This window comes from Mesorhizobium sp. WSM3860, assembly GCF_002294995.1.
GTDB lineage: Bacteria > Pseudomonadota > Alphaproteobacteria > Rhizobiales > Rhizobiaceae > Mesorhizobium.
The window spans coordinates 391,104-483,242 of record NZ_NSGF01000003.1 but is presented as its reverse complement, the minus strand read 5'-3'; the positions used below and the strand labels follow the sequence as shown (position 1 = coordinate 483,242).

Here is a 92,139-nt window from a genome sequence, read left to right as displayed (position 1 = left end):
CTCCATGATCTCCAGCGGCTTTCCCGCACCAACGGCAACAGCGGCACGCGTTTTCATGAGGCATTCCTCCCAAGGCAATCTTAAAAGTCTCAGCTTATGGCAGGCCGGCGAGCCTGCCCGGCGAGGCGAATACCGCCTGCCATTATCTTGCGCTCGCCACCACCTTACCGGGTTCGAAGGTGGCGGCCAACGTCTGTTGCGACGTTTTTCGACGCCGTTTCTGCAAACGGCATCGAGTGCCGAAGGGCAGGGGCCAGCCACTTGAGGCTCGCCGGAATTGTCCATAGAACTGGACCACTTCGCCGGAGGAACGACATCCGAATGTTCAAGAAGATCCTGATCGCCAATCGTGGCGAGATCGCCTGTCGCGTGATCAAGACGGCGCGCAAGATGGGGATTGCCACGGTCGCGGTTTATTCGGACGCCGATCGCGATGCCGTGCATGTCGAAATGGCCGACGAGGCCGTGCATATCGGCCCGCCGCCGGCCGCGCAAAGCTATCTCGTGCCTGAGAAGATCATCGCCGCCTGCAAGGAAACCGGCGCCGGGGCGGTTCATCCAGGCTACGGCTTCCTGTCTGAGCGCGCCTCCTTCTGCGAGACGCTGGAGAAGGAGGGTATCGTCTTCATCGGGCCGAAGCCCAAGGCGATCCGCGCGATGGGCGACAAGATCGAATCGAAGAAGTTCGCCAGCGAGGCCAAGGTTTCGACCGTGCCGGGCTGGCTCGGCGTCATCGAAAATGCCGACCACGCCGAAAGGATTGCCGGCGAGATCGGCTATCCGGTGATGATCAAGGCCTCGGCCGGCGGCGGCGGCAAGGGCATGCGCATCGCCTGGAGCAGCGCGGAAGTGCGCGACGGCTTCGAGCGCGCGCGTTCGGAAGCGAAAAGCTCCTTCGGCGATGACCGCGTCTTCATCGAGAAATTCGTCATTGACCCGCGCCATATCGAGATCCAGGTGCTGGCCGACGCGCACGGCAATGCGCTCTATCTGGGTGAGCGCGAATGCTCGATCCAGCGCCGCAACCAGAAGGTGGTCGAGGAGGCGCCGTCGCCGTTCCTCGACGCCAAGACGCGCAAGGCCATGGGCGAGCAGGCTGTGGCGCTGGCGAAAGCCGTCGATTACCAGAGCGCCGGCACGGTCGAGTTCATCGTCGATAAGGACAAGAACTTCTATTTCCTTGAAATGAACACGAGATTGCAGGTCGAGCATCCGGTGACGGAGCTCGTCACCGGCATCGATCTGGTCGAGCAGATGATCCGCATCGCCGCCGGCGAAAAGCTCGGCATCAGGCAAAGCGATGTGAAGCTGAACGGCTGGGCGGTGGAAAGCCGTCTCTATGCCGAGGATCCGTTCCGCAATTTCCTGCCCTCGATCGGCCGGCTGACGCGCTACCGGCCGCCGCAAGAGGGCACGTTCGGCGATGTGGTGATCCGCAACGACACCGGCGTCGCCGAAGGCTCCGAGATCTCGATGTTCTACGACCCGATGGTGGCAAAGCTCTGCGCCTGGGCGCCGACGCGACTTGAGGCCATCGATGCCATGTCCGAAGCTCTGGACAGCTTTATCGTCGACGGCATAGAGCACAACATTCCGTTCCTGTCCGCGCTGATGCAGCATCCGCGCTGGCGCGAGGGGCGGCTTTCCACCGGCTTCATCGCCGAGGAGTATCCGGACGGTTTCGCGCCGGTCGAACCGGACGGCGCGGAGAGGGCGGTGTTCGCCGCGATCGCTACCGCGATCGAGTTGCTGCGACGGGACCGGCTCGACCGGCTCAGCGGCCGGTTGGCGCCGCATTCGGGCCATCTCAAGCGCGACTGGGTGGTGAAGATCGGCACGGACTATCTTTCCGCCAGTATCCTCGACGGCATGGTCTCGATCCCGATGGAGATCGATCTGTCGATCGATGGCAGCGAGTCGCTGACGGTCGCTTCCGACTGGCGGCCGGGCGACGCGATCTGGCGCGGCACGGTCGGCGGCAGCCGGATCGCGGCGCAGGTTCGGCCGGCGCTGAACGGCCTTCGTATCGCTTGGAAAGGCATGTCGGTGACGGCTCAAGCCATGCTGCCGCGGACGGCGGAGCTGGAAAGGCTGATGCCGGAAAAGCTGCCGCCGGATACCTCGAAAATGCTGCTTTGCCCGATGCCAGGCCTAGTGGTGTCGATCGCCGTCGCCGAAGGGCAAGAAGTCAAGGCCGGCGAGACGCTGGCCGTGGTCGAGGCGATGAAGATGGAGAACGTGCTGCGCGCGGAGCGCGACCTCACCGTGACGAAGCTAAACGCCAAACCGGGCGACAGCCTGGCGGTCGACGCGGTGATCATGGAGTTCGCCGGAGCCAGGGCGAAATAGGCCGCAAGCTTGTGGTTCGCAGTCGATTGTACTGGACTGGCATCGCGGCGTCCGGGACAATACATCTGCACGGTTGAGTCCTTGAGATAGCTCGAAAAAAAACATGGCGGATGAACGACTTCCACGCGACCCTTTGCAGCGCGAAGCTGTCGTGAAGGCCACGCAGCCGGAGGCGCCTGCGCGAAGGTTCATCCATCTGCGCGTGCATTCAGCCTATTCGCTGCTCGAGGGCGCCCTGCAGCTCGGCGCTATCGTCGGCCACGCGGTCAAGGATGAAGCGCCGGCGATCGCGGTGACCGACACCAACAATCTGTTCGGCGCGCTCGAATTCGCCCAGAAGGCGGTCAAGGACGGTATCCAGTCGATCATCGGCTGCCAGGTCGATCTCGCCTTTTCCGGCGAAACGTCTGACGCCCAACGCGACCGCCGCCGGCACGGTCCCGAGATGTCACCGATCGTGCTGATCGCCGCCAGCGAGGCCGGCTATGCCAATCTGGTCCGGCTGATCAGCAAGGTTTATCTGGAAACGCCGCCCGGCGAGCCGGTGCACATGACCAGCGCCATGCTGGAGAGCCATTGCGATGGCCTGCTATGCCTGACCGGCGGCCCGCGCGGCCCGATCGGCAGCGCGCTGAAGGCGGACCGCCGCGACCTTGCGGAACAGCGGCTGCTGTTCCTCAAAGAGCTTTTCGGCGACCGTCTCTATGTCGAGCTGGAACGGGTTGCCGGCTATGACCGCATGGTCGAAAAGTCGACGGTCGACCTTGCCTATACCCACGAACTGCCGCTGGTCGCGACCAACGAGGCCTTCTTCTCCAAGCGTGAAGACTATGAGGCGCATGACGCGCTGATTGCGATCGCCGAAGGCTCGGTGGTGGCCGCCGACAATCGCCGGCGGCTTTCGCCTGACAATTTCCTGCGCGGCCAGGCCGAGATGGAGCGGCTGTTCTCCGACCTGCCGGAAGCGATCGACAACACGGTCGAGATCGCGATGCGCTGCTCCTATTACCCGAAGAACCGCAGCCCGATCCTGCCGCGTTTCACCGGCGCCGACGCCGCCGACAAGGACGCCGCCGAGAAGGCGGAAGCCGCCGAGCTCGCGCGCCAAGCGCGCGAAGGCCTGGAGGCGCGACTTGCCGCGCACGGACCGACACCCGGCTACACGGTCGAGCAATATCGCGAGCGGCTCGAATTCGAGCTCGGCATCATCGAGAAGATGAAATTTCCCGGCTACTTCCTGATCGTTGCCGACTTCATCAAATGGGCGAAGGCGCAAGGCATCCCGGTCGGACCGGGGCGCGGTTCGGGCGCCGGCTCGCTTGTCGCCTATTCAACCACCATCACCGACATCGACCCGCTGCGCTTCTCGCTGCTGTTCGAGCGCTTCCTCAACCCGGACCGCGTCTCGATGCCGGACTTCGACATCGACTTCTGCCAGGACCGGCGCGAGGAGGTCATCCGCTATGTCCAGCAGAAATACGGCCGCGACCAGGTCGGGCAGATCATCACCTTCGGTACGCTGCAGGCGCGCGCCGTGCTGCGCGACGTCGGCCGCGTGCTGCAGATGCCCTATGGCCAGGTCGACAAGCTCTCCAAGATGGTGCCGCAGAACCCGGCCAACCCGGTCAAGCTGGCGGACGCCGTCGCCAACGAGCCGCGCTTCGCCGAGGAGGCGGAGAAGGAGCCGATCGTGCAGACGCTGCTCGACACCGCGCAGAAGCTCGAGGGGCTCTACCGCCATGCCTCGACGCATGCCGCCGGCATCGTCATCGGCGACCGGCCGCTGTCGGAGCTCGTGCCGATGTACCGCGATCCGCGCTCGGACATGCCGGTCACCCAGTTCAACATGAAATATGTCGAGCAGGCTGGGCTGGTGAAATTCGACTTCCTCGGCCTGAAGACGCTGACGGTGCTGGAAACGGCGGTGAAATTGATCCGGCGGCGCGGTGTCGATATCGACCTGGCGACGATACCGCTCGACGACCCCGAGACCTACGCCATGCTGTCGCGCGGCGAGGTGGTCGGCGTGTTCCAGGTTGAAAGTGCTGGCATGCGCAAGGCGCTGATCGGCATGCGGCCGGACTGCATCGAGGACATCATCGCGCTGGTCGCGCTCTATCGCCCCGGCCCGATGGAGAACATCCCGACCTACAACGCCAGAAAGCATGGCGAGGAGGAGATGGCCTCGATCCACCCCAAGATCGACCACCTTGTGAAGGAAACACAAGGCGTCATCGTCTACCAGGAGCAGGTGATGCAGATCGCGCAGGAGCTTGCCGGCTATTCGCTCGGCGAAGCCGATCTTCTGCGCCGCGCCATGGGCAAGAAGATCCGCGCCGAGATGGACAAGCAGCGCGAGCGCTTCGTCACCGGCGCCGTCGAGCGCGGCGTCGGCAAGGCGCAGGCCGATTTCATCTTCGATCTGCTGGCGAAATTCGCCGACTACGGCTTCAACAAGTCGCACGCCGCGGCTTATGCGGTTGTTTCCTACCAGACCGCCTACCTCAAGGCGCACTTCCCCGTCGAGTTCCTGGCGGCGTCGATGACGCTCGACATGAGCAACACCGACAAACTGGCCGATTTCCGCCAGGACGCGCTGCGCCTCGGCATCGAGGTGGTGGCGCCGTCGGTGATGACCAGCTTCCGACCCTTCGAGGTCGGCGAGAACAAGATCTTCTACTCGCTGGCGGCTCTCAAAGGCGTCGGCGACGCGGCGGTCGAGCACATTGTCGAGAAGCGTGGTGAGAGGCCGTTCAAGAGCCTTGCCGATTTCTGCGAGCGCGTGGATCCGAAGATCGTCGGCAAGCGCGTCTTCGAAAGCCTGATCATGGCGGGGGCCTTGGACTGCTTCGGGCACGACCGCGCGGTGATGATGGCCGGCGTGGAGCGGATGATGGGGCTCGCGTCCCTGGCGCAGCAAAACGCCATCTCCGGCCAGGCCGACATTTTTGGCGCTTCGCTCGGCTCGCAATCGCAGGCGCTCAACCTGCCAGCGGCCGAGCCATGGCTCGCCGCCGACAAGCTGCACCGGGAATTCCAGGTGGTCGGTTTCTATCTCTCGGCGCATCCGCTCGACGAATACAAGGCCGCGCTGCAGAAGATGCGGGTGCAGAACTGGGCGGAATTCTCCGCCGCGGTCAAACGCGGCGCCGCGGCCGGCCGGCTCGCCGGCACCGTCACCACCAAGCAGGAGCGCAAGACCCGAACCGGCAACAAGATGGGCGTCGTGCAGTTTTCCGACACCACCGGTCAATACGAGGCGGTGCTGTTTTCCGAAGGCCTGGCGCAGTATCGCGACATGCTGGAGCCCGGCCGTTCGGTGGTGATCACCGTCTCGGCCGAAGACCGGCCGGAGGGGATCAATCTGCGCATCCAGACGGTGCAGTCGCTGGAGGACGAGGCAAGCCGCATCCAAAAGGCGCTGCGCATCTTCGTGCGCGACGCTCAGCCGATCAACATCGTTGCCAACCAGCTTGCCGTGAAGGGCGAGGGTCAGGTGAGCTTCGTGCTGATCAAGGAAGCCGGCCAGGGCGAGGTGGAGATCGAACTCCCCAACCGCTATCGCATCTCGCCGCAGGTCGCGTCGGCCATGCGCGCGGTGCCTGGTGTCGTCGAAGTGGAACTGGTGTAGGCGCTCCAACTACTTGTTTTCGCGCAACTCGAACAGAACCGGGTTCACGCTTTTCCTGGAATGCTTTAGGGCGTGGCCTGGCCACCAATTCAAGCCCCGCCGCCATGCTCCCATCCGTACGGGCCAAACCGTCATTCGCTCAACCACGTATGGTTCTGTATATCTTTGCCTAACTTGTTCTTGCTAATCTTGCAGTTGGGCTGCGGAAACGTTGGGGGCCCAAGCTGTAAGCAACGGTGACGATTAGCCAGGAGCGGGCACGATGGTCGACAAGTCGAATTTCGCGATCGTCGCAACTGATCTCGATGGGCAGCACGCCGATGGCGCAAGGGCCCCTCTCGTGTCGGCCATTATCCCTTGCCTGAACGAAGAGCGCACGCTCGGCATCTGCATCCGCAAGGCGCTTGACGTTTTTTCGAAACGGGGCATCAGGGGTGAGGTCGTCGTCGGGGACAATGGGTCGACCGATCGGTCGGTGGAGATTGCCGAGTCCCTCGGCGCGCGTGTCGTGCACCAGCGGGTCAAGGGATACGGCGCGGCGATCAGCGCGGCGGCTGAAGCTGCACGAGGCAAGTACATCGTCATGGCGGATGCGGACGATTCCTACGACTGGAGCAGCCTCGGCGAGTTCATCGACGCACTGGAGGATGGTGCCGAACTGGTCATGGGCGATCGCTTCGCCGGCGGTATCGAGCCCGGCGCCATGCCCCCCCTGCATCGGTATCTCGGCAATCCGGTGCTTTCAACGATTGCCCGCTGGCTTCACCATTCTCCGATACACGATTTTCATTGCGGCATGCGAGGATTCACCCGCGATGCGTTTCGCCGAATGGGCGCGCGCTCGCCCGGCATGGAATTCGCCTCGGAGATGGTTATCAACGCGCATCGCGCAGGCCTCGTGATCCGCGAGGTGCCGATCAAGCTCTATCCGGACAAGCGCGGCCGCCCACCTCACCTGCGGTCGTTCCGCGACGGTTGGCGACATCTGCGGCTGATCGTGGCCCATGCACCCAACATCATGTATCTCATACCGGGAGCGACCTTGCTGGTGGCCGGTATTGCTGGCCTCGCGGTCCTGGCGGCGGGACCTGTGCGGATCGGAGGGTGGTATTTCGGAATTCACTTCGTCGCGCTCTCCGCGATGGCGACGCTAATTGGCCTTTCGGCGATCCTTTTCGGTATGCTGGCCAAGGTGGCGATCGCTATCTATCACCCGGGCCACGGCGGCCGGATCGTGCCCTGGCTGATGCGCGGCCGCCCCCTGGAATGGCTGGTCTTTTCCGGCGGCATGCTGTCGGCGGGCGGCTTTATCGCGGACGTGCTGCTGGCGCTGCATTGGATCTTCATTGGCGGCCCGATGGAGCAGTCGGTGCACCTGACCTTTGTGATCACCACCGCCTGCGTGGCCGGCATGTCGATGGTGCTGTCCGGCTTCGTGCTCAAGTTGCTGCTTGATAATCTGGGTGACAGGCGTGCGTTCTGATCGCCTGAATATCCTCCAAGCGGAAACTCGAGCAGGTAGCGGCGTTGAAAAGGAGCCGTTTCTGTCCGTCATCATGCCGGTCCATCAAGGAGAAGCATGGATTGCGGCGACGCTCGACTCGCTGGCCGCCGAGCCGAACGAAGATCTGGAAATAGTCGTTATCGACAGCAGCCCGACGAGCGCCACTGCCGCCACCGTCGAGCGGTTCAGTCACCGATTGCCCGTTAAGCTGCTTCAGCGAAGGGACCTTGGGCCGTGGCAGACCAAGACCAATCTCGGGATCGAACTGGCGGCCGCCGATCACGCCTGCATTCTGCATCAGGATGATTTGTGGCTGGTCGGGCGCGTCGAAGCCGCTCGTCGCTGGCTTGCTGACGCGCCCGAGGCCGACCTTCATCTGGCGCCGACCGCGATCATCGACCGCCAGGGCCGCAGGATGGGGCGCTGGAATTGTCCGCTGCCGGCCGGCGAGGTGCTCGGAGCAGAATTCCTTTTGGGACGACTATTGATACAAAATTTCGTCTCGGTCCCCGCACCGATATTTCGGCGAAGCGCCTGGCTGGCGTGCGGGGGCATGGATGAGCGGCTCTGGTACACGGCGGACTGGGACATGTGGATTAAACTCGCCGCTACCGGCCAGGTCGTGTATCACGACGAGATCACGACAGCCTTTCGGGTTCACGGCAGTTCGCTGACTGTTACCGGATCGCGTGACGCCGGCGAGTTCCGGGCGCAAATGCAGACGGTCCTGGACCGCTATCTTTCCCTGCTACCGGCGAGCAGCCGGCGCTGGATTGAACCAGCCGCTAGGGCGTCGATCAGCGTCAATGTAGCGCTGGCCGCCGCGTCAGGCGGCGACTTGAAGGCTCTGCTTCACGCAGCACGTGTTGTACTGTCGCTTGGCCCGAACGGCACGAGGCGCTATTTGCGCGACTCGCGGTTGCGGGAGCGTGTCACGTGCCGGCTCCGCGCGAAACTGACAGGAGCTTTCTAACGCCGATGCCTGGTCCTGCCCTGAACACCGATGAGCAGGTGCGGCTGGAGCGTCGCGCGAGCGGAAGACCGCTTTTGGAGCGAGGCTGGCGATATACGCTGGTGGGGCTGGTGTGCGCCATCGCGCACAACGTCGTCATGATCGTCGTCGACCATTTGGGTGGACATTACCTGGTAGGCATCCTGGTTTCATTTTTGTCCGTGACGCCAATCGGATATTCGCTGCACAGTTGGTTTACGTTTGCCGAGCCACTTCGTTTGAAGGCATTCATGCGTTTCGTTGCAGGCGTGGTCGCGGCTTATCCTGTCTCGGTGGCCATGATGGTCGTCCTCTGTTCCGGCCTCAATCTCAGCGTTCCGATTGCCACTCCAATCGCCACCGTCGCCTTGTTCGTCTGGAACTTTGTCGCCGCGCACTGGGCCATCCTGCCGCGTCTTTATCTGCAACCCGCAACCTTGCCGACGTCGCCTCGCAGGCCGGCAAAACACCAATCTACCGGAAAAGAGGAATAGGAATGCTGGCACCAGGTCAGGTCGCGCGCAGGATTCTCGGCCGCCATTTCGAGCCGGTCGGCAACGTCTATCGCCGTGTCTTCGTCGATCTCAACGCAATCGCCGGTTTTCTCGATGCGGAATTGCCGCGTGGCGCGAAGGTCCTGGACATCGGCGGCGGCGACGGCGCGGTTATCGAGCGGCTGCTTAACCGGCGCCCCGACTTGCCGGTTACGATGTGCGATCTAGCCCCTTCAATCGGGGCATTCCTGAGCGACGGAAATCGCGCGAAGGTCAAACTTCTGCCTGCCACGGATATCGCCGACGTAACCGGATCATACGATGCCGTCACGATTTCCGACGTCATCCATCATGTGCCGGTCGATCAACGTGACATATTCTTCAAATCTCTGGCCGACTGTTGCAAACGCTGGGGCTGCCGGAAAATCATCTTGAAGGACATAGAGCCGGGCGGCGTGCGCGCCATGCTATCGCTTCTTGCCGACCGTTACATCACTGGAGACAAGCATGTCGTCCTGTTCTCGCGCTCGGATTTCGCGGACTTGGCGCGACGACATTTCCCGAAAGCGCAGAGAGGATCGGCGATACCGGACTGGCCTAACTACTGCGAGGTGCTGAGTTGGTAGGCTCTCAGGCCTCGGGGTAGGAAGCAGGCGAAACCGATGCCGTCGCCTTTGAGCACGCCGCGAGTGTCCGGTCGCGAAGGGCGCTGCAACTGGACTATTTGACCGCCACGGTGCTGAGCATACTGGCGATACGATGACTCTCCGGGCGATCGACAAGCAATTTGTCGATGAACTTGAGCGGGAATGTCAGCGCAAGAAGCGCGCCTTTGGCTATCATGTAACGGGTGCGGTTCTCTCGCCCCACAACGACCCCGGCATATTCCGAAATGATGTTGACGATTGCGCTCGTTGGCCCTTGATGGGTCTGAACCTCGACTGTGCCGAACCGCCGCAAAAGCTGCTCGATCCCATCCTTCGTGAAGTTGCAGTAGTGGGCGGGATAGCCGTGGTAGGGAAACAGGAACGGGTTGATGCAGAGCAGCTTGCCGCCCGGTTTGAGGACGCGGAGCACTTCATCGACGACCCCGGCCGGATTGGGAACATGTTCGATCACGCTATCCAGAATGACGCAGTCGACTGAATCGCTTGCAAGCGGAGTGTGCTCAATATCTGCGACGAGATCGACATTCGGGGTGGGGAACAGGTCGATGTTGAGAACATCGGGGCGTATGCGCCGCGCGCCGGAGCCGAACTCAACGATGACGACGTTTTGAGGCACAGACGCCAGAAACGAATTGAGCGTGTCGTGCGGTGAATATTCGCTCGTTATGACTTGCTTCACAGCATTGTAGAAGCGGGCGCGAGCGCTGGTGCCACCATACGCCTCCTCATGGAAACTTGCGTCGAAGCCCTGCCTCACCGGCGGCTCGGCGAAGAACGGAATGCCCTTGCGTAGGGGATAAGCCGCAGGGCAAGCCTTGCATGTTAGCGCAGTGGGTGCCGTGTCAAGCTCAGTATAGCAGGCTGGGCAGACAAGACCCTGCGTCAACTTGGAATGCAGCACGCTTTATCCTTTCGAACCCTAACACTATTTGGAGGGCAGGTTACCATGCCTGACTATAGGTCTTTCTTAACGCGCGAAGGCTAACAGTTGCTGAAATCCGCTCGGTGGCCGGACGGAATTTGCGAGAATCACACCAATATGCGCGACTAGAAACTCACACGAGGCGGGCTCATTTTCGGGTGGAGCGGAAGCCCGGAGCAGTGAGACGTCGCGCGGGTCGCTGGGGCGCAGCGGGGACGAAAGTGGCTCTGCTCGAGACACGGTTTGAGGGAATCTTCGACGCGGGCGAACCGGGACACGGATCAATCGGATTATTCGGTCTCGGGCAGCGCACGACCATAGTTTCCCTCTGTGTCCTGATCGCGCTCAAGATTGTTTTGCTGTTCGCCCTGGCTTGGAACGCTCGCTTCGTCATGGACGAATTCGTCCAGCTCGGATGGGCCAAATATTTCTCCAACGGCCTGTTCGATACGGTCTGGCATGTAAAGGCGGTCGGCTATGCTGTCTTCTACAGGATCGCCCACCTGATCGGCTGGGACGCCACATCGATCCTGCTTGCCGGGCGTATGCAGACTGCCCTGCTGGCGTGCGGGACTGTGGCCATGATCTACGCCTGCGCTCGCGCGCTTGGGGAGGATCGGGTCCGTGCCTTGGCCATTGTCCTCGTCCTTTTGTGCTTCTCGAATTTCATGGAGCGCATCTTTCGCACCATCGCCGAACCGCTGGCGGTGTTCTTCGCCGTGGCGGCGCTGCTGGTCGTGCTACGGGCCCGTGAATTGAGGGGATGGCAGCTTGTCGCTGCCGGCGCCTTGAGCGGCCTGTCGTTTCTCGCGACTCAGAAATCAATCTACTTCAACCTTGCGCTAGGCCTTGGCCTGGTCGCCGACGCGGCTTTGATGAGACGCTACCTGGCAGGCATGGCCCGCGGGGCATGGCTCGTGCTGGGATGGACTCTCCCTATAATCGCATATTGCTTCATCTTTGGCGGCGCCGACCCTGTTCCCATCGCCAAGAGCCTGGTGTTCGGCCCGCTTGAGATCGCGACGCGCGGCGGCGGTGACTACGGGGGGCTGAGGCGCTTCGTGGTTCAGACGCTCGCGCGCAACTATGTTCTTTACGTCTTCTGTTTCGCCGGCATGGCTCTGTCTCTGATGCAGATCATGAAGCTCGAGGAACGGAGGCGAATTGCGCTGATCTTCTCGGTCGTGATCACGGTGCTGGTCTTCGCGCATGACCAGCCGTGGCCCTACGTGTTCATCATGGCGTTGCCGTTCATGTCGCTATGGTCGTTGACGATGCTCGACGGCCTCGCAGCCCGCGCGCGTTATCTGCGCCTGGCGTGGATAGCATTGGTCACGGCGATGGCCATAAGCTTCGTTGTCAATTTACTTTACCTTCGCTTCGACAATGCGGCCCAACTTGAGCTGGTGGCGCGTGCGGAGTCATTGCTTGCACCCGATGAGCGATACTTCGACGGCATAGGAATGTTGCCCAATCGAATGGAGCCAACAACTTTGTGGCTCGACAAACACTACGTGCTCGCGACCTTGCGGGAAAGCGGGCATTCCGAGGCTTACAATGTGCTTAGCAAGTCTCGTCCGAAGCTGATCCTGTGGTCCTACCGGATGGACTATATCTATCCGGTAGTCGCGCCCCTGATTTTGAACAGCTATGTCCGTGTGGCGCCAAACCTCAGGATCGCTGGTCTCCGCCTGCAGTCCGGTGAGCGGAAGATCTTTGATGTCCCTATTGCTGGAAGTTATGCGCTCTACAGTGCCGATGGAACGCCTTTGCGGGGCCGGGTCGAAGTCGACGGCACCGTGCTCGATCCGCCATTTTACCTTGCGGCCGGGCCAAAGACTGTAGCATGGCGCAACGGTTCGGGCGAAGCCTTGCTGCTGCCTGAAGGTTCGTACGCCGGGCATTTCAAGGCCGGCGGCGACAACGAACTTCTATTTGACGGCGTCTACGATTGAGCGACGCGGCGAGTGACGGTCCTGTCGACGCCAGCCAGCTTGTCGGGTCGCGGGCAACCCAACCGGGCGTCTGACCTCACAGCTAGGAGGTCGCGACTTCGGCAGGCTGAGGCGCCTTGCGCTGCAGGTTGAGCAGATTGCCGGTCAGGATCAGCAAGGCGCCGCCGGCGGTGAACACATCGATCTGCTCGTTGTAAAGCAGCCATCCGATCAGCGCCGACAGCGGCACGCGCAGGAAATCCATCGGGGAAATGACGGTCGCGTCGGCGTGGCTGAGCGCGCGGGCCATGCAGAAATGGGAGGACATGCCGGTAAAGGCGACCACGAATATCGACGGCCACAGTTCGACCGCTGGGTTGCGCCAGACATAGAGCGCCGGAACGAGGCCGACCACGGACTGGATGATCAGCATCCAGAAGATGATGCGCACGACGCTGTCGGTTCGTGTCAGCGACTTGACCATGACCACGGAGACGCCGAAGCACATTGCGGCTCCCAGCACGACGAGATTACCGGGATCGACCGAGCCGACGCCGGGACGCACGATAATCACCACGCCAATCAGCCCCAGCACGATTGCCGCCAGCCTGGGCCGCGCCAGCCTTTCGCCGAGAAAGCTCACCGCCAGGATCGCCGTCCAGATCGGGGTCGTGAACTCGATCGAGATCAGCACGGCCAGCGGAATCAAGGTCAGCGCATAGAGCCATGCGGCCTGGCCGGCATAGTGGACGACGTTGCGAGCGATGTGGGCGAGCGGGCGCTGGGTGCGCATCGCCCTAAAGCCGCCGGCCGTCACCACCAGAGGCAGCAGGATGAAAAAGCCGATCACCGAGCGCAGCTCAAGCACCTGGAAGACGTTGAGCGCGGCCGTCGCGGTGCGGCCGGCGACCGACATCGCCAGGAACGAGGCGATCGACAGCGCCATCCAGAGCGCGGCCCTGGTGATCGAGGGAGCGGGTGCCATTGGCGCTATGTCGCAAGACCGGCATTGTCCCGCAACCGGTAGTCGCGGGCATTCGACTGGGCCAGACGGCCGCATTCCGGCTCAGCTTCCGGCGAGCGACAGTGCGCGGGCGCGCTCGCGCAGCAGCTCAAGCAACTGGTTGCGACGCGGCTCCGGTGTGTCGACGGGCAGCACAAAGCAAAGCGTCGTGTTGATGGCGCCGTGGCTGTTGCGGATGGGAGCCGCCATGCACCAGGTGAAGCGATCGGCGAGCGCCGAGGTCTCGCTGAAGCCCTGCCGGCGAGCCAGGTCGACATCGGCGAAGAATTCGTCGGGAGCAATGACCCGACCATCGGGGAGTTCGTAGTCCGCGGCAGGAATGAAATCCTTGAGTTCCGTCTCATGCATATGGCCGACCAGCAGGCGTCCCGACGCCGTCCACGGGATCGGTACCTCGACGCCGACATCGCTCGAGATGCGGAAAGGGCCGGGAGAATCCCGGCAATCGAGAACGACATATTTGTTGCCGCGCAGACCACAGAGCTGGACGGTCTCGCCGGTCTCGGCCGCCATCCTGTCCAGCGTTTCCAGGATGCGGCGATAGTGTGCGTTGTGGTGTGAGTACGCCCAGCCGAACAGGTGCATCGCCCGCCCGAAATAGACGTAGCCCTCGGAACCGACATTTTCGAGCATTTCGGCTTCGAGCAGGCTGTTGACGATCTCATAGGTCGTCGAACGCGGTGCGTTGATCATCTTTGCGATGTCGCCGATGCGCATCGGCGCGCGATGCTTCAGCAGAGCCTCGAACAGCATGATGACGCGGTCAATGCCGCGGCGGCGCTCGCCGGCCTGCGGTTGCACCCCGGCGCCTGCCTCGATCAAACCAGTTGCGCCTTCGCTCATGCCAGCCGCCCAAAAATCATTTTCGGCTCTCGTCTCAAGACGCTTGAAAGATGTCAAGGCTCAGTCTAGCATCCAATCTGTCCGATATACAGACATGATGTCTGGAATACCGGACAAACTAACGAGCCGGACAGAAGAAGTCCAGACGACAAACGAGCGGTTTCCGCGTCGCGGTGACCGCAGTGTTTCGTCGTCCCGACTCCGCGCGTCCGGACAAAAGCTACAGAAGGGGAACCGTCATGAAGAAGTCATCGTTTTTCGCATCCGCCAGCGCCCTTTGCCTCGGTCTCGTTCTGGCCGTCGGTGTCGGTTCGCAGGCCAATGCGGCCGCGAAGTGCGTCAAGGGCGACCGTAAGGCGCCGTATACGATAGGCTGGGCCAACATCTATTCCGTGCCGACCTGGATGAAGCAGACCCAGGGCACGATCGAAGCCGAGGTCGAGGCGCTCAAGAAGCAGGGGCTGGTCGACAAGCTGGTCGTGACCGACGCCCAGGGCGACGCCAATGTGCAGATCCAGCAGATACAGTCGATGATCGATTCCAATGTCGACGCCATCATCCTGATTGCCGGTTCCTCGACCGCTCCGGCGCGTGTGATCGCAGATGCATGCGCCAAGGGCATCGCGATCATCAACTTCGACAGCCTTGTCGACACCGACCAGGTGACGGCCAAGGTCAACACGGATTCCTCGCAGTGGGGCGACCAGGCTGCGAAGTTTCTGATCGACGCCATCGGCGGCAAGGGCAAGATCCTCATCCTCAACGGTCCGGCCGGCGTTTCGGTCAGCGACGACCGCCGCAAGGGCGCCGATGCCGAGCTCAAAGCCCACCCCGACGTGAAAATCCTCGCCGAGACCAACACGCCGTACAACGTCGCGCCGGCCCAGGAAGCCGTCACCAGCCTGCTGTTCGCCAATCCAGAGATCGACGGCATCCTGTCGCTCGGCGGCGCGCTCTCGGCCGGTGCGGTGCTCGCGCTCGACAAGCAGGGCCGCGACCAGGTGCCGATCACCGGCGAGAATGCGCGCCAGTTCCTCGAGCTGTGGAAGGAAAAGGGCCTGAAGAGCTGGGCGACCATGCAGCCGAACTGGCTCGGCGCCTTTGCCACCTACACCGCGGTCCAGGCGCTGGAGGGCAAGGACGTGCCGGCCTTCGTCAAGATTCCGCTGCCGGTCATCGACAATTCCAACATCGATCAATACCTCGCCCGGGCGAAAGATTTCCCGGCTGACGGCTACATCTATTCGCCCTACGATGAGGAGCTGTTCAAGAAGCTGCTGGCGCAGAAGTAGGCCGGAAGGGTTGCAGCATTGACCACGGCTCCGCTCCTTGCCGCGCGGGGGGTGTCGAAGGCGTTCTTCGGCAACCCCGTCCTGCGTGACGTCTCCATCGCTCTCCAGCCGGGGCGCGTGCACGCGCTGCTCGGCGAGAACGGCGCGGGAAAGTCGACCTTGATCAACCTCCTGTCCGGCGCCTTGCGCCCGGACAGCGGGACCATCGAGGTCGATGGGCGTGCCGTGGCACGCATGACGCCGGCGCTAGCGCGGCAGGCCGGTATCGCGGTCGTGCAGCAAGAGCTCAGCCTGACGGCCAGCCTGTCGATAGCCGAGAACATCGGCATCGGCGCCTATCCGAAGCGATTCGGGCTGGTCGACTACAAGGAGCTTGCCGCGCGCGCGAAGGCGGCATGCAAACTTGTCGGCCTCGACGAGCCGTTGTCGACACCAGTTGGGAATCTATCCCTCGGACGACGGCAGATGGTGGAGATCGCCAAGGCTCTCTATCGCCGGCCGCGCGTGCTCATCCTCGACGAGCCGACCTCATCGCTCTCGGCGACGGAAACAAAAATCCTCACCGACCTGTTGGGACGGCTCCGTGGAGAAGGCGTCGCCATTCTCTACATCTCGCACCGGCTCAACGAGGTCATGGCGCTGTGCCAGCATGTGACCGTGCTGAAGGACGGCACCCGCACGGCCGACCGGTCGCTGGAGGGAACCGACGCGACTGGATTGGTGCGCCTGATGGTCGGCCGCGACCCCGGTGATCTCTTTCCGAAATGGCAGCCGTCGGCTTCGCCCGGTGCCGCCATCTCGGTCCGCGGCTTCTCGGCCGGCCTGATGCACGACGTCGAACTCGACATCAGGACGGGTGAGGTGCTGGGCATTGGGGGGCTGGTCGGTCAGGGGCAGGAGGATCTGCTGCTCGGCCTGTACGGCGCAATCCCTGCCAGGACGGCATCGGCAACCGTCAATGGCGTGTCGGGCCTGCCGGGCAATGTGCCGAAAGCCAACGCGCTGGGGCTCGCCTATGTGCCAGCCGATCGTAAGCGCGAGGGCCTCCACCTTATTCATCCGATCATCACCAACATGATGTTGCCTGCCTTCGCAAGGCTGCCGTCGTTGAAGCTGCGCAGCCGCAAGGCAGAAGGCGAGAAGGGAAGGGGTCTTGCCGCCCAGCTTTCCATCAAGGGCGACCTGCAGCGGCCGGCGCAGGCCCTATCGGGCGGCAATCAGCAGAAAGTCGCGTTGGCGAAATGGATGCCGCACGATCCACTGGTGCTGCTGCTCAACGATCCGACGCGCGGCGTCGACGTCGAAACCAAGCGCGAAATCTATCTGATGCTTCGCGCCTTCGCGGCCGCCGGCAAGGCTGTCGTGCTGCTCAGTTCCGACACGCCGGAACTGGTGCATCTATGCGACCGCGTCGCGGTGGTTCGTGAAGGCCGCGTCGTCAGGATGCTCGAGCGTGCCGCGCTGAGCGAGGAAGCCATCGTGTCGGCGGCGATGGGTGCAGAGAGGCGGAAGGTGGCGGCATGAGCATCATTCCCTCCGCGAGAGCCGACGGCGCGCTCTACTGGCAGGTGCAGGCGCGCCGCAACATCGGCGTTCGCAGCCTCTTCCTGGTGGTGCTGGCGTTTCTCATCGCCTATGCCGTGCTGTTTCCGGGCCTGTTCACGGTCTCCGGCTTTGCCAAGTTCACTCAGAGCTGGTTCCCGCTGGCGCTGGTGGCGATGGCGCAGGCCATCCTCATGCTCACCGGCGGCATCAGCCTGGCTATCGGCGCGACCGTCAGCCTCGGCGCGGTCATTGCCGCGACCACCATGGCCGGACCGCTTGGCGTCCCGGGCGGCGCCGCCGCCGTGGCGCTTGCCGGGCTCGGCATCGGCGCCGCGACCGGCTTCATCGTGGTCAGGCTGCGCCTGCCGGCGATCGTGGTGACACTGGCCGGCTCCTTCATCATCGGCGGCGCCGCACTGCTGGTTCTGCCGAGGCCCGGCGGCGCGGTTCCGGCATGGCTGTCCGACCTGCTTGCCGGCGACACGCCGGCGGCTTTCGTGCTGCTCATGGCGATCGTCCTGCTATGGAAGCTCTATCTCGCCACGCCGCTTGGATTAAGCCTCTATGCCGCCGGCGAGAATCCGGTCGGGGCCTACCGTTCCGGTGTGCCGGTCGATGCGGCGCGTGTGGCCGCCTATGCGATCAGCGGCCTCTTGTCGACCGGCGCCGGGCTGTTCGTCGCCGCGCAAACGGGATCTGGCGATCCGGTCATCGGCAACGCCTTCACGCTCAATTCCATTGCCGCTGCCGTGCTTGGCGGCATTGGCTTCCTCGGCGGCCAGGGCACCATGCGCGGAGCGCTCGCCGGCAGCCTGCTGCTCAGCCTGATGATCAGCGTCATGTTCTTCCTCGGTTTCACGCCGGTAGCGCAGTATGTCGCGCAAGGGTTGATCATCATCGGCGCCGTCGCCATCCCGCAATTCCGCAAGGTGCAGCAATGACAGCCTGGACCGACAGCGCCGGCGGCAGACGCGCCAGGGCGATCCTCACCAGCCGACCGTTCCTCACCCTTGCCATCGTCGTCGCAGTCTGGATCGCGGCGAGCTTCGCATCGCGCGGCTTCGGCGCCTACGGGCACCTGCGCTACCTGGTCGAGCTTGGCGCGGTCATCGGCCTCGTGGCGGCGGGGCAGACCTTCGTGGTGATCGCCGGCGGCATCGATCTCTCCGTGGCGGCGATCGTCACCGTCAGCGCCATCAGCCTGCCGCTGCTGTCATGGCAGGCCGATCCGACCGGCCTTGCCTCCGTGCTTGCGGTGCTTGCGCTGACCACGGCTATCGGCGTGATCAACGGGTTAGGCGTGGCGCTGCTGCGCGTCCATCCGATGATCATGACGCTGGCGATGGCGACATTCCTGCAGGGTCTGCTGATCATCATTGCCGGCGGCAGTGCCGTCACCGCCGAGAACCTGCTGGTTCATTGGCTCGGCAATGCGAGGCCGGCCGGCATTCCGGCTGGCATCCTGCTATGGATCGCGGTTTCCGTACTCGTGCTGACACTGATGCATGCAACGCCTTTCGGCGCCCGCATCTTCGCCATGGGCGCCAATCCGCTTGCGGCTTCGTTGTCGGGCGTGCCGATCACTTCCACGACATTGGCTGTCTACGGCATCAGCGGATTCACGGCGGGGCTCGCGGGCGTGCTCGTGCTCGGCATGAACGGCCAGGGCTATGTCGGGATCGGCGATCCCTATCTGCTCGCCTCGATCGCAGCAGTGGTGCTTGGCGGCACCTCGATCCTCGGCGGGCTCGGCACCTATGCCGGCACCATCCCGGGAGCCATCCTGCTGGTGACGATCACTGCGCTGATCACCGTCGTCAATGCGTCGCCCGGCTGGCGCAGCATCCTGTTCGGTTCGCTGATCCTCGGGCTGCTGCTGCTCTCAGGCAGGGAGCGAGCCCGGCGATGACCCGGTGTCCAGGCGATAGATGCGAGCGGCGTTGCCAAAGAACAGCGCCGCCTGCTCCTCCCGGGAAAGATCGGCGGTGATGACCTTGAAGCTGTCATACACCTCGTCGAACGAGGCGTGCAGGCCGGCGACCGGGAAGTCGGAGCCGAACATGGCGCGCTTCATGCCGAAGCAGTCGATGCAATGCAGAACGATCGGCCGCAGACTTTCGAGCGTCCAGTCATGATCGTAGGCGACCAGGTCGGAGATCTTGACGGCGACGTTGTCGCGCTCGGCCAGTCGCCGCAGCCCGTCTCGCCATCTCTGCAAGCCTTCGGGGTCACGGTCGATCGGGCTGCCGCAATGGTTGAGGACGAATTGCTGGTCGGGAAAGGCCGCGGCGAGACGCGCTGCCTCGGCCAGTTGGCGCGGAAACACCATCAGATCGAAGGAGAGCCCGTACCGGGCAAGCGAGCCAAGGCCGGCGCGCCAGGCGGGATCGTCCATGATGCCGTTGCGAGCGCTGAAGCGCCGGGCGGGATCAGGGTCCCAGCTCAGAATGTCGCGTATGCCGACGACGCGGGCGAAGGCGGCCTGCGTCTCGATCAGCTCCGCCGCGTGTGGGCTCGCCAACGGCACATGGACGACGTAGCGCGCCGCTACGCCGCACGACTTGTCGAGCGTCTCGAGCCAGCGGGTCTCGCCGACGCTGTCGTCGCTCGCCCAGCCGGCTTCGACATGGACGCTGGCGACGACATTGTGCCGAGCCGCGTCGCGCAGATAATCCTCAGGGAGATAGTTGCGGCGCATGGCACCAAGCTCGCCGAGGCCGCCGCGTTCACCGGCCGTGGCGGCCAGCCAGGGATGGCGGCCGAGGCCGAGATCCCAGAGATGGTGATGGGCGTCGATGATGGGTCCGGAGTAGGGATTTGGCACGCGCTTCTCTCAGGCCTTGGCCGGCAATCGGTTGAGCCATTGTTCGGCGACGGAAGGGTTAGCATCGCATGAGTGAGAACACACCGGCCCAATCGCTTGTCGTGCATGAAAATTTCGTGCTCGACGATCGCATCCGTGGCGTGCCGCCCGGCACGTCCGGATTGGATGCCAGCCTTGTCGGATCGCAAGGCTGGCATCCGGCTGATGGCCGCATGTCGCTGCCGCTGCTCACCCTTGACGAAGCGGCCTTCGCCTCAAATCGCGACTTGTTCCTGCGTTATGTGCGCGAGCAGGGCGCTGCGGTCGCGCCGCATGCCAAGACGCCGATGGCGCCGGACCTCGCCCATTCGCTGGTCGAGGCCGGCGCCTGGGGCACGACGGTCGCCGATATAAGGCAGGCAACGGTGATGCTGAAGGCGGGCCTCTCGAGGCTGATCATTGCCAACGAGGTCGGCGGCGCCGGTGGTGCGAGCCGGCTCGCGAAACTGGCTGGCGCGTGGTCGGATGCCGAGCTCTATGTCTTCGCCGACTCGGTCGCAGCCGTGCGGGCACTGGCCGATGCGTGGCGGGCAGCTGCCGATCTCCCGCCGTTGCGTGTCCTGGTCGAGCTCGGGGCGGCGAGGGCGGGAGCACGAACCACGGCAGAGGCCGAGGCAATCGCCGATGCCATCGCTGCGACCGGCGGGCGGCTGCGGATTGCCGGCGTCGGCACCTATGAGGGCGCTGCCGCTCAGCCTGATCCGGTGCGCACCGATGAAGCGGTCTCTGCGCTGCTGGCATCGGTGGGCGACATGTTCCTCAGGCTTCGCGCTCGCGTCGGCGGCGAGGTTCCCCTGGTCGTGACGGCCGGCGGGTCGGTTTTCTTCGACAGGGTGGTGGCCGCGCTTTCGCCGCTGGTCGAACAGGACGGCAAGGCGACGCTTGTGCTGCGCAGCGGCGCCATCTTCTTCCATGACCACGGCGTCTATGACCGAGCGCTTGGCGCGGTCGACAGCCGCAGCGGGTTCGAGATCGGCGGCGCCAGCGCCTCGGCGCGTAATTCTTTCCGTCCGGTCCTGCGTGTCTGGGCCGAAGTGCTTTCGCGGCCGGAACCTGATCTCGCCATTTGCGGCATGGGCATGCGCGACGTCTCCTTCGACCAGGGTTTTCCCAAGCCGCTCATGATATATCGTTCGGGCGAGCCGCTGCCGGCTTCATCTGAGAAATCACAGGTAATCAAGCTCAACGATCAGCATGCCTTCCTGGCTCTCCGGCCTGGCGACGACATCGCGGTCGGCGACGTCATCGAATTCGGCATTTCGCATCCCTGCACCTGCCTCGACCGCTATCGCGTTATCTTCGGCGTGGATGAGACCGGTCGTGTGGCCCATGCCTTTCCGACCTATTTCGGCTGACCAGGCCTCCAAGCAGATCTCGAAAGGATCCAAGATGATTAAATACTTCCAGTCCGGCCCTCGCATGTCGCAGGCGGTGGTGTATGGCGGCATGGTGCACATAGCCGGCCAGGTCGCCAACGACCGCAAGGCGGGCATCGAAGCGCAGACCAGCGATGTTCTGGCCAAGGTCGAGGCGCTGCTGCATGAGGCCGGCAGCAGCAAGTCGAAGCTCGTGGCGGTCAATATCTTCCTGCCGCAGATCGGCGATTTCGACGCGATGAACAAGATCTACGATGCCTGGGTGGATCGCGAGCGCCTGCCGGCACGCGCCTGCGTCGAAGCGCGTCTGGCCGACCCGGACCTGCGCATCGAGGTCACCGCCGTCGCGGCCGTTTGAGAGGACAGCATGCATACCGGCCTTGTCCACACGCTCGATTTCGACCGCGATGGCAAAACGCTCGGCTATCTCAGCATTCCGTTCTCGGTCGACCGCTCGCCCTATTTCCAGATCAAGGTGCCGATCTGCACCATTCGCAACGGGGAGGGTCCGTCACTGCTGCTGATGGCTGGCAACCATGGCGACGAGTATGAGGGCGAGCTGTCGCTGGCCAAGCTGATCCGCCAGCTCGATCCGGCCGCAATAAGCGGTCGCATCACGATCCTGCCGATGGCGAATGCGCCGGCGGTCATGGCCGCCAAGCGCTGCTCACCGCTGGACGGCGGCAACCTCAACCGGGCGTTCCCGGGCGAGGCGTCGGGCACGCCGACGAGTCGGCTCGCCCATTTCCTGGAAACGGAACTGTTTCCCCGTCACGATGTCGTCTTCGACATCCATTCGGGCGGCACCTCGATGGAGCATCTGCCGACGGCGCTGGTCGAGCGCAATGCCGATGCCGAGCGCCATCGGCGGGGTGTCGAGCTAATGCGCGCGCTCGGGATGCCATTCGGCTTCGTCGCAGACAACGGCCAGGCCTCGCCGACCTCGATGGGTGCCGCGCGTCGGGCTGGCGCCATCGGCCTCAGCGGCGAATTCGGCGGCGGCGGAACCGCTACCGTTGATTCGATGACGCTTACCGCTCGCGCGCTCGATCGCCTGATGGTCGTGCTGGGCGTGGTCGCGGCGCCGGTGCTCACATCGGACGTAGAGCCGGCGAAGCCGACGCGGTTGCTTTCGCTGTCGAGGCACAGCCAGGGCATCTACGCGACGCGGCGCGGCTGGTTCGAGCCTGCGGTCCGCCTCGGCGACAGCGTCAGCGCTGGCCAACTGGCGGGATGGTATCACGATCTCGAACGGCTGGAGCTTGCCGAGGAGGCGCTGCATTTTTCCGAAAGCGGCATTGTGCTGTCGCGCCGGCTGCACACCATGTGCGAGGCCGGCGACTGCCTGATGCAAGTGGCCGAGCCGGTCGAAGGCTGACGCCGGCACCGGAAGGGGCGAAGAACCGAGGATGAGCATGCAGCTTTCGATGTGGACATATCCCTGGGACATTCAGGATCTCGGCCTGGAGACCGTCGAGCGCGATATTGTCCAGCGCGCCGGCCTCAACATGATCAGCCTGGCCACCTCCTATCATGCCGGTCGCTTCCTGCAGCCGCGCAGCCCGCGGCGGAAAGCCTATTTTCCAGAGGATGGCACCATCTATTTCAAGCCGTCAGCGGCGCGATGGGCCGACCTCGCCATCCAGCCCAAGGTCGCCGATGTGATCGGCGAAGGCGGCGACGTGCTTGGCCAACTCGTCCGCCGGCGGGAAGAGGGCGGCCCCGGGGTCTCTTGCTGGACGGTGTGCCTGCACAACACCCGCCTCGGCATGCTTCATCGCGAGGCGGTTACGCGCAATGCCTTCGGCGATCCCAACTACTACAATCTCTGTCCCTCGCATCCCGACGCGCGCGCCTATGTGCGGGCGCTGGTTGCGGACATCTCGCACGGGTACCAGCCGGACACGATCGAACTCGAAAGCCCTTCCTTCATGGGATTTGCTCATGAGTACCATCACGAGAAGGACGGCGTTGGGCTGACGCCCGAGGAGGATTTCCTGCTGTCGCTGTGCTTCTGTCCGTCCTGTATCGAACGCGCAGCCAAAGCCGGCATCAACGCCGAACCGGCGCGAGAGCTCGTCCGGCAATGGATCGTCGAGACCTGCGAGCGCGCAGTGCCGGAGCGGCGCTTCCCCGGTTTTCCAGCGAGCGGACTCGAAGTTTTCGGGCCGTGGCCGGAGCTACACGCCTATCTGCTCTGGCGCTTCGAGCCGGTGACCAGTCTGGTCGCCGAGTTGCGCGAGGTGGCGCATCCAGCCACCAAGGTCCTCATCATCGATCTCAAGGACGGCTGGCTGGGAGGCTGCGATCTGGCGGCTCTCGGCAAGGTCTGCGACGGGGCGATGCTGTGCGCCTATGACATGCAGGCCGAGGATGTCGCAAGCTTGGTGACGGCCGGCCGCGCCGCGCTCGGCGCCGGGAAGTTTCTCGGCACCGGCTACCGGCTTTTCTACCCGGAAATGGCCGGTCCGCAGTTGCTCGCGGCGAAGGTCAGCCCGGCGCGGATGGCTGATGTCGACGGCATCAATTTCTACAATTACGGGTTGGTGCCGGCAGCGCGGCTGGATTGGGTGAAGGCCGCGCTCTCGGCCTGAGCCGTGCCAGGCTTAAAATACCCTCACGCCAACTGGCCTTGTTGCAAAACGGTCATATCGGCAGGGGAACCTGCCAAGATCGCTTGCGTTCCTGAGTCTGTTTGCGCCTTCCGAGGCCAGGAGGCGCGTTTCGGCTCCAAACGGGGGAGACTTTCCATGAGACCAGTGGTTCCGCTCGTTCTCGCCGGCTGCCTGATGACTGCGGCCAGTGCCTATGCCGACGATGCCGATTTCCTGCGCTCGTTCCAGGGCAGCTTCGCCGGCAACGGCACCTTCAAGGTGAGCGCGAATGCGCCGACGGTGAATATCTCCTGCGACTTCCAATCCGGCGCCACCTCGACCTCGCTGTCGCTCGACGGCAAATGCCGCGGGCTGATCTTGATGACGCGGGAGATCAGCGCGGATCTGAAGGCCACCGGCAGGGGCTATAGCGGCGTCTATATCGGCTCACGTACCGGGCCGGCGCAATTGAACGGCAGCCGTTCGGGCAACGCGCTCAATCTCGGCATCCGTTGGGCAAAGGAGGTCAATGGCGACCGCAAAGCGCAGTTGACCGTCGAAAAGACCGGCAGCGACAGCATGCGGCTGACAGTGACCGACACGGATCCGAAAACCGGCACGACCATGGTGACGAGCCGGATCGACCTGCATCGCACCTGATCAAGCCCGCCATGAATGCCAACCAGTCTCAGTCCTCGAGCGGCTCGGGCGGATTGGCAGCACGGCCCTTGCCGAACGTATAACCGGTCTCGACGGCCTTCCTGCCGAACTTGTCGCGCAGCTCATCGATTGCGGTTTCGGCCAGCGCGCGCTTGCGGGACTGGACGTCGACCAGATCCGGCGGATCGGCCTTCCCGTCGTCGGAAAGATCGCTGACGCCGATGCCGAGCAGGCGGAATTTCGTGCCGTCGGCCTCGCGACGCAACAAATCGAGCCCGGTCTGGAAGATGCGATCGGCCAGCCGTGTCGGATCGCCAAGCTGGCGGTTGCGGGTACGCAGCTTGAAGTCCTGCGTTTTCAGCTTCAGCACCACGGTGCGCCCGGCAATGCCGGATTTCTTCAGCCGCGCCGAGACTTTTTCCGACAGGCCGCGCAGCACCGGCACCAATTCTGCCAGCGAGCCGATATCGTTGTCGAAGGTCGTTTCGGCCGACACGCTCTTGGCATCGCCGTCGGGATCGACGCGGCGGTCGTCCTCGCCGCGCGAAAGCCGGTAGAGCCGGTCGCCCATGACACCGTAACGGCGCATCAGCTCGCCGCGCTCCATGCGCTGCAACTGGGCAATGGTGCGGATGCCGTCGCGCTCGAGCGTCGCGGCCAAGGCCTTGCCGACGCCCCAGATCAGCGTGACCGGCTGCTCGGCGAGGAAGCTCCGCGCCTCCGCCTCGCCGATGACCGAAAAGCCGCGCGGCTTGCGGAAATCCGACGCGATCTTGGCCAGGAACTTGCAGTAAGAGAGACCGGCGGAAACGGTTATGCCGAGTTCCTTTTCGACGGTCTGCGCGAAGCGGGCCAGCACAAGCGCCGGGGGCATGCCATGCAGCCGCTCGGTACCGGCGAGGTCGAGAAAAGCTTCGTCGATCGACAGCGGCTCGACCAGCGGCGTCAGCGCCTGCATCAGCGCGCGCACCTCGCGGCCGACGCCGACATATTTTTCCATGTTCGGCGGAATCACCACGGCCTCGGGACAGGCCTCGAGCGCCTTGTACATCGGCATCGCCGAGCGCACGCCCTGGATACGGGCGATGTAGCAGGCAGTGGAGACGACACCGCGCCTGCCGCCGCCGACGATCACCGGCTTGTCCTTCAGCGCCGGATTGTCGCGCTTTTCGATGGCGGCGTAGAACGCATCGCAATCGATATGGGCGATGTGTAGCCGATAGAGCTCGGGGTGGCCGACAAGGCGCGGGCTGCCGCAGCGCTCGCAACGGCGCGTCTCGCTGCGCTGAAAAGCCAGGCAGTCGCGACAAAAGCCGTGTTCGGGATTGTTGACAGGAGCCGCCATCGCTGCGAACATAAAGAGAACAAACGCAATGGTACGACAGTGCAGGGCCGGCAACAAGCTTGGCCTGGGGAGAACGTATGAGCACGACCATAGTGCCGCTGAGTCCTGAGCGTTGGACCGATTTCGAGGATCTCTTCGGCAAGCAGGGCGCCTGTTACGGCTGCTGGTGCACGCATTTCCGGCTGACCCCGGCGGAGCGGCGGGCGAGCGACCGCGAGCGCAACAAGGATCACATCAAGGCGCGCATCGAAGCCGGCCCGCCGCCGGGGCTTCTGGCTTTCGAGGACGGCAAGGCTGTCGGCTGGATGCAGATGGGTCCGCGCGCCGACGTGCCCGAATGGAACAATCAGGGCAGGGGCTCGGCGCCTGTCGATCCCGCGGACGCCCACGACCCGAACGTCTGGGCGATTTCCTGCTTCTTCATTCGCGCCAAGGCGCGGGGCAGGGGCATCACTCATCGTCTCGTCGACGGCGGCATCGCCTTTGCCCGCGAAAATGGCGCCAGGCTGCTGGAAGCCTGCCCGATCGATCTGTCGCGCGATTCGCGTTCGATCGGGCTGTTCGTCGGCTCGTCGCGCGTGTTCGAGAAGGCCGGGTTCGAGAGGCTTCTGGAGCGCAAGCCAGGCAGGCCGCTGATGCGCCTGGTGCTTTAGCGGCGCGGGCTTTTGGCGTACAGTCGTCCCTTGCGGCTGTACCGCTTTTTTCTTACCAGAAGTACGAAACGATTTCGCCTTCCGAGCCTGACGGAGAATTGACGTGAAGCGTGTTTTGCCAATTGTTGCAGTTCTCGCGTTCAGCGCGCCAGCCTTCGCCCAGACGGTCGACAGCCAGGGCGCGAAGCAGCTTTCCGACAACCTGGCGCGCTACTTCGGCAAGCAGGCGTTCGACATAGGCGTGCTCAAGGTTTCGGCCGAAGGCGATGCCTACAAAATTGCGGTAGACATCAAGGCTCTGGTCGATGCCCTGCCCGACCCGAAGCCGCTGAAATTCGATCTCGAGCCCTATGCCTTGATGGTGAAGCCGCGCAGCGATGGGTCCTGGGACGTCGCCTCGGATTTCTCCCAAAGCATGTCCTTCGAATTCAACGGACCAAAAGGCCCGCAAAGCATGCAGATCACGGTCAAGGACGGCAAAGGCACCGCCGTTTACGATCCGAACTTGGCAGCGTTCACCAGTGGCGCCAGTTCGATGGCCGGAATGACGATGACATCGCGAGAGGCCAAGCAGCAGGCAGAGGTCACCGCCGGGGCGGGCACCGCAACCATTGCCGCCAGCAAATCGGCCAGTGGCGGCGTCGACTTCACGGCGACGCAGAAAGTCTCGAGCTTCGTGGAGACGATCAAGATCGACGATCCCGACAACGGAATGAATTTTCCGCTGACGCTGAGAACGCCGGAACTGTCGGTGGATGCGAACGGCAAGGGCGTGCGCACGAAGTCGATGCTCGATCTGCTTGCCTTTGCCGTGGCCAATGAGGACGAAGCCAAACTCAAGGCGAACCAGGCTGAGCTCAAATCGCTCTTGCTGGCCGCGCTGCCGATCTGGGAAAGGGTCGACGGCAATTACGGCTTCAAGAATTTCGAGGTGGAGACCCCTGTCGGCAAATTCGGGGCGGCGCAATTCAGCACTGCATTCGGCATGGACGGCGTCTCCCAGAACGGCAAGGTCGATTACACGATCAAGGCTTCCGGGCTGACGATCCCGCACCAGACCCTGCCTGAATGGACGGTGCCGCTGTTGCCAACGGACATCGACCTGAACTTCGGCGGCGCCAATATCGATCTCGATACGATGGCGAGGAAGACGATCGAAGCCTTTGATCTCAGTAAGAATCCGCCGCTGCCAGATGAATTCGGCAAGGCCTTGGTCGACGATTTCAAGGCCAAGAAGCCCAAGGTCGTGTTCAGGCACTCGACGGTGAAGAATGGCGATATCGAAGTCGCCATGGAAGGCGAGGTGTTTTTCCCGGATAGCAAGAAAACAGATGGAAGCGTTACCATCGACATCGCCGGCTACGACAAGATCGTCGATGCCCTGAAGGAAGCGGCCAAGAGCGATGAGCAGATGGCGCAGGCCTTTCCGTTCGCGTTGGCTGTCAAAGGTTTTGGCAGGACGCTGCCGGACGGCCGGCTGGAATGGATGATCAACACCAAGGCCGATGGGTCCGTCACGGTCAACGGCGCCATGCTGAAGCCGGCCGATGCCATTCAGGACGACGGCGCCGGCCAGGATGACGGATCAGGTCAGGACGACAACGGCGGGGCAGGGGCGAAATTGAAGCCCTGAACGCTTGAAGTAATGCATGTCGCGCAAAAGCGTGCAGCGGCTTTGCGAAAACGACATGCACAAAAACAGAGACTCAAAGCCCGTCGCCTGGATCCGCGCCAGCGCGACGCGCTTCAGAGACCGAGCGCGCCGGCGATCTTCGGGGTCGCCTCCCGCCAGTTGTCGACGGTAATGATGTCGTCCGGCGTCGGCGGCAGGAAGGCGCGCAGCGTGTTGTCGGCCATCAGGTGGAAGAGATGCGCGTCGGCGACCGAATTGCGCGCCGAAATCAGGTTGGTGGGCTGGTCATCGACGAAGGCGACCGGCCTACCCGTGGCGCCGCGCAGCTTGGCGATCGCCGGTCCCTTCGCCATTTCCGTGGTCAGCAGCGGGTAGTTCAGGCCGAGCACGTCGAGATGCGCCCGGCGCACGGCGCGGTGCTTGTGCGGCATCGCGGTCAGGAGCACGATCTCGGCGCGCTGTCCGAGCGACGCCAGTGCCTCCGCGGCGCCATCGGTGATGCTTTGCCAATCGGCCTGGGCATCGAAGAAATCGCCGAGAAGGGCCGCGACCTCGGCCTGCTCGATCAGCCGGCCGGATGCCCTCTCGGCAATGTTGCCAGTGAGGCGGAAGGAGGCGAGCGACAGCCGGAAGCCGCGCGTCTTCAGGAAATGCGGAAAGGGCCGGACGAATTCAAGCACGACATCATCGACATCGAGCACCAGCAGCGGCCGGTCGTCGGCGGCCAACTCTTCGATCTGGCGCGCGGTCTCGGGATCGTCGCTCATGTCGAGCGCTCATGATCGTCATTGCCGAGGGGCAGCGCACGCAAGGCTTTGCCGACGGCGGCCGGTGGCGTGCCCGTTTCCTCGGCAAAACGCAAAAGCGTCGGCTCATGGGCGAGGATGAACTGCAGCACGCCGGCAAGGAAGCCCGGCTCCGCGGCTGCCTGGCGGATCGACCGCGCCTCGATGCCGGTTATCGCCAGGAAGCGAGGCAACAGCTCCGGATCGCTGGCGACGAAGCCAAGCGCCCTGACGGCAAGGGTTTCCGCCTCCTCGCGCATTGACGCTGCGTTCGCCATCATTACCTTTTGCCGATGTGCATGTTGAGTCTTTCTTCCGCAGTAATGGCAAGCGTCGCTTGCGGCAAGTCTCAGCCGCTTCAGCCCTGCAGCCGCAAGTGGAATCGGTCTGCTTTTCCAACGGCAGGTTTGCGTTTCGTCAATCATATTGACGTAGGGTACAGGTGGGTTGGGTGCGATCCGGCAAGGACGCATGACGGCGGTCTTCGGCTCAGGGGACCGTCGGGACGGGAAATTGATGGCTAAGAAGGTCATGATCGTCGAGGACAATGAGCTCAACATGAAGCTCTTTCGGGACCTCATCGAAGCCAGCGGTTACGAGACGGTCCGCACGCGCAACGGGCTGGAGGCGCTGGATCTGGCGCGCCAGCACCGGCCGGACCTGATCCTGATGGACATCCAACTGCCCGAGGTTTCTGGCCTGGAAGTGACCAAGTGGCTGAAGGAAGACGACGAATTGCACTCGATCCCGGTCATCGCCGTCACCGCCTTCGCGATGAAGGGCGATGAGGAGCGTATCCGCCAGGGCGGCTGCGAGGCCTATATTTCCAAGCCGATCTCGGTGCCGCGCTTCATCGAAACGATCAAATCCTATCTGGGCGATGCTTGAGCCGGAGCCTTTGAGATGACCGCGCGGATCCTCGTCGTCGATGACATCCCCGCCAATGTGCGGCTGCTCGAGGTTCGGCTGCTGGCGGAATATTTCGAGGTGCTGACGGCCGGCAACGGACCGGATGCGATCGAGACCTGCGAGAACGGCAAGGTCGATGTCGTGCTGCTCGACGTGATGATGCCAGGCATTGACGGCTTCGAGGTCTGCAAGCGGCTGAAGAGCGACCCGGCGACATCGCATATTCCGGTGGTCATGATCACCGCGCTCGACCAAGTGTCCGACCGGGTGCGCGGCCTCGAGGCCGGCGCCGACGATTTCCTGACCAAGCCGGTCAATGATCTGCAACTGATGACGCGGGTGAAGAGCCTTGTCCGGCTGAAGTCGCTGACCGACGAATTGCGGCTGCGCGCCTCGACCACGCGTAACATCGGCATCGAAGAGCTGCTCAGCCGCAACTTCGCGACGGAAGACACCAAGCCCAAGGTGCTTCTGGTGGACGAGCGCAAGTCGTCGATCGAGCGGATCCGGAAGATGCTGCGCGGCAGCGCCGAGCTCGACGTCGCCACCGATCCGAATGCCGGATTCTTCCAGGCCGCGGAGACTGCCTTTGAATGCGTGCTGATCTCGACGGCCTTCGCCGATTTCGATGCGCTCCGGCTTTGCTCGCAACTGCGCTCGCTCGACCGCACCCGCTTCCTGCCGATCATGCTCTTGGCCGATGAGGGGGAGGAGGGCCGCATCATCCGCGGCCTCGAACTCGGCATCAACGACTATCTGACGCGGCCGATCGATCAGCATGAGCTGACGGCGCGCCTGCGCACGCAGGTGCGGCGCAAGCGCTACAATGATCAACTGCGCGCCAGCGTCACCCAGACCATCGAGATGGCGGTGACCGACGGGCTGACCGGGCTGCACAACCGCCGCTACCTGGACAGCCATCTTGAGACGCTGTTCGACCGCGCCGTGGCGCGACGGCGGCCGCTCTCGGTGATGATCACCGATCTCGACCGTTTCAAATCCATCAATGACGCCCATGGCCATGACGGCGGCGACGACGTTCTGCGCGAATTCGCCAGGCGGCTGCGCAAGAACGTGCGCGGCATCGATCTCGCCTGCCGCTTCGGCGGCGAGGAGTTCGTCGTGGTCATGCCGGATACCGACGGGCCCATCGCCGAGAAGGTGGCTGAGCGTATCCGCGCCGAGATCGCGCAGGCGCCCTTCGCGATCGGCAGCGCTGGCAAGACGATCGAGGTGACGGTCAGCGTCGGCGTGTCATCGGTGCTGAGGGGAGCCGATACGGTCGCGGCACTGATGAAGCGAGCCGACCTTGCGCTCTATGAGGCCAAGAGCGGCGGCCGCAACCGGGTTGTCGCCAAGGCCGCCTAATCCATGTCACCCAAAAGTGCGCAGCAGTTTTGGCGCACCGACATGGATAAGACCAGAAGGCTTAAGCGCGTTGCCTGAAACCCTTTCGCCGCGATGCGCTTAGGCACGGAAGCCCTAATTCCGCGTCAACCCGATAGGGTTAGGAATTTACCTTAATCCAAGCGATTCGGCAGCCGTGGTTAAGAAATGGTTGATTTTCATACGTTCTTGCGCAAATCTGCTTCGCATAGAACGAAGACGAAGCCGGCACGAGGGTAGACTGCCCGGCTCGATCCAAAAAATACCCCATGATGCTCAGGTCCGCCGCATCTCCTGGGTCCGTGGGGTCGGCCGGCCGGCGCTGGCGCATAGTGGCCTCCTCGTACCGCTGCCAACCGCCGACCGGCCCCCTTTTCTCATGCATGATTCAGCGTCAGGCAGCAGCGGGCTTCGTTGCTCGAGCATCCGCCCGCTGAAACAAAAACGCCGCCTCAAAGGCGGCGTTCTGGCATTTCAGGATCAACCAGATTACTTGATCTTGGTTTCCTTGAACTCGACGTGCTTCTTGGCGATCGGGTCGTACTTGCGGAAGGACAGCTTGTCCGTCTTGGTGCGGCTGTTCTTGCTGGTCACGTAGAAGAAACCGGTGTCGGCGGTCGACAGAAGCTTGATCTTGATGTTTGCGGCTTTGGCCATGATGTTCGTCCGTTAATGTTCGTGGAGTTTTGGCCGCTGGAGCACGGGGAAAACACCCGGACGCGGGAAACTTGGCGCGACACATAAAGAACGCGCCCGGAAAGTCAAGCCCAAGCGCCTTCTTGCCCCGTTTTGACGGCCGCGTCAGGCGTTCTCCCTGACCTGCAGATCGGCCTTCTTCCAGTCGCCGGTCGTGTTCCACCAGCGGTTCGGATTGGTATGGTCGTCGAGTCCCTTGGAACGGCTGGTCAGCAGCGGCTGGATGCGGATCACAGGCTCCTGGTAGGAATGGGCCTGGAATATCGCTTCGACGACACGGGCGGCGAGCGCCTGATCGTCGGGCAGTTCGAACGACACCTCGACCGTGCCCGGCCGCCTGCGCAACTCAATCTCGGCGCCCGCGGCAGAGCCTTCGAGCGTCCGGTAGCGCTCGATGCCTTGCGCCGACTGGTAGGCATTGCCGTCATACTTGCCCATGTGCAGCGGTGTGATCGCCACCACCGCCTCCATGATGCGCTCGACATCGGCCGCCGGCGCCTGGAAGGTGACGAGCAGAAGCAGTTCCATCCTGAGGGATTTGGTTTCAAAGCCGCTGTCGATCATCGCTATGTCCTCATTCTTCCTGCATTGGAGCGAGGGGTATAGCAGGGGGCCTGCTGACACGGTGATGTCAGCATGGCCCGGTGCCGGGCGACATTTTCACTAGAGGATCTTTCGCACCAGCCTGACGAGGACCAGGAGCATGTACGCGGCAAAGAACAGCGCCAGCGACCAGCCGAAGCCCGAGGGGCCGAAGGCGTCCATGCCGATGCCGATCGCCTGCGGGCCGATCACCATGCCGACGCCATAGCAGAGCACGAAGGCGGCGTTGGCGGAGGCGAGCTCATGGCCGGAAAGCTGGGAACCGAGATGCGCAAGGCCGATCGTGTACATGGCCGCCACCACACCGCCCCAGACGAACAGGAGGGCCGCCATCAGGTGCCAGTCCTTGGCAAAGAAAGGCATGAACACGGTTCCGATGAGGCCGACCGTGGCGCAGGCCAGAAGCAGGTAGCGGCGGTCCGAGACGCGGTCGCTGATCATGCCGATCGGTATCTGCAGCAGCACGTTGCCCAGGCCGATCATCGTCAGCAACAACGCGGCGTCGGCCTCCGAGTAACCGATGCGGCTGCCATAGACCGGGAACAACGAAAAGCCGCCGGTCTCGACGGCGCCGAACACCAGCACAGCGAAGGTCGCGGTGGGCACCATCCAGATATAGCGCAGGAAATGGCTGGTTTCGCCGTCGGCGACGATCGCCGGGCTCTCGTTGCGAGCCGCCAGCACCGGGATGGCAGCGAGCGTCACCAGCGCAATGGTGACGCCGAACGGCAGGAAGCCACCGGAGCCGACATGGGCGAACAGCCACGGCCCGGCGGCGAAGCCCAGGGAAAGCACCGTGGCGTAGATGCCAAGCACAAGACCGCGACGATGCGGTGGCGCCGAGGTGCTGATCCAGAATTCCGACAGAATGAAGAGCACCGTCAGCGAGATATGCAGCGCGACGCGGAGCGGAAACCACATCCAGAACGCCGGCGCGAAATGGAAGCCGACAAAAGCGAGCGCGCCGACGGCGATCATCAAAAGCATGGTCCGGGCGACGCCGAGGCGCATGGCTAGCGGCGTGGCGAGCGGCGCGCCGGCGACCGAGGCGAGTCCGGCGACCGCCGTGTTGAGGCCGATCATCGAGGCCGAGTGGCCGCGCGATTCGAGGATGACGCTGAGCAGCGGCATGCCGAGGCCGATGGCGATGCCGACCACGCTGATCGAGGAGATCGCCGCAGTCATCGGCAGCCAGCGTACGCGTTCGTCGCCCTGTTGCTGGGTATCGACCGTCATCGATGGGGATGCTCTGCTTCTAAAGGACTTCGCGAACGAAGCGGTTTCGGATGAGCCGGAAGAACGGCACTGCGCCGCCCGGACGCAGCAACGGATCGTGGGCGAGCCGCTTTTCCAGTTCTTCCAGGATCATGCGGGTGATGTCGGGAATGTCGGCCTTGCGAGCGTCGCCAAGCGGCAGCCAGACGAGCTCTTCCAACTCGTTGGTTGGACCGCCGTCGGGCAATTCGACGGCGACATCCTCACGCCAGGCGCTGAAGAACCTGGTATCGAAGCGGCGCACGCGGTTGGGCGGCGTGATGGCGCGCGCAATAAAGCGCAGGGCATCCAGCGACGGTGCGACGCCGTGTTCGACGAAACCCTGCCAATCGCGCTTGGCGGTCGCGAACGGGCCTTTACGGCCGATCAGCAGGCCGGCTTCCTCGTAAGTCTCACGAATTGCCGACATGGCGATGGCGCGCGCCCGTGCGGCGCTCGCGCGGCCAGGGCCGCTCACAAGCCTTGCCTCTTCCTCACGATGCAGCGGGGCAGCCACCGGAACGCGGCTGTCGGCGGGATCGGTGCGGCCGCCGGGGAAGACGAATTTTCCCGGCATGAAGGCGTGGCCGGCATGGCGCCGGCCCATCAGCACCACAACGTCGCTACCGCTCCGGTCGAGCAGGATCAAGGTTGCGGCATCGCGCGGGCGAAGCGCCCGACCGCCGTGCACGGCCAAGCCTTTATCGAGCTTGTCGACATCCGCCTTGGTCATTCCTTCCATGCGCTCGACCTAGCGGAAACTTCTCGAACGCGAAAGTGGCTTGCGTGTTCGGGCCTTTGCACCAGCCCCGGACCAAACGTCGCTGCCGGAGCAGTTCCAGGAAAAGCGCGCAGCGGTTTTTGATCTGGAATTCAAGTGCTCGGAGATGGGCGTTGTTTCTATCAAGGGCAGAACCGCTCCAGGCTTAGGAATGCGGCTCAAACTCGTCCTTCTCGCCGCCGAAGCCGTGCATATAGAGCGCCCATTGCAGGCCGATGACGGCGCCTTTGACCGGCTGCAACAGCGCGAGGGCCAGAATAATGGTCAGCGGCACCCAGATCAGCGCGTGCTGCCAGGTCGAAAGCGTGGTCGTGGCCTCCACGGTCATGAAGGCACCAACCACAATGTGGCCGACGATGACGATCACCAGATAGGCGGGAAGGTCGTCGGCGCGATGGTGATGAAGCTCCTCGCCGCAGACGCCGCATTTGTCGACGGGCTTGGTGAAGGCGCCGAACAGCTTGCCTTCGCCGCAATGCGGGCAGCGGCCAAGCATGCCGCGCTTGATTGCCGTCCACAGCGGGCGCGCGACGCGACCCGAATGGTGCTCGCCGCCGAAAACCTGTTCTTCCATGCCCTTCGACATCATCTTCTCCTGCCGCGGGGCCCCACGCGCGACTGCGACGCGCGGGCGCGGCTCTTGGCCTTGTGGAACGACCGTCGCGAGCCTTGCAGCGGCTTCGGGTCGCTCAGCATCTCGAAACGCATCGCGCCCGCCATCGGCGCAACCTCGAGCAGCCGCACTTCGACGCGGTCGGCTAGCTGATAGCCCTTGCCGGTGCGCTCTCCGAACAGCGATCGAGCGGTTTCATCGTAGATATAGTAATCGCCGTTCAAACTTGACACCGGGATGAAACCATCCGCGCCATACTGCGGCAATTGGACAAAGAGTCCCGCCTTGGTGACGCCGGAGATGCGCGCGTCGAAGGTGTCGTTGATGCGCTCGGCCAGATAGGCCGCGATCAGCCGGTCGACCGTGTCGCGTTCGGCCGCCATGGCGCGGCGTTCGGTGGCCGAGATCAGCGCGCCGACCTCCTCCAGGCGATCCGCGTCCTGCTGCGTCAGGCCGCCGGGACCGAGGCCGAGCGCAGCAATCAATCCGCGATGCACGATGAGATCCGCATAGCGCCGGATCGGCGAGGTGAAATGCGCGTAACGTCTCAGGTTGAGACCGAAATGGCCGATGTTCTTCGGCGAGTATTCCGCCTGGCTCTGTGAGCGCAGCACCACTTCATTGACCAGCGCCTCGTTGTCGGCGCCGCGCACCCGCTCCAGAATGCCGTTGAACTGCCCGGGCCGCATCTGCGCGCCGCGCGCCAGCGACAGGCCAAGCGTGTGCAGGAACTCGCGCAGCGATTCCTGTTTCGCCAGCGACGGCGCGTCGTGGATGCGGTAGACGAGCGGCTCTTTCTTGCCTTCAAGCGTCTCCGCGGCCGCGACATTGGCCTGGATCATGAACTCCTCGATCAGCTTGTGGGCGTCGAGGCGCTCCGGCACGACGACCCGGTCGACGGTGCCGTCGGGCTTGAGCAGGATCTTGCGTTCCGGCAGCTCCAGTTCGAGCGGCTGGCGGCTGTCGCGGCCGCGTTTGAGCACGGCATAGGCGTCCCACAGCGGCCTGAGAACCCGATCGAGGATCGGCCCGGTCCTGTCGTCGGGCACGCCGTCGATCGCCGCCTGCGCCTGCGGATAGGCGAGCTTGGCCGCTGATTTCATCATGATGCGGTGGAAGGAGTGCCTGAGCTTGCGGCCTTCCGCCGAAAAGGTCATCCGCACGGCGATCGCCGGACGGTCCTCGCCTTCGCGCAGCGAGCAAAGATCGTTGGAGATGCGCTCGGGCAGCATCGGCACGACGCGATCCGGGAAATAGACCGAATTGCCGCGCTTCAGCGCCTCGCGGTCGAGCGGCGTGCCGTAGCGGACATAGGCCGCGACATCGGCGATTGCCACGGTGACGATGACGCCGCCGGGATTCTTCTCATCCGTATCGGGCGTGGCGAACACCGCGTCGTCATGGTCCTTGGCGTCGGCCGGATCGATGGTGACCAGCGGCAGATCGCGCCAGTCCTCGCGCTCGGCAAGCGCCACCGGCTTCACGGCGTCGGCTTCGACGATCACATCGGCCGGAAAGATATGGGGGATGTCGTGGGCGTGGATCGCGATCATCGAGACCGCCTTCTCGCTGGTCAGCGAGCCGAGCACCGCCAGCACCTTGGCCCGCGGCAGGCCGTAGCGCGAAGCGCGCGCCGCCTCGACCTCGACCAGATCGCCGTTTTTGGCGCCGTTCTGGAATTCCTTGTCGACGATCAACTCGGGCTGGCGGCGTTCCACCGGCTCGATGCGGAAGGTGCCGTCCTTCAGCACGCGGAAGACGCCGAGCACGGCTTCGCTGCGCTTCTCGAAAATCTTCATCACCCGCCCGGTATAGGCGGGGCCGGAGGGATCGTCGGTCGGGAAGGTCTTGGCCAGCACGCGGGCGCCGATGCCCGGAACCGGGCCGCTGGCGCCGCGCGAAATTCGGATGGCGATCACGGGCGGCGAGCCTGGGCCGGTGTATTCGGTCGGATGCGCCAGAAGCACACCATCGTTATCGCGGCCGAAAATGTCGAGCACGGCGACATGGCGCAGGGCGCCGGCGCGGGTGAGCCGCTTGCGGTTCCTGGTCAGCAAGCCCTCATCCTGCAGGTCGCGCAGCAGATCCTTGAGCCAGATGCGGTCTTCGCCCCGCAGTGCGAAAGCCTTGGCGATGTCGCGTTTGCCGGAGCGGTCGGGGTTCTCGGCGATGTAGCGCAGGATTTCGTCGCGCGAGGGCCGGTAGTCGTCCTTGACCACCTTGGCCCTGGTGTCGGCGCTGCGCGGATCGCCGTGACTTCTTCCGGAGATCCTGCGCGCCACGTCGTGCTATCCTTTCTTTGCCGCCCTGCGGAACGGCTTCTTGCCGCCTCCGCCCTTGGCTTCCTTCTCGGCAATCAGGGCAATTGCCTCTTCCATCGTGACGGATTGTGGATCCTTGCCCTTCGGCAGCGTCGCGTTGACCTTGCCGTAATTGACATAGGGTCCGTAGCGGCCGTCGCGCACGACGATTTTGCCGCCGCCGTCGGGATGCTCGCCCAGTTCCTTCAACGCAGCCGGGGTGCTCCCGTTGCGGCCGCCCTTGCCCTTCTGCTGCTTCTCGGCAATCACCGATACGGCGCGGTTCAGGCCGATCGAGAACACGTCCTCGATGCTTTCGAGATTGGCGTAGGTGCCGTCGTGCAGCACGAAGGGCCCGTAACGCCCAAGACCGGCCGAGATCATCTTGCCGGTTTCCGGATGCTTACCGACATCGCGCGGCAATGCCAGCAGCGCCAGCGCCTTCTCATGGTCGATCGACTCGGCGGTCCAGCCCTTGGGCAGGCTCGATCGCTTGGCGTCCTTGCCTTCGCCGCGCTGGATATAGGGGCCGAAGCGGCCGCTCCTGAGCGTGATCTCCTCGGCGGTGTACGGATCCTTGCCGAGCAGCTTGACGCCGTCCTCGCCGTTGCCGTTCTCGCCGTTGGGATTGGCGGCGTCGCCAAGCTGGCGGGTATAGGAGCATTCCGGATAGTTCGAGCAGCCGACGAAGGCGCCGAACTTGCCGAGCTTCAGCGACAGATTGCCGGTTCCGCATTTGGGGCAGATGCGCGGGTTGGAGCCGTCTTCCCGCGCCGGGAAAACCAGCGGGGCCAACTCGTCGTTGAGCGCATCGAGCACGTCTGAGACGCGCAGCTCCTTGATGTCGTCAACGGCGCCGGAAAAATCCTTCCAGAAATCGCGCAGCACGTCCTTCCAGGCGAGCTTGCCGTCGGAGATCTCGTCGAGCTTTTCCTCGAGCGAGGCGGTGAAGTCATATTCGACATAGCGCTCGAAGAAGCTTTCGAGAAAGGCCGAGAGCAGCCGGCCCTTGGCCTGCGGCACCAACTTGCGCCGGTCGATGGCGACGTAGTCGCGGTCCTCGAGCGTCTTCAGGATCGCCGTGTAGGTCGACGGTCTGCCGATGCCGAGCTCTTCCAGCTTCTTGATCAGCGACGCCTCGGAATAGCGCGGCGGCGGCTCGGTCGTGTGCTGGGTGGCGTTGATCGCCTCGCGGGCAAGCGGTTCGCCGGCGCGGATCTCGGGCAGGCGGCGGCTTTCCTCATCCTCCGCGTCCTCCTCCTTCTGGTCGGTGTAGGCGGCAATGAAGCCGTCGAAGCGGACGACCGATCCGACCGCGCGAAGCTCGGCGGTGCGGCCGTCGTTGACCGCCTCGATCTCAACCGTGGTGCGCTCGATTTCGGCCGGCTGCATCTGGCTGGCGATCGCGCGCTTCCAGATCAGCTCATAGAGGCGCGCCTGGTCGGCATCGAGATATTGCCGAACGGAAGCCGGCGTGCGCTTGAAATCGGTCGGGCGGATCGCCTCATGCGCTTCCTGTGCGTTCTTGGCCTTGACCGAATAATAGCGTGGGTTTTCGGGCAGATATTTCGCGCCAAACTCGCTGGCGATGGCATCGCGCGCCGCGGTGATCGCCTCCGGCGCCATCTGCACGCCGTCGGTGCGCATATAGGTGATGAGGCCGGCGGTCTCGCCGCCGACGTCCATGCCTTCATAGAGCTTCTGCGCCACCTGCATGGTGCGGTTGGCCGAGAAGCCGAGCCGCGAGGAGGCGGCCTGCTGCAGCGTCGAGGTGGTGAAGGGCGGACCCGGATTGCGCTTGGTGGGCTTGGCTTCGACCGACAGCGCCTTGAAGGTCGCTCCTTCGAGCATAGCCTTGATGTCGTCGGCCTGGGCCTTGTCGGCGATGTCGAGCTTCTGCAGTTTCTTGCCGGCATAGGCGGTGAGCCGCGCCTCGAAACTATGGTTACGCGGCGTGTTGAGGATGGCGGCGATCTGCCAGTATTCCTCGCGGATGAAGCGCTCGATCTCGGATTCCCGGTCGCAGACCAGCCGCAGCGCCACCGACTGTACGCGTCCGGCGGAACGGGCGCCTGGCAGCTTGCGCCACAGCACCGGCGAGAGGGTGAAGCCCACGAGATAATCGAGCGCGCGGCGGGCGAGATAGGCGTCCACCAGCGGCGCATCGATCTGGCGCGGATTGGCCATGGCCTCCATCACCGAGGCCTTGGTGATGGCGTTGAAGACGACGCGGCTGACCGGCTTGTCCTTCAGCGCGCGCTTCTGCCTCAGCACTTCCAGCACATGCCAGGAAATCGCCTCACCCTCGCGATCCGGGTCGGTGGCGAGGATCAGGGCGTCGGCGTCCTTGACCGCCTTGGCGATGTCGGCGAGGCGCTTGCCGGAGGCGGTGTCCACCGACCAGGACATGGCGAAGTCCTCGTCCGGGCGCACCGAGCCGTCCTTGGCTGGCAGATCGCGGACATGGCCGAACGAGGCCAAGACCTTATAGTTCTTGCCCAGATATTTGTTGATTGTCTTCGCCTTGGCCGGCGATTCGACGACGACGACGTCCATGAGGTCTCTTATCAGCTGTGAGGCGGCGGAAGAGCTCCGCGGCGCACGACGAAATCCCACTCTTTTCGTCGCTCACATGGCCGTGCTTTTGCAATCGGTCAAGGGGACGGGGCCCAATTTGCGGACTGGCCGACAGCGATACACTCTTAGAGTGTATGGCGGAGATCACATTTTTGGCGAACTGACGGATCGGGTTTTTACCGAAGGGAGTCGCCGACAGTGTCGGCCCGGGCGGTAGGCCGACGGGCACGCGGCAATCGCGTGCCCGTCCAATGAACGCGCAGCGGCCCGCCGTTCTTCCTCGGCTAGCGACGCACGCGCCACACAATGGTGATTGGCACGAAGGCGCCGGCATCGCTATATCGGCGCCAGCAAAACCGGGGCATCGTGAAATGGCATTGGACATCGGCTATGTCAGCGCGGTCGGGGCAGGGGCGATCTCGTTCCTGTCGCCTTGCGTGCTGCCGCTGGTGCCGCCCTATCTTTGCTACATGGCCGGCGTTTCGGTCGACGATTTCCGCGGCAATCGAGGCGTTACGGCAAGGGAAGGCGCACGCGGCGCGCTGCTTTATGCCTCTCTTGCCTTCGTGCTCGGTTTCTCGACCGTCTTCGTCGCGCTTGGCGCCGGCGCCTCGACGATCGGCCGGTTGCTGCGCGTCTGGCAGGAACCGCTGGCGATGGTGGCGGGCGCGCTGATCATCATCATGGGCCTGAATTTCCTCGGCATCCTGCGCATCCCGCTTTTGTCGCGCGAGGCGCGCTTCCAGTCGCAGGGCAAGCCGGCCAGCATGATCGCCGCCTATGTCATGGGGCTGGCCTTTGCCTTCGGCTGGACGCCCTGCATCGGCCCGGTGCTGGGGCCGATCCTGACTTTAGCCGGCGGCCGCGAGACGGTGGGCGAGGGCGCGCTGCTGCTCGCCGCCTATTCGCTCGGGCTCGGCATCCCCTTCCTGATCGCGGCGCTGTTCTCCGGCGCCTTCATGCGCTTCCTCGGCAAATTCCGCGTCCATCTCGGCCGTGTGGAAAAAGCGATCGGCGCGCTGCTCGTCGTCGCCGGCGTGTTTTTTCTCACCGGTGGCGTGCAGAGCGCATCCTACTGGCTGCTGGAAACTTTCCCGGCGCTCGGGCGGCTCGGGTAATTTGCCACTTGGTGCACAGGATCGAACCGCGGATCTGCTGATCAAGAGTCCATCTGCTCCACCATCTCACCGGAATTTAACCGCATTGGTGCAGCATCACGCCGCTGCTAGCATGCGATGATTTTGAATCCTTTCATACGGTTGCCCTATGAGCCAGAGATCCTGCCTGTCCGTCATCCTCGCCGCCGGCGAGGGCACGCGCATGAAAAGCGCGATGCCCAAGGTGCTGCACGCCATCGCCGGCCTGCCGATGGTGGCGCATGTGGTGAAAGCCGCTGAGGCGGCCGGGGCAACGGGTCTGGCGCTGGTGATCGGCCACGGTGCCGAAAAGATGCGGGAGGCGGCGCAGAAATTCGCGCCGAAAGCCGAGACCTTCGTGCAGGAGAAGCGGCTCGGCACGGCGCATGCGGTGCTTGCCGCGCGCGAAGCGATATCGAAGGGCTACGACGACATCCTCGTCATGTTCGGCGACACCCCGCTGATCGATGCGGCAGCGCTGGCCGCCGCACGGCAGAAGCTGGCGGAAGGGGCGGCCGTTGCGGTGATCGGCTTCCGCCCGCCCAATCCGACAGGCTACGGCCGGCTGATCGAAAAGGGCGGGCATCTCGTCGCCATCCGCGAGGAGAAGGACTGCTCCGAGGCGGAAAAAGAGATCGGCTTCTGCAATGCCGGGATGATGGCGGTGGCGGGCAAGCATGCGCTTCGACTGCTCGACCAGGTCGGCAACAACAATGCCAAGGGCGAGTTCTATCTCACCGACATCGTCGAGATCGCCGGAGCGGAGGGCCTCGATGTGGTGGCCACGGGGGCGAGTTTCGAAAGCGCGCTCGGTATCAACAACCGGGCCGAGCTCGCAGAGGCGGAATCTATCTGGCAGGCGCGCCGGCGACGCGAGGCGATGCTTGCGGGCGTGACGCTGATCGCGCCCGAAACCGTCTATTTCTCGCATGACACCGAGATCGGCGCCGATACGATTGTCGAGCCGAATGTCTGGTTCGGCCCGGGCGTCAAGATCGCGTCAGGCGCGAAAATCCACGCCTTCAGCCATATCGAAGGCGCCACCGTCGCTTCCAATTGCGATGTCGGGCCGTTCGCGCGGCTGCGCCCGGGCGCTGATCTGAGGCAAAAGGCCAAGGTCGGCAATTTCTGCGAGATCAAGCAGGCGACGATCGAGGAAGGCGCCAAGGTCAACCACCTGACCTATATCGGCGACGCGCGGGTCGGTGCCGGGGCCAATATCGGTGCGGGCACCATCACCTGCAATTATGACGGCTTTTCGAAATTCTTCACCGACATCGGCGAGGGCGCCTTCGTCGGCTCGAACTCTGCGCTGGTGGCGCCGGTCGCGATCGGCAAGGGCGGCTACATCGCCTCGGGCAGCGTGATCACCGAAAGCGTGCCCGACGATGCGCTGGCCTTCGGCCGCGCCCGCCAGAAGACGCTGCCCGGAAAAGGCAAGGAATTGCGCGAGCGCTTCGCGTCGGCGGCCGCGGCCAAGAAGAAGGCGGCCGAGTAGTCAATCGACGCATCGCAACTAGTTCTTGCCATGTGGGAAACCCGAGCGGTAAACCCGCGAAAAGCTGAACGAACGCAGTAACCCGATTGCAAGGGCAGTCTGCATGGTGCATCGGTGCAAGAACAGTTCCCGCTGATGCGGAACGAAACGCAAAGTGACTTTCGCGGCAGGCCGGCAATCCGTAGATAGCGCTGGGTTTCCGCAGGGAATCGGGGGCAGCGCATGTGCGGTATCGTTGGAATTGTCGGCCATTCACAGGTCGCGCCGCTGATCGTCGATGCGCTGAAGCGGCTCGAATATCGCGGCTATGACTCGGCCGGCGTCGCCACTATCGAGAATGGCACGCTCGGCCGCCGTCGCGCCGAAGGCAAGCTGATCAATCTGGAACGCCGGCTCAAGGAAGACCCGCTGGAGGGCACGATCGGCATCGGCCACACCCGCTGGGCGACGCATGGCGTGCCGAACGAGACCAATGCGCATCCGCATTTTTCGGAAGGCGTCGCGATCGTCCATAACGGCATCATCGAGAACTTCGCCGAGTTGCGCGACGAGCTCTCCCGCGATGGTTACAAGTTCGCCTCGCAGACGGACACCGAGGTGGTCGCGCATCTGGTGGCGCGGGAGCTCGCCAAAGGGCTGAAGCCGGTCCAGGCAGCGCACCAGGCGCTGAAGCGGCTCTCGGGCGCGTTTGCGCTGGCGATCATGTTCAAGGGCGACGAGGATCTGATCGTCGGCGCCCGCAACGGCCCGCCGCTTGCCGTAGGCCATGGCGACGGCGAGATGTTTTTGGGCTCGGACGCGATCGCGCTGGCGCCTTTCACCAACGCAGTCACCTATCTGGAAGATGGCGACTGGGCGGAAGTGCGTCGCAACAGCGTCACCATCTATGACACCGACGGCAACAAGGTCGACCGCAAGCGCCAGCAGTCGCTGTCGACCAGCTTCATGGTCGACAAGGGCAACCGCCGCCATTTCATGGAAAAGGAAATCCATGAGCAGCCGGAGGTGATCTCGCACACCCTGGCGCACTATGTCGATTTCGTCTCCGGCGTGTCGAGGCCGCTCGAGCTGCCCTTCGACTTCGCCAGGATCGGCCGGTTGGCGCTCTCGGCCTGCGGCACCGCCTATCTGGCCGGGCTAATCAGCAAATATTGGTTCGAGCGCTATGCGCGACTGCCGGTCGACATCGATGTCGCCTCCGAATTCCGTTACCGCGAGATGCCGTTGTCGGCCAACGACGCGGCCTTCTTCATCTCCCAGTCGGGCGAGACCGCCGACACGCTGGCTTCCCTGCGCTACTGCCGCCAGGCCGGCATGAAGATCGGCGCGGTCGTCAATGTGCGCGAATCGACCATGGCGCGCGAATCCGATGTCGTGCTGCCGACGCTTGCCGGGCCGGAGATCGGCGTCGCCTCGACCAAGGCCTTCACCTGCCAGCTCTCGGTGCTGGCCTCGCTCGCAGTGCGGGCCGGCGTGGCGCGCGGTGCGATCTCGCGCGATGAGGAGAAGCGGCTGGTGCGCGAGCTTTCCGAGGCGCCGCGCTTTGCCACCCAGGTGCTGAAGCTCGACGAGCAGATCGAACGCATCTCCCGCGAGCTTTCGCGCTACAAGGACGTGCTCTATCTCGGCCGCGACACCAATTTTCCTTTAGCCATGGAAGGGGCACTCAAGCTCAAGGAAATCTCCTACATCCACGCCGAAGGCTATGCCGGCGGCGAGCTGAAGCACGGACCGATCGCGCTGATCGACGAGAACATGCCGGTTATCGTGATCGCGCCGCATGACCGCATCTTCGAAAAAACGGTTTCGAACATGCAGGAAGTCGCGGCGCGCGGCGGCAAGATCATCCTGATCACCGATGCCAAAGGCGCGGCCCAGGCGGGCATCAAGACAATGGAGACCATCATCCTGCCCGAAGTGCCTGAGATCATCGCGCCGATCATCTACGCGCTGCCGGTACAGATGCTCGCCTATTTCACCGCGGTGTTCATGGGCACCGATGTCGACCAGCCGCGCAATCTCGCGAAATCGGTGACGGTGGAATAGCTGCGCATCGGCCGCTCCCCGCAGCCGTCCAGACGAAACCTTGTGGATTGGATAGATGGCGCTCAAACGGATGGACAACGTGGGGATCGTCGTCGATGACCTCGAAGCGACGGTTGATTTCTTTCGCGAGCTCGGCCTCGAGCTCGAAGGGCGTGCCACGATCGAAGGAGAATGGGCCGGACGTGTCACTGGACTGCGCGATCAGTGCGTCGAGGTTGCCATGATGCGCACGCCGGACGGCCATGGACGGCTCGAGCTCACCTGCTTCCTCCGGCCGCCTGTCATCGCGGACCACCGCAACGCCCCGGTGAACGCCTTCGGCTACCTGCGAGTGATGTTCGCCGTGGACGACATCGACGAGACGCTTGAAAGGCTCCGCAGACGCGGCGCGCAGCTCGTGGACGAAGTGGTCCAGTATAAAGACGCATATAGGCTCTGCTACATCCGCGGGCCTGAAGGGCTCCTCATCGGACTCGCCCAAGAACTCAGCTGAGCGCGGTACGAAGACGATAACGAAGAGCGAGCAATGTCAGCGAGCGCGTCTCATAAAGAGTTCCTTTAAAAACTTTGCAATTCCAAATCGGCTCGCGGTTCACTAGTCTCGACGCTGCAATCTGCGCCGCGGTGATCCTATGTCCGACGCCCTGAAGACCTCTGGCATGACCCGGCTCAGGAATTATTTCCTGACGGGCTTCATCGTCTGCGCGCCGCTGGCGATCACCGCCTATATCGCCTGGTCGCTCATCGGCTGGGTCGATTCCTGGGTGAAGCCCTACATTCCCGCCCGCTACAATCCCGACACCTACCTGCCGTTTCCCGTCCCCGGCTTCGGGCTGATCGTGGCGCTCGTGCTGATCACGTTCATCGGCTTCATGACGGCCAACATCGTCGGCCGCGCCATCGTCAATTTCGGCGAGCGGCTGCTTGGCCGCATGCCGCTGGTGCGCGGCATCTACCGCTCGTTGAAGCAGATTTTCGAGACGGTGCTGTCGAACAAGGGCGACATGTTCCGCCAGGTCGGGCTGGTCGAATATCCGCGCAAAGGCGTGTGGTCGCTGGTCTTCGTCGCCAGCGAGAAGGAAACCGAGATCAACCAGAAGCTCGACCAGGAAGGCGATCCGCTGATCGCGGTATTCATGCCCTGCACGCCGAACCCGACCACAGGCTTCCTGATGTATGTGCATAAATCCGAGATCGTTCTGCTCGACATGACGATCGAGGACGGCGCCAAGCTGATCGTCTCGGCCGGCATGGTGGCGCCGGAGGTCAAGGCCAAGCTCGTGACGCTGAACGGCGAGCACATCGAAGGGGCGCTCGCCAACCCGGCGCTGGGCCCTGCTCAGCCGGCGCGCAGCAGCCGCACCGCCTCGTCGCGGCCGAACAGGTAAAGCAGCAGCCGCAGCGCCTCGCCGCGTTCGGACTGCAATTCCGGGTCGCGCGACAGGATCAGCCGTGCGTCGTCGCGGGCGGCTTCGAGCAGGTCGGCATGGAACTCGATGCGCGCGACCTGGAAGCCTGGCGTGCCGGACTGGCGGGTGCCCAGCAGTTCGCCTTCGCCGCGCAGCTTCAGGTCCTCCTCTGCGATGCGGAAGCCGTCCTCCGTCTCGCGCATGACCGAAAGCCGGCGCTTCGCGGTCTCGCCAAGCGGATCCTTGTAAAGCAGCACGCAGGAGGACGGCCGGTCGCCGCGCCCGACCCGGCCGCGCAACTGGTGCAGTTGCGCAAGGCCGAAGCGTTCGGCATGCTCGATGACCATGATCGTGGCGTCCGGCACGTCGACACCGACTTCGATGACGGTGGTGGCGATCAGGATACGCGTATCGCCCTGCTTGAAGGCGCGCATTGCCTCGTCCTTCTCCGCGCCCTTCATGCGGCCATGGACGAGGCCGATCTGGTCGCCGAAGAGCGGCTTCAGCGAAGCGAAACGATCCTCCGCCGACATCAGCTTGATCTCCTCGGATTCCTCGACCAGCGGACAGATCCAATAGATCTTCTGGCCCTCGGCGACGGCGTCGACCATGCGCCCGACCAGTTCGTCCAGCCGCTCCATCGGCAAGGTGACGGTGCGGATCTGCTGGCGGCCCGCCGGCTTTTCGGTGAGCTTCGAGACATCCATGTCGCCGAAGGCGGTGAGCACCAGCGTGCGCGGGATGGGCGTCGCCGTCATCACCAGCATATCGGGCGCGTCGCCTTTGGCGGTGATGGCGAGACGCTGGTGGACACCGAAGCGGTGCTGCTCGTCGACGACGGCAAGCACGAGGTCGTGGAAGGTCACCGTCTCCTGGAACAGCGCGTGCGTGCCGACGACGATGTCGATCGCGCCGCTGGTGAGGCCTTCCAGTGTTTCGGCGCGTTCGCGGCCCTTCTCGCGGCCGGTCAGGATGGCGACGCCGAGGCCGGCTTTTTCCGCCAGCGGGGCGATGGTCGCCAGATGCTGTCGCGCCAGGATTTCGGTCGGCGCCATCAGCGCCGCCTGGCCGCCGGCTTCCACCGCGCGCCCCATGGCAAGCAGCGCGACCACCGTCTTGCCGGAGCCGACGTCGCCCTGCAGCAGGCGCAGCATGCGTTCGGGGTCGGCAAGATCGGCATTGATTTCGCCGAGCGCGAATTCCTGGCTGGGGGTGAGCTTGTAGGGCAGGGCTGCGCGCAGTTTCTCGACAACGCGTCCACCGCCGACCAGCGGCCGGCCCGAAAGGCGCCGGATCCTGGCGCGCACCAGCGCCAGCGACACCTGGCCTGCCAGGAACTCGTCGTAGGCCAGTCGCCGCCAAGCCGCACCCTCCACCGCCACGTCGATCGGGTCCTTGGGGTAGTGGATGCGGGTGAGCGCATCGCCGAAGGACGGAAAGGTGTGGCGGCGCATGAAGGCGTCGTCCTGCCATTCCGGCAATTCCGGCAAGCGACCGAGCGCCTGTCCGATGGCGCGGCGCAGCACTTTTGCGGACAGGCCGGCGGTGAGCGGATAGACCGGCTCGACCAGCGGCAGGCCCTCGGCCTCGTCAAGCGGCGCAATATGGTCGGGATGAACCATGGTCGGGCGGCCGTTGAACCATTCCATGCGGCCGGAGATCACGACGCGCTCGCCCTCCGGCAGCATTTTCTGCAAATAGGCGGCATGGGCATGGAAGAAGGTCAACGCGATCTCGCCGGTGTCGTCATGGGCGTAGACCCGGTAGGGCACGGACCTGTTGCTGCGCGGCGGCGGCTGATGGCGGTCGACCCGTACCTCGAGTGTTACGATCTGGCCTTCGGCCGATAGCGCGATGCCAGGCCGGTTGCGGCGGTCGATAACTGTGTTGGGCAGCACGAACAGAAGATCGGCGGCGCGCGCGGCGCGGTCGCCGAGATCGGCTGGCACGACACGTTCGATCATGGTTCCGACCTTCTGGCCGACGCCGGCGAGCGAGGTGATCGGGACGAACAGCGGATCGAGGATGGAAGGACGCATCGTGTCAGCTTATGTCGCGACGGCGGCAGCGCAAAGGCTGACACCGTCTTCTATCCACGCTATATGCGCCGCTTCGAACAGGGATGCAGCGCGATGACCGGAACACAGCGATCAAGCGAGGGACTGGACGTCCGCCGCCGCAAGCTGCTGTTCCGCTCCTGGCATCGCGGCATGCGCGAGATGGATCTCATCCTGGGATCCTTTGCGGATGCCGAGATCGGCGCCTTGACCGGCGACGAAATCGACCAATATGAAAAGCTTCTCGAAATCCCCGACACCGAATTCCTGCCGATGATCACCGGCGAGCGCCCGGCTCCGCCCGATATCGATTGCGCGGTGCTGCAGAAGATCCTGGCGTCGCGCCGGACCATGACATTTTGAAAGAAGCATGAGCCTCATTCCCTCGATTGGCCTGCCGAAGGGCCGCGCCGGCCAGTTCATCGTCGATGGCGTCGCCGACGGTTACGAAGCTTTCGCGCTGGCGCGGACGGCGCAGGAGATCGCGCCCGACAAGCCGGTGCTGTTCGTCGCACGCGACGGCCAGCGGCTGCCGGCGATCATCGATGCGCTCGCCTTTGCCGCTCCCGGCCTGCCGGTTTTGGAATTGCCTGCCTGGGATTGCCTGCCTTACGATCGCGTCTCGCCGGGCGCGGACGCCGCCGCGCGGCGGCTCGACGCCCTCTCCGCCATCATTGCGCTGGCGAAGAAGCCGCACCGCGCCGTGATCCTCACGACGGCCAACGCGCTCTTGCAGCGCATTCCGCCGGCCGAGCTGATCGAGGCGCAGACCTTCCATGCCAAGCCCGGCAACCAGATCGACATGAACGTGCTGATCGCGCGACTGGAGAACTCCGGTTTCGAGCGCGTGCCGACCGTGCGCGACGTCGGCGAGTTCGCGGTGCGCGGCGGCATTCTCGACCTCTTCGCGCCCGGCTGGAGCGAGGCGCTGAGGCTGGACTTCTTCGGTGATACGCTGGAATCGATCCGCGTCTTCGACGTGGCGACCCAGCGCACGACCGGCCAGCGCAAGTCGATGGCGCTGCAGGCGATGAGCGAGGTGGCGCTGACGCCGGAAACGATCAGCCGCTTCCGCCGCTCCTATATCGAAGCCTTCGGCGCGCCCTCGCGCGACGATGCGCTCTATGCAGCCGTCAGCGAAGGACGGCGCTTTGCCGGCATGGAGCACTGGCTGCCCTTCTTCTACGAGCGGCTGGAGACGGTGTTCGACTATCTGCCGGACGCGCCTGTCATCTTCGATCATCTCGCGCATGAGGCGCTGGCCGAGCGCCATACGCTGATCCTCGATCACTATGAGGCGCGGCGGAAGCAGGCCGACGGCGCGCTGAAGGATGCCGTGCCCTACAAGCCGGTGGCGCCGGATCTGCTCTATCTTTCGCCGGAGAATCTCAAAGCCTCGCTCGGGCCGCGCGAGGACATCGATTTCACCGTCTTCGACGCACCCGATGTCGGCGGCAAAAAAGTCTTTCATGCGGGCTCGTGGCAAGGCCGCAGCTTCGCCGAGGAGCGCGCCGACCCGAACAGCAATGTCTTCGACGTGGTGGTGAAGCATATTGCCGACGAGCGCGCCGCGCGCCGGCGCGTCATCGTCGCCGGCTGGACCGAAGGCTCGCTCGACCGCCTCGGCCAGATCCTGGCCGAGCACCATCTCGGCAACCTGAAACCCGTCGCAACGCTTGCCGAGGTCGAAAAGCTCGAGCCGGGGCAGGCGGGTCTTGCCGTGCTGCCGCTCGAATCCGGCTTCGAGACCGACGGCATGGTCGTCGTCGCCGAACAGGACATTCTCGGCGACAGGCTGATCCGCCGCTCCAAGCGCAAAAAGCGTGCCTCCGACTTCATCGCCGAAGCGTCGTCGCTGTCGTCAGGCGACATCGTCGTCCATGCCGATCATGGCATCGGCCGCTTCATCGGTCTGCGCATCATCGAAGCGGTCGGCGCACCGCATGACTGCCTCGAAATCCATTATGCCGGCGACGATCGGCTGTTCCTGCCGGTCGAAAACATAGAGCTCCTGTCGCGCTACGGTTCGGATTCGGCGGAAGCGCCACTCGACAAGCTCGGCGGCGGCGCCTGGCAGGCGCGCAAGGCGCGGCTGAAGAAGCGCCTGCTCGACATGGCCGGGCAATTGATCCGCATCGCCGCCGAGCGTCAGATGCGCGCCGCACCCACGATGATCCCGGCCGACGGCCTTTATGGCGAGTTCGCGGCGCGCTTTCCCTATGAGGAAACCGACGACCAGCAGACGGCGATCGATTCCGTCATGGATGATCTCGGCGCCGGCAAGCCGATGGATCGGCTGGTTTGCGGCGATGTCGGTTTCGGCAAGACGGAAGTGGCGCTGCGCGCCGCCTTCATCGCGGCGATGGAAGGGTTCCAGGTCGCCGTCGTGGTGCCGACGACGCTGCTGTCGCGGCAGCATTTCAAGACCTTCTCGCAACGCTTTTCCGGCCTGCCGATCCGCGTCGCACAGGCGTCGCGCCTGGTCGGCGCCAAGGAACTGGCCGAGACCAAGAAGGGCATCGCCGACGGCACGGTCGACATTGTCGTCGGGACGCACGCGCTGCTCGGCAGCTCGATCTCCTTCAAAAATCTCGGCCTGCTGATCATTGACGAGGAGCAGCATTTCGGCGTCAAGCACAAGGAGCGGCTGAAGGAGCTCAAGAACGACGTGCATGTGCTGACACTTTCGGCGACCCCGATCCCGCGCACGCTGCAACTCGCGCTGACCGGTGTTCGCGAGCTGTCGCTGATCGCCACCCCACCGGTCGACCGCATGGCGGTGCGCACCTTCATCTCGCCCTTCGATCCGCTGGTCATCCGCGAGACGCTGCTGCGCGAGCGCTACCGCGGCGGCCATTCCTTCTATGTCGTGCCGCGTATCAGCGATCTTGCCGAAATCCATGATTTCCTGAGGGAATCCGTGCCGGAGCTGAAAGTAGCGGTCGCCCACGGCCAGATGCCGGCCGGTGAACTCGACGACATCATGAACGCCTTCTATGACGGCCAGTACGACGTGCTTCTGTCGACGACCATCGTCGAATCCGGCCTCGACATTCCGACCGCCAACACGCTGATCATCCACCGAGCCGATATGTTCGGCCTGGCCCAACTCTACCAGTTGCGCGGCCGTGTCGGCCGCTCGAAGGTGCGCGCCTATGCGCTGTTCACGCTACCGGCCAACCGCAAACTCACCGACACGGCCGAGCGCCGGCTGAAGGTGCTGCAGTCGCTCGATACGCTCGGCGCCGGCTTCCAACTTGCCAGCCATGACCTCGACATCCGCGGCGCCGGCAATCTCCTCGGCGAGGAGCAGTCAGGCCACATCAAGGAGGTCGGTTTCGAGCTTTACCAGCAGATGCTGGAGGAGGCGGTGGCCGAGGTGAAGGATTCCGGCGAAGTGCTGGATGGCGGCTGGTCGCCGCAGATCGCGGTCGGCACGGCGGTGATGATCCCGGAGAGCTATGTGCCGGACCTGCAGCTCAGGATGGCACTCTACCGCCGCCTTGGCGACTTGGAGACCACCGAGGAGATCGACGGCTTCGGCGCCGAGCTGATCGACCGTTTCGGGCCGCTGCCCGAAGAGGTGACGCATCTCCTGAAGATCGTCTTCATCAAGGCGCTCTGCCGCAGGGCCAATGTGGAGAAGCTCGATGCCGGCCCCAAGGGCGTCGTCGTCCATTTTCGCAAACGCGAATTCCCCAATCCAGTCGGACTGGTCAAATTCATCGGCGAGCAGGGCTCGCTGGCCAAGATACGGGCCGACCACAGCGTCGTCTTCATCCGCGATTGGCCGAATGCCGAAAAGCGCCTAGCCGGCTCGGCTGTTGTCATGACTCAATTGGCGCGGCTGGTCGACAAAGCCGCCTAGCGGCTTCACCCCGGCATCCGAGCAGTTCAAGCATTCGCCACTGCTGAAATTCCCGGCTAGAATAGAAAATCGGCTTCGTGTAAGGAGCCGCGACCTCCTATTGGGGCGGGAATGGCGGGCGAGGCCGCTCGCCGGTTTGTTTTGACGCAATTCCGGACGGAAACAGTTCACGGTTTTCCTGGAATTGCTCTGAAGAGTTTGGGTGCAGCGATGACAAAATGGTCGCCGAATTCGTGGAGAGCAAAGCCGATCAAGCAGGTTCCGGCTTATCCGGACCTTGCGGCGCTGGAGGGCACGGAAGCCCGGCTCACCACCTATCCGCCGCTGGTGTTTGCCGGTGAAGCGCGCAAGCTGAAGAAGCAACTGGCGGCAGTCGCCGCCGGCGAGGCCTTCCTGCTCCAGGGCGGCGACTGTGCCGAGAGCTTTGCCGAGCACGGTGCCGACAATATCCGCGACTTCTTCCGCGTCTTCCTGCAGATGTCGGTGGTGCTCACCTTCGCCGGCGCGCAGCCGGTGGTTAAGGTCGGCCGCGTCGCCGGCCAGTTCGCCAAGCCGCGCTCCTCCGACAGCGAGACCAAGGCCGGCGTGACGCTGCCGAGCTACCGTGGCGACATCATCAACGGCATCGAGTTCGACGCCGCGTCGCGCATCCCGGATCCCGCAAGGCAGGAGATGGCGTATCGCCAGTCGGCGGCGACCCTCAATCTCCTGCGCGCCTTCGCGCAAGGCGGCTATGCCAGCCTCGAGAACGTGCATCGCTGGATGCTGGGCTTCGTGGCCGACAGCCCGCAGGGCGAGAAGTACGAATCGCTCGCCAACCGCATCACCGAGACGATGGACTTCATGCGCGCGGTGGGCATCACGTCCGAAACCAATTTCGCGCTGCGCGAGACCGATTTCTACACCAGCCACGAGGCGCTGCTGCTCGGCTACGAGGAGGCGCTGACCCGCATCGATTCGACTTCCGGCGATTGGTACGCGACTTCGGGCCATATGATCTGGATCGGCGACCGCACCCGCCAGCCCGACCATGCGCATGTCGAATATTGCCGCGGCATCAAGAATCCGCTCGGCCTGAAATGCGGTCCGTCGCTGACGCCGGACGGGTTGCTGGAGCTTGTCGACCTGCTCAACCCCGAAAATGAGCCCGGCCGGCTGACGCTGATCGCGCGGTTCGGCTCCGACAAGGTCGCCGAGCATCTGCCGAAGCTGGTGCGGGCGGTGAAGAAGGAAGGCCGCAACGTGGTGTGGTCTTCCGACCCAATGCATGGCAACACGATCGAGGCGGCCGGCTACAAGACGCGGCCGTTCGACCGTATCCTGAAGGAAGTGCAGACCTTCTTCGAGGTGCACCGCGCCGAAGGCACGCATCCGGGCGGCATCCATGTCGAGATGACCGGCAAGAACGTCACCGAGTGCACCGGCGGCGCCCGGGCTATCACGGCGGAAGACTTGCAGGACCGCTATCACACCCATTGCGATCCGCGCCTCAATGCCGACCAGGCGATCGAGTTGGCCTTCCTGGTCTCGGACCTGCTCAAGAAAAGCCATACGATCCAGCACAAGCAAGCCGCCAGCGCCTGAGCCGCTTGCCAGCGATCGAACCGGGGCGTCGGACAAAATCCGACGCTCTTTTCGTTTGGACCGATCCCGCGAGGCATCGGCCGCCGAAACCTTACGAAAATTTATAGTTCTGCGACCATCGCAAGACCAAGATTGAGGTGGAGGTGTCGCCCGCGGTCTCAAAACCGCGCACACGACACAGGTCCACCATGCGCCACGAGCATGCCATCGTTCATCACCGCGCGGTCGACTTCTGGTCGGCGCGGGCGGCGGTGCTTGTCGTCATCTGCCTGCAGCTTCTCGTCATCAACGACCTGTCGTTCGGTCCGCGCTGGCTCGCGCCCGTAATCGAGGCGGCGCTGCTCGTGCCTTTGTCGATCGCAACGGCCTGGACGCAAATGGCGACTCAGAAGGCCGTCGACCACGAGCATTGGTATGCGATCGGCCGGTTTCGCGTCTTCATCCGCCGCACCGCCTTGGTCATGACCGGCGTCATCAGCATCATGAATTGCGGTTCGCTGGTCTTCCTGGTCCAGAAGTTGCTGCAAGGCCATGCCGGCGCCGGCACGACGCTGCTTGTCGATGCGTTGAACATCTGGGTCACCAACGTCATCGTCTTCGCGCTGTGGTTCTGGAGCACCGATCGCGGCGGCCCGCCGACGTGCGGCCTGGTCAAGCGCGCGCATGCCGATTTCCTGTTCCCGCAGATGACGCTGTCCGATCGCGAGATCCGTGACTGGCTGCCCGGCTTTGTCGATTACGTGTTCCTGGCCTTCACCAATGCGACGGCGTTCTCGCCGACCGACACATTGCCGCTCACTCAGCGCGCCAAGCTCCTGATGATGGTCGAGGCAATGATCTCGCTGCTGACGATCGCGCTGGTCGCCGCGCGTGCGGTCAACATTTTGGCTTAACTAGCGCCCGCGCTCCCAGCGCATGTTCGCCAGCCTCGGATCGACGAAGCTCGTCCTTGAGAATTCCAGCCGCCTGTCCGGAAATTCGCAGATTGCCTGGACGCCGAACGAGCCGATGCGGATGCGCCAGGTATGAGGTTCCAGCGGCTTGGCCTTGGCAAAACCGCTGCACGTCAAGAGCGCGATGTTGGCGCCCCTCGGATCGCGCGCCGAGCGGTAGCGGATGGCCTGCACCCCGGCTTCGCGCGCCACGTCGGCGATGGCCTGGCAGGCGGCATAGTCGGTCGGATCCGTCCACGCCTTCTCGTCGCGGTCGAGCGGCGGCCGCGTGAGGTCGACGGCCTTCTCGCATCTGATCGCCGCGGCAAAGGCGGTATATTCGGCCGCGTCGTTCGGCCATTGCGTCTGCGGCGATTCAGCAAAGAACAGCAAGCGGTAGAAGGCCATTTCCGCCACTGCCGTCAGCACCGTCTCGGCGGCGTAGTAGACGCCCTTGGTCTTGCCGGCGCGGCGGAAGCGCGAGCCGTACGGATAAATCGAGCCGTAGCGGAAGGGCGTCGCCAGAAGATAGTGAAGATGGCGGCATTCCAGCGGGATCCGCGGCTTGCTTTCCTCGATGAGGTCTTCAAGCAGGCCCTGCTCGTCGAGCGTGTCGACGAGCTTCAGCGTCGAGACGCGATGCTGCGCCTCGACCATGCGCCAATATTTGCCTTCCAGCCTGACGGCCTCAGACGAGAGCGCGTCGGGAGTCCAGGTAGGCAATGACATCGACAAGTCCGGCAATGGTCAGGATTTTTTCGAGCGGCGTGCCGTCGAGCGCCGTGTTCGGGTTCTTCAGCCACGCCCGGGCGACGTTCTCGTCGCCGCCGACGATGGCGTCGAGCGAGCGGAACAGCCGCACGAACAGCACCGCAAGCTCGAACGGCTTGGTGCCGCGCTCGAGCAGGAATTCCTGCTTGCGCATGCGCGAAACCGTCGCCTCAGAGACGCCGATGACCAGAGCAAGCGTTCTCGCCGTGATCTCGAGCAGGTCGGCCGCGCGCAGCGTGGCCTTGGTGATGACGGCATTTTCCGCCGCCGTCGCGGCAGCGACTGGACGTTGCATGAGCGGACCCTTTCATTTCCCTGGAAAATATAGTCCACAGAAATTCATTTGGAAAGGGCGTAGCCAATGAGGGCCCTCAGTCCTTCTTGTAGAGCAGCCAGCCCTTGCCGGCACGGCCGGCCATGCTGGAATGCCTGGTGACGCGGTTGCGGCCGCTGATCTTGGAGCGGTAGAGCGCGCGGTCGGCCTTGGTGTAGAGATCTTCGGGGGTGTCGGCCTCGGAAGCCATGCAAATGCCCATCGAGACAGTCACCGTGCCATAGTTCATCCCGGTCTGGCTGCTTGTGAAGGGCGTCTGTTCGATCAGCACGCGGACGCGCTCGGCGATTTCATAGGTGGTGTCCTCGCTGGCGCCTTCGACGATCAGCGCGAACTCCTCGCCGCCGGTGCGCGCCACGAACATGTCGGCGCGGACGCTCGATTGGAAGATCTCGGCGACGATTTGTATGATCTTGTCGCCGACCGGATGACCGTAACGGTCGTTGATGTCCTTGAAGCGGTCGATGTCGGCAAGGATGAGCGCGTTGAAGAGGATACCGCGGTTGCTGTTGTAGATGCGCGTGATTTCCTTGTCGAAGGCGCGACGATTCCAGATCTGCGTCAGCGGGTCGGTATTGGCGAGCCGCTTGTATTCCTCCAACTTCGATTTGACGCTCTCAAGCTCGGCCGTCTTTTCGCTGAGCGTGCTCGCGATCTGGCGGTTGTGATCCAGCGTCGAGCTGGTGGCGGCGGACATCGCGCCGGCGATCTTTTGCAGCAGATCCTGGGAAAGCAGGCTGCGATTGCTCAGGCCGCTCGACGTCTCGTCGAGGATGCGGCCGTACTTTTCGACATGGCTGCGCTCACTGCGCAGCAGCGCGGCGATGTCCTCAAGCTCCTTGGCGACCACCTCGCGGGCGTGTTCGACGATCGCAGGCCCGTGGTGCTGCGGGAAGAAGGTGCGCCCGATGCGATCGATATCCTCTTGCGTCGGCCGGTTGCTCAATGAGACCACGGCAAGGCTGAGCTCGTGATTGCTGCCGCTCAGCGCTTCATAGAAGATTTCGTAGTTGCGCGGCAGGCCGAGCACGCCGAGCTGGCGCATGGTCGCCACAACGGTGCTGGCGATGTCGCCATGTCTGTCGCTCGGGACGGCTGCCGGCTGCATAGTCTGTTCACTACCCCTTCAGTGTGCGACCGGAGACCTGCCACCGCCGGGAGCCGCCAAGACGGGGATCGAATCGGAATTGCGATGCTAGGGCGCGTCCCCAACACGCCCCGCTTGCAGGAACCATAAATGCAGCTGCGCTAAAGTTTCCTTAATGGCGGGCGTTTCCTGACTGTCATTGCTGCTCCAGGTTGCATCGCAATGCAGGCGCAGCTTTTGAAACGCGCCGCTCCGGTGTCGCATTTGCCTGCGCCGGACAGCCGCAAAACTGGAATCTTGGGCGGCGCGATCGAGGTGAATGGCGTTGAAGGAGACCGGGATGCGCGAAAATCACAGTGGATCGTGCCTGTGCGGAGCGGTGCGCTTCACGACGAGAGGAGCGTTGCGCGGGGTGGTCTATTGCCACTGCTCGCAGTGCCGCAAGCAAACCGGCCATTTCGTTGCCGCGACCTCTTCGAGGGACGCCGACATCGACATCGAGGGGGCCGACGCGCTTACGTGGTACGGCGCGTCCGACATTGCGAAACGCGGCTTTTGCCGCAGCTGCGGCTCGGTGCTGTTCTGGAAGCACAACGAACTCGACACGATCTCCATCATGGCCGGCTCGTTCGACAAGCCGACCGGGCTTTCGGCCGAAAGCCACATCTTCGTCGGCGACAAGGGCGACTATTATGCAATCGACGACGGACTGCCGCAGTTCGAGAAGTCGACGCCGTCGATAAAGGTCGCGGACGAGTGACTTTTGGGCCGCCTGCCTTATTCCCTTGATCCGGCTGTTGCGATATCCCCTCATGGTGATTCGAAACGGGGCTGGCATGCAGCGGCTGATCGACGCTTTCATCAATTCCGTGCGGGCTTTCCGCAAGCTGGCTGCTCACGAAAAGGCGTTCCAGCAGGAGTTGATGCTGCTTGCGCTCGCTCTGCCGGCCGGCTGGTTCATCTCGGTATCCTGGCGCGGCTACGCCTTGCTGATCGGCGCGGTTCTGCTGATGATCCTGGTCGAGGTGCTCAACACGGGCATCGAGGCGGCGTGCGACGCGATCTCCCGCGAGTTCCACATCGACATCCAGCTCGCCAAGGACTGCGGCTCGCTGGCGGTGCTGATCTCGATCGTGATCGCTGGCGGCGTCTGGGGCATTGCCATCATCGAGCGCATCATCGGCGCGCCGATCTGACCGGGAGGCACGGAGTCCGATAGCTTAGGATCCGGCCCGATCCTCTTTTGCGTCCTTTGCGCGCTCCCTTCCGGCAAAGTGGTGCGCGATCAGCCCGGCGAGGACGGCCACAGCGATGCCGACGGCAAGGGCTACGAGCAGGCGCTCATGGCGGGCAAATGCCTGGCCGACGATGCGCTCCGCCCCCAGTCCGAAGACATAGCCGAGCGTGGCGAAGAGGGTTGCCCAGACCGCCGACGAGATGGCGTTCAGGATGACGAAGCGCGGCACCGACACGGTCGACAGCCCTGCCGCGATGCCGCCGACAAGGCGCATTCCGTAGACGTAGCGGTTCGTCAGCACGAAGATGTTGGGATGGGTGTTGAGCAGCCGGTAGGCGCGGCGAAAACCCGGCCGCCTGCGAAGCCTGACGACATAGGGATGGTCGGCAAAGCTGCGGCCGAGGGTGAAGAAAGCCGTGTCGCCGGCGAAGGCGCCGAGAAACGCGGCCAGGAAAGCTTGCCAGAGCACGAATATGTGCTGGTGGGCGAAGAAGCCGCCGAGGATGGCGGCGCTTTCGCCTTCGGCGACGCAGCCGAGGAAGACCGCGATCAGCCCGTATTGCTCGATGAGACGATGGATGGCGTCGGTCATCAGCCCGCCGACCGCGCCGTCAGTTTCTCGTCGATCCGCCTGATCTGCTCGGCCATGCGCAGGATCTCGTCGCGCATGCCGATGAGCTCACTGTGGCGCAGTTCGTCGAGCTTCTCATGCAGCGCCATGATCTCGATCTCGGCCTTCAGGTTGACCTCGTAGTCATGGGCGGCGTCGATGCGGTCGCGCTCGGTCTGGCGGTTCTGCGACATCATGATCACCGGTGCTTGCAGGGCGGCGACCATCGAGAGCACCAGGTTGAGGAAGATGAAGGGGTAGGGATCGAAGGCGTTCCGAGACAGGAGCCAGACATTGCCGAAGGTCCACAGCACCAGAAAGGCGATGAAGCCCAGAATGAAGGACCATGAGCCGCCGATGCGGGCGATCGTGTCGGCAACGCGATCGCCATAGGTGGAGTGGAAAGCGACAGCCTTGTTGGTGTCCCTGGTGATGGTGGTGCGTTCCAGCGTCGACTTCAGCACGCGGCTCTCGAGAGGAGTGAGACCGTCCGGCTTTCGCTTCAGCCAGCGGTGCGACAGATCCTCGACCGTCTTGTTCATCGTCCTCTCCGTCGTCAGGCCCGCGTTTCCAAGAGTCCGGATGGAAACCGCTGCGCATTTTTTTCTGAGATCGCTTACTCAGCTCACGCAATTCCGGACGGAAAACCGCTGCGCACTTTTCCTAGAATTGCTTATAGAGGTAGAGGCTACGGAGCCTGACGGGAAGTGATAGATTGGTCGAAACAGGCGAGGGCGGAAATGGCCGATTTCCAGAAAATTCATGCCCGGGCGGCAAAGCGCAAGGGCGGTGAAGAGGCGCTGGCGTCGCTGCTCGGACCTATGCCCGACAACGCGGCCGTGGCGAAAGTTCATGACGACCGCATCCTCTCCACCATGGCCGAGCGCATCTTTGCCGCCGGTTTCGTCTGGCGTGTGATCGAGCAGAAATGGCCCGGTTTCGAGGAGGCATTCCTCGGCTTCGAGCCGAAGCGGCTCCTGTTCCAGCCGGACGACTTCTGGCACGAACTGGCGTCCGACAAGCGCATCGTGCGCAACCCGCAAAAGATCAAATCGGTGCGCGACAACGCGGCCTTCGTGGACCGCGTCTCGAAGGAACATGGCGGTTTCGGCAAATTCCTGGCCGACTGGCCGGCCGACGACCAGGTCGGGCTGACCGCCTATCTCGGCAAGCATGGCAGCCGGCTCGGCGGCAACACCGGCCAGTATTTTCTGCGCTGGCTGGAGTGGGACACCTTCATCGTTTCCGCCGACATGGCGGCGGCGCTGCGCGACGCCGGTCTCGACATCGCCGAAAGCCCGACCTCGAAGCGGGACCTCGACAAGGTCCAGGCGCAAATCAACCGATGGTCCGCCGAGACCGGGCTGCCGCGCCGGCACATCTCGCGCATTCTGGCGATGTCGATCGGCGAGAACCATTCGCCGGAGACGCTGCGCGAATATATGGGCGAGCAGGCCTGATCGCCTGCGGCTTGGGCGGGACATGACCGGCATTCGCCGGCCAGTCCTGGGCGGCACAAGGAATCGCCATTGCCCGGCGATTGCCGCCACGCTAAATCCAATTCATGACCCAGACCGCTCCCGACATACTGCGCATCGCCGTCGCCCAGCTCAACCCAACCGTCGGCGACGTCGCCGGCAATCTCGCCAAGGCGCGCGAGGCGAGGGCGGATGCGGCTCGCCAGGGCGCCGATCTCGTGCTCTACACGGAGCTCTTCCTCGCCGGCTATCCGCCGGAAGACCTGGTGCTGAAGCCGGCCTTCCTGAAAGCATGCGAAAAGGCAGCGCAGGATTTCGCCGACGACACCGCTGATGGCGGTCCTGGCGTCATCATCGGCACGCCGCTGAAGCGCAAGAGCGGCACGCATAACTCCATCGTCTTCGCCGATGGCGGCAAGATCATCGCCGAGCGCTACAAGCTCGACCTGCCGAACTATGGCGAGTTCGACGAGAAGCGCGTTTTCCAGGCCGGGCCGGAGCTGCAAGGGCCGGTGAATTTCCGCGGGGTGCGCATCGGTGTCCCGATCTGCGAGGACATCTGGGGCGACATCGCCGTCTGCGAGACGCTGGCCGAAAGCGGCGCCGAGATCCTGCTTGTGCCGAACGGCTCGCCGTACTACCGCGCCAAGATCGACGTCCGCCACCAGGTCGTGATCCGGCAGGTGATCGAAACAGGCCTGCCGATGATCTATGCCAACCAGCTCGGCGGCCAGGACGAGCTGATCTTCGACGGCGCCTCCTTCGCCATCGGCGCCGACAAGACCCTTGCCTTCCAGATGAGCCAGTTCGAGGAAGCGGTCGACGTCACCACCTGGAAGCGAAGCCGCGTCGCCGCGGGCGCGCAAAATGCAAATCATTCCGACCATTGGGTCTGCTCGGAGGGCCCGATGTCGAAAATCCCGGAACGGGAAGAGGCCGATTACCGGGCCTGCATGCTGGGCCTGCGCGACTATGTGAATAAGAACGGCTTCAAGAACGTGGTGCTCGGCCTCTCCGGCGGCATCGACTCCGCGATCTGCGCTGCATTGGCGGTCGACGCGCTTGGCGAGGAGCGGCTGCGCACCGTCATGATGCCCTATCGCTACACCTCGAAGGACTCGCTGAAGGACGCCGAGGATTGCGCCCGCGCGCTCGGCTGCCGTTACGACATCGTGCCGATCTCCGAGCCGGTCGAAGGTTTCCGGCATGCGCTGACGCAGCTCTTCGAGGGCACTCAGGAAGGTATCACCGAGGAAAACCTGCAGAGCCGTGCGCGCGGCACGATCCTGATGGCGATCTCGAACAAGTTCGGTTCGATGGTCGTCACCACCGGCAACAAGAGTGAGATGTCGGTCGGCTACGCCACGCTCTATGGCGACATGAATGGCGGCTTCAACCCGATCAAGGACCTCTACAAGATGCAGGTCTATGCGCTGTCGCGCTGGCGCAACGCGCATGTGCCGCCGGGGGCGCTCGGCCCATCGGGCGAGGTCATCCCGAAGAACATCATCGATAAAGCGCCGTCGGCGGAGCTGCGCGAAAACCAGACCGACCAGGACTCGCTGCCGCCTTATCCGGTGCTGGATGACATTCTCGAATGCCTGGTCGAGAACGAGATGGGCGTCGACGACATCGTCGCGCGCGGCCATGACCGGGCGACGGTGACACGCGTCGAGCACCTTCTCTACATCGCAGAGTACAAGCGCCGGCAGGCGGCGCCGGGCGTGAAGATCACCAGGAAGAATTTCGGCCGTGACCGCCGTTACCCGATAACCAACCGGTTCCGGGATCGCAGCTAGTCCGCTGAAACGCAAAGCGGTTCGCCCGAATGGCGCTGTCCCCAGCGCAACCCACCGTTGTTGCAAAATCGTCTCAGTGGCCGGACAAGACGCCGTTTTGGCCCGCCCTGCCTTGGCGAGATGGTGAGCCGCCTCTATAAGAGCCCTTCCGCGATTCCCTTTCGGGAGGACCGTATGGCAGGATTTGACATCGTTATGCGAGGCCGCGAAGCCTAGGTCTGCACCGGCCGTCCGAATTCCGTTCGGAAGACCAGCCGCAGGGCAGGCATTTGCAGCTGCCGGTCGCCTCAGGGCCCGCGACCAGCCATACTGAACCTCCCGTTTTAAGGGCGCCATAAAGCGCCGGCGCGGGTTTTCCAATTTGACTTTACCGGGACCGGGCCTCTCTGCGCCCGGATGACATCATGGCTCGTTTCAGAATAGATCTGCGCGCCAGCGCCTTTCGCAGCGTGCTCGGCTTCACCCTCGGCCACTGGCGCCGCCAGCCGTGGCGGCTGTCGCTCATCATGGGCGCATTCTTGCTCTCGACGCTGGCCGACGTGCTGACGCCGCTTTATTCCGGGCGGCTGGTCGACGCGGTCGCCAGCAGCGCCGGCGCCGATGAGGTGGCCTGGCACGCCGCAATGACGGCGTTTGCCATCCTGATAGCGCTGGCGCTGGCCAGCGTCATGCTGCGCAATGCCGCCTTCCTATGGATCGTCGAGCTGACATTGAAGATGATGTCGGACATCGCCGCCGACGCCTTCCACCGCGTGCAGCGTTTTTCGACGGATTGGCATGCCAACAGCTTCGCCGGCTCGACCGTGCGCAAGATCACGCGCGGCATGTGGGCGCTTGACCTGCTCAACGACACGATCCTGATCGCGCTGCTGCCGTCGGTTGTCATGCTGGTCGGCTCGACGCTGCTGCTCGGCTGGTTCTGGCCGATGATGGGATTGGTGGTTGCAATCGGTTCGGTGCTGTTCATCGCCGTCACCGCGATCCTGTCGCTTGGCTACGTCGCGCCGGCCGCACGCCTCGCCAACAGCTGGGACACACGCCTCGGCGGCGCGCTGGCCGACGCGGTGAGCTGCAACGCGGTGGTCAAGGGCTTCGGCGCCGAGACTCGCGAGGAAATGCGGCTTGCCCGCGTGGTCGCCAAATGGCGCCTGCGCACCGGCCGCACCTGGATGCGCGGCACGCTCAACGGCACCACCCAAGGGGCGATGCTGCTCTTGATGCGGGCGGCGGTGATCGGCTTGGCGCTCATGCTCTGGGCATGGGGTGAGGCGAGTGCCGGCGACATCGCCTTCGTGCTGACGTCGTTCTTCGTCCTGCAGGGCTATCTGCGCGATATCGGCACGCATATTCGCAACCTGCAGCGCTCGATCAACGACATGGAGGAACTGGTCGACTTCCAGTCCGAACCGCTCGGCATCGAGGATCGGCGAGGCGCCAGGCCGGTCAGGATCACCGACGGCCGTATCGCCTTCGACAGGGTGACGTTCCACTATGGCAATCACCGCCTGCCGCTTTATCGCGATTTCTCGGTCGAGATCGCCGCGGGTGAACGCGTCGGGCTGGTCGGGCATTCGGGATCGGGCAAGACGACCTTCGTCAAGCTGATCCAGCGCCTCTATGACGTGAACGGGGGCCGGATCCTGATCGACGGCCAGGACATTTCGCAGGTTGAGCAGGGATCGCTGCGCAGCCAGATCGCCATCGTGCAGCAGGAGCCGATCCTGTTCCACCGGTCGCTGGCCGAGAACATCGCCTATGCCAGGCCTGGCGCCACCCAGGCCGAGATCGAGCATGCGGCGAAGCTCGCCAGTGCGCACGACTTCATCGCCAATCTGCCCAAGGGCTACGGAACCCTGGTCGGCGAGCGCGGCGTGAAGCTGTCGGGCGGCGAGCGCCAGCGCGTGGCGATCGCGCGCGCCTTCCTGGCCGATGCGCGTATCCTGATCCTGGACGAGGCGACATCCAGCCTCGATTCCGAATCGGAGGTGCTCATCCAGAAGGCGATGGAGCGGCTCATGGTCGGGCGCACGACATTGGTCATCGCGCACCGGCTTTCGACCGTGCGGGCACTCGATCGGCTGCTGGTTTTCGACCGGGGCCGCATCATCGAGGAAGGCTCGCACGACGAGCTTATCCGGCTGAACGGCGGTATCTACCGCCGGCTGTTCGAGCGCCAGGCGCTCGAACTCACGAAAGGGCTCGTCGCCTGAGAAAAGGCATCCGGCTTCGGCCGGGTGCCTTCCCGCCTTGCGGGCCGACCGTCAGCCGTAATGCAACTTGGGCTTGGGCTCAGTACCGGTGAACTTGACGCCCACGCGGTCGTTGCGGCGCCAGCGGACTTCCGCGCGATAGGCCACACCATCGAGCGGTACGTAGAGCAGGAAACGATCGGGAACGCGTGAGTCCGGCGCGACTTTCAGCTCGGCGCCACCGGCATTCTGATTGCGCAACGTGCAACTGACCTCGGAATTCTGGATACCGGTGATGATCGTCCCGCCCTTGAGCACGCGCTGGCGGTGCTCGCGGCGGTGTTCGCCGGAGTTTTCTTCAACTGGTTGCGCGGAGTTCGTCATCGATCGACGCCATTAGCCGAATCGGCACTGCAGCAACAACAGAGCACCGATGCTCGCGCATCGCAACGCGCAGCATGCTCGTGGCAGATCGCATTTGCGTTATATGAGCGACGACTCAGGCGAACTTATGCGGATCGGCGCAGAAATAGGCAATGATCTGGCAAAGATCGGGCTCGTTGACCATGCGGACGGCCTCGGCGGAGCCGACCCATTTGCGGGTGCGGGCCCGCTTTTCCTTCCAGCGGTCCGCAACCCGGTCGACCTTGAGCGGGAATACGAGGACCTCGCAAGGCACTTCCTCGCCGGATGCCAGGACCTTGCCGTAGAAATAGCGGCCGGCTTCGAGATGCGAGACCGTGCCGTGCAATCCCGCTTCCTCGCCGGCTTCGCGGGCGGCAGCTGTGCAAAGCGGCTCCCTGGCTTCCGGCCAGCCTTTCGGCAGCACCCAGCGTCCGGAATCGCGGCTGGTGATCAGCATGATCTCGACGCCGTTTTCGTTCTCACGCCAAGGCAATGCCGCAACCTGCAGGCGGCAGGGCACTGAGCCGAAGAGTCGCCGGACTCTTTCGGCCATCTGGTTGTGCGTCGTTGGCCTCGTCAACATCGTAGAAGCTGCCCCGAGCCTCTAGAATCATTTGCCATCAAACGAATCTTACGACGTATTATGGACGATAAAAGTAAAAAACTTCACTCGTGTTGGTTAACCGACAGGGCTAGTAACTTGAAATATCGCCCCTTGGGGGCTTCTTTATGCAGCAAACTGTGCGCGGCGCGGGCGCTGGACGGAAATAGCGGCTTCCAACAATCAGCCGGCGTGATCATCGGCAATCGGCTTCTGATAGGTGAAGCCCATGTCCCACGGGAAGTAGATCCAGGTGTCCTGGCTGACCTCGGTGACGAATGTATCGACCAGAGGCCTGCCCTTCGGCTTGGCATAGACGGTGGCGAAATGCGCCTTCGGCATCATGGCGCGCACGATACCGGCCGTTTTGCCGGTATCGGTGAGGTCGTCGATGATGAGCACACCGGCGCCGTCATCGGCAAGAAGCGAAGGCGAGATCTCCTTCAGTACCTGCAACTGACCCTGGCTCGTGTAGTCGTGATAGGAGGCGACGCAGACCGTTTCGATGACGCGGATGCCAAGCTCGCGGGAAATGATCGCGGCGGGCACCAGGCCTCCTCGGGTGATGCAGACGATCGCCTTCCACTGGCCTTTGTTGGTGCCGGAAAGCCGCCAGGCGAGCGCGCGGGCATCGCGGTGGAACTGGTCCCAGGAGACCGGAAAGGCTTTTTCGGGAAGGGACATGGTTCGTGCACTCCGCAAGCGCGCGCCGCAGCGCGCAGATACGATGGAATGCAGCCGGAATTAGCCGGAAAGCGCCAGCCTTGGCAAGGTGGCAGTCAAGGATGGCTGTGTACTTACAGCGCGTCGCGCTGTTCAACCGGCGCGCTGCAAATTCCTATTTGATGCACGTCTTTGTCCCGCAGCCCGTTCCCAGTTTCGGGAGACGTGGTTTATCTCGACAAGAAGGCTGCCACGTTCGCCGTGCGCAGCACGGTGCGGGTGACGCCGCCGAACAGGAGTTGCCGCAGCCAGGAGTGGCTGTAGGCGCCAAGCACCAGCAGATCGGCGCCAGATTCGGCGATCCTCTCCTGGATGATGTCGTCGACCGAGCTTCCCCCCGATTTCTGCACGGAAACGCTGACATTGGCGCCGTGGCGTGACAAGGCAGCCGCGATCTCGGCACCCGCCGCCTCGGGAGCCTCGTCGAGCGTCTCCGGCGGATCGATGACGAGAATGTCGGTCTTGTCCGCCTCGCTGATGAAGGGCAGGGCATCGAATGCAGCACGAGCCGCCTCCTTACTGCCGTTCCAGGCCAGCAGCACACGCCTGAAGGTGGTGACGAGGGGCCCGGCATGCGGAACGACAAGCACCGGCCGGCCTGCATCGTAGACCAGCGTATCGACATCTGCGCCCGGATCGCCCCCGGTATCGCGCTGCGCGGCGATAATCAGGTCAGCCGCGCGCACGCTCGAAATGCCGGTCAGCGCGCTGTCGCCGGAGAAGCTTTCGAGGCTCCGCCACTCGAAGGACAGGCCGGAGTCCTCGACGCGCCGGAGAAAGACCGCCTGCAGCTTGTCGGCGCGCTCCTTGTTCATCTCGGCCGAGACCTGCAGGAATTCGGTGTCGGGGAAACCGGTTGCCGACGTATAGGGTACCGGAAGCGCTTCCGCGTGGATGCCGACGAGGTGGCTTTCGAACCGCTCGGCAAGCGGGATGGCGCAATCGAGCACGCGCTCGGCGTCCTGTTCGTTCTGCAGAATGGCGACGATCGTCTTGAAGCGCATGACGGATCCCTCAAATTTATCGGCCAAGATCGCGTTCGGCATCGAATGGCCGGCACGAAAGTGCCGTGCCAGAAACGTCGGTGCGCGCCTTCTGGTTCCGGGGTCAGCTCGCGGCCGACAGGCCCGCCACCATGGCCGCAACGGCCTTGCGCGCGGCCTGGAGAGCCGCTTCGTCGCGGGCGCGCACCACGAGCTCGGTCCAGAATTTGCCGTCGCCATATTTCGGGTAGGAGCCGATGACGGTGTCGGGATGCGCCTTCTGGATGTCGGCCAGCGGTCCGCCGATCAGGCCTTCGCCGAACGGGCACTGCACGGTGGCCGACAGCATCTTGGTGCCCGTCTTCAGCGTCGGCACGACATTGTCGAGCATCGCCTGGAAGATCGACGGCACACCGGCCATCACGTGAACGTTGCCGATGCGGAAGCCTGGCGCGATCGACACCGGATTGTCGATGTGGTCGGCGCCGCGCGGCATGCGCGCCATGCGCTTGCGCGCCTCGGTGAATTCGATACCGCGCGCGGCATAGCTTGCCTCCAACATGGCGTAGGCCCTGGCATCGTATTCGCACGGCACGCCGAAGGCCTTGGCTATCGAATCGGCGGTGATGTCGTCATGCGTGGGGCCGATGCCGCCGGTGGTAAAGAGATAGGTGTAGCGGGCGCGAAGCGCGTTGACGGCGGCGACGATCTCATCTTCCTCGTCGGGAACGATGCGCACTTCCTTCAGATCGATGCCGATTGCGGTCATGATGTCGGCGAGATGGCCGATATTCTTGTCCTTGGTCCTGCCGGAGAGGATCTCGTCGCCGATGACGAGCATGGCGGCGGTGACGATTTCGGGCATGGCTCACTCCGGCTGCGGGTCGCCTGAAATAACGCGGCGGGCAGCCGGCCGCAATGCGCACGCAAGGCGGGGCTCTTGTGGCAGACACGGTTGCGGGTAAGGTGCGTCGGTCCGGCTCGGGTGCAAGATGCTGATATCGGTTTTGTCGTGGCTAATCGGCGGCCTGCTCGTTGCGGCGGCCGCCGTCGTGCTCGGCTTTATGCTCGCAACATGGTGGATCGCGACCAAGGCCGAAAAGCTGGTACCGGCTTGCGGCAAGTTCATCGAGATCGGGGGCAACCGCATCCACTATGTCGAAGAAGGCAAGGGCAGGCCGATCGTCTTCCTGCACGGCCTCGGCGCGCAGCTCCACCATTTCCGGCACACGCTGTTCGGCCGCTTCGGCGAGGGCTACCGGCTGATCGCTCTCGACCGGCCGGGCTCGGGATACTCGGTGCGGGCAGGCGGGGCGAGCGGCCGTCTGCCCGAACAGGCGGAAGTGGTGCGGCGCTTCATCGAGGAGCTTGGGCTGGAACGGCCCTTGATCGTCGGTCATTCGCTGGGCGGCGCCATCGCGCTTGCACTTGCAATCGAGCATCCAACAGCGATTTCCGGCATCGCGCTCATCGCGCCGCTGACCCATCTGGAGGGGAGGGTGCGCCAGAAATTCGACCTGCTCTATGTTCCCTCGCGCCTGAAGCGCTCGATCTTAGCCCATACTTTAGCGATACCGTACAGCCTGAAATATGCGGAGCCGACGATGAAATTCATCTTCGCGCCGCAAGCCGTGCCGGGGGATTACATGATCGCCGGAGGCGGGTGGCTCGGGCTGCGGCCCGCCCAATTCCAGGCGACTTCCACCGATTTCGTGGCGGTGGAAGAAGATCTCGGCCGCCTCGAACAGCGCTATGGCGAGATCGTGATGCCGGCCGGCATTCTGTTCGGCGCGGATGACCGGGTCATCGGCATCGCGGCGCATGGCGATCCGATGCCGGGCAGGATCAGGGAGCTCGACTTCGAACGCGTCCAAGAGCTCGGGCACATGCCGCAATTCGTGGAACCGGAACGCGTCGTCGCCTTCATCGAGCGCATCGCCGCGCGCGCATTCCCAGCGTGAATTGATCCCGTTCGGGTCAAAGGCCGAGAGGGATCGCGTCCGTTCACGAGCCGTCACACAAAAGTGTCGGGCATTCTGCCTCACCCACACTTTCAACGGGAACTTCGGCTCCAACCCTGGGTTTCATCCGTGTCGGCTGGCGAATTTCCTGCCAGCAGGAATGCGGCAATTACCAGATGGAGACCAATTATGCTTACCAAGATTTTTGCAGCCTTGGCGCTCGTCCTGGCTATGGGCACCTCGGCTATGGCACAATCGTCGGACGCTTGGTGGTGGTGGCACCGTGATCGCCCGGTCTATAGCGAGGAAGCGCCGGTTGATCCCTACACCACGGGCAGCATTTATTCCGATCGCGACTCCAGCGGGCTAAACAGCTTCGGCAATGGCGCCATCGGCCCATGCGCCTCGGATACGGCGGGGCCGGACGCGAATGCCGGCCCGAACGTCAACGACCGCTATTGCGGCAAGTAATCCGTTCGCCAGCGAGCGACCGACGCGAGCTTTGCAGCGTCGGTCGCCGCAACGGATCGAGCGACGGAAACTAGTCTGAGACTTCGGTCTGCGGCCGGTCGCGGCCATCGGCCAGTTCGTCATGCCAGACACCCTCGGAATCCTCATATTGGATGCCATCCGTGGTGCCGGCGACCTGCTGCTCGGCCGAAGCAATTTCAGCCGCGCGCAGCGCGTCCTGGCGGGTAGGAAATGTTTCTGAAAAAGTCGAGCCGACCATGTAGGCCCAGCCGCCGTCATGCTCGACGATCTTGTAAGTCAGTTTCGCCATGGAATCCTCCGGTCGAGAAGCCCTTTGCCTGCTCAATGCAGCTTTCCGTCGGACAGCCTTTCTTCGGGAACCAGCACTTCGGATTCCTCGGCTGCCTCGATCAACGCGCGGCGCGCGTCTGCCGTCGAACGATACCCCTCCAGCGCTTTGAGGCAAGTATCGAGAGCATCACGATGCCGCTGGCCGCGATTGAGCGGCCATACGGTCATCAGGCACTCGGCGGCTTCGCGGGTGCTGCTTATTTGGCGATATTTGCCGACATGGCCGAGTTCGACCACCACCGGCTTCTCAAATGGCTTGCTGTCTGTCATGGCCGCCAACGTAAAACGGCCAATTTGGTTGCAATGGTGGCGGAAGGCTGCGCCCAAAGGTCTCAGCCGCTGCGTCACTTGTGCAAGCCGTTCAGCCGGCCGCTTTCATCCAGTGCTGCATCGTCGTGACCGAGCGCGCCAGTTGCGGCGCCGGACGGATTTCCTCGCCGAACGTCGCCGCCGCGCGCCAGCCCCAGCGCGGATCGGCAAGGAAGGCTCGCGCCAGAGCCACCATGTCGGCGCGGCCTTCGGCCACAATGGCCTCGGCCTGCTGCGGATCGTCGATCAGGCCCACGGCGCGCGTCGCAATGCCGGCGCTCTTGCGCACAGCTTCGGCCAGATGCACCTGGTAGCCGGGGCCGCTGGGCAGCTTCTGCAACGGCGAATTGCCACCGCTGGAACAGCAGAGATAGGCGACGCCTTCCGCCTTCAGCGCCTTGGCCACTTCAATCGCGTCCTCGATCTCGAAGCCGCCGTCGACCCATTCCTTCACCGAAAGACGCGCCCCCAGCATCAGGCCGGGCGCGGCCTTCTTCACCGCCCTGGCGATCTCGACGGCAAAGCGCATGCGGTTTTCCAGCGGGCCGCCCCAGCGGTCCGTGCGCTGGTTGGAAAGCGGCGACAGGAACTGGAAGATCAGATAGCCGTGGGCGGCGTGCAGCTCGATGAAGTCGAAGCCGGCGCGCTCGGCCCGCTTGGCCGCATCGGCGAAATGTTGGATGACTTGCCGGATCTCTTCCTCGTCCAATGCGTGCGGTATATTCCACCCTGTGTCATAGGCGATGGCCGAAGCCGAAACGGTCTGCCAGGCATCCTCGCCCGGTTGCAGGGGGCCGCCGCCTTCCCAAGGCCTCCTGTTGGATGCCTTGCGGCCGGCATGGGCGAGTTGGACGCCGAATTTGGTCCCCGGAGCGGCGACGCGCCTGGCGGCATCGAGCGTGCGCTTGGCCGCCGCCTCGTTGTCGTCGGAGTAAAGGCCAAGGCAGCCATGCGAGATGCGGCCCCGCCGCTCGACGTCGGTCATCTCGACGGTCACCATGCCGGCGCCGGACATGGCCAGGTTCATCCAGTGGTGCAGATGCCAGTCGCTGGCGGAACCGTCTTCGGCCGAATATTGGCACATCGGCGCTACCGCAATACGGTTCGGGAAGGTGAGGCCGCCGAGGGTGATCGGCTGGAAAAGCGATGATGTCATGAAACGGCTCCTGGGAGATATCGCTATCTAGGCAGCCGCGGCGCTTCGCGCCAGACAACAGCCGGTGAAAGTCTCGCTGGACCAGTCGGTTTCCAGGATTGCGCCCGCGCCTGTTCGCCGATAACGCTTGCCGCCAGCACGGAGCCCGTCATGGAAGATCGCGTCCGCATCCAGTCTGAAGTAATCCTGTCCGACGATTGGGCGGTGCTCAAGAAGACGGTGCTCGACTATCGCCGCCGTGATGGGCGCTGGGAGACGCAGATCCGCCAGACCTACGATCGCGGCGACGGCGCGGTGATCCTGCCTTTCGATCCGCAGCGCTCGACGGTGCTGCTGGTGCGGCAGTTCCGCTATCCGGCTTATGTCACCGGCCATCGCGAGCCGCTGATCGAGGCCTGTGCCGGACTGCTCGACGAAAACGACCCGGAAACCTGCATCCGCAAGGAAGCGGAAGAGGAGCTCGGCTATCATTTGAAGAACGTTGAGCGGCTGTTCGCGCCGTATATGAGCCCCGGCAGCGTGACGGAACGGCTCTGGTTCTTTACCGCGCGCTATTCGCCGGCCGACCGTATCTCCGACGGCGGCGGAGCTCTGGAAGAGGGCGAAGACATCGAGGTTCTGGAAATGCCGCTCGACGAGGCGCTGGCCGGCATCGCCGACGGCCGTATCGTCGACGCCAAGACCATCATTCTGATCCAGCACCTGAAGCTCAATCCGATGAAGGCTTGAGAGGCCTGCCACCCGAAGCTCGATGAGCGAAGGGTGGTGCGGACGACGGGAATCGAACCCGTACGATCAGAGATCGAGGGATTTTAAGTCCCTTGCGTCTACCAATTCCGCCACGTCCGCGCGCCGCGATTTCAAGCACTTGGGCCGACGCGAGTCCAGCCTTGTGGGTGGGTTTGGCACCGGATTGCCACCAAATCTTGCTCTTCCGCGTCGGTTCTCATTGCAACTCGATCGGCTATGGACTCGCCTTCCGGGCCACAGAAGACCAGCGCGGGCTTCCGTAGCACGGCGAGGCACTCGTCGAGCGGGAGCGCGAACTGCAAGAGGCGGACGACGCTGGCCGCAGGAAGTGCGGCGCAATTTGGAGCGGCTTATCCGGCTCTCGCAGAAGCCGTGCAGAGCCGTTGGACCTGTCGGCGCTGTCAGAGAGCGGTCACGCAAACGCGCGCTGGCGAGCGCTGTTAACCCTTCTCCACGACGGTGAGAGCGTCAGTTTCGCTATTCCCATTCCATGGGAACGCCTGCTGTTCGATGACGGTCAGCCCCGCACGCGCGCTGACATGCTCGACAAATCCCTTTGGCATAAAGTTCCGCCAATCGGGATTTTCCTTGAATGATCCGGTTGGATTCTCCGAGTAGTTCGAATGATGAAGGACAGCTCGCCCCCCCCGGTTTCAGGACGGAGGCGACTTCCATGATGTACGACGCCACGGTCAGCGGTTCGAAATGAACCATCGAGTCGTAGCTGAAAACGGAGGAAAAACGCCCCTTTTCAAATGGTAGACTCTTGCCGTCCGGTGAAAGCGTCACGGTCACATGAGGAGCGCTTGAAAACCGTTTCCTCGCCAATGCGGTGGCATCGACTGAAGTATCGATCAACGTCAGTCGCCTGCAACGGCCCACGATCTGCGCCGAATGGCGTCCGGCACCGCTGGCTATCTCAAGCACATCATCCAAGTCTAAATATTGCTCAAAGGCTTTGCGAAATCGGCTCGCCGGTGCCCAAAACCAAGCCAGCAACTCAGGGTTTTCGTATTTCTCGAAGTACTCATAATCAGAGGCGCCAAAACTACGCCACGTATCGACGATTGCTTCGTGCGCAGCGTCAGGCTCAGTCATAAGCCTTACCCCTTGTTTTTTCTTGGCTGCACATTTTAGAGGGATTGTCCATCAAAGGCAAAGGAGGCGCACGCAGGCTGGCTTGCGAAGGGGAGCAGCTATCCGCTTCATGGCTTCCGCAGTCTCACCCCGGCACCGCCGCCGTTCTCGGGATGAACTCGACGCCGGCCGCTTGAGAGCTGCTTATATGGCGGACATCAAAGAACCCGGCGGGGTCGACTCTGTTTTGATCCAGCGGGCGCCGGCCACCTTCGTTCCGTGCTGCTCCGCAATTCAGAATTTGTAGCTGAAGTTCACGCCCAGGGTATGGAGCTTCAGGTCCTGATCGCGATCGGAGAAATCGTCCGGGACGTCGAAATGCTCCTTGCCGAAATCGTAGTAACGGTACTGGGCGCCGACGACGATGTTGTTGCTCAGGGCATAATCGACCCCGGCGCCGATCGTCCAGCCGGTGCCGGTGCGTGTCCTGGCGAAGCCGGTGCCGCCGGCATCTTGCGAGGTCTCGATGCCGGCGAAGGCGACGCCCCCGACGCCATAGATCAGCCAGCGATCGACCGCCAAGCCGGCTTCGGCATTGATCGATCCCAGCCATTTGACCTCGGTGCCGACGGCATTGCCAGGGTCGAGCAAGGCCGAACCGTCGATCGAGGCATAGTTGAGCTCAGCCCGCGCGCCGATCACCGCCTGATTGAACTGCCAGAGGCCGGCGGCATGGCCGCCGACAAAGCCGCCGTCGACATCGGGGGAAGCGGCGAACGGCTCGCCTTCCGTGCCGGAGATGTCAGATGAGCTCCAGCCATAGCCGGCCTGCAGGCCGGCGTAGTAGCCTGTCCAGTCGAAGCCTGGCGCGGTCATGGGCAGGTCGGCGCTCACGTCCGCGGCCAAGGCCGGCCCGGACAGCAGGGCGAAAAAGCCAGCACTGGCAAGCGTCAGGCGACCCATCGAGCGCTCCGAAATGGCGGTTTCGAAAACTTCTCGGCGCAACCTAGCGTTATTCGCCCGAAAACGGAATTGTATTCCTGCAACAGTGGTTTACGTCGGCGGGTTGCGCACGCGATCTTCCAGGTCGCGCTGTTTCTCCTCGGGCGAGGCCAGCCGGCTGAAAGCATATTCGGCCAGTAACGAGGCGGCGATGAAGATGGCGATCGGCGCGGCCCATGCCCAGAATGAAGGCAAGGTGAAGAAGGCCAGGCCGGCGCAACATGCCGACAGCAGGAAAATTGCAAACCGGATCCTTTTTGCCATCTCTTCTGCAACTCCGAATAACGGCCGAGATCCAGTCTAAGCGAGATTTCGCCCTGCCGCAGGAGAGATCTGTCGGGAACCGGTCCTGCCTTAAAAACAAAGCAGTTTTGCCAACTGGTCAAAACCGCGCCAGCTTGGCACAGTCGAGCAAACAGGAGTTCTTCATGGCGAGCGGCACCAATCCGACAAAACCTAAGCCCTGGACCGAGGTGGCGACGCATCTGGTCGACGTCGCGATGGGGCGCCGGCCTGCCGATCTCGTGATCCGCAACGGGCGCTGGGTAAATGTCCATTCGGGCGAGATCATTGCGGGCACCGACATCGCCGTCGCCGCCGGACGCTTCGCCTATTGCGGGCCGAATGCCGGCCACACGATCGGGCAGGGGACCAAGGTGGTCGATGCGGGCGGCCGCTATCTGGTGCCTGGCCTCTGCGACGCGCACATGCACGTCGAAAGCGGCATGGTCACCGTGACGGAATTCTGCCGCGCCGTGATCCCGCACGGCACCACTTCGATGTTCATCGATCCGCACGAGATCGCCAATGTGCTGGGCCTGCCGGGCGTTCGCCTGATGCATGACGAGGCGGTCGCGATGCCGATCAACGTCCATGTGCAGATGCCGTCCTGTGTGCCTTCGGCGCCGGGCCTGGAGCATGCCGGCGCGGAGCTTACGGTCGCAGACGTCGCTGAGGCGATGACCTGGGAAAACATCATCGGTCTTGGCGAAGTGATGAATTTTCCGGGAGTCTGCGCCAACGATCCGGTGATGTCGGGCGAGATCGCGGAGACGGTGAAGGCCGGCAAGACCGTCGGCGGTCACTATGCCTCGCGCGATCTCGGGCTGCCGTTCCACGGGTATGTCGCCGGCGGCGCCGAGGATGACCATGAGGGCACGCGTGCCGAGGATGCGATCGCCCGCGTGCGCCAGGGCATGAAGGCGATGCTGAGGCTGGGGTCCGCCTGGTACGACGTCGCCGCACAGATCAAGGCGGTGACCGAAGGCGGCATCGACCCGCGCAACTTCATCTTGTGCACCGACGACAGCCATTCCGGCACGCTGGTGCATGAGGGCCATATGGACCGGGTGGTGCGGCACGCCATCAGCCAGGGCCTGAAGCCGGTCACGGCGATCCAGATGGCGACGCTCAACACCGCCCAGCATTTCAGGCTGGAGCGCCAGATCGGTTCGATCGCGCCGGGGCGGCTGGCTGATCTTTTGATCGTCTCCGATCTTGCCCAGATGACGATAGACGAGGTCTATGGCCGCGGCGTCAGGCTGGCCAAGGCCGGCAAGCTCGAGATCGACATTCCGGCCTATGATTATCCCCGGACGGCGAAAAACACGGTCAAGCTCGGTAGGAGGCTCAAGGCCTCTGACTTTGACATCGCCGCGCCCCAGGGTGCCAACGAGGTCAGGGCGCGGGTGATCGGCGTGATCGAGAACCAGGCGCCGACGCGGGCGCTCGAGGCCGACCTGCCCGTCGAGGACGGGCTGGTCGCCATGGATCGCCGCAACGACGTTTGCCAGATCGCCCTGGTCGAACGCCACAGGGGCACTGGCGGCGTCACCAACGCCTTCGTGTCGGGCTTCGGCTATATGGAAGACTGCGCCATGGCCTCGAGCGTGGCGCATGATGCGCACCACATCATCGTCGTCGGCACCAACAAGGAGGACATGGCCTTGGCCGTGAACCGGCTGAGCGAAGTCGGCGGCGGCGTCGTGCTCTACTCCAAGGGCAAGGAACTGGCGCTGGTGGAAATGCCGATCGCCGGGTTGATGTCGGACGAGCGTGCCGAGATCGTCGCGGCCAAAGCCGAGCAGTTGACGGAAGCGATGCGCAAGGTCGGCTGCTCGCTCAACAACGCCTATATGCAGCATTCGCTGCTGGCGCTGGTTGTTATCCCGGAACTCAGGATTTCCGATGTCGGCCTTGTGGACGTGACGACGTTCCAGAAGGTTGATCTGTTCGTCTAGGATGTGCCGATGCTCGGGTGAGGTCGGCCTGATCCGAACCTCGACACGCCCTAACCGGTGCTCAGCCGCCGGTGGCGATCGTCAGCACCTTGAACGGCGTGGTGATGACGACCTCCGCGACCGAGCCGACCGCCTTGCCGAGACCCTGACCGATATTGTTGAGCTGCGTCGGATCGGGCTCATCGGAGGCAAGACCAGCAGGCGTGCGCAGTCGATTGCCGAGCAACTGCACCAGGATCGGATTGTCGGCGAATTTGGCATGGTTCAACCGGTCTCCGCCCTTGGTTTGGGTCAGATCGACAACCGTCACGCCGTAGTTGGCGAGATCAGCCGCGTTGTCGTAGTCGCCGACGCGCGGCTTTTCGCCGGAAATGAAGCTGGACAGCTTGAGCGCCCGGTCGTCGCCCGAGAGCAGGATGGCGAAAGGCTTGTCGGGCTTGCCGTAGCGGATCATCTGCTTCTTGAAGACATCGACGTCGATGTCCGGCGAGGCGAGGATGACGTAGCCGAGCTTGCCGTTGAGATCGCGGTCGCCGGTGATGGCGAGCTGGCGCAAAGCTTCCATCGTCAGCCAGGTCCCCATCGAATGAGCGATGATGTCGATGCTTTTGGCGCGTGACTTGGCAAGCATCCTCAGTGTCGCTTCGAGGTCGTCGCGCGCGGCGGTGGAGCTGTCCTTGTCATAAATGTAGCCGGTCGTCTTGCCGCTCGACGCCCAGGAGAACAGCACCGGTGTGCCCGGATAATTCGTGTCGTGCGCGATCTGCGTCAGGCGGTAAACGCCATCGTCGAAGCCGTTATTGAAGCCGTGCACGAAGACCAGGGCGCGGTCGCCGCGTATGACAATATCGGCGCCGACCGCCTTGGCGAATTGCGAAGCGTCCCCATAATGGACGACATCGGCAGCGGTGAACTGCTTGGCGGGATTGCTGTCGGCCGAACCCTTGGCGCGCTCGATCGCGCCAACCTGGTGGATTCTTGGAACCGTGACATCGACACGGGCGTAGCTGGTGGTCAGCGAACGGTCGCCGTCGAAAACCTGCCGCGGGTCCTTGGTCGCCTGCTGCCGGGTCGTGGCGACGAAGATCTCGTGCTTGGCCGCAATGTCCGATGCAGGCGCGGTAACGGCCTTCCGGTTGAGCAGGTCATGCGCATTCTGCCCGGCGCAGCCCGTCAGGGCAAGCGTGAAGGCAAGGCCAAGGACGATCTTCGAACGCACGATCACCCGGGATCCCCCAAGGGCGGCAAACCTCTCCGGCTCCTTCGATAAAGCCAGCGGGCGGTCCGGTCCAGTTCAAAGTCCGTGCAGGGGGGCAACCGCGTGAACACGGTTATTGAGTGGCGAGCTGGCTGATCCGGTCGGTGACGTCGCGGTCGCTGGCAAAGCCGTCGTCCTCGCGCAGCCGCTGGCCGATCATCTTCACCAGCATTGGGTTGTCGGCGAATTTGGTGTGGTTGAAGCTGTCGTTGCCCTTCACCTTGGAAAGGTCGACTACCGTGACGCCGTAGGAGGCGAGATCGGCTGCGTCCCTGTAATCGCCAACGCGCGGCCGTGCACCGGCAATCAGGCCGGAGAGCCGGAGAGCGCGGTCGTCGTCCGAGAGGAGCAGGATGAAAGGCTTGTCGGGCTTGCCGTAGCGGCGCATCTGGCTCTTGAAGACATCGACATCGATATCGGGCGAGGCCAGCACGACGTCGCCGAGCTTGCCGCCGAGGTCGCGATCGCCGGTGATGGCGAGCTGTCGCAGCGTTTCCATCGTCACCCACGTCCCCATCGAATGGGCGACGATGTCGATGCGTCGCGCACCGGTCTGCGCGAGCATGCGCAAGGTCACTTCCAACTGGTCGCGGGCGGCGGCGGCACTTTCCTTGTCATAGACATAGTCGGTGGTCTTGGCGCCCGAAGCCCATGAAAAAAGCACCGGCGTGCCGGGATAGCCGGAATCGTGAACGATCTGGGTCAGACGGTAGACGGCATCGTCGAAGCCGGTGTTGTAGCCGTGGACGAAGACCATGACACGGCCGCCGCGGGCGTCGATGTCGGCATTGAGCGCGCTGGAGAATTTCGGCTGCGTGTCGTAGCCGACGACCTCGGAAGCCATGAAATATTTGGTCGGATCGTTCGACTTGCCGCGCGAGCGCCGCTCGATCTGACCGGTCTCATGGACCGGCGGGACAGTGACGTTGACGCGGGCGTAATTGAGCGTCGCCGAGCGCTCGCCGTCGAAAACCTTGTTCGGGTCGTCGGAGCGCTTGCGGGTGGTGGCGATGAAGATCGAATGGTTGCCGGCGATCTCGGTCGCCGTCGTCGGCACCACGACGCTGCCCAGGATCTCCTGTGTCTGTCGTCCCGCGCAGCCTGCAACCAGCAAGGCCAGGGCAATGATGCAAATCGTCTTCAAACGCACGTCGAAACTTCCATTCCGGCCGCAAATTGGCCACCCGCCTCCGCGAAATCTCCCGGACAGGGGAAGTGCGGCGGAAGTAAGTCGTGTCCAATGGAAATCTGGTCGGCGGGAGCCAACAGCCTCGGCACTGTTGCGCGAAAACCAAAGTGGCGGCAGGAGGCCGGCGAACGGCTGCAGCGGTGGCCGCGAAAACCAAACTATGCAATAGGCTTGGGCTGCGAACTACGTGGTCTCGGAGCCGGTTGCCTCATGAATAGTTTTTCTTCCCGCGTCGCCGCCGCCGCGGAGGCGATCCGCGGGATCTTTCCGGAAACGCCGCTGCAGGAGAACGACTATTTGTCGAAAAAGACCGGCGCGCGCATCCTCCTGAAGCGCGAGGACCTGACGCCGGTCCGCTCCTACAAGATCAGGGGCGCCTTCAATTTCTTTCGCAAGGCGCTCGCCGCGGGCAACAATGCGGAGCTATTCGTCTGCGCCTCGGCCGGCAACCACGCGCAGGGTTTTGCCTTCGTCTGCCGCCATTTCGGCAAAAAGGGCGTGGTGTTCATGCCCGTGACGACGCCGCAGCAGAAGATCGACAAGACGCGGCTTTTCGGCGGCGATTTCGTCGAGATCAGGCTGGTCGGCGACTTCTTCGACGATTGCTATCGCGCCGCCTTCGAATTCACCGAAGCCGCCGGCGCGCATATGGTGCCGCCCTTCGACCACAAGGACATCATCGAAGGGCAGGCGACCGTCGCCTATGAGATCGCAGCCCAGATGCCGGGCGAGCGCATGGCCGACATCGTCATGCTGCCGGTGGGCGGAGGCGGCCTGGCTGCCGGCGTCACCCATTATTTCGCCGATCAGCACCGTGACTCGCGCTTCGTGTTCTGCGAGCCGGCGGGCGCGCCTAGCCTTAGCGAGAGTCTCGCCGCAGGCAAGCGGGTCAGGCTCGCCAAGGTCGACAATTTCGTCGATGGCGCGGCGGTGGCTGAGATCGGCCGCGAGCCGCTGCGCCATCTCAAGGAGTTCACCGCGGACGCCGTGCGCCTCGTCCCGGAGAACCGGCTTTGCGCGACCATGATCGAGATGCTCAATGTCGAGGGTGTGGTGCTGGAGCCAGCCGGCGCATTGGCGATCGATGCGCTCAAGGATTTTTCGCGCAAGGAGATCAGGGGCAAGACCATCGTCGCGGTCGTCTCGGGCGGCAATTTCGATTTCGAGCGCCTTCCCGACGTCAAGGAGCGGGCGCTGCGTTTCGAGGGGCTGAAGAAGTATTTCATCATCCGTTTCCCGCAGCGGCCGGGCGCATTGCGCGACTTCCTCGAAATGCTCGGCCCGGACGACGACATCACGCGCTTCGAGTATCTCAAGAAGTCGGCGCGCAATTTCGGCTCGGTGCTGATCGGCATCGAGACCAAGGACCGGCGCAATTTCGATCTGCTCCAGGCCAATTTCGGCGCCGAGGGCGTGCAGTATCAGGACATCACCGACAACGAGACGCTCGCGGGGTTCATCATATGAGCGGGCCAAAAATGGGTGACAAAGGGACGGTGTTCGTGGCCCTGTTTTCCGGCATCAATGTCGGCGGCAACCGCATCGTCAAGATGGCGGAGCTGAGGTCGTTCTTCGAAGGCCTCGGCTTCAGCGACGTATCGACCTACGTGCAAAGCGGCAACGTCGTGTTTCGCGCGAACAAGAGCGACGCGGCGGCGCTGACCAAAGCACTCGAGGCGGCCTTCGAGAAGAAATGGGGATTCAATTCCCGCATCATGGTGCGCAACGCCGGCTGGTTCGAGCGCCTGGTGAAGGACAATCCCTATCCGGAGATTGCCGGCGAGCCGACCAAGCTGCATGCCTATGCGCTGGAGCGAGAGCCGACCGCGGAAGAGGCGAAGCGGCTGGCCGAAAAATGCACTGGACCGGAGCGGTTCGAGATCAAAGCCGACGTGCTTTACCTGCATGCGCCGGAGGGGCTTGGCAAATCGGTGTTTGCCAACCTTATCGGGCGAACGCTCAAGGTGCCGGGCACGGCGCGGAACTGGCGCAGCGTCCTTGCGCTGCTCGAAATGGCCAGCAAGGCCGCTGGCTGACGCTCAAATACTTTCAGGCAGCCTTCTGCCAGTCGAAGGTCAGCTCCTCGCGGAAGGCGAAGCGCTTGATGTGAACGGCGACTACGGTTTCCAGCCGCTCGAGCGAGGCCGAGTCGTCAGCGGCAACCGCGATGTGGAGAGCCTTGTCGTCGGCATCCATCACGGTGCGGCCGAGCGAGAGCTGGATGGCGCCGTGATGCGGGTCGAATTCGACCGGGAACTTGTGCGCCCAGTGCTTGCAGAGCTGCTGCAGATAGCGGCTGGCGTTTTCAGTGGCGATATCGGCGCGGCTGGTCGGCATGAAATTCTCCCGGCGGATCAAGAAAAGCGCCAGCCCGATCAGGCTGGCGCCCAAGCGCTTACATAGGCGCTATCCGGCAAAACGCCATAGACCGGCCGGTCAAATCCCCGGAATGGGCTGACGCCTACCAGCTTCCCGTATTCGACATCGAGGCCCATGGCTCGGCCTTTGCCTTGGCCGGGCCTTTCTGCAGGAGCTCGATCGAGATGCCGTCCGGCGAGCGGATGAAGGCCATGTTGCCGTCGCGCGGCGGCCGGTTGATGGTCACGCCATTGTCCATCAGCTTCTGACAGGTGGCGTAGATGTCGTCGACCTCATAGGCGAGGTGGCCGAAATTGCGGCCGCCTTTGTACTCCTCGGGATCCCAGTTGTAGGTGAGCTCGACCAGCGGCGCCTTCTCGGCAATGCCGCTTTGCTCGTCCTCGGGCGCGGCGAGGAAGATCAGCGTGTAGCGTCCCTGCTGGTTCTCGTAGCGACGCACTTCCTTGAGGCCGAGCTTGTTGCAGTAGAAATCGAGCGATTGATCAATGTCTGCGATGCGGACCATTGTGTGAAGATAGCGCATATCGGATTCCTCGCGGCGTTGCGTTTGCGGCGCACCATAGGAGCCGCTCCGCCAAAGGGCAATCGTCCGACAAAACCGATGGAGTGGTCGATTTCAGCCGCGCCTTTGCGCTTCAAGCCGCGCCGGTAAACAACAATTGAGGCTTTCCGGTGCTCAACGGTGAAAAAAGGCACGTCAGGTCTTGCACACCCCGGAAGCCGCAGTGTTAATCTGATGGCAAGAATCACTAGCGGTTGCAGTTGGAAAAGGGGGCGTTCTTATGGGGGAAAAAGCCTCTTTTACGAGGCGGGACGGAAGCCTTGACGACGCCTTGACGCGAGACAGTGGCGGCGACTCTGCCGGGCTTGTCGAAATCGCCGGCGCTATCAAATGGTTCGACGTGGCCAAGGGCTACGGCTTCATTCTTCCGGACGACGGCGTCTCGGGTGATATTCTCCTCCATGTGACATGTCTTCGAAGAGACGGCTTCCAGACCGCGCTGGAAGGCGCGCGCGTCGTCTGTCTCGTCAAGCAGGGCGAGCGTGGCCTGCAGGCTTTCCGGGTTCTTTCCATGGACGCCTCGACAGCGGTGCATCCGGCTGAGCAAGAGCAGCGCACGCATGTCACCGTGACTGCCGAGAGCGGGCTTGAGCGGGCGCTGGTGAAGTGGTTCAACCGCACCAAGGGCTTCGGCTTCCTCACCCGCGGCGATGGCACCGAGGACATCTTCGTCCATATGGAGACGCTGCGCCGCTATGGCATCACCGAGCTGAGGCCCGGTCAGGTCGTTCTGGTTCGCTTCGGACGCGGCGACAAAGGCCTTATGGCCGCCGAAATACACCCCGATATGGGCACCTTGCCGGTCTCGCATTAAAGCGCGGCGCGACGCGCTTTAATCTTTTGCTTGATGCATGTCGTTCGCCCAAACCCGCTTCGCACTTTTGGGGACATGCATTAGGACTTTTCCCGATACGATCAGGAATAGCCCTGCCCGGTGCAAGCTCGATCCTGTCCGAAAACCAGTTCCACTCGCTCGGATCATGGGCTAGGACAGGGCCTGGACGAGGTATCACATGGCTCATCGCAACTGGCTGACTGCAGGCGCGTTTTGCGCCGCCATCGCTCTGGCGGCCACTTTCAGCGCCTTGAAACCGAGTTCAGCGGACGGTCAGGCGATGATGCTGCCTGTCGATCCGACGCCGCTCGTCGCGGTGACCGGCTCCGGCAAGCATTCCTTCTCCATCGAGATCGCCGACACCTCGGAAGAACGCGAGGCCGGGCTGATGTTCCGTAAGGACATGGCCGACGATCACGGTATGCTGTTCGTGTTCGAGAGGCCCGCTGAGGTGAATTTCTGGATGAAGAATACGCCGATGCCGCTCGACCTGGTCTTTGTCGGCCAGGACGGCAGGATCAAGGCCGTCAAGCGCGGCGAACCGGAATCGGAGGCGATCATCTCGCCCGGACAGCCGGTAAGCTTTGTGCTTGAGCTGAAGGCGGGAACTGCCGCCAAGGACGGTCTCGAGGACGGCGATCTCTTGCGTCACCCGGCGATCGATAGGGCCTCGGGCGCCGGCTCCAACTGACCGCGACTGCGCCAATGCAATATTTTCCCCATGACGGCTTCGAACTCGCTTACCTGGACCGCCCGCCGGCGTCCGGGCAGGGCGATCCGGTGCTGATGATCCACGGCTTCGCCTCAAGCCACTACGTCAATTGGGTCTCGCCCGGCTGGTTCAAGACGCTGAACGACGCGGGGTACCGCGCCATCGCCTTCGACAATCGCGGCCACGGTTCTTCGACCAAGAGCTACCAGGAGGCCGACTACACGCCGGCCAAGATGGCCTCGGACGCGGCCGCGCTCCTCACTCACCTCGGCATCGAGCAGGCCCATGTCATGGGCTATTCGATGGGCGCGCGGGTATCCGCATTCATGGCGTTGTCCAATCCGGACAAGGTGGCGACGCTGGTGTTCGGCGGCCTCGGCATCGGCCTTGTCGACGGCGTCGGCGATTGGGATCCAATCGCCGATGCGCTTCTGGCCGAGGATGCCGGGACGATCAGCCATGCGCGCGGCCGCTCGTTTCGCGCCTTCGCCGACCAGACGCGCAGCGACCGCCGGGCGCTGGCAGTCTGCATCGTCGGCTCACGCGCATCGATGAGCGAAGACGATGTCGGACGGATCGCCCAGCCGACCCTGATCGCCGTCGGGACCAAGGACGACATCGCCGGCTCGCCTGACGAGCTTGCCGCGCTGATGCCCAACGCAAAGGCTTTTCACATCGAGGGCCGCGACCACATGCTTGCCGTCGGCGACAAGAGCTTCAAGCAGCGGGTGCTGGAGTTCTACGCCGAAAATCCGCTCTGACCCATACCGCCCGCTGCATGTCTTTGTCCCGAAACTGAAACCACTTCGGGGAGAACGCGTTAGCCGCGCGTTCTCCTGTCGGCGATGGATCTCGCCATGACGCAAAGCAACTCGAACATCATGGTCGCGCCGGCAAGCGCCGTCATGCCGCCAATATCAAAAGGAGGCGCGACCTCGACGACATCGGCTCCGGCGAAATTCAATCCGTCGAGCAATCGAACCAGCTCCTGCACCTCGCGCGTGGTGAAGCCGCCGAGTTCCGGTGTACCGGTGCCGGGGGCCATCGACGGATCGACGCAATCGATATCGAAGGTCACGTAAGTGAGGCTGTCGCCGACAAGATCGCGTGCTTCCTGCATAACGGAAGCGGTGCCGCGTTTGACGAACTCTTCCATATAGACGATGCGTACGCCCTGAGCAGTCGCCCAGTCGTGTTCGCCCGGCTCATAGATCGAGCCTCGAATTCCGATCTGGATAACCCGCTTCGGGTCGAGCAGCCCTTCCTCGATCGCGCGGCGAAAGGGCGTTCCGTGCGTATAGGGATTGTCGCCGAAGTAGCGGTCGTTCGTGTCGGAATGCGCGTCGAAGTGGATCATGCCGACGGGTCCCTTGCGGGCAACGGCGCGCAGCACCGGCAATGTGGTCAGATGATCGCCGCCGGCGGCCAAAGGCAGAGCGCCGTCAGCAACGATCGCGGCGATGCCCTCCTCGATGCGCTTCAGCCCATCGAGCAAGTCGATGGGATTGACCGAGAGGTCGCCCACATCGGCGACATTGGCAATGCTGAACGGCTCGGTTCCCGACACGTGGTGGACGCGGCGCATCAGGCTCGACTGGTTCCTGATTTCGCGCGGACCGTGGCGGGCGCCCGCCCGATTGGTCGTGCCGCCATCCCACGGAATCCCGACAAGGGCAATATCGAGCCCTTTCGCGTTCGGCACCGCGGGCAGCCGCATGAAGGTGGAAAGGCCGGCAAATCGCGGCACCTGCGCAGCGTCGACGGGTTGGAAGAAGTTGTTCTCCATGGTCTCGGTCATCCCAGAGGCGTTCACGTTTGGCGTGGCGATTGTTGAGGCTGGCCTTGCAGGACCTGCAGCGATCGGACCAGATTTTCCCTGGCCCGCGCCTCGAACCGATCACGAAACGATTGTGTATGGAAAATATGCGCACGGGCCAGGAAGCTCGTCAGGACAGCCGCGCGGCCGGCGCGCCACATCGGTTCCTCGACCCAGCCATATTCGCGCCGGACCGCCTTCTCGTAAGCGTCGAAGCGGTTCGGATCGGCACCGAGGATCGCGAGGTCCATGTCGAGGAAAAGGGCTGCATCACTCGCGGCATCCTCATCTTCGAGCGGCGGCAACTGGTGCGTGGCGGTGGCGTTGATCATGGCCAGAATCCGGGCAAGGCGGGCCGGGTTGGTGCGGCCGGAGAGTTTGCTTTCTGCCAGCACAGCGCTCTTTGCCTCGTTGTCCTTGGCGCGGCTGTCATAGACCGCGTCATGGAACCAGATCGCCGCTTCGACTGCTTCTGGATCATCGAGAAGGTGCCGGTGTTCGGCCGCCAAGGCCAGCATGGCTTCGATGTGAGGCAAGCCGTGATAGTGGCGATCCGCGGTCTGATAGAGCGCGGCAAGCTCGCTTTTCATCGCATCGTCGATCAAGGGTTCGTTTTCCATCGCCGCTTGAATCTCGGTGAACCAAGTCCATTTGACAAAGCACTAAGGAAAATTGAGTTCAACCGTGTTATGATCTGGCCTATATGTGCCGCCGGATGAATGAGCAGGCCGGAGACCGAGATGAACAGCGTTACGATAGCCCGCCCCAGCATGGTGCAGCCGGTCGACCCGATCTGGCGCGCGATCAGGGATGAGGCGATGGAAGCGGTCAACCGCGATCCGTTGCTGGCTGCTTTCCTCTATTCCACCATCCTCAACCAGGAGAGCCTGGAAGAAGCGGTCATTCACCGCCTGGCCGAGCGCCTGGCGCATCAGGATATCGGCTCCGACCTCATCCGGCAGACCTTCAAAGCCATGCTTGCCGACGATCCGGAGTGGAGCACGACGGTACGCGTCGACATCCAAGCCTATTACGATCGCGACCCGGCCTGCGACCGCTTCATCATGCCGGTGCTCTATTTCAAGGGTTTCCATGCCATCCAGACGCACCGTTTGGCGCACTGGCTGTGGAACCAGGGCCGCAGGGATTTCGCGCTTTATCTGCAGAGTCGCTCGTCCTCGGTGTTCCAGACAGACATCAACCCGGCCGCCCGCATCGGCAAGGGCATTTTCCTCGACCACGCCACCGGCCTCGTGGTCGGCCAGACTGCCGTCATCGAGGACGATGTCTCAATCCTGCACGGTGTGACGCTCGGCGGCACCGGCAAGGCCAGCGGCGACCGCCATCCGAAGATCCGCCGCGGCGTGCTGATCGGCGCCGGCGCCAAGATCCTCGGCAATATAGAGATCGGCCATTGCTCGAAGATCGCGGCCGGCTCGGTGGTGCTGTCGCCCGTGCCGCACAACAAGACGGTCGCCGGCGTGCCGGCGCGTGTCGTCGGCGAGACCGGCTGCGACCAGCCTTCGCGACAGATGGACCAGCTCCTGCCCTCGCAGACGATGGACCACGTCGTCAGCTTCGACATTTGAACATCGACAGCGGCCGGAGTCTGGCCGCCATTTCAGGCGTCGGTTGTGTTATGCTGCGGGCTTGCCTTTACATCGCCATCGTCGGCGTGTCAGAAGCGCGTTCCAACGAACAGCCGCATTCGGAGAAGACTTTTGAAGCCAGACGAAATCAGAAAGCTGGACGCCTACTTCAAGCGCGTCTTCCAGAATCCCAAGCTGCAGGTGAAGGCGCGCCCGCGCAAGGAAGACTCTGCCGAGGTCTATGTCGGCGACGAATTTCTCGGCATCGTCTTCAAGGACGAGGACGACGGCGACTATAATTTCTCGATGGCGATCCTCGACGTCGACCTGGCCTAAGCCGGCTTTCCGGCCGGGCTCGCCATGCCGCCCCGGTCGGAAACACCCCTAGACTAGGTGATTCTCTGCCTAATCCACGCAGTGCCGCGGGATATGCACCCGCCGCCAGTTGGTCGAGCCTTCCCGCACCACTACCCGCCGCGCCACCTTGCGGTATGAGGGCGCAATTTCGGTGATGCGCCGCTCTCCTGGCCGCACCAGCACCTCGCGGGCGACGCCTTCATATTCGGCCGGAAGGACGACGCGCCGGACGCGCTCCGGCTCGACGATGACGGTTTTGGCAATCCGCGCGTAGCGCGCCTTACGCCACACCTTGCACAGCACCTTGCGGCCGTGGATGACGCGCCATTCCCAGGCATAGCCGCCGTCATCCACCTTGACCGTGTGATAGACGGTGCGCGTCACGGCCGGCACGACTTCATAGCTGATGCGAGGCGTTGCGATCTGTTCGATGCTCTCGGTCGTGCCGTAGATCGGCGGGTCATAATGGACAAGCTGGCCGCCGGGGCTCACCATCACGTCTTCATAGACCGTGTCGTAGAGTGCCGGCCGATGCTCCGGCTCGTAGCATTCGAGCGCCCGGCCGCCCGCCGCGGCCTGCGACACGGCGGCAAGCACTGCGACGCTGGCCGAGGCGAGCGATGCGGAACCCTTACGAAAGGAACTCTTGCAAAAGGAACTCTGGCTAGACATGACGTTCCCCCGTTGAAAAAGGACGCCGGTTCAACGCGGGAGTGTATCGGAAGGTCCACCGTGGCCGGGGATTTCACGGCTTGTCGTTAAGCAGCGCGGTTAAGAAACTGCTACCGTGGCGGCCGGTTGGCGCCCTGGCATTTCGGGCCAGGGCAATCTCCCGCGCAACCAGCAGCAGTTCCTTGAGCCGAGACGCTTGATTCGACTTAACCAGATGGCTAGGAGGGGCGGCCTTGCGCTAGGGTGAGCCGGCATCCTATTTAGGATCTAACGATCCAGAACCGATTCCGCCCGATTGCTCATATTCTCACGGCGCCGGGATCCATCCAACAAGGGTAGTCCATGAAGAACCCCGTCGAAACCTACATGAACCTCGTTCCGATGGTGGTCGAGCAGACCAATCGCGGCGAGCGTGCCTACGACATCTTCTCCCGCCTGTTGAAGGAACGCATCATCTTCATCACCGGCCCGGTCGAGGACGGGATGGCGACGCTGGTTTGTGCACAGCTTTTGTTCCTCGAGGCGGAGAACCCCAAGAAGGAAATCAACCTCTACATCAACTCGCCGGGCGGCGTGGTGACATCGGGCATGGCGATCTACGACACCATGCAGTTCATCAAGCCGGCGGTGTCGACGCTCTGCATCGGCCAGGCCGCCTCGATGGGCTCGCTGCTGCTTTGCGCCGGCCACAAGGATATGCGGTTTGCCACACCGAACGCGCGTGTCATGGTCCATCAGCCGTCCGGCGGCTTCCAGGGCCAGGCATCGGACATCGAACGTCATGCGCAGGACATCATTAAGCTGAAGCGCCGCTTGAACGAGGTCTATGTCAAGCATACCGGCAAGAGCTATGACGAGATCGAACGGACGCTCGACCGCGACCATTTCATGACCGCCGACGAGGCCAAGGACTTTGGTCTAATCGACAAGGTCATCACGACGCGCGAACTTGGCGAAACCATCACCGCATAGGCTTCTGATTGGCGGCTGAATGGCGGGATAACGCGCTTTTGGCGCGGGCTTGCGGCATTTCGGCCACAATTGCCTGTTCCCTCAAGGTTCGGGATTGCCTACGTTAAGGCTATGTTGATTTTCGACGGCTTAGCTTTGCATGGGGTTGCTGCGAATCATTGTCGCGTTTTCTGATTGCGTTTCGTACGGAATGCGCTGTGTGAGCCGGGGCACTGGCGCTGGCGGATTCCTGCGATAGATTGGTGAGACGCCAATGCGGCCAGACGATCGGCTGGCAGGCGGTGAAAGGACAGAAAAATGAGCAAAGTTAGCAACAACGGCGGCGATTCAAAGAACACGCTCTATTGCTCGTTTTGCGGCAAAAGCCAGCACGAAGTGCGCAAGCTGATCGCCGGTCCGACCGTCTTCATCTGCGACGAATGCGTCGAACTGTGCATGGACATCATCCGCGAGGAGAACAAGACCTCGATGGTGAAGTCGCGCGAGGGCGTGCCGACCCCGCAGGAGATCCTCAAGGTTCTCGACGACTATGTCATCGGCCAGCCCTACGCCAAGCGAGTGCTGTCGGTGGCCGTCCACAACCACTACAAGCGCCTCGCGCATGCCGGCAAGAACAACGACGTCGAGCTGGCGAAATCGAACATCCTGCTGATCGGGCCGACCGGCTGCGGCAAGACGCTGCTGGCCCAGACGCTGGCGCGCATCATCGACGTCCCGTTCACCATGGCCGACGCCACGACGCTGACTGAAGCAGGTTACGTCGGCGAGGACGTCGAGAACATCATCCTGAAGCTGCTGCAGTCGGCCGACTACAATGTCGAACGTGCCCAGCGCGGCATCGTCTATATCGACGAGATCGACAAGATCTCGCGCAAGTCGGACAACCCGTCGATCACCCGCGACGTCTCGGGCGAGGGCGTGCAGCAGGCGCTGTTGAAGATCATGGAAGGCACGGTGGCCTCCGTGCCGCCGCAGGGCGGCCGCAAGCACCCGCAGCAGGAATTCCTGCAGGTCGACACCGCCAACATCCTGTTCATCTGCGGCGGCGCCTTTGCCGGACTGGACAAGATCATTTCCGATCGCGGCCGCAAGACCTCGATCGGCTTTGGCGCGACTGTCGCGTCGCCCGAAGATCGCCGCACCGGCGACCTGTTCCGGCAGGTCGAGCCCGAGGATCTTTTGAAATTCGGCCTGATCCCGGAATTCGTCGGCCGTCTGCCGGTTCTGGCGACCCTCGAGGACCTCGACGAGCCGGCGCTGATCCAGATCCTGACGGAGCCGAAAAACGCGCTGGTCAAGCAGTACCAGCGACTGTTCGAGATGGAGAATGTGGATCTCACCTTCCACGAGAACGCGCTGTCGGCGATCGCCAAGCGCGCCATCGAGCGCAAGACCGGCGCGCGCGGCCTGCGTTCCATCATGGAAGCGATCCTGCTCGACACGATGTTCGAGCTTCCGGCGCTGGAAGGCGTGCGCGAAGTGGTAATCTCGGAAGAGGTGGTCTCGGGTAACGCCCGGCCGCTCTACATTTATTCCGAGCAGAAGGAAAAGAAGGGCAATGTCAGCGCCTGAAATGGCACTGATCCGGCAAATTTTCATGGAACGGCGCCCGTGTGGCGCCGTTTTGCTGTGAGGGGCTTACCGGCAGGTGATGGAGTGGCTGATCAAAGCATGTTAACCCTTGATCTTTGCACCGCCCGCATCCACCTAACAGCGGAAGGCCAAGGCGCCGAATTCTGTGCTGTAAAATTCCCGTCACAAACGGTGGTAGGCGGAACGACGCTCGGTCGTTAATATAGGATTCGCGGTTGGCTCAATTAGCGGCCGCGACATGAAAGGTTGGACAATGGCCAAAATATCCAAGGCTTCCGGCGACGGCGTGTTTGCAGTCCTCCCACTGCGCGACATCGTCGTGTTTCCGCACATGATCGTTCCGCTCTTTGTCGGGCGTGAAAAGTCGATCAAGGCGCTGGAAGAAGTGATGGGTCAGGAAAAGCAGATCCTGCTTGCCACCCAGATGAACGCAGCCGACGACGATCCTGAGCCCGATGCGATTTTCGACATCGGCACGCTCGCCAATGTGCTGCAGCTCCTGAAGCTTCCCGACGGCACCGTGAAGGTGCTGGTCGAGGGCGCCTCGCGCGCCAAGATCGTCTCGTTCACCGATCGCGCCGACTTCCACGAAGCCCGCGCCACCGCGCTGGTCGAGCCGGAGGAGGAAGAGGTCGAAATCGAGGCGCTTGCCCGCTCGGTCGTTACCGACTTCGAAAACTACGTCAAGCTGAACAAGAAGATTTCCCCCGAAGTGGTAGGTGCCGCCAGCCAAATCGACGACTATTCCAAGCTCGCCGACACGGTTGCCTCGCACCTGGCCATCAAGATCCCCGAGAAGCAGGAGATGCTCGCCACGCTCTCCGTCAAGGAGCGTCTCGAGAAGGCGATGGGCTTCATGGAAGCGGAGATCTCCGTGCTCCAGGTGGAGAAGCGCATCCGCTCGCGCGTCAAGCGCCAGATGGAGAAGACGCAGCGCGAGTACTACCTCAACGAGCAGATGAAGGCGATCCAGAAGGAGCTCGGGGAGGGCGAGGACGGCCGCGACGAGGCTGCCGAGATCGAGGCGCGTATCAAGAAGACCAAGCTCTCCAAGGAAGCCCGCGAGAAGGCGGAAGCCGAATTGAAGAAGCTGCGGTCGATGTCGCCGATGTCGGCTGAATCGACGGTCGTGCGCAACTATCTCGACTGGCTGCTGTCGATCCCGTGGGGCAGGAACTCCAAGGTCAAGCAGGATCTCGGCTACGCCCAGGACGTGCTCGACGCCGATCACTTCGGCCTCGACAAGGTCAAGGAGCGTATCGTCGAGTATCTCGCCGTGCAGAGCCGCCAGAAGAAGATCAAGGGTCCGATCCTGTGCCTCGTCGGCCCGCCCGGCGTCGGCAAGACCTCGCTCGGCAAGTCGATTGCCAAGGCGACCGGGCGTGAGTTCATCCGCATGGCGCTTGGCGGCGTGCGCGACGAGGCCGAGATCCGCGGTCACAGGCGGACCTATATCGGCTCGATGCCCGGCAAGGTCATCCAGTCGATGAAGAAGGCCAAGAAGTCCAACCCGCTCTTCCTGCTCGACGAAATCGACAAGATGGGCCAGGACTTCCGCGGCGATCCGTCGTCGGCCCTGCTCGAGGTGCTCGATCCGGAGCAGAACTCGACGTTCATGGACCATTATCTCGAGGTCGAATACGACCTGTCGAGCGTGATGTTCGTGACGACGGCGAACACGCTGAACATCCCTGCGCCCCTGATGGACCGCATGGAGATCATCCGCATCGCCGGCTACACCGAGGACGAGAAGATCGAGATCGCCAAGCGGCACCTGATGCCCAAGGTGATCCGCGATCACGCGCTGCAGCCGAACGAGTTCTCGGTTGGCGAGGACGCGATCCGCGGCATCATCCAGACCTACACCCGTGAAGCGGGCGTCAGAAGCCTCGAGCGCGAGCTGATGAAGCTCGGGC

At 63.4% G+C, this 92,139-nt stretch carries 87 protein-coding genes and 1 tRNA gene (1 of these 88 cut by a window edge); 49 read left to right on the top strand and 39 right to left on the bottom strand.

Going from position 1 to position 92,139, the window contains the following annotated elements; translation table 11 throughout:
- The 7 genes from CK220_RS32235 to CK220_RS08850 all read left to right on the top strand — a co-directional run.
- A partial coding sequence (locus CK220_RS32235; protein WP_210201412.1) for a hypothetical protein occupies positions 1-265 on the top strand: 265 nt, incomplete at its 5' end.
- Between the two features lie 56 nt (positions 266-321).
- Positions 322-2,349 carry an acetyl/propionyl/methylcrotonyl-CoA carboxylase subunit alpha gene (locus tag CK220_RS08875; protein ID WP_095811138.1) on the top strand — a complete coding sequence of 676 codons (2,028 nt, stop codon included), beginning with the start codon at positions 322-324 and terminating at the stop codon, positions 2,347-2,349.
- A gap of 103 nt (positions 2,350-2,452) precedes the next feature.
- A complete protein-coding gene (dnaE, locus tag CK220_RS08870; protein ID WP_095811137.1) occupies positions 2,453-5,980 on the top strand; it encodes a DNA polymerase III subunit alpha in 3,528 nt (1,175 codons plus the stop codon).
- A gap of 262 nt (positions 5,981-6,242) precedes the next feature.
- Entirely contained in the window at positions 6,243-7,463 is a 1,221-nt protein-coding gene (locus CK220_RS08865) for a glycosyltransferase family 2 protein (RefSeq protein WP_095811136.1), read from the top strand.
- Positions 7,453-8,457 (top strand): glycosyltransferase, encoded by a 1,005-nt coding sequence (locus CK220_RS08860; protein WP_245429049.1) that lies wholly within the window; start codon positions 7,453-7,455, stop codon positions 8,455-8,457. Before CK220_RS08865 ends, CK220_RS08860 begins: the two co-directional genes overlap by 11 nt.
- Positions 8,458-8,462: 5 nt before the next feature.
- Entirely contained in the window at positions 8,463-8,969 is a 507-nt protein-coding gene (locus tag CK220_RS08855; protein WP_095811135.1) for a GtrA family protein, read from the top strand.
- A gap of 2 nt (positions 8,970-8,971) precedes the next feature.
- On the top strand, positions 8,972-9,595 hold the full coding sequence (locus CK220_RS08850; RefSeq protein WP_095811134.1) for a class I SAM-dependent methyltransferase: 624 nt from the start codon (positions 8,972-8,974) through the stop codon (positions 9,593-9,595).
- Between the two features lie 94 nt (positions 9,596-9,689).
- Here CK220_RS08850 and CK220_RS08845 read toward each other — a convergent pair whose 3' ends face one another.
- Positions 9,690-10,538, bottom strand: coding sequence for a methyltransferase domain-containing protein (locus CK220_RS08845; RefSeq protein WP_095811133.1), 849 nt, complete (start codon positions 10,536-10,538; stop codon positions 9,690-9,692).
- 242 nt (positions 10,539-10,780) lie between these two features.
- On the opposite strand from CK220_RS08845, the gene CK220_RS08840 reads away from it, so the two are divergent.
- Entirely contained in the window at positions 10,781-12,514 is a 1,734-nt protein-coding gene (locus CK220_RS08840; protein WP_141245103.1) for a hypothetical protein, read from the top strand.
- Between the two features lie 82 nt (positions 12,515-12,596).
- On the opposite strand, the gene CK220_RS08835 is transcribed toward CK220_RS08840, so the two are convergent.
- Both CK220_RS08835 and CK220_RS08830 read right to left on the bottom strand, forming a co-directional pair.
- Positions 12,597-13,478: a DMT family transporter gene (locus CK220_RS08835; RefSeq protein ID WP_095811131.1), complete on the bottom strand. Its 882-nt coding sequence runs from the start codon at positions 13,476-13,478 to the stop codon at positions 12,597-12,599.
- Positions 13,479-13,559: 81 nt separating this feature from the next.
- Positions 13,560-14,360, bottom strand: a complete 801-nt coding sequence (locus CK220_RS08830) for an IclR family transcriptional regulator (protein ID WP_095811130.1) — start codon at positions 14,358-14,360, stop codon at positions 13,560-13,562.
- A 239-nt stretch (positions 14,361-14,599) separates the two neighbouring features.
- Here CK220_RS08830 and CK220_RS08825 point away from each other — a divergent pair, with 239 nt between their 5' ends.
- The 4 genes from CK220_RS08825 to CK220_RS08810 are packed head-to-tail and all read left to right on the top strand — an operon-like array spanning position 14,600 to position 19,106.
- Positions 14,600-15,652 carry an ABC transporter substrate-binding protein gene (locus tag CK220_RS08825; RefSeq protein WP_095811129.1) on the top strand — a complete coding sequence of 351 codons (1,053 nt, stop codon included), beginning with the start codon at positions 14,600-14,602 and terminating at the stop codon, positions 15,650-15,652.
- An 18-nt stretch (positions 15,653-15,670) separates the two neighbouring features.
- The gene (locus CK220_RS08820) at positions 15,671-17,176 is read left to right on the top strand and encodes a sugar ABC transporter ATP-binding protein (protein WP_095811128.1); all 1,506 of its coding nucleotides are present in this window, start codon (positions 15,671-15,673) and stop codon (positions 17,174-17,176) included.
- Positions 17,173-18,138, top strand: coding sequence for an ABC transporter permease (locus tag CK220_RS08815; protein WP_095811127.1), 966 nt, complete (start codon positions 17,173-17,175; stop codon positions 18,136-18,138). Before CK220_RS08820 ends, CK220_RS08815 begins: the two co-directional genes overlap by 4 nt.
- Positions 18,135-19,106 carry an ABC transporter permease gene (locus CK220_RS08810; protein WP_095811126.1) on the top strand — a complete coding sequence of 324 codons (972 nt, stop codon included), beginning with the start codon at positions 18,135-18,137 and terminating at the stop codon, positions 19,104-19,106. Before CK220_RS08815 ends, CK220_RS08810 begins: the two co-directional genes overlap by 4 nt.
- On the opposite strand, the gene CK220_RS08805 is transcribed toward CK220_RS08810, so the two are convergent.
- Entirely contained in the window at positions 19,080-20,021 is a 942-nt protein-coding gene (locus CK220_RS08805) for an amidohydrolase family protein (RefSeq protein WP_095811125.1), read from the bottom strand. The two genes, CK220_RS08810 and CK220_RS08805, sit on opposite strands and share 27 nt — an antisense overlap.
- 68 nt (positions 20,022-20,089) lie before the next feature.
- Between CK220_RS08805 and CK220_RS08800 the strand changes: the two genes are divergently transcribed.
- The 5 genes from CK220_RS08800 (at position 20,090) to CK220_RS08780 (ending at position 24,690) form a co-directional block, all read left to right on the top strand.
- On the top strand, positions 20,090-21,415 hold the full coding sequence (locus CK220_RS08800) for an alanine racemase (RefSeq protein ID WP_095811124.1): 1,326 nt from the start codon (positions 20,090-20,092) through the stop codon (positions 21,413-21,415).
- A 34-nt stretch (positions 21,416-21,449) separates the two neighbouring features.
- On the top strand, positions 21,450-21,794 hold the full coding sequence (locus CK220_RS08795) for a RidA family protein (protein WP_095811189.1): 345 nt from the start codon (positions 21,450-21,452) through the stop codon (positions 21,792-21,794).
- Positions 21,795-21,803: 9 nt separating this feature from the next.
- The gene (locus tag CK220_RS08790; protein WP_095811123.1) at positions 21,804-22,814 is read left to right on the top strand and encodes a succinylglutamate desuccinylase/aspartoacylase family protein; all 1,011 of its coding nucleotides are present in this window, start codon (positions 21,804-21,806) and stop codon (positions 22,812-22,814) included.
- Between the two features lie 37 nt (positions 22,815-22,851).
- The gene (locus CK220_RS08785) at positions 22,852-24,030 is read left to right on the top strand and encodes a hypothetical protein (RefSeq protein WP_095811188.1); all 1,179 of its coding nucleotides are present in this window, start codon (positions 22,852-22,854) and stop codon (positions 24,028-24,030) included.
- Positions 24,031-24,186: 156 nt separating this feature from the next.
- Positions 24,187-24,690: a hypothetical protein gene (locus tag CK220_RS08780; protein WP_095811122.1), complete on the top strand. Its 504-nt coding sequence runs from the start codon at positions 24,187-24,189 to the stop codon at positions 24,688-24,690.
- Between the two features lie 28 nt (positions 24,691-24,718).
- Here CK220_RS08780 and CK220_RS08775 read toward each other — a convergent pair whose 3' ends face one another.
- A complete protein-coding gene (locus CK220_RS08775; RefSeq protein WP_095811121.1) occupies positions 24,719-26,047 on the bottom strand; it encodes a DNA polymerase IV in 1,329 nt (442 codons plus the stop codon).
- Between the two features lie 65 nt (positions 26,048-26,112).
- Between CK220_RS08775 and CK220_RS08770 the strand changes: the two genes are divergently transcribed.
- Both CK220_RS08770 and CK220_RS08765 read left to right on the top strand, forming a co-directional pair.
- Entirely contained in the window at positions 26,113-26,688 is a 576-nt protein-coding gene (locus CK220_RS08770; RefSeq protein WP_095811120.1) for a GNAT family N-acetyltransferase, read from the top strand.
- A 103-nt stretch (positions 26,689-26,791) separates the two neighbouring features.
- A complete protein-coding gene (locus tag CK220_RS08765) occupies positions 26,792-28,321 on the top strand; it encodes a DUF2125 domain-containing protein (protein ID WP_095811119.1) in 1,530 nt (509 codons plus the stop codon).
- A 113-nt stretch (positions 28,322-28,434) separates the two neighbouring features.
- Here the strand turns inward: CK220_RS08765 and CK220_RS08760 are convergent, their stop codons facing one another.
- Both CK220_RS08760 and CK220_RS08755 read right to left on the bottom strand, forming a co-directional pair.
- Positions 28,435-29,088: a hypothetical protein gene (locus CK220_RS08760; RefSeq protein WP_095811118.1), complete on the bottom strand. Its 654-nt coding sequence runs from the start codon at positions 29,086-29,088 to the stop codon at positions 28,435-28,437.
- Positions 29,085-29,384, bottom strand: coding sequence for a DUF3572 domain-containing protein (locus tag CK220_RS08755; RefSeq protein ID WP_095811187.1), 300 nt, complete (start codon positions 29,382-29,384; stop codon positions 29,085-29,087). Before CK220_RS08755 ends, CK220_RS08760 begins: the two co-directional genes overlap by 4 nt.
- A gap of 238 nt (positions 29,385-29,622) precedes the next feature.
- Between CK220_RS08755 and CK220_RS08750 the strand changes: the two genes are divergently transcribed.
- Positions 29,623-29,994 carry a response regulator gene (locus CK220_RS08750; protein ID WP_027166515.1) on the top strand — a complete coding sequence of 124 codons (372 nt, stop codon included), beginning with the start codon at positions 29,623-29,625 and terminating at the stop codon, positions 29,992-29,994.
- A gap of 15 nt (positions 29,995-30,009) precedes the next feature.
- Positions 30,010-31,383 carry a PleD family two-component system response regulator gene (locus CK220_RS08745; protein WP_095811117.1) on the top strand — a complete coding sequence of 458 codons (1,374 nt, stop codon included), beginning with the start codon at positions 30,010-30,012 and terminating at the stop codon, positions 31,381-31,383.
- Between the two features lie 507 nt (positions 31,384-31,890).
- On the opposite strand, the gene rpmG is transcribed toward CK220_RS08745, so the two are convergent.
- The 7 genes from rpmG to topA form a co-directional block, all read right to left on the bottom strand.
- The gene (gene rpmG / locus CK220_RS08735; protein WP_040995604.1) at positions 31,891-32,058 is read right to left on the bottom strand and encodes a 50S ribosomal protein L33; all 168 of its coding nucleotides are present in this window, start codon (positions 32,056-32,058) and stop codon (positions 31,891-31,893) included.
- Between the two features lie 144 nt (positions 32,059-32,202).
- Entirely contained in the window at positions 32,203-32,661 is a 459-nt protein-coding gene (locus tag CK220_RS08730; protein WP_095811116.1) for a hypothetical protein, read from the bottom strand.
- Positions 32,662-32,760: 99 nt separating this feature from the next.
- Complete coding sequence (locus CK220_RS08725; RefSeq protein ID WP_095811115.1) at positions 32,761-33,936, bottom strand: MFS transporter; 1,176 nt, start codon at positions 33,934-33,936, stop codon at positions 32,761-32,763.
- A 19-nt stretch (positions 33,937-33,955) separates the two neighbouring features.
- Complete coding sequence (locus CK220_RS08720; RefSeq protein WP_095811114.1) at positions 33,956-34,696, bottom strand: NUDIX domain-containing protein; 741 nt, start codon at positions 34,694-34,696, stop codon at positions 33,956-33,958.
- A gap of 184 nt (positions 34,697-34,880) precedes the next feature.
- Positions 34,881-35,321, bottom strand: a complete 441-nt coding sequence (locus tag CK220_RS08715; RefSeq protein WP_095811186.1) for a DUF983 domain-containing protein — start codon at positions 35,319-35,321, stop codon at positions 34,881-34,883.
- Positions 35,321-37,630: a ribonuclease R gene (gene rnr, locus CK220_RS08710; protein ID WP_095811113.1), complete on the bottom strand. Its 2,310-nt coding sequence runs from the start codon at positions 37,628-37,630 to the stop codon at positions 35,321-35,323. Before rnr ends, CK220_RS08715 begins: the two co-directional genes overlap by 1 nt.
- 6 nt (positions 37,631-37,636) lie before the next feature.
- Positions 37,637-40,204 (bottom strand): type I DNA topoisomerase, encoded by a 2,568-nt coding sequence (topA, locus tag CK220_RS08705; protein WP_095811112.1) that lies wholly within the window; start codon positions 40,202-40,204, stop codon positions 37,637-37,639.
- A 392-nt stretch (positions 40,205-40,596) separates the two neighbouring features.
- Between topA and CK220_RS08700 the strand changes: the two genes are divergently transcribed.
- The 5 genes from CK220_RS08700 to CK220_RS08680 all read left to right on the top strand — a co-directional run bounded on the left by CK220_RS08700 (position 40,597) and on the right by CK220_RS08680 (position 46,293).
- Positions 40,597-41,343 (top strand): cytochrome c biogenesis CcdA family protein, encoded by a 747-nt coding sequence (locus CK220_RS08700; protein WP_095811111.1) that lies wholly within the window; start codon positions 40,597-40,599, stop codon positions 41,341-41,343.
- Between the two features lie 148 nt (positions 41,344-41,491).
- The gene (gene glmU / locus CK220_RS08695; protein WP_095811110.1) at positions 41,492-42,859 is read left to right on the top strand and encodes a bifunctional UDP-N-acetylglucosamine diphosphorylase/glucosamine-1-phosphate N-acetyltransferase GlmU; all 1,368 of its coding nucleotides are present in this window, start codon (positions 41,492-41,494) and stop codon (positions 42,857-42,859) included.
- Positions 42,860-43,081: 222 nt separating this feature from the next.
- Positions 43,082-44,905 (top strand): glutamine--fructose-6-phosphate transaminase (isomerizing), encoded by a 1,824-nt coding sequence (gene glmS / locus CK220_RS08690; protein WP_095811109.1) that lies wholly within the window; start codon positions 43,082-43,084, stop codon positions 44,903-44,905.
- Between the two features lie 55 nt (positions 44,906-44,960).
- Positions 44,961-45,398, top strand: a complete 438-nt coding sequence (locus CK220_RS08685; RefSeq protein ID WP_095811108.1) for a VOC family protein — start codon at positions 44,961-44,963, stop codon at positions 45,396-45,398.
- Positions 45,399-45,537: 139 nt separating this feature from the next.
- Positions 45,538-46,293, top strand: coding sequence for a DUF502 domain-containing protein (locus CK220_RS08680; RefSeq protein WP_095811107.1), 756 nt, complete (start codon positions 45,538-45,540; stop codon positions 46,291-46,293).
- On the opposite strand, the gene recG is transcribed toward CK220_RS08680, so the two are convergent.
- Complete coding sequence (recG, locus tag CK220_RS08675; protein ID WP_095811106.1) at positions 46,245-48,353, bottom strand: ATP-dependent DNA helicase RecG; 2,109 nt, start codon at positions 48,351-48,353, stop codon at positions 46,245-46,247. The genes CK220_RS08680 and recG overlap by 49 nt on opposite strands.
- A 93-nt stretch (positions 48,354-48,446) precedes the next feature.
- Here recG and CK220_RS08670 point away from each other — a divergent pair, with 93 nt between their 5' ends.
- The 4 genes from CK220_RS08670 to CK220_RS08655 all read left to right on the top strand — a co-directional run bounded on the left by CK220_RS08670 (position 48,447) and on the right by CK220_RS08655 (position 54,716).
- Positions 48,447-48,734: a succinate dehydrogenase assembly factor 2 gene (locus CK220_RS08670; RefSeq protein WP_095811185.1), complete on the top strand. Its 288-nt coding sequence runs from the start codon at positions 48,447-48,449 to the stop codon at positions 48,732-48,734.
- A 7-nt stretch (positions 48,735-48,741) separates the two neighbouring features.
- Positions 48,742-52,239, top strand: a complete 3,498-nt coding sequence (mfd, locus tag CK220_RS08665; protein ID WP_095811105.1) for a transcription-repair coupling factor — start codon at positions 48,742-48,744, stop codon at positions 52,237-52,239.
- Positions 52,240-52,449: 210 nt separating this feature from the next.
- Entirely contained in the window at positions 52,450-53,823 is a 1,374-nt protein-coding gene (locus CK220_RS08660) for a 3-deoxy-7-phosphoheptulonate synthase class II (RefSeq protein WP_095811104.1), read from the top strand.
- Between the two features lie 188 nt (positions 53,824-54,011).
- Entirely contained in the window at positions 54,012-54,716 is a 705-nt protein-coding gene (locus tag CK220_RS08655; RefSeq protein ID WP_095811103.1) for a hypothetical protein, read from the top strand.
- On the opposite strand, the gene CK220_RS08650 is transcribed toward CK220_RS08655, so the two are convergent.
- The 3 genes from CK220_RS08650 to CK220_RS08640 form a co-directional block, all read right to left on the bottom strand.
- Positions 54,717-55,484, bottom strand: a complete 768-nt coding sequence (locus tag CK220_RS08650; protein ID WP_095811102.1) for an RES family NAD+ phosphorylase — start codon at positions 55,482-55,484, stop codon at positions 54,717-54,719.
- Entirely contained in the window at positions 55,444-55,821 is a 378-nt protein-coding gene (locus CK220_RS08645; RefSeq protein ID WP_095811101.1) for an antitoxin Xre/MbcA/ParS toxin-binding domain-containing protein, read from the bottom strand. The genes CK220_RS08650 and CK220_RS08645 overlap by 41 nt, the downstream gene beginning before the upstream one ends.
- Positions 55,822-55,897: 76 nt before the next feature.
- Entirely contained in the window at positions 55,898-56,968 is a 1,071-nt protein-coding gene (locus CK220_RS08640) for a diguanylate cyclase (protein WP_095811100.1), read from the bottom strand.
- 319 nt (positions 56,969-57,287) lie between these two features.
- Between CK220_RS08640 and CK220_RS08635 the strand changes: the two genes are divergently transcribed.
- A complete protein-coding gene (locus CK220_RS08635) occupies positions 57,288-57,707 on the top strand; it encodes a GFA family protein (protein ID WP_095811184.1) in 420 nt (139 codons plus the stop codon).
- 76 nt (positions 57,708-57,783) lie between these two features.
- On the top strand, positions 57,784-58,143 hold the full coding sequence (locus CK220_RS08630) for a diacylglycerol kinase (protein ID WP_067328170.1): 360 nt from the start codon (positions 57,784-57,786) through the stop codon (positions 58,141-58,143).
- A gap of 24 nt (positions 58,144-58,167) precedes the next feature.
- Here CK220_RS08630 and CK220_RS08625 read toward each other — a convergent pair whose 3' ends face one another.
- Together CK220_RS08625 and CK220_RS08620 are read right to left on the bottom strand one after the other, a co-directional pair.
- Positions 58,168-58,776, bottom strand: a complete 609-nt coding sequence (locus CK220_RS08625) for a DedA family protein (RefSeq protein WP_095811099.1) — start codon at positions 58,774-58,776, stop codon at positions 58,168-58,170.
- On the bottom strand, positions 58,776-59,336 hold the full coding sequence (locus CK220_RS08620) for a DUF1003 domain-containing protein (RefSeq protein WP_095811098.1): 561 nt from the start codon (positions 59,334-59,336) through the stop codon (positions 58,776-58,778). Before CK220_RS08620 ends, CK220_RS08625 begins: the two co-directional genes overlap by 1 nt.
- A 198-nt stretch (positions 59,337-59,534) precedes the next feature.
- On the opposite strand from CK220_RS08620, the gene CK220_RS08615 reads away from it, so the two are divergent.
- From CK220_RS08615 to CK220_RS08605, 3 genes are all read left to right on the top strand, one after another.
- Positions 59,535-60,254: a DNA-3-methyladenine glycosylase I gene (locus CK220_RS08615; RefSeq protein ID WP_095811097.1), complete on the top strand. Its 720-nt coding sequence runs from the start codon at positions 59,535-59,537 to the stop codon at positions 60,252-60,254.
- A 104-nt stretch (positions 60,255-60,358) separates the two neighbouring features.
- Positions 60,359-62,071, top strand: coding sequence for an NAD+ synthase (locus tag CK220_RS08610; protein WP_095811096.1), 1,713 nt, complete (start codon positions 60,359-60,361; stop codon positions 62,069-62,071).
- Positions 62,072-62,475: 404 nt separating this feature from the next.
- Positions 62,476-64,281 (top strand): ABC transporter ATP-binding protein, encoded by a 1,806-nt coding sequence (locus CK220_RS08605; protein WP_095811095.1) that lies wholly within the window; start codon positions 62,476-62,478, stop codon positions 64,279-64,281.
- A 51-nt stretch (positions 64,282-64,332) separates the two neighbouring features.
- Here the strand turns inward: CK220_RS08605 and CK220_RS08600 are convergent, their stop codons facing one another.
- The 5 genes from CK220_RS08600 to CK220_RS08580 form a co-directional block, all read right to left on the bottom strand.
- The gene (locus CK220_RS08600) at positions 64,333-64,644 is read right to left on the bottom strand and encodes a PilZ domain-containing protein (RefSeq protein WP_095811094.1); all 312 of its coding nucleotides are present in this window, start codon (positions 64,642-64,644) and stop codon (positions 64,333-64,335) included.
- A gap of 115 nt (positions 64,645-64,759) precedes the next feature.
- On the bottom strand, positions 64,760-65,248 hold the full coding sequence (locus tag CK220_RS08595; protein ID WP_095811093.1) for an NUDIX hydrolase: 489 nt from the start codon (positions 65,246-65,248) through the stop codon (positions 64,760-64,762).
- A 201-nt stretch (positions 65,249-65,449) separates the two neighbouring features.
- Entirely contained in the window at positions 65,450-65,950 is a 501-nt protein-coding gene (gpt, locus tag CK220_RS08590; protein WP_066998919.1) for a xanthine phosphoribosyltransferase, read from the bottom strand.
- 209 nt (positions 65,951-66,159) lie between these two features.
- The gene (locus CK220_RS08585) at positions 66,160-66,993 is read right to left on the bottom strand and encodes a universal stress protein (RefSeq protein ID WP_095811183.1); all 834 of its coding nucleotides are present in this window, start codon (positions 66,991-66,993) and stop codon (positions 66,160-66,162) included.
- A gap of 103 nt (positions 66,994-67,096) precedes the next feature.
- Positions 67,097-67,837, bottom strand: coding sequence for a competence/damage-inducible protein A (locus CK220_RS08580; protein WP_095811092.1), 741 nt, complete (start codon positions 67,835-67,837; stop codon positions 67,097-67,099).
- A 127-nt stretch (positions 67,838-67,964) separates the two neighbouring features.
- Here CK220_RS08580 and CK220_RS08575 point away from each other — a divergent pair, with 127 nt between their 5' ends.
- Both CK220_RS08575 and CK220_RS08570 read left to right on the top strand, forming a co-directional pair.
- The gene (locus tag CK220_RS08575; RefSeq protein ID WP_095811091.1) at positions 67,965-68,933 is read left to right on the top strand and encodes an alpha/beta fold hydrolase; all 969 of its coding nucleotides are present in this window, start codon (positions 67,965-67,967) and stop codon (positions 68,931-68,933) included.
- 189 nt (positions 68,934-69,122) lie between these two features.
- Complete coding sequence (locus CK220_RS08570) at positions 69,123-69,404, top strand: hypothetical protein (protein WP_095811090.1); 282 nt, start codon at positions 69,123-69,125, stop codon at positions 69,402-69,404.
- Between the two features lie 70 nt (positions 69,405-69,474).
- Here the strand turns inward: CK220_RS08570 and CK220_RS08565 are convergent, their stop codons facing one another.
- The 3 genes from CK220_RS08565 to CK220_RS08555 all read right to left on the bottom strand — a co-directional run bounded on the left by CK220_RS08565 (position 69,475) and on the right by CK220_RS08555 (position 71,220).
- On the bottom strand, positions 69,475-69,714 hold the full coding sequence (locus CK220_RS08565; protein WP_067328195.1) for a DUF2188 domain-containing protein: 240 nt from the start codon (positions 69,712-69,714) through the stop codon (positions 69,475-69,477).
- Positions 69,715-69,746: 32 nt separating this feature from the next.
- The gene (locus CK220_RS08560; RefSeq protein ID WP_066998903.1) at positions 69,747-70,025 is read right to left on the bottom strand and encodes a DUF982 domain-containing protein; all 279 of its coding nucleotides are present in this window, start codon (positions 70,023-70,025) and stop codon (positions 69,747-69,749) included.
- Between the two features lie 91 nt (positions 70,026-70,116).
- Positions 70,117-71,220: an NADH:flavin oxidoreductase/NADH oxidase gene (locus CK220_RS08555; protein WP_095811089.1), complete on the bottom strand. Its 1,104-nt coding sequence runs from the start codon at positions 71,218-71,220 to the stop codon at positions 70,117-70,119.
- A gap of 150 nt (positions 71,221-71,370) precedes the next feature.
- On the opposite strand from CK220_RS08555, the gene CK220_RS08550 reads away from it, so the two are divergent.
- Positions 71,371-71,949, top strand: a complete 579-nt coding sequence (locus CK220_RS08550) for an NUDIX domain-containing protein (protein ID WP_095811088.1) — start codon at positions 71,371-71,373, stop codon at positions 71,947-71,949.
- A gap of 34 nt (positions 71,950-71,983) precedes the next feature.
- Here the strand turns inward: CK220_RS08550 and CK220_RS08545 are convergent.
- The 4 genes from CK220_RS08545 to CK220_RS08530 all read right to left on the bottom strand — a co-directional run bounded on the left by CK220_RS08545 (position 71,984) and on the right by CK220_RS08530 (position 74,313).
- Positions 71,984-72,069, bottom strand: a tRNA-Leu gene (locus tag CK220_RS08545).
- A 378-nt stretch (positions 72,070-72,447) separates the two neighbouring features.
- Positions 72,448-73,068: a class I SAM-dependent methyltransferase gene (locus tag CK220_RS08540; protein WP_095811087.1), complete on the bottom strand. Its 621-nt coding sequence runs from the start codon at positions 73,066-73,068 to the stop codon at positions 72,448-72,450.
- Between the two features lie 273 nt (positions 73,069-73,341).
- Positions 73,342-74,010, bottom strand: a complete 669-nt coding sequence (locus CK220_RS08535) for an outer membrane protein (protein ID WP_095811086.1) — start codon at positions 74,008-74,010, stop codon at positions 73,342-73,344.
- A gap of 90 nt (positions 74,011-74,100) precedes the next feature.
- Positions 74,101-74,313: a hypothetical protein gene (locus tag CK220_RS08530; RefSeq protein WP_095811085.1), complete on the bottom strand. Its 213-nt coding sequence runs from the start codon at positions 74,311-74,313 to the stop codon at positions 74,101-74,103.
- A 164-nt stretch (positions 74,314-74,477) separates the two neighbouring features.
- Here CK220_RS08530 and ade point away from each other — a divergent pair, with 164 nt between their 5' ends.
- Positions 74,478-76,289, top strand: coding sequence for an adenine deaminase (ade, locus tag CK220_RS08525; protein WP_095811084.1), 1,812 nt, complete (start codon positions 74,478-74,480; stop codon positions 76,287-76,289).
- Positions 76,290-76,350: 61 nt separating this feature from the next.
- Here the strand turns inward: ade and CK220_RS08520 are convergent, their stop codons facing one another.
- Positions 76,351-77,514, bottom strand: coding sequence for an alpha/beta hydrolase (locus CK220_RS08520; protein ID WP_095811083.1), 1,164 nt, complete (start codon positions 77,512-77,514; stop codon positions 76,351-76,353).
- Between the two features lie 106 nt (positions 77,515-77,620).
- Positions 77,621-78,697: an alpha/beta hydrolase gene (locus CK220_RS08515; RefSeq protein WP_095811082.1), complete on the bottom strand. Its 1,077-nt coding sequence runs from the start codon at positions 78,695-78,697 to the stop codon at positions 77,621-77,623.
- Positions 78,698-78,946: 249 nt separating this feature from the next.
- On the opposite strand from CK220_RS08515, the gene ilvA reads away from it, so the two are divergent.
- Both ilvA and CK220_RS08505 read left to right on the top strand, forming a co-directional pair.
- Positions 78,947-80,203, top strand: a complete 1,257-nt coding sequence (gene ilvA / locus CK220_RS08510) for a threonine ammonia-lyase IlvA (RefSeq protein WP_095811081.1) — start codon at positions 78,947-78,949, stop codon at positions 80,201-80,203.
- A gap of 11 nt (positions 80,204-80,214) precedes the next feature.
- A complete protein-coding gene (locus tag CK220_RS08505; RefSeq protein ID WP_095811080.1) occupies positions 80,215-80,772 on the top strand; it encodes a DUF1697 domain-containing protein in 558 nt (185 codons plus the stop codon).
- Positions 80,773-80,785: 13 nt separating this feature from the next.
- On the opposite strand, the gene CK220_RS08500 is transcribed toward CK220_RS08505, so the two are convergent.
- Positions 80,786-81,073 (bottom strand): DUF2218 domain-containing protein, encoded by a 288-nt coding sequence (locus CK220_RS08500; protein WP_095811182.1) that lies wholly within the window; start codon positions 81,071-81,073, stop codon positions 80,786-80,788.
- A 124-nt stretch (positions 81,074-81,197) separates the two neighbouring features.
- The gene (gene gloA / locus CK220_RS08495) at positions 81,198-81,638 is read right to left on the bottom strand and encodes a lactoylglutathione lyase (RefSeq protein WP_095811079.1); all 441 of its coding nucleotides are present in this window, start codon (positions 81,636-81,638) and stop codon (positions 81,198-81,200) included.
- Positions 81,639-81,897: 259 nt separating this feature from the next.
- Here gloA and CK220_RS08490 point away from each other — a divergent pair, with 259 nt between their 5' ends.
- The 3 genes from CK220_RS08490 (at position 81,898) to CK220_RS08480 (ending at position 83,985) form a co-directional block, all read left to right on the top strand.
- A complete protein-coding gene (locus CK220_RS08490; protein WP_095811078.1) occupies positions 81,898-82,491 on the top strand; it encodes a cold-shock protein in 594 nt (197 codons plus the stop codon).
- Between the two features lie 199 nt (positions 82,492-82,690).
- Complete coding sequence (locus CK220_RS08485; RefSeq protein ID WP_095811077.1) at positions 82,691-83,203, top strand: DUF192 domain-containing protein; 513 nt, start codon at positions 82,691-82,693, stop codon at positions 83,201-83,203.
- A gap of 14 nt (positions 83,204-83,217) precedes the next feature.
- Positions 83,218-83,985: an alpha/beta hydrolase gene (locus CK220_RS08480; RefSeq protein ID WP_095811076.1), complete on the top strand. Its 768-nt coding sequence runs from the start codon at positions 83,218-83,220 to the stop codon at positions 83,983-83,985.
- A gap of 59 nt (positions 83,986-84,044) precedes the next feature.
- On the opposite strand, the gene speB is transcribed toward CK220_RS08480, so the two are convergent.
- Together speB and CK220_RS08470 are read right to left on the bottom strand one after the other, a co-directional pair.
- Positions 84,045-85,010, bottom strand: a complete 966-nt coding sequence (gene speB, locus CK220_RS08475; protein WP_095811181.1) for an agmatinase — start codon at positions 85,008-85,010, stop codon at positions 84,045-84,047.
- 23 nt (positions 85,011-85,033) lie between these two features.
- On the bottom strand, positions 85,034-85,660 hold the full coding sequence (locus CK220_RS08470; RefSeq protein WP_095811075.1) for a hypothetical protein: 627 nt from the start codon (positions 85,658-85,660) through the stop codon (positions 85,034-85,036).
- A gap of 120 nt (positions 85,661-85,780) precedes the next feature.
- Here CK220_RS08470 and cysE point away from each other — a divergent pair, with 120 nt between their 5' ends.
- Complete coding sequence (gene cysE, locus CK220_RS08465; protein WP_067328223.1) at positions 85,781-86,629, top strand: serine O-acetyltransferase; 849 nt, start codon at positions 85,781-85,783, stop codon at positions 86,627-86,629.
- A 132-nt stretch (positions 86,630-86,761) separates the two neighbouring features.
- A complete protein-coding gene (locus CK220_RS08460) occupies positions 86,762-86,965 on the top strand; it encodes a DUF3126 family protein (protein ID WP_040969488.1) in 204 nt (67 codons plus the stop codon).
- Positions 86,966-87,034: 69 nt separating this feature from the next.
- Here CK220_RS08460 and CK220_RS08455 read toward each other — a convergent pair whose 3' ends face one another.
- Positions 87,035-87,658, bottom strand: a complete 624-nt coding sequence (locus CK220_RS08455; RefSeq protein ID WP_245429045.1) for a hypothetical protein — start codon at positions 87,656-87,658, stop codon at positions 87,035-87,037.
- Positions 87,659-88,000: 342 nt separating this feature from the next.
- Between CK220_RS08455 and CK220_RS08450 the strand changes: the two genes are divergently transcribed.
- From CK220_RS08450 to lon, 3 genes are all read left to right on the top strand, one after another.
- Positions 88,001-88,630: an ATP-dependent Clp protease proteolytic subunit gene (locus CK220_RS08450; protein ID WP_095811073.1), complete on the top strand. Its 630-nt coding sequence runs from the start codon at positions 88,001-88,003 to the stop codon at positions 88,628-88,630.
- A gap of 297 nt (positions 88,631-88,927) precedes the next feature.
- Positions 88,928-90,202, top strand: a complete 1,275-nt coding sequence (gene clpX / locus CK220_RS08445; protein WP_059185169.1) for an ATP-dependent Clp protease ATP-binding subunit ClpX — start codon at positions 88,928-88,930, stop codon at positions 90,200-90,202.
- A 274-nt stretch (positions 90,203-90,476) separates the two neighbouring features.
- Positions 90,477-92,139, top strand: the 5' portion of a protein-coding gene (gene lon / locus CK220_RS08440) for an endopeptidase La (protein ID WP_095811072.1). Its footprint extends 749 nt past the window's final position; the window shows 1,663 of its 2,412 coding nt (coding positions 1-1,663); the start codon lies at positions 90,477-90,479; its stop codon lies off the right edge, out of view.

Coding starts and splice junctions, on each gene's coding strand:
- recG (WP_095811106.1), bottom strand. CDS start 48,353: ATGCGTCCTTCCATCCTCGATCCGCTGTTCGTCCCGATCACCTCGCTC.
- mfd (WP_095811105.1), top strand. CDS start 48,742: ATGAGCCTCATTCCCTCGATTGGCCTGCCGAAGGGCCGCGCCGGCCAG.
- CK220_RS08655 (WP_095811103.1), top strand. CDS start 54,012: ATGCGCCACGAGCATGCCATCGTTCATCACCGCGCGGTCGACTTCTGG.
- CK220_RS08660 (WP_095811104.1), top strand. CDS start 52,450: ATGACAAAATGGTCGCCGAATTCGTGGAGAGCAAAGCCGATCAAGCAG.
- CK220_RS08585 (WP_095811183.1), bottom strand. CDS start 66,993: ATGCGCTTCAAGACGATCGTCGCCATTCTGCAGAACGAACAGGACGCC.
- CK220_RS08780 (WP_095811122.1), top strand. CDS start 24,187: ATGAGACCAGTGGTTCCGCTCGTTCTCGCCGGCTGCCTGATGACTGCG.
- CK220_RS08565 (WP_067328195.1), bottom strand. CDS start 69,714: ATGGCGAAACTGACTTACAAGATCGTCGAGCATGACGGCGGCTGGGCC.
- CK220_RS08760 (WP_095811118.1), bottom strand. CDS start 29,088: ATGAGCGACGATCCCGAGACCGCGCGCCAGATCGAAGAGTTGGCCGCC.
- CK220_RS08480 (WP_095811076.1), top strand. CDS start 83,218: ATGCAATATTTTCCCCATGACGGCTTCGAACTCGCTTACCTGGACCGC.
- CK220_RS08635 (WP_095811184.1), top strand. CDS start 57,288: ATGCGCGAAAATCACAGTGGATCGTGCCTGTGCGGAGCGGTGCGCTTC.
- clpX (WP_059185169.1), top strand. CDS start 88,928: ATGAGCAAAGTTAGCAACAACGGCGGCGATTCAAAGAACACGCTCTAT.
- CK220_RS08725 (WP_095811115.1), bottom strand. CDS start 33,936: ATGACGGTCGATACCCAGCAACAGGGCGACGAACGCGTACGCTGGCTG.
- CK220_RS08615 (WP_095811097.1), top strand. CDS start 59,535: ATGGCCGATTTCCAGAAAATTCATGCCCGGGCGGCAAAGCGCAAGGGC.
- CK220_RS08650 (WP_095811102.1), bottom strand. CDS start 55,484: ATGTCATTGCCTACCTGGACTCCCGACGCGCTCTCGTCTGAGGCCGTC.
- CK220_RS08625 (WP_095811099.1), bottom strand. CDS start 58,776: ATGACCGACGCCATCCATCGTCTCATCGAGCAATACGGGCTGATCGCG.
- CK220_RS08715 (WP_095811186.1), bottom strand. CDS start 35,321: ATGTCGAAGGGCATGGAAGAACAGGTTTTCGGCGGCGAGCACCATTCG.
- CK220_RS08450 (WP_095811073.1), top strand. CDS start 88,001: ATGAAGAACCCCGTCGAAACCTACATGAACCTCGTTCCGATGGTGGTC.
- CK220_RS08790 (WP_095811123.1), top strand. CDS start 21,804: ATGCATACCGGCCTTGTCCACACGCTCGATTTCGACCGCGATGGCAAA.
- ade (WP_095811084.1), top strand. CDS start 74,478: ATGGCGAGCGGCACCAATCCGACAAAACCTAAGCCCTGGACCGAGGTG.
- glmU (WP_095811110.1), top strand. CDS start 41,492: ATGAGCCAGAGATCCTGCCTGTCCGTCATCCTCGCCGCCGGCGAGGGC.
- CK220_RS08670 (WP_095811185.1), top strand. CDS start 48,447: ATGACCGGAACACAGCGATCAAGCGAGGGACTGGACGTCCGCCGCCGC.
- CK220_RS08630 (WP_067328170.1), top strand. CDS start 57,784: ATGCAGCGGCTGATCGACGCTTTCATCAATTCCGTGCGGGCTTTCCGC.
- CK220_RS08645 (WP_095811101.1), bottom strand. CDS start 55,821: ATGCAACGTCCAGTCGCTGCCGCGACGGCGGCGGAAAATGCCGTCATC.
- CK220_RS08530 (WP_095811085.1), bottom strand. CDS start 74,313: ATGGCAAAAAGGATCCGGTTTGCAATTTTCCTGCTGTCGGCATGTTGC.
- CK220_RS08815 (WP_095811127.1), top strand. CDS start 17,173: ATGAGCATCATTCCCTCCGCGAGAGCCGACGGCGCGCTCTACTGGCAG.
- CK220_RS08855 (WP_095811135.1), top strand. CDS start 8,463: ATGCCTGGTCCTGCCCTGAACACCGATGAGCAGGTGCGGCTGGAGCGT.
- CK220_RS08555 (WP_095811089.1), bottom strand. CDS start 71,220: ATGACATCATCGCTTTTCCAGCCGATCACCCTCGGCGGCCTCACCTTC.
- CK220_RS08865 (WP_095811136.1), top strand. CDS start 6,243: ATGGTCGACAAGTCGAATTTCGCGATCGTCGCAACTGATCTCGATGGG.
- ilvA (WP_095811081.1), top strand. CDS start 78,947: ATGAATAGTTTTTCTTCCCGCGTCGCCGCCGCCGCGGAGGCGATCCGC.
- CK220_RS08785 (WP_095811188.1), top strand. CDS start 22,852: ATGCAGCTTTCGATGTGGACATATCCCTGGGACATTCAGGATCTCGGC.
- CK220_RS08720 (WP_095811114.1), bottom strand. CDS start 34,696: ATGGAAGGAATGACCAAGGCGGATGTCGACAAGCTCGATAAAGGCTTG.
- glmS (WP_095811109.1), top strand. CDS start 43,082: ATGTGCGGTATCGTTGGAATTGTCGGCCATTCACAGGTCGCGCCGCTG.
- CK220_RS08825 (WP_095811129.1), top strand. CDS start 14,600: ATGAAGAAGTCATCGTTTTTCGCATCCGCCAGCGCCCTTTGCCTCGGT.
- CK220_RS08800 (WP_095811124.1), top strand. CDS start 20,090: ATGAGTGAGAACACACCGGCCCAATCGCTTGTCGTGCATGAAAATTTC.
- CK220_RS08745 (WP_095811117.1), top strand. CDS start 30,010: ATGACCGCGCGGATCCTCGTCGTCGATGACATCCCCGCCAATGTGCGG.
- CK220_RS08620 (WP_095811098.1), bottom strand. CDS start 59,336: ATGAACAAGACGGTCGAGGATCTGTCGCACCGCTGGCTGAAGCGAAAG.
- CK220_RS08610 (WP_095811096.1), top strand. CDS start 60,359: ATGACCCAGACCGCTCCCGACATACTGCGCATCGCCGTCGCCCAGCTC.
- CK220_RS08680 (WP_095811107.1), top strand. CDS start 45,538: ATGTCCGACGCCCTGAAGACCTCTGGCATGACCCGGCTCAGGAATTAT.
- CK220_RS08605 (WP_095811095.1), top strand. CDS start 62,476: ATGGCTCGTTTCAGAATAGATCTGCGCGCCAGCGCCTTTCGCAGCGTG.
- CK220_RS08835 (WP_095811131.1), bottom strand. CDS start 13,478: ATGGCACCCGCTCCCTCGATCACCAGGGCCGCGCTCTGGATGGCGCTG.
- CK220_RS08505 (WP_095811080.1), top strand. CDS start 80,215: ATGGGTGACAAAGGGACGGTGTTCGTGGCCCTGTTTTCCGGCATCAAT.
- CK220_RS08685 (WP_095811108.1), top strand. CDS start 44,961: ATGGCGCTCAAACGGATGGACAACGTGGGGATCGTCGTCGATGACCTC.
- gpt (WP_066998919.1), bottom strand. CDS start 65,950: ATGTCCCTTCCCGAAAAAGCCTTTCCGGTCTCCTGGGACCAGTTCCAC.
- CK220_RS08560 (WP_066998903.1), bottom strand. CDS start 70,025: ATGACAGACAGCAAGCCATTTGAGAAGCCGGTGGTGGTCGAACTCGGC.
- cysE (WP_067328223.1), top strand. CDS start 85,781: ATGAACAGCGTTACGATAGCCCGCCCCAGCATGGTGCAGCCGGTCGAC.
- CK220_RS08455 (WP_245429045.1), bottom strand. CDS start 87,658: ATGTCTAGCCAGAGTTCCTTTTGCAAGAGTTCCTTTCGTAAGGGTTCC.
- CK220_RS08770 (WP_095811120.1), top strand. CDS start 26,113: ATGAGCACGACCATAGTGCCGCTGAGTCCTGAGCGTTGGACCGATTTC.
- CK220_RS08700 (WP_095811111.1), top strand. CDS start 40,597: ATGGCATTGGACATCGGCTATGTCAGCGCGGTCGGGGCAGGGGCGATC.
- CK220_RS08795 (WP_095811189.1), top strand. CDS start 21,450: ATGATTAAATACTTCCAGTCCGGCCCTCGCATGTCGCAGGCGGTGGTG.
- CK220_RS08580 (WP_095811092.1), bottom strand. CDS start 67,837: ATGCCCGAAATCGTCACCGCCGCCATGCTCGTCATCGGCGACGAGATC.
- CK220_RS08595 (WP_095811093.1), bottom strand. CDS start 65,248: ATGTTGACGAGGCCAACGACGCACAACCAGATGGCCGAAAGAGTCCGG.
- CK220_RS08500 (WP_095811182.1), bottom strand. CDS start 81,073: ATGCCGACCAGCCGCGCCGATATCGCCACTGAAAACGCCAGCCGCTAT.
- CK220_RS08470 (WP_095811075.1), bottom strand. CDS start 85,660: ATGGAAAACGAACCCTTGATCGACGATGCGATGAAAAGCGAGCTTGCC.
- dnaE (WP_095811137.1), top strand. CDS start 2,453: ATGGCGGATGAACGACTTCCACGCGACCCTTTGCAGCGCGAAGCTGTC.
- CK220_RS08575 (WP_095811091.1), top strand. CDS start 67,965: ATGCTGATATCGGTTTTGTCGTGGCTAATCGGCGGCCTGCTCGTTGCG.
- CK220_RS08875 (WP_095811138.1), top strand. CDS start 322: ATGTTCAAGAAGATCCTGATCGCCAATCGTGGCGAGATCGCCTGTCGC.
- gloA (WP_095811079.1), bottom strand. CDS start 81,638: ATGCGCTATCTTCACACAATGGTCCGCATCGCAGACATTGATCAATCG.
- CK220_RS08570 (WP_095811090.1), top strand. CDS start 69,123: ATGCTTACCAAGATTTTTGCAGCCTTGGCGCTCGTCCTGGCTATGGGC.
- CK220_RS08550 (WP_095811088.1), top strand. CDS start 71,371: ATGGAAGATCGCGTCCGCATCCAGTCTGAAGTAATCCTGTCCGACGAT.
- CK220_RS08775 (WP_095811121.1), bottom strand. CDS start 26,047: ATGTTCGCAGCGATGGCGGCTCCTGTCAACAATCCCGAACACGGCTTT.
- CK220_RS08850 (WP_095811134.1), top strand. CDS start 8,972: ATGCTGGCACCAGGTCAGGTCGCGCGCAGGATTCTCGGCCGCCATTTC.
- CK220_RS08490 (WP_095811078.1), top strand. CDS start 81,898: ATGGGGGAAAAAGCCTCTTTTACGAGGCGGGACGGAAGCCTTGACGAC.
- CK220_RS08810 (WP_095811126.1), top strand. CDS start 18,135: ATGACAGCCTGGACCGACAGCGCCGGCGGCAGACGCGCCAGGGCGATC.
- speB (WP_095811181.1), bottom strand. CDS start 85,010: ATGGAGAACAACTTCTTCCAACCCGTCGACGCTGCGCAGGTGCCGCGA.
- CK220_RS08540 (WP_095811087.1), bottom strand. CDS start 73,068: ATGACTGAGCCTGACGCTGCGCACGAAGCAATCGTCGATACGTGGCGT.
- CK220_RS08485 (WP_095811077.1), top strand. CDS start 82,691: ATGGCTCATCGCAACTGGCTGACTGCAGGCGCGTTTTGCGCCGCCATC.
- CK220_RS08640 (WP_095811100.1), bottom strand. CDS start 56,968: ATGCAGCCGGCAGCCGTCCCGAGCGACAGACATGGCGACATCGCCAGC.
- CK220_RS08730 (WP_095811116.1), bottom strand. CDS start 32,661: ATGATCGACAGCGGCTTTGAAACCAAATCCCTCAGGATGGAACTGCTT.
- CK220_RS08535 (WP_095811086.1), bottom strand. CDS start 74,010: ATGGGTCGCCTGACGCTTGCCAGTGCTGGCTTTTTCGCCCTGCTGTCC.
- CK220_RS08830 (WP_095811130.1), bottom strand. CDS start 14,360: ATGAGCGAAGGCGCAACTGGTTTGATCGAGGCAGGCGCCGGGGTGCAA.
- CK220_RS08755 (WP_095811187.1), bottom strand. CDS start 29,384: ATGGCGAACGCAGCGTCAATGCGCGAGGAGGCGGAAACCCTTGCCGTC.
- rpmG (WP_040995604.1), bottom strand. CDS start 32,058: ATGGCCAAAGCCGCAAACATCAAGATCAAGCTTCTGTCGACCGCCGAC.
- CK220_RS08600 (WP_095811094.1), bottom strand. CDS start 64,644: ATGACGAACTCCGCGCAACCAGTTGAAGAAAACTCCGGCGAACACCGC.
- topA (WP_095811112.1), bottom strand. CDS start 40,204: ATGGACGTCGTCGTCGTCGAATCGCCGGCCAAGGCGAAGACAATCAAC.
- CK220_RS08750 (WP_027166515.1), top strand. CDS start 29,623: ATGGCTAAGAAGGTCATGATCGTCGAGGACAATGAGCTCAACATGAAG.